This is a genomic window from Flavobacterium sp. XN-5, assembly GCF_008033395.2.
Lineage (GTDB): Bacteria > Bacteroidota > Bacteroidia > Flavobacteriales > Flavobacteriaceae > Flavobacterium > Flavobacterium hiemivividum.
This window is the reverse complement of sequence record NZ_VOGZ02000004.1, coordinates 57,672-173,014: the sequence shown is the minus strand read 5'-3', so window position 1 is coordinate 173,014 and position 115,343 is coordinate 57,672. Positions and strand designations below refer to the sequence as shown.

Here is a 115,343-nt window from a genome sequence, read left to right as displayed (position 1 = left end):
ATTCTCTCTATTGTCAGCGTGGATAGGCTGACTAATGAGCTTATTGCTCTGCGAACAGACAAAATCAAAATCCCTGATGAGATCAAAGGCGTGAAACTGGATGATGTACAAAAGCAAACCCTTATGGAGGGTAAGCCGCTTCATATAGAGGGTATGACTTCCAAAAAAGGAACTTCGTTTGATGCAGAGGTACAATTCAATGCCGACAAACGTTTTGTAGAGTTCTTGTTTGACAGGAATAATACCAATAAGCAGGTACAAGGTAATGAGAAAAAACAATCGCTGGAAACTCCGAAAACTTTTAGAGGTAAAGAACTGGATAATGAGCAGTATCAAAAGTTCAAAGACGGTCAGACTGTCTATGTTAGTGGATTGGTGGATAAGAAAGGTAAAGAATACAATGGTTACATCACTTTCAACAAGGGGACAAACAAAACAGATTTTTCTTTTCAAAACCCGAACAAAATCAAAGAAGAGGCAAAACCTACCGAAGCTCATAAAACACAGACGGCAGTCAATTCTGAAGGGAAAACTAATGAAGCGACCAAGAATATCAAAGAGCCTTTAAAATCAGGACAAAAAAATCCCGACAGCAAGGAACAGCTGGAGGAACAAGAAGCAGCCAAAGCACCGGCCAAATCTAAAGGCATAAAAAGGTAATTACTAAAAATGTATTGAATTATGAAAGTAGTGATTGCAGAAAAACCAAGCGTAGCCCGTGAAATAGCAGCCCTGTTAGGAGCCACCGAAAAGAAAGATGGCTACCTAATGGGCAATGGCTATTATGTTACGTGGGCTTTTGGACATTTGGTAGGATTGGGTATGCCGGAAGATTACGGAATTTCAGGATTTCAGAAATCATACCTGCCGATACTTCCAAATCCTTTTTTATTGACCGTCCGAAAAGTCAAAAAAGACAAAATCTATGTAGCAGATACAGGAGCGTTAAAGCAGTTAAAGGTAATTGAACATGTTATCAACCTTAGTGAAGAGATTATTGTCGCAACCGATTCTGGGCGTGAGGGTGAACTGATATTCCGCTATATCTATGAATACCTCAAAAGCTACAAACCCTTTGAACGTCTTTGGATTAGTTCGCTGACCGAAAAGGCAATCAAGCAGGGCTTTGACAACCTAAAACCTGGTAGCGATTTTGACGGATTATATCAGGCAGCGCAGGGCAGGAGCCGAGCTGATTGGCTTTTGGGCATAAATGCTTCTCAGGCATTAAGCATTGCCGCAGGCAACGGGATTTATTCGCTTGGAAGAGTTCAGACGCCTACACTTGCTTTGATATGCAGGCGTTATCTGGAAAATAGAAATTTTTCGGTACAGCAATACTGGCAAATACAGGTGTCCCATACAAAAGAGTTCATAGACTTTAAAAGCCTTTCCAAAAACAAATGGCAAGATAAAAAGCTGGTGGAAAATATATTAAAGTCCATGGAAAGAAATGGCAATACAGTTACGGTCACCACTGTAGAAACCAAAAATGTGACGGAACAACCGCCTTTGCTGTTTGATCTGACTGGCTTACAAAAAGAAGCTAATAAAAAGTTGAATCTGACGGCTGAAGAAACCTTGAACATTGTCCAAAGCCTGTATGAAAAGAAATTTATTACTTACCCACGCACTGGGAGTAAGTATATTCCTGAAGATATGTGGGCAGAGATTCCAAATCTTATCAGGGCTTTGCAGGAAATGGTAGCCTTCAAGCGAGCAATAACCAAAGTGAAATGGGGGCATTTCAATAAACGTATCGTAAACGACCTTCGTGTTACAGATCATCATGGTCTGCTGATTACGGACAAAATCCCTTCGGCATTAAAGGCAAAGGAAAATGCCGTTTACAATATGATTGCCTTTCGACTACTTGAAGCAATTTCACAAGCCTGTACAAAAGAGATAACCGATATTACTTTACAGGCTTTGCATTATGATTTTGCCCTGAAAGGCTGCAAGATATTGGAACCAGGTTGGCGGTCCATCAAAGGCAGTTTTTCAGATAATGATACTGGACCTATGCAGGAATTACCCGAACTAAAAAAAGGTGATGAACTCAAAATCAAAGATGCTTCGGTTTTGGAAAAGAAAACCAGACCACCTGTGCTTTATACTGAGGCCGGACTTTTATCAGCTATGGAAACGGCAGGAAAGGAGATTGAAAATGAAGAGGAGCGAAAAGCAATGCAAAACGTAGGTATTGGTACACCAGCCACAAGAGCCGCCATTATTGAAACCCTGTTTAGCCGTAACTATATCCAAAGGGAAAATAAATCCCTGATACCTACCGGTAAAGGATTGCAAGTCTATGAACTGGTCAAAGACAAGAAAATTGCCGATTTAGCAATGACCGCAGAGTGGGAGCTGGCTTTGCAGAAAATTGAAAACAACGAAAGTAATGCGGAAGCTTTTCAAAAAGAAATGGAAATCTATGCCACATCTATTACCAATGAATTGCTGCAAACGGCCATTGCACAAGAAAACACGCCTACCCTTGTTTGTCCTAAATGCAAAAAGGAGCAACTGATTATTAGGGATAAAATTGTTAAATGTCCTGATGAGGTCTGCAACTGGGTACAGTTCCGAAATGTATGTGGTGTGCATGTAAGCATAACTGATATAGAAAGTCTTGTCAATACTGGCAAAACTTCTCTTATAAGAGGAATGAAAAGTAAAGCTGGAAAGAAATTCGAGGCCTATATTGTATTGAATGAAAAAGGGGAAAGCTCCTTTGAATTTGAAAAATCTAATTTATCAGGTAGAAACTAAAGTCTTTAATCAGGCTGTAAAGCGGAATATAGACCGCTTTCCTGAAAACTTCCGTTTCCAGTTGACCCAAGATGAATTTGATACTATAACCTTGAGGTCACAATTTGTGAACTCAAGTTTGAATTATGCGGGAAGGCGTTATCTGCCTTATGCTTTTACCGAACAAGGTATCGCTATGCTCTTATCTGTGCTCCGCAGCTATACTGCCGTAAAAGGATGACCACGACCGTTTTCTCATAATTATAATACCGAACTCTATCATATTGGAGTATCATTTAAAGATCTGGGTAAAAAATGGTTTGCCTTTTCAAGAATGGATATTGAGATTGGCAGAATGCTTCAAATTTTATCCGTTTAGCAAAATTATAAACAAAATATAGTATGGATACACAACAAAAAGAACTGTCGTATTTTAGATTACGACTACAAGAATTATTAAACACCAGCTTTCCAGAAAAGGCTCATGACGAAAAATTTATAAACCAGCGTTCCTCTTGGGCTACCAATGCCTATGAAGGTGCTTTTCAATCGGGAAATGATATTGAAAAATGTAACGAAATCGCCAATTATATTCTATTTGACGGTTTACATTTTTCTAAGTTCGATACCGTGTTTCAGGTGGTTTGTAATGAGTTCGACACCATAATGGCAGATGAAGAATTGCGACCATTTACTTTAAAAATGTTCCGTGTTTGTGAACCTATTTTCTCCAACTATGAACTAACTGATGACTTCGCTTATGGTTATGAGTATGACCAGCTCTACACCGAAATAACCGGAACCATCGCAATATGGATAGCGGAAAATGGGCTTCAGTAAAAAGCAACATCTCCAACAGAACATTGATGCCTTACGAATTGCTTTCAAAATTGAAAAGGAGAACCGACAAGCTACCATAGGCGAAAGACTGCTAATGATGCAATACAGCGGATTTGGCGGTCTTAAATTCGTTTTGAACCCCATAGAAAATGAAATAGACATCAATAATTGGCGAAAAACTGAACACGATTTATTTCCACTTACACAGGAGCTCCACCAACTATTAAAAGAAAATTCCGAAGACGAAAAGCAATACCGCAGGTATGTGGACAGTATGAAAAGTTCGGTGCTGACGGCTTTTTATACACCGCCACAGGTTATAGATGCAATTTCTTCAACATTGAGTGATAGCGGTTTGAACATTCAAAAATTCCTTGAACCTTCCGCAGGTATCGGCTCTTTCATACAATCCTTTTCCGAAAACCAGCAACCCAATGTAACTGCTTATGAAAAGGATTTGCTTACTGGAAAGATTTTAAAACAGCTTTATCCCGAAAGCAATATCCGTATAAGTGGTTTTGAGGAAATACCCGAAAAGGAACAAAACACTTATGATGTAATTGCAAGTAATATCCCTTTTGGCGATACTTCCATATTTGACCTTTCGTATTCCCGAAGTAAGGACGAAGCAAAAATACAGGCATCCCGAAGCATCCACAATTATTTTTTTTTAAAAGGAACGGATATGCTCCGTGACGGTGGCTTGTTGGCATTTGTTACCTCGCAGGGTATTCTAAATAGCCCAAAAAACGAACCGATACGCAGGGCGTTGATGCAGAATAGTAATCTGGTTTCGGTTGTTAGATTGCCAAATAATCTGTTCACTGAATATGCAGGTACAGAAGTTGGAAGCGACCTGATTATCCTACAAAAAAATACGGCAAAACAAAGTCTGATCGAAGTGGAAGAACTGTTTTGCCAAAGTAATACAACAGAATATAATACACCAAACAATGCTTTTTTTCAGGATAGCACAAGAATTGTTCATACAGATAGAAAATTAGACACCGACCCTTATGGAAAATCAGCCTTAATTTATACGCATAAAGATGGCGTTACTGGAATTGCCAAAGACCTTAAAAAAATGCTTTCAGAAGATTTTGAAAATCATCTGAATTTGAGTTTATACAAAGGCGAGCCGAACATACAAATTCCAATTACAACAACTGTTACAGCTCCCATTGTAGAGCCTATAACGATTAAACCAACACCTGTAACCATTCAGGAAAATCCAAATGAATTAAAACAATTAAGCATTTTCGACTTGTTTGAAAATGTGGACGAACCAGTAGCGGTTATTGCTCCACCAAAAAAAGGTACTCAAACTCAAAGGCAAACTTCCACGAAGCGAAGAGCCAATATTGTTCGCCAAGCAGACTTGTTCAGTTCGGCGATACAACCACCTTATATCCCTCCAATTTCAAATGGAAATACCAATGGAAATACTTCAACTGTCAGCAAAAAAGAGGAAGTTATCGGCGACCTGTTTTCGGGCTTAAACGGAAATGGTCAGGCTCAAAAGCAAACCGTTGTCAGTACCATTCCCGAACCTGCTCTATACAGCAAAGGATTACAATCATTTCATCGAAGTGATTGTCTTGTTATAGATAATGGTTGGGTTGGTCATTTGCAAGATGTTGATAAAAATGGAGCAACGGCAATGTTCCATCCCTTGCAATTACCATCATTCCAGAAAGTAAGAGCCGAAGCCTACATTTCAGTAAGAGATAGCTATCTCGATTTGTATCAAAAGGAAGCCGAAAAGCAAAACGAACATACAGTAGAAAGGGAAACGCTGAATAATTTGTATGATGTTTTTGTAAAAAGATATGGCAATTTGAACAGTGCCGAAAATATCAAATTGATTAAAACAGACAGTGCAGGGAAAGAAATTCCTTATCTGGAACGTGTAGTTGGTGGTGTGGTGCATAAGGCGGATATATTCAGTCGTCCCGTTACTTTTTCTACTACCATTTTAGCAACAGACAATCCCGATGAGGCTTTAGCATCATCACTGAACAAATACGGCAAGGTGGATTTGTATTATATGTCCGAAATCAGCAGTATGCCTGCCGATGCTTTGAAAGAAGCCCTACACGGTCGTATTTTCTATAATCCTTTACAAAAGGAATATGAAATAGCCGAACGATGGATTGCTGGAAATATAGTAGAGAAATCTGAAGAGGTCAAAGCCTATCTTGAAAGTAGTCCCGATGATGCAGAAGCCAAAGTAAGTCTTACGGTTTTGGAAGAAGCCAAACCAAGACGCATTGAGTTTGAAGAACTGGATTTCAATCTCGGCGAACGCTGGATACCCACAGGGATTTATGCCCGTTTTGCTTCGCATTTGTTCGATACGGAAGTCAATATCCATTATTCCGAAAGTTCGGATGATTTTTCGGTAAAGTGCAATCAAAAGAATGTGCATATATGGGATAAATATGCCGTAAAATCAGAGAGTAGAACCTTTGATGGGATTGCTTTGCTTAAACACGCACTCGTAAACACCACACCAGACATTACTAAAAAAATCAAGGTTGGTGACCAAGAAGTCAAGGTCAGGGATATGGAAGCCGTACAGATGGCGAACACCAAGATTGACGAAATCCGCACCGCCTTTACCGATTGGCTTCACGCTCAAAACGATGAATTTAAAAATAGGTTGACTGACCAGTATAACAACACATTCAACTGTTTTGTACGACCGAATTATGATGGAAGCCATCAGGAATTTCCGGGTTTGGATAGAAAATCATTAGGTATTGAAGACTTGTATTCGAGCCAGAAAGATACTGTTTGGATGATAAAGCTGAACAACGGTGCTATTTGCGACCACGAAGTTGGCGCTGGGAAAACATTGGTAATGTGTACGGCTTCACAAGAAATGAAGCGTTTAGGTCTGGCACACAAACCGATGATTATCGGGTTAAAAAGTAACGTTCACGAAATTGCAGAAGCTTACAGATCCGCCTATCCACACGCAAAAATTCTCTATCCTGGCAAAGAAGATTTTACGCCCAAAAAACGCTTGCGGATTTTCGGGGATATTAAAAACAACGATTGGGATTGTGTGATATTAACCCACGACCAGTTTGGCATGATACCGCAATCGCCCAAAATGCAAAAGGAAATTCTCGAAATTGAATTAGACAGTGTAGAGCGAAATCTCGATGCTCTAAAATCAGAAGGCAGTGAAGTTACACGAGGGATGCTTGCGGGTGCTATCAAACGGAAAGAAAATCTTGAGGTAAAACTGAAAACCCTGCAACACGATATTGATAACAGAAAGGATGATGTAGTAGACTTCAAAATGATGGGCATCGACCATTTGTTTGTGGACGAAAGCCATCAATTCAAAAATTTGATGTTCAACACACGCCACACAAGGGTTGCAGGATTGGGAAATGTAGATGGAAGCCAAAAAGCAATGAACCTGCTTTTTGCAATTCGAACCATTCAAGACAAAATACAAGCGGATATGGGTGCGACTTTCCTTTCCGGAACAACAATCAGTAATTCACTTACGGAATTGTACCTTTTGTTCAAATACCTGAGACCAAGAGCGTTGGAAAAGCAAGGAATTAACTGTTTCGATGCTTGGTCTGCTATTTATTCAAGAAAAACTACGGATTATGAATTCTCGGTTGCCAACAATATTGTAGCAAAAGAACGTTTCCGATACTTTATTAAAGTGCCAGAATTGGCACAATTCTACTCTGAAATTACAGATTACAGAACGGCAAAAGATATTGGCATTGACCGCCCTGAAAAGAACGAAATACTGTATAACATTCCACCAACACCCGACCAGACAGCATTTATCCAAAATCTGATGGATTTTGCAAAATCGGGTAATGCGACTTTGCTGGGAAGAGCACCTTTATCGCAACGAGAAGAAAAAGCAAAAATGCTTATCGCTACCGACTATGCCCGAAAAATGTCTTTAGATATGCGAATGGTTGGCGGTAGATATGATGACCATCCCGACAATAAAGCATCCCATTGTGCGACAAACATTGCGAAATATTACAACAAATTCAATGCACAGAAAGGTACACAGTTTATCTTTTCCGACCTCGGCACCTACAAGCCTGGCGAATGGAATGTATATTCTGAAATAAAACGCAAACTTGTGGAAAATCACGGTATTCCGGCACACGAAGTCCGTTTTATACAGGAAGCCAAAAACGATAACCAGCGTAAAGGACTTATCAAGGATATGAACGAGGGTAAAATTCGTGTGATTTTCGGTTCTACAAGTATGCTTGGAACTGGCGTGAATGCACAGAAAAAAGCCGTTGCAGTTCATCATTTAGATACGCCTTGGCGACCAAGCGACCTTACCCAAAGGGATGGAAGAGCAATACGAAAGGGTAATGAAATTGCTAAGCATTTCGCAAACAATAAAGTGGATGTAATTATTTATGCTACAGAAAAATCGTTGGATAGCTATAAGTTCAATCTCTTGTACAACAAGCAACTTTTTATAGACCAGCTTAAAACTAATAACCTCGGCAAACGTACCATTGATGAAGGAAGTATGGACGAAAAATCGGGAATGAATTTCTCGGAATATGTGGCTATCCTTTCAGGAAATACAGACTTGTTGGATAAAGCCAAATTAGAAAAACAGATTGCCGGATTGGAAAGCGAAAAACAGGCTTTCAACCGTTCAAAGTATAGTGCGAAGTACAAATTGGAAGACTATACGGCTGAATTGGACAAAGCCCAATCCCGATATGACCGTATGAGCCTAGATTGGAATAATCTGCAAGAACGTATCCAAAAACGTTCTGACGGTATTATTACCAATCCTGTTCAGTTGGACGGTTTACCGCCCAATGCGGATATAAAACAAATCGGTGCAAAACTCAACCAGCTTGCGGATAAAGCCCGTACAGGTGGTGATTACGAGGAAATCGGAAGTCTTTATGGTTTTCAGCTTTTGGTAAAAACGGAAATGTCACAAAAAGACGGTGTGGATATTCGTGTAAATCGTTTTTTGATGCAAGGCGAGGGAAATATCAAATATACCTACAACAATGGTCTAATCGCTAAAGATGAAAAGCTAGCTGCTATGAACTTCCTTAACGCACTGGAAAAATTGCCTGGATATATTGAGCAGGAGCAAAAGAAAATTACGGAAATACAAAAAGACCTACCTATTCTTCAGGAGGTCATAAATGGTACGTGGTCTAAGGAAAGCCGATTGAGCGAACTCAAAACCGAACTGGCCGCCGTTGAACGAAAGATACAGTTATCAATTACGCAGGAAACTAAAGAGGAACCTGCGGAACAAACCGAAAAACAAAAGCAAACGCCAAGCATTTCGGAGAATATTGTACGGATAAAAGGTGTTCATTTACCACGTGGAGTATTGTAATATGCAAAAGAATTTGCTACATTTCGTCCTGTTCGTCCATTTTTCTAATCAAAGCATCCCGTAAGCTGTCAAGGAATTTGGTGCTGTTTATTTTTCGGGATTTAAGTTCCATAAATGTATGATAAAAGTCGCCTAAATCAAGATTAAAAGTACGTTCAAATGTTTTGGCAATAACCTTAATATCTGCATTTCCATTGTCAAACACACCTTGCGAATACAGTGCATAAATCAATTCTATCATTGCTGTTTTGCTCCCTGTCCAATTTAATTTCGGCAGGTCTGTTGATTTATCTCTATACGCCGTGTTGTGAAGCTGGTCTTCAAGATAGACTTGTATCAGGTCGTTGGCAATAATTTTTGCAACTTTGTAATCGTGTGAAGTAGAAAAACTATGGTCTGCTTCAAAATAAAATGTGTCTAAACTTAGCTTAATATCGTACTTGCCCCGAACAAACAGCTTATCATCAATAAATGAGTTATTCGTCCGGTAGTATTTATAAAATTCAAGGTTGTTGTCAAAATACCTTTTAAGTTTTCTCAATTCATCATTAAGGTATTTTTTAATAGGTTTTGAACCGTAAGGCTTTTTTGTTTCGATTTTATAAATGGCATTATAATAAATTAGTTTTGAAACGATAGTAGGTTTTTGATATTTAAAAAAATGGATTTCTTCCCCAATATTCTTAAATCCTCTGTTTAGAACATATTTCTTTACTTCCGACAAGTATTTTAGAATGATATCTATAACGGCTTCTATCCGTTGTATAGAGTGATCGGTTTCAATCTCCAAATCGTTGATTTCTGTTTCCAGCTTGTGTAGTGTTTCTGTATAAAATTTGTTCATCTGGCTATTTTGAAGTCTATATTTGAGTTAGTGAAAAAAAATAAACTGTGTAATTTGTAGGCTATATCACATCTAATGATTTTTTTTGAAATTATTATAGAGCCTATTTGCAATAGCTTAGCTTCTTCCATAATCGGTTAAAAGATTTCAGGAATGTTTATTAGAACAATTCCTGAACACTCTTTTTTTATTTCTATTATCTCCTATTCTTCTAAGATAAAGGCAACTATAGATATAGGGATTTACTTCGCTAACTTCAATATTCTGTAAGCTCCCCTTGCTACAATTACAAATACAATAGCCCCAATAATCAAATCAGGATAACTTGAATTGAGCCAATTAACTAAAAGACCAGCAACAATAACTCCCGAATTGATAATGACATCATTTGATGTGAATATCATCGAAGCCTGCATATGCGCTTCTTTACTTTTGTTCTTTTGTAAGAGATAAAGGCAAAATACGTTTGCAATCAATGCTAAAACTGAAACGACAATCATTGTTTTGAAATCGGGCATAGCTTCAATTCCCATAAAACGCCTGATCACTTCAACGAAACCTATAATAGCCAGTAAGACTTGGAAGTATCCTGCAAATCTGGCGATGTTCTTTTTTAGGGCGATTGTTCCACCAACAGCGATTAATGCCAATGCGTAAACGACACTGTCTGCAAGCATATCCAAGCTATCGGCTATCAATCCCATTGAACCTGAAAAAATACCGAATAACATTTCCAATCCAAAGAACAGGAAGTTGATAATCAACACGATCCAAAGTAATTTCCGTTGCTTGTTGCTTGTATCTGTTTCAACAACAAAATTGCTTTTTTCAGTTGAAACCAATGTCGTATTTAGGTTCAGTGTTCCCAAAGCCAAAAAAATTGGCTCTGGGTTTCCATTGTGATAAACGTCCAATTTTCTATTGGCTATATCAAATTCCAATCCTTTTACCGTATCAAAGTCTTGCAGTTTCATACGGATTAATTGCTCCTCGCTTGGGCAATCCATTTTAGTTATATTGAATATGGTTTTTTCCATTTGTTTTAAAGCTTGAATTTTATTCCTCCGTTAATCACAAATCCGTCCAAAGGTGCATAAATGTCTTTAAAAACCGGATTGGTTATTGTTCCTGTATAAATGCTACCAAAGCGTGTTTGTCGGGTGTCAAGGAAGTTTTCAAAGTTGATGTACAGAGAAAATCTTTCCCAAATCTTTTCAGCCATAAATCCGGTAATAAAGTAACCTTCGCCCGTAGTTCCATTATTCAGTTTTTGAGGACTGAAGTAATAGGCTTCCAGACCAACTTTCCATTTGTCTTCTATTTCATACATCAGGATGGAATTAATGCGGTGTTTTGGCGTTAAAGGACTTTCTACAGTCGTTCCATTTTGGTTTAATCGAGCATCTGTATAAGTGTATCCCAAAAATAATTTCAAATCATCGTAACCAATTTTAATATTGGTTTCTGTTCCTTTGGTATGGATGTAGCCCGGAGAATTAACGAACTGATACAGATTTGCCGAGGAATTTTCAAGTAACAAAGGATTATCCAAATAGGTGTAAAAGAATAATTGGTTTATGCTAAATGACCAATCTTCTCCAATATAGGTGCGGTAATTGATGTCTGCATTTGCTCCATAACTTTTTTCCAATTTATTGGTCTTGTCGTCAATAGGCATTACATTTTGATATTGTAGGCGTTCACTTTCTTCTGTAAAAATGGTTGGTGTTTTATACCCAAATCCACCTCCAATACGTGAAGTCAATCCGTTTGCAATCTTAAACAATGCCGATACTCTTGGTAAAAATACAGCTCCGTAATCTATCACGTAATCCGTTCTTAAACCTGCTTCTAATTGAAGCCAATCAGTAGCCTTAAAAGAATTTTGAACGAAAGCTCCGAATGTGTTTTGGCTGTAATCCCTCAACGGAAATGCAGTAATCTGCTTTTCTTTAAAATTGTCCGTCCAAATATTAACCCCTGCTACCCATTCCGATTTTTCTGTACTGTTGGTGTAGTTGGCTTCGGTAAAACTTGCGGTTTGTGTTCCCTCAAACTGATAGCTTGGAATGGTTGTATTTCGATTAAAATAACTCACGCTATTTTTAATTTGAAAAGAACTTTTTTCATTAATTAAGTGGTCGAAAACAAATTGAGTGGAATAGCGTTGTGTTTTATTTTCCTCAAAATATTGGTTTGTATTATCTCCTTTTCCTTTGATGTAAAGCATATCACCTCCCAAACGGTTTTCGATAGTTGTATTGACACCGAAATTCATTTTTGTTTTATCATTGAAATAAACAAACAATTTAGGGTTCAGTACAAAACGTTCAAATTTTGGAATGGCAGAAAAACCAATTTTTGCAGGGTCGTAAGCTCCGTTTCTATTATGCGAAGCAAATATGGTTGTTCCGATTTTCTTAAACTTCTGTCCGTAAAAACCGTTGATGTCTAAACCTCCGCCTGATGTTCCGTTTAAATGAAAACGCAAATCCCTTTCTTCCGTTGGTGTCTTGGAAATCAGGTTTACCAAACCTGCTATTGCTCCACCACCATACAGCGTAGATGTAGAACCTTTGATAACTTCAACCTGCTTTAAGTCAAGCGGTGGAATTTGCAACAAACCTAACCCACTTGAAGCACCCGAATAAATAGGAAAACCGTCTTTTAGAATTTGCGTATATCGTCCGTCAAGCCCTTGAATACGAATACTTGCATTGGCACTTGTGGGCGATGTGGTTTGTACGTGAATACCTGTACTTTCCGCCAAAAGCATACGAATATCCCCAGGTTTCATATTTCCTTTTTCTCCCAATTCCTCACTTCCTATAAATTCAATACGGGTAGGAATATTTTGTATGCTCCTTGTACTTCTTGTAGAAGATATAACCACTTCATCCAATTCTTCTGAATTTTCTTTGAGTAAGATTTCAATAACGCTGGTGTCCTTTAATGGAAATCCCAGTGTATCAATACGTTCATAAAAGCCTACGTAACTAAAATGTATTTCCTGTACACCGTCAGGAACATTTACTATTATGATTTGACCGTTTTCGTTTGATGTAGCAGCAAGCGAGGTCCCTTTTATAGATGCTGTCACACCAATCAAAGGATTTTTGTTTTCACTGTTTCTAACAACAGCATTAAATGTGTTTTGTGCAAAGACACAGAGATTTAGTGTCATAAAAAATGACATAAAGAGTATTTTTTTCATTATATGAAAAATTATTAATGTTTAAAAAATAAGAATTGACGGTTTGTAGCACCGCAATTTGTTATTGTGCCGAAGACACTAAAAACATTAATTAATCTTAGGCGGTTGCCAAATGGAAGAGAGGAAGTCTGAAACAGCTGAGGCAGTTATTACACTTAATTTATTTTCAGGTTGTTGGGCAGAATTTGTTGTTAAAGCATAAAAAGAGGTAATTACAAATCCGGTACAGGTATTGCATTTAGAAAAAGGCGAGCAACATTCCATACCGCAACCGTCGCTATCTTCTTCCTGACTATTTGTTGTTTGATGTACGAGGTCAAAACATTTATCTTCCATAAAGCCTGGCAAGGTCGATAAGACCAAGACCATTAATGCTAATATGGATGATAAATGTTTCATTTCCCAAAGATATTGAAAACTACGTTACAAACTACTACCCCTGTTATCATTACTACCCATTTTGTATAAAACCAACTATTCTTTAAAATTTCATTCGTTGTATTCGTACCGCATTCAGGATAGCCAATAACGCAACGCCTACATCGGCAAAGACTGCTTCCCACATCGTAGCCAAACCTCCGGCACCCAATATTAATACAATGCCTTTGACCACAAATGCCAACGTAATATTTTGCCAAACGATTTTTTTGGTTTGCTTACCGATATTGATTGCCATCGGTATTTTGCTCGGTTTGTCGTCCTGTATTACTACATCTGCGGTTTCAATAGTAGCATCACTACCTAAACCCCCCATTGCAATACCTACATCGCTCAATGCTACCACAGGAGCATCGTTCACACCATCGCCTACAAATGCTACGGTTTCGTTTTTGGATTTGATTTCTTTTACTTTATTTACTTTATCTTCAGGTAGTAAATCGCCAAAGGCATTATAAATTCCTAATTTATCTGCAACAAATTTTACTACGGTGCTTTTATCTCCGCTCAACATTGTGGTTTTTACTCCTAATGCTTTTAACTTGTCAATAGTTAGCTGTGCATCTTCCTTTATACTGTCGGCAATGGTAATGTAACCTGCAAATTTTCCATCGTAAGCAATGGCAATTAAGGTATAAACAATTGTGGTTGGGTCTAAATCATAATTGATGTTGAATTTATCCATCAATTTAAAATTTCCTACCAATAATTCTTTTCCATTTACATTGGCTTTCAAACCGTGGCCTGCAATTTCTTCTGTATTTTCTAACTTTATCGAGCTATCAATTTCACCTACATATTTATGGATAGCGGTAGCAACCGGATGTGTACTTTGACTTTCTAAAGCATTTACCATTTTCAGGATTTCCTCTTTATTAAATTCCGGTTTTAATACCACTTCTTGTACCTTGAAAACGCCCTCGGTCATTGTACCCGTTTTGTCCATCACTACGTTTTTAATATCGGCAATGGCATCTAAAAAGTTGCTTCCTTTAAACAAAATTCCATTTTTGGAAGCTGCTCCAATTCCACCAAAATAACCCAAAGGAATACTGATAACCAAAGCACAAGGACAAGAAATAACCAAAAATACCAATGCTCTGTACAACCACTGACTAAATACATAATCGCTCACAAAAAAATAAGGAATTATGGTAATTAGCACTGCCAACAATACAACAATCGGTGTGTATATTTTTGCGAATTTTCGAATGAATAATTCTGTTGGTGCTTTTTGTGCAGTGGCATTTTGTACCAATTCCAAAATTTTAGAAAGTTTGCTATCAGTATAAGCAGTCGTTACTTTTACCTGTGCAACGGTCGTTAAATTTATCATTCCCGCCAATACGGTTTCACCTTTGGTTTTGGTGTCGGGCTTACTTTCTCCTGTTAGTGCTGCTGTATTGAATGAAGCGGTTTCGGATAATAATTCTCCATCTAGTCCTAATTTTTCTCCGGGTTTTAATTGAATTATATTGCCAATACTTGCGGTTTCTGCTTTTATGGTTTTAGCTTGATTATTTTCTAAAATAGTTACTTCATCTGGTCTTTGATCGAGCAACGTTTTAATGTTAGCTTTCGCTCTTGTTACAGCTAAGGTTTGGAATACTTCGCCAACGGCATAAAACAACATTACAGCAACACCTTCCGGATATTCGCCAATGGCAAAAGCTCCGATGGTGGCAATACTCATCAATAAAAATTCTGAAAACACATCGCCTTTTCTGATGCTTTCAGATGCTTCTTTAATGACGGGTAATCCAACAGGTGCATACGCTACCACATACCACACAATTCTTACCCAACCTGTAAACCAAGATTGAGGAAGCCAATTATCGAAAGTTATGGCTATCATCAATAACACAAAACTGATGATAGCAGGTAAAAACATTTGAAAGGTAGATTTATCGGTGCTTCCGTGGTTATGACCGTCATCATCGGTGTGTTCGTGGTTGTGTCCATCATCGTCGTGATGTTTTTCTAATAGCATTTTAGCATCGGCATCGGTATATATTTTTTCTTCTTGAGGTGTGCAACAAAGCTGTTTGCCTTGTGCATCATATTTATGTTTGTGTTCCATTATAGTAATCTTTTAGTAGTTTGTTTATAGGATAAATATTCTTGTCCGTGTTGTTTTTCTAAAAATTTTTCTTCCAACCTTATCTGAATTTGGATAACGATGTAAGTGGATAGCATCAGGAAAAATGTAATTGCATTGGGCAGTATGAAAAATATTCCGGTAACGCTGACTATCATTCCTAAGAATATCGGGTTTCGGCTATAAGAATATAAGCCTTTTGTTATTAATTCGGTTTTATTGTTTTCATCTATACCAATACGCCAACTGTTGCTCATTTGATATTGAGCTACCGAAATCCAGAGTAGTGAAAGATGTATCAAGATTAATCCAACTGTCATAAACACTTCTTTCATTAAATAAGAAATGGGTACTAGATACTGATATGCTTTATCGCTGAATGAATAAATGAATACCGCTATAAAAAGCAAGGCTATCAATACTTTCATTACAAAACCGATGTAATCGTGTGCGTTATCCGTTTTGCCAAATGTTATCGGATTGATGCCTGTTTGCTTATAGGTGCGGTATGACGGTAGCACAAAAGCTACCATCATATACAACACCAAATACAAAGGCAAATAAAAATTTAGCCAAATCATAGTTTCTTTTTTTAGTGTTCGTGACCACCAGTATTGCTCAATTTTGCGTTTACAAAAAAGGCTCCTTTTACCACAATTTTTGCATTTGCAGGAATTTCGTTTACAAAGGTTACAGCGGTATAACCCATATCAGATACACCTTTCAGCACTTCTACTTTTTCAAAATTCTTACTGGACTTATCTTCCTTATGTTCTTCTTCACTCTCTTTATGGCTTCCTTCTTTTTCGCCTTCTTCGTGATGCTCTTCTGCTTTTTTATCGGTTTGCACAAAAACATAGTATTTGCCATCAGCATTTACAATAGCATCATTGGGTACAGCAGGAGTAGTTACGTTGTTAAGGCTTACAATGGCAGTAACATTCATTCCGTCTATAAGTCCTGTTTTATTGCCTTGTACCACGGCGTGAGTGGCAATTGTTTTGCTTTCGTTTTCAAAAGATGAGCCTATTGCAAATATTTTAGCATTATAGTCTTCTACTGCATTGTTGGTTATTCTAAAATGAATAGTTTGCCCTACTTTGAGCATCGGCATATCTTTTTCAAAAACATTCAAATCCAAATGCAAGGAACTGTTATCTACAATTTCAATAACAGGAGAAGATACATCTACATAGCTTCCTATTTTAGCGGAAACCTTACTAACCGTACCATTCAAAGGACTGATTACAACCAATGCTGATTTTAGATTACCATTTGAAACAGAGCCTGGATTGATGCCCATTAATTGTATCTGTTGTTGCAAAGATGCTCTTCTGGTACGTAAACTATTGAGTTCGGCTGTGGCACTTTGTAGATTTTTTTTCGCTCCTGCATTGCCTTCGAAAAGTTCTTTTTGCCTTGATAATTCTTGTTCTGCAAAAGTAATTCTGCTGGCAGTACTCAAATATTCTTCCTGCAATTGTATAAACTGCGGATTGGCAATAGTGGCTATTACTTGTCCTTTTTTTACATAATCTCCAATTTGTACGTTCAGTGTTTTTATTACACCACCATACAAAGAAGTTGCGTTGGCTTTGTTGTTATTGGGAACTTTCAGCAAACCATTTGCTCGGATGGTTGCCGTTAATTCTTTTTGCTCTATTACGCCTAATTGTATGCCTACCGTTTTTATTTGTTCTTCAGTTAGTGTGGCAATGGTTGGTGCTTCTTCCTCGTGAGGAGCTTCAGCTTTTTCGGTTGCTGCTGCTTCTGTAGATTGACCTTCGTTTTGCTTATCGTTTTTACAAGCCGAAAAGCTAAATATTAAAACAACTATCGTTGCTATAAACGTGATTTTATTTATATTGAATTTCATTTTTTCTTATTGATTGATGAATGAATAAATAGTGATTACAGATTGGTTTACCTGCTGAATACTTTTGAGGTAATTCAGCTGAATATCGGTGGCAGTTTGCAGCGCAAAAAGATATTCTACATAACTGATTTCGCCTGTTCTGTAACCCAATTGTGCTGCTGATACAATTTCCTTGGCATTTGGCAATGCTTCTTTCTCAAAATAATTGAACTGCTGTAGGTCTTGCTGGTATTGTTGCAAGGCATTTTGCATTTGCGTAGCCAATGTTTTTTGCTGTTGCTGTGCATTGGCTTCGGCTGCTTGTTTTCTGTAATCTAAAGATTTTATTCTGGCTTTGGTAGCACCATAAGTGATGGGAATAGCAATACCAATGTTTACAGAACTAAATCGGTTTCCGCCATTGAAAAATTGTTCGTCTCCGTTTACATTTTGAAAACCAATTAAAGACTGATTGACGTAACCAATGGTGAAATCGGGCAAACCTTGCGAACGTTCTACCTTTTTGGTTTGCTCGGCAATAATGGCATCCTGATACAAAGATTGAATGGCAGGATGATTTTCTACGACTTCATTATCCAACAAATTACTGATTTGTAGAGGCTGAAATATTCCGTTTTCTGCAATGGTAAAATCGTCTTTTGTGTTCATCAATGTTTTCAGATTGGCAACAGCATTGGATAAGAACACTCCATTTTGTTTTAGCAATAAATTGATTTCGCCTTTCTTAGCTTCCGCTGTGCTGATGTCCACTTTTTTGGTGTCGCCAGTTTTATAACGAAGCTGGGCTATTTTAATAAAATCGTTGTACAAACTATCCAATTGCTGTAACTGTTTTTCATTGTGTTGCAAGTACAAAATTTGATAATAATAAGTACGTACTTGATTTTTTAACTCCAATACAGTAAGGTTTTTTTGCAATTCTTTACCTTTTATTTCGGCATTAATCAGTTGCTTTTTAGCTCCGAATAATGATGGAAACGGAATGGTTTGTGACACCTGAAAAGACTGGTCGAATTTGGTACTGTTGTACTGTCCCAACTGTGCATTAAAATCAAGTTTTGGTAATTCTCCGGCAGTTTTTTTCAAAGCTTTGCTGGCATCAATTTCTAAATCTGAAGCTTTTAAGGTTTGATTATTTTGAAGTGCAATATTTATCGCATCGTCAACGTTAGTTAAACTTTTTGTCTGTGCATTTGCTGTAAAGCCTACCATTGATAAAAGCAATACAATTATGGTTACAATGGGTTTCACTTGTGGCTTTCTTTTTAATTTAATTTTTGAATTGAAAATGATATAGAGTAATGGCAGTACAAATAGGGTAAGGAATGTTGCTGTAACTAATCCGCCAATTACTACCGTGGCTAAAGGCTTTTGTACTTCTGCACCAGCACTACTGCTTAATGCCATTGGTAAAAAACCTAAACTGGCTACAGTTGCTGTCATCAATACTGGTCGCAGTCGGATTTTAGTTCCTTCTATTACTCGTTTGAAAACATCTTTTACACCTTCTTTTTCTAATTGGTTGAAAGTGCCTATCAATACAATTCCGTTGAGAACTGCCACACCAAACAAAGCAATAAATCCAATTCCTGCACTGATGCTGAACGGCATACCACGAAGTAATAAAGCCAATATACCACCGATCGCACTCATTGGGATAGCTGTAAATATTAAGCCTGCCTGTTTAAAGGAACGGAACGTGAAATAGAGCAATACAAAAATCAATAACAAAGAAACCGGAACGGCTATCATTAATCGGTTACTGGCTTCCTGCAAGTTTTCAAATTGACCGCCATACGTGAAATAGTAGCCCGGTGGTAATTTTACCTGTGTATTTAATTTTTGCTGAATTTCTTCTACCACACTTTGTACATCCCTGTCTGCAACGTTGAACCCGATTACAATTCTACGTTTTCCTGCTTCACGGCTTATCTGTGCCGGTCCTAATTTGTAATCAATAGTTGCTACTTGCGAAAGCGGAATTTGATTACCAGTTGAAGTTGGTATCATCAAATTGTTTACATCTTCGATACTGTTACGGTAAACACTATCCAACCGAACTACCAGTTCAAATCTTCTTTCGTTTTCATATACTACACCAGCACTTTTTCCTGCAAATGCAGTGCTTACTACATTGTTTACATCTTCTACCGTTATCCCATAATTGGCTAAACGTGTACGGTCGTATTCTATATTTATTTGCGGTAAACCACTCACACGTTCTACTTGTGGAGATGTAGCACCTTCTACTGTTTGTATAACCTTACTAACCTTATCAGCATTCAAGGCAAGCGTATCTAAATTTTCTCCAAATATTTTTACTGCTACATCTTGCCTAATACCTGTCATTAATTCATTGAAACGCATTTGTATCGGCTGGTTTTTTTCAAAGAACACACCAGGTATTGCCTCTAATTTTTCATTAATTGCATCCGCCAATTCATCATAATTTCTACCACTTTTCCATTCGCTTTGAGGCTTTAGCAATATCATCATATCAGTAGCTTCGGGTGGCATTGGATCCGTTGGCACTTCTGCCGCTCCAGTTTTACCTACTACCATTTTTACTTCATCAAATTCTTTAATAATTCTTGAAGCTTGCATAGAGGTTTCTATACTCTGGCTCAATGAACTGCCTTGTGGTAAAATACAATGGAAGGCAAAATCTCCTTCCTGTAATTGTGGTATAAATTCGCCACCCATTCTGCTAAATAAGAAAAGACTAAAAACAAATATACCAACGGTAATTCCTACTAGCCAATATTTTATTTTGATGGCTTTTTCTAATAATGGTTGATACATTTTTTGCAACCAATTCATCATTTTATCCGAAATGGTTTCTTTGAGCATCGGCTTTTTAGATAAGAACAAAGCGCACATCATCGGGATATATGTTAAAGATAATATCAATGCTCCGAATATTGCAAAACCTACTGTTTGTGCCATTGGACGGAACATTTTACCTTCTACACCTACCAATGTAAGAATAGGAATGTAAACTATAAGGATAATGATTTCACCAAAGGCTGCACTATTACGAATTTTGGAAGCTGAGGTAAATACTTCATTATCCATTTCTTGCTGTGTGAGCCTTTGTGTAGATTTCCTTAAACCTAAATGATGCAATGTGGCTTCTACAATAATTACCGCACCATCTACAATTAATCCAAAATCTATTGCTCCCAAACTCATTAAATTGGCACTTACGCCAAACACATTCATTAAAGCCAATGCAAACAACATCGCCAAAGGAATAGCGGATGCTACAATCAATCCTGCCCTAAAATTCCCTAAAAAAAGCACCAATACAAAAATGACAATCAGTGCGCCTTCTATCAGGTTCTTTTCAACGGTACTCATAGCTCTGTCAACCAAATCTGTACGGTCTAAATAGGGTTCAATAATTATATCTTCGGGTAAGGATTTTTGAATAATAGGCAATTTTTCTTTGATGCGATTTACAACCTCATTGCTGTTCTCGCCTTTCAACATCATTACCACACCGCCAACTGCATCTACTTCGCCGTTGTAGGTCATTGCTCCGTATCGTACAGCACTTCCAAAACGAACATCTGCCACATCTTTAATAAAAATAGGAATACTGCCGCCATCATTTTTTACACTGATATTTTTTACATCATCCAATGAAGTTACCAAACCTATACCTCGGATGAAATAAGCGTTTGGTTTTTTGTCGATATATGCACCACCAGTATTTTGATTGTTTTTTTCTAATGCGGTAAAAATGTCGGTAACACTTACCCCCATAGCTTTTAAGCGATTGGGATTTACTGCTACTTCATATTGTTTCAGTTCGCCACCAAAACTATTTACTTCGGCAATTCCGGGAGTTCCATATAATTGTCTTGCTACAATCCAATCCTGCATTGTGCGTAGGTCTTTTGCATTGTATTTTTTTTCACTGCCTTTTTTCGGATGGATGATGTATTGATAGACTTCTCCCAATCCGGTACTTACTGGTGCAAGTTCTGGCTTGCCAATACCTTTAGGTATATTTTCCTCTGCTTCTTTTAGTTTTTCATTGATAAGCTGACGGGCAAAATAAATGTCTACTTTATCTTTAAATACTACTGTAATTACCGATAAGCCAAATCTTGAAATACTCCTTGTTTCTTCTATATCTGGAATATTGGCAATGCTTTGCTCAATAGGGAAGGTTACTAATTGTTCTACTTCTTGCCCTGCCAATGTAGGGCAAACCGTAATTATTTGCACCTGATTATTAGTAATATCGGGTACGGCATCAATGGGTAGTTTTGTGGCACTCCACACTCCCCAAATGATGAGTAACAAGGTCATTATCCCAATGACGAGCTTGTTCTGAATACTAAATTTTATAATATTATCTAACACGTGTATCTGTTTAATTTTTTATAAATAAATTATTGCCTCTTGTCATAAGAAGCCAACAGATAATCAAATAACTATTGGATGAAGTGGATAATGCCTGTAATTATTTCTATAAATAAACAAACATTCATAGAAAATACATAACACGAACACGCTAACAGTACCATAACGCCAATAAAAGGCATACAATTACTGAGGCTTACAACAAACCATCAATAGCATTAAGAAAATCTGAAAAAATTAAACAGTAAATTTGGGAGGATGCCAAATACTTCCTGAGTAGAAGGAAATTAAAGTAAAATCACGAAGTGTAATTTTTTTAACAACAAGAGTGGGTTTAGGTTGCTTGATTTCAAAAGGTTTGAAATGGTAAGTAGCAATACTTATACTACAACAATTGCAATAACAAAAAGGACCGCAATTGTCATCGCTATCTTGGTTGTGGTCGTGAGATTGAACGGTTTCAATTTCAGGAATGGTATCATCACACTGATTGCTTCCATCGCTACAAGGCAATGAAAAAAGTACCATCAGGTAAAAAGTCCATATTGTGATTATCCATCTCATTTATAGTGCAAATATAGAAAAATAAACTTTGCAATCGGATTGCAAAGTTTCATAGTATTTTAGTTGCATCTGTCACACCGTCCTTTGAGTACCAAATTGATGCCTTCTAATTTAAAATTTAGTGGAATATTGATGTTTGGAATTTCGGTATCTGTAAGACAAAAAGTTCGCTGGCACTGGGAGCAATGAAAATGCGTATGCTGTTCTGAAGGTTTGCAATTGCAACCCGATTGACAAAGTGCATATTTTACAACTCCTGTTCCGTCGTCAATAGTATGGATAAGTTTGTGCTTTAAAAAAGTTTTCAGCGTTCTGAATAGCGTAACATTATCTGCATTTTCAAACTGTTCTGCTAATTCCTTATGACTGATGGCATATTGCTGTTTCAACAATTTTTCTATTACCAACAAACGCATTGCTGTGGGTTTAATATTTCTTTGTTGTAAAATATTTTCTTCATTTTTCATAATGATTAATTTCTATTATCATTTATTTTAAATTGAGAGCTATGTTAAAAGGGTGTTCAAACTAAGGGTTCTGCTATTTAGTCTACAATATAATTTCTTATTAAATACGAATTAAGGGTTGGATTTTAATAGTTATGGTTTTGCAATAAACCGCAAATTAATTGATGGTTTTAACCCTTAATTCGTATTATATATACACTGTTTACTAATAATTCAATGCGAGCCCCACTCCAAAACCCATATCGCTATCGTAATGTGTACGGATACCAATGTTTTTGTTGATAATGTACTTTAGGTCTGCCATATATTCCATATCAGTATTAACCATAAATCCTCCTCTTAATCTTTTAGAAATAGGAATATCTTCACGCATTAATGACAAACGAACAATGCCATCGTGATATACCTCTGCCTGAAAATTGACTAACATTGGCAATGTGTACATAAAACCTAAACTAAAGGCTCTACGTGTATCCTTCTCATTTTTTTGCCCAAACAAATTTGTTTCGTGTTCGTCCATTCCCATTTTACGATAACGCCAATCAAAACCAATAAACGGCATAAGCCATTGCGTTTTTCCTATATATCTTCCTAAATGGGTTTCCACCTCGTAACCGTGCATATCATTGTAACCTAAACGCCATTCTGTCCCTAAAGACCATCTTGCATTTTGAACCATTGCATCACCATCATTTCCATTGGTTGCAAAATCGTTTTGAGCCATAAAATGTGGCATATTGCTTTCTCTTTGCAATTTATTGTAGGCTTGTTTTTTGTTGGGTAAGTATGGGTTTTGGTAGTCATCCACTGCAAAAACTCTATTCATTCCGCCCATCATATGATAAAGGATATGACAGTGGAAAAACCAATCTCCTTCTTCGTTTGCTAAAAACTCAATGGTATCAGTTTCCATTGGCATTATATCCAACACATTTTTTAAGGGCGAATTTTCGCCTTTGCCATTGATTACCCTAAAATCAAAACCGTGCAAGTGCATCGGGTGGCGCATCATCGAGTTATTATGAATGGTAATTCGTAGAATTTCGCCTTTTTTAACAGGTATTTTATCAACTTCTGAAAGTATTTTATTATCCATACTCCACACATAGCGGTTCATATTTCCTGTAAGGGTAAATTTGAGTTCTCTTACTGGTGCATCTTTTGGTAGTGTAGTGTTGTATGGTGATTGCAACATTGTATAGTTTAAGGTTTTGATTTCTCCTAAAGCATTAGCATTATAACGGTTGGGGTCGTTGTCCATATTCATATTGTGTTGGCTATGGTCTTCTTTCTGGTTACTATCTCCTGTGATTTCGGGATACATTACCACATTCATATCCATTTGGTTCAGGCTCATTTTCATTCCCATATCGTCAAGGTTGCCGTCCATCTTCATCATATCGTTCATCATCTTCATCCCTTCAAAATATTTCAATTTGGGAAGTGGGGAAATCAGTTGTTTGATGCCATTGCCCACAAAATAGCTTGCCGACTGTGTCCTGTCTTCGGTGGTGGCTAAAAATTCATAGGCAACACCGTCATCAGGAATGATTACTACAATATCGTAAGTTTCAGAAACTGCAATGATTAATCTATCTACTTCCACAGGTTCTACATCGTTGCCGTCATTTGCAACTACTGTAATTTTACCGCCTGCATACCGCAACCAAAAATAGGACGAAGCACCACCGTTTGAAACTCGCAATCGTACCTTATCGCCTGCTTTTAGCGTTTTGCCGTCAACAGTTTTTAAATCGGTAGTATGATTTCCATTGATTAAAATTTTGTCATAATAAACATCGCTTACATCCATTGCCAACATTCGTTTCCATTCGTTGGTTAGTTTTGTTTTGAAATGACCTTCTCTGATGGCTTCTGCGTAAGACTGTGTTGCATTTTTTTTGATGGCAGACCAATCGTTGGCATTATGCAACATTCTGTTAATATTATCTGGGTTTAGATTTGTCCATTCACTTAAAATGATGGGTACAGTCGGTAAATCGTCAATTCCTTTTCTAAAGGTTTTATCATCATCCTTTTTCTTCATTATAAAACTGCCATACATCCCAATCTGCTCTTGCAATCCCGAATGTGAGTGATACCAATGTGTTCCGTGTTGAATAATAGGAAAACGATAGGTATATGTTGTGCCTGCCTTAATAGGTTTTTGTGTAAGCCAGGGCACACCATCTTCTTTGTTGGGCAGGAACACTCCGTGCCAATGCAATGATGTACTTTCTTTTAATTGGTTGTGTACTACAATTTCGGCAGTATCTCCCTCCGTAAATGTTAGGGTAGGCATTGGTATTTGACCATTTACAGCAATGGCTCTTTTTTCTTTGTCTGCATAGTTTACAAGTGTGTCTTTTACATAAAGGTCATAACGGACTACCTTTTGTGCAAAAAGAGATTGCGAACACAACAGTATGAAAACTGCCTGTAGCAATCTGATAGTAATATTTCTGGGTATATTCATTTTAATATTTTTATTAATGAAACTTATTCCTGCTTTTTTAACCAATTGGTTAATACTTTGATTTGCTCATCATTCAGTTTTGCCTTTTTATGCATTATTGTATATGATGATAAGGGCATTTGTTTAGTCTCGATTTGTTCTTTAATTGAGTTTAATAATCTTTCCTGCTTCCTATTTGAATATGTACCCCATTCGTTGAAATTCAAATCCTCTTTTGCGTTTTTGATGTGATTTTCAACTAATGCTCTCATAGGTTGCACATAGTCATACCAAACATAATTAGTATTGTTACTATGACAATCGTAGCAAGAGGTTTGAAACATCGCTTTTACTTGAACAGGCATTTTATAGGCTTGGGTAAAATCGGTTGTGTAAACCTGCCCTTTATCTACATTAAGGGCAGGCTGATAAAATTGTATTCCAATAAAAATAAACAGCACTATTGTCAATATTATCTTTAATACTTTCTTCATTTTAGAACTCTTTTTTTACAGAGCCACAGGTAAGCATTTTACCGCCATAGTAAGGGTTTTTGATAGCTTTAGCTTCGCTAATCCAAACCGCACCTTTACCATCGTTATACATTGGACAATGGTCTTGATATAATTTTTGTGTAGTTCCAAATAATACTATAAGATCGGAAACATCTTTGCTTAATGATGCTAAATGTTCTCTTTGATGGTCTATTTTGCCTGCATTATCACCAATGTGTTCTGCATTTTCCTTAGCATTTTCAGCTATCTCCATATATTCTTTATGTTTGTTGGCAGGAATGGATTTCATATTTACATTGTTTAAAGTTGTAAATAATTGCTTCCCTGCATTAGCAGCTGCTTGGTCGTTATCTGAGACAAGTGCATTTTTTAAAGTCAAATAATCCTTAATTATAGGTGCGATAGTAAACTTTTGAGCTTGCTTCACATCGGATTTTTCTGCCTCTTGAGAAGACGTATCCGTTGAAGTAACAGTTGCTACCGTATCATTGAGTGTAGGTGATTGTAACTCCGGAATTGCAGCAATTGTTGTGCTATCATTAGCTTGCTGGTCGCTATTTTTATTTGAAGATTGATTGCAGGAAATTGTTACCGCTGCAACTGTTACTAATGTAATGATTGAGAAAATTATATTTTTCATTTTATTCATTTTTGATATTATTGAAGAAATTTATCTTATTTATTTGTTTTCAAATTCATTTAGCTTATGCTTCATAAATTCGATTTCTTGTGCCTGTGTTTCCAGTATGTTTTTTTGTAACTGTATCAATTCGGGGTCGGTAAGCTTAGCCTTTTCAGACATCAATACTGCTGCTGCGTGATGTGGTATCATACCTTTTACAAACTCCTTATCGCCCACAAATAATTGCTCCCGAATACCAAACCAACAAAAGATGCCAATCGCAAAGGAAACCGTTATGATTGCCCAATTGATTTTTTTGTTTTGATACATTCCTTTCATTATCCATAATTCAATTACCAACATTGCCGAAACCATTAGTAGGGTCATATATAAATTATTGATGTTGGGGATAAGGTTCTGCAAACCGTCAATCATAGCATACATAATAAAATACATAGCTACAAACATTGCAACAGCCATTACAGCAAAACGTTTGTACATTGCTAAAGAATGATTGGGGTTATTTTCTTCACTCTTTTGGGTATGTTGCATTCCGTGTTGGTTTTTCATACTTTCCATAACAATAGCGTTTTATTTGTTATTTAATAGTTTCCTGCACACTACCGCAGGTAAGCATTTTAGAACCGTAATATGGGTTTTTAACCACTTCTTCCTTACTTAACCAGTTTGCACCTTTCCCATTATTGTACATAGGGCAATGCAGATAATAAACAGGTGCTTCTTGTTTTGATACCTTAGTTAATTCATACATATTCTTAGAAAGCAAAGCGAAAGTTTCTCTTTGTTTTGCCACATCTTTGGTTGTAGCAATTTTTTCAGCATTTGCTGTTAAATCCTTCATCACTTCCATCCAAACGTTATGTTCCTTGGTAGAAAGTTTTGTCATTTCTACCGCTTTAATGGCTTTTACCAATTCAGCGGCTTTTGCAGATGAGATACCTGCATCAGTTTTTACTAACGCATCTTTAACCGAAAAGTAGTTCTCGAAAACGGTTTTTAATTGCGGTACATTTTGCGTTTCAGTGGTGTTTTTTTGAGCCATATCGCTTTGGTTATGGTTGGCGTGTTCATTTTTCATATCCATACCTGCATCTTTGGTTTTTGCAACTGGTTTTAGTTCCCTTTTATACTGGCAACAGTCGGATAATTTTGCATATACATCATCTGGAGCCAAAAATTTCTCGCTGTCATAACCTGCCAAAGCAATACGTTTCAGTATTTCATCCTGATTTGTTTTTTTATCATCGTATTTAAGTGTAGCCATTTTGGTGTCTTTATTCCATTCTACTGTGGCTACATTTTTTAAATTTCCTGCTTTTTCGATGGTTGTTTTACACATTTCGCAGTTGCCATATATTTTTACGGTTTCTGTTTTTGCATTTTTGATTTGTGCAAAACTGTTTACAGCTGATAGTAATACGGTGATTACCATCAATATTTTTGATATTGATTTCATTTTTATTTTTTTTTATTTAATAAGATATACGAAGAGTTTGCGAAAACTGGATTCAGCTTTCGACAAGGCACACGTATGGCTAACAAGCCATCGTTTTAGCTTATTTTAGGTGGTTGCCAAATGGAAGAGTAGCCTGAAGAATAGTAGGCTTCTTTGAAACCGAATTTTTGCTTTTTAATTTCAGCAAAAGGGTCAGCTGTTTTTAAATCTACTGGTATTGGTAAGCTTACAGAAGATGAAGAAGTGCTGCATCCACAAGAACTGTGCTTACAATTGCCGTCGCAGTCGTGACCATCTTTGCATTTTTTACAGGACTTGTCCTTGCAACTGCTTTTATGTTCTGCTTTTGCAGATTGATCTTTTGAGCAGGACTTTTGCTCTGTCTTAGTTGTTTTTTTTGCACAAGCATAGCTTATGCTTGGCATTAGGAAAAAGCCCAAACATAGTAAGATGACAAAGCTGATATGTTTACTCAAATTTTTCAACACTACAAAATTATGAAATTATTTCTTTTAATTGCTATATTTTGCACTTTCGTGAACTGCAAACACAGAATTATAGATAAAATGTCTAAATCACTAGTCTGCATAGTCCTTTTTATGCTTATTAAAATAAATATACAGTGAATTACCTAAAGTGTTTGTTATAAGTTAAATAACTAAACAGGTATTAGGATAAGTAAATTATCTTTGTTTAATGGTTCTATTTTAAAACCTGCTTTCTGTACAGTTTCAATTTCCTGTTCTTGTGTAATTCCTTCTGATTTTACGGTAAGCACCTTGTCTTTAGTTGTATCTACTTCCCAATGTCATATACCATCGGCATTATCCAAATGAGGTTTTACAGATGCTACACATCCACCACAGTTAATATTTGTTTTGAATCGTAAGTCTTGATTATTCTTTTCCATTTTGTTTATTGAATAATTCATTTAAAGTTTAAAACTGCGTAATCGCAATGCATTTACGATTACCGATACAGAACTTAAAGACATTGCTAAAGCTGCAATCATTGGAGATAATAAAATTCCAAAAAACGGATATAAAATACCTGCTGCAATTGGAACACCAAGCACATTGTAGAAAAAGGCAAAGAATAAATTTTGCTTGATGTTTTTCATAACAGCATGGCTCAAATTTTTTGCTTTAACGATACCTAATAAATCGCCTTTTACTAAAGTTATTTTGGCACTTTCTATGGCTACATCGGTTCCAGTTCCCATAGCTATTCCGATATTGGCTTGTGCTAATGCCGGAGCATCATTTATACCATCACCAGCCATAGCTACAATTTTCCCTTCTGCTTGTAAACGTTTAATTTCGTTGAGTTTATCTTCGGGTAAGCATCCTGCTTTATAGGAAGATAAACCTAATTCATCCGCTACTGCTTTGGCTGTATTAACATTGTCACCAGTAAGCATAATTACTTCTACACCTTGAAGCATTAGTTCTTTTATCGCTGCTGCACTCGAAGTTTTTATCGCATCGGTAATTGAAACAAAACCAACTGTAACACCATCAACAGCAATGTAAGAAACCGTTTTACCAAGTTTTTGTTCTGCAATAATTTTGTTTTCTAAATCGTCAGAAATAGTTGCCTTAACCTGTTCCATTAGTTTTTTATTGCCTAATGCTACTTTTCTATTGGTAACCGTTCCTGTAACTCCTTTTCCTGTAACATTTTCAAAATCTTTGACTCCAATTAATGAAATAGATTTTGTTTTGGCATAATTGACTACTGCTTGTGCCAATGGATGTTCACTGTATTGGTTTAAGGAAGCTATATTTTGCAATAAATCATCCTCGTTATTAGTTGATGCGTAAATTTTTTCTACCGAAGGTTTTCCCTCTGTTAGCGTTCCTGTTTTATCTGTTATTAAAACATCCACCTTATTCATATTTTCTAAGGCTTCGGCATTTTTAATTAATACTCCAGATTGTGCTCCTTTGCCCACACCCACCATCACAGACATCGGCGTGGCTAAACCTAAAGCACAAGGACAAGCTATGATTAAAACTGCAATGGCATTTATAAATCCATAAACCTTCGCTGGTTCTGGACCAAATAGTGCCCAAACAAAAAAGGTAATTACTGAAATGATTACTACAATGGGTACAAAATATTTAGAAATACTATCGGCTAATTTTTGAATGGGTGCTCTTGAACGAGAAGCATCGTTAACCATTTGTACAATTTGAGAAAGTAATGTTTCAGAACCTACTTTTTCGGCCATCATTACAAATGATTTGTTCCCGTTGATTGTTCCCGAAATTACATTATCGTCTTTCTTTTTGTCAACGGGAATTGGTTCTCCTGTAATCATTGCTTCATCAATACTGCTTTCACCATCGGTTATTTTTCCGTCAACTGGAATTTTATCTCCTGGTTTTACGCGTAATAAATCACCTTTCTTAATATCATGAATGGAAATCACTTTATCGCCCCCTTCACCAATCAAAGTAGCTTCGGTTGGTGCTAATTGTAATAACGCTTTTATAGCTCCACTGGTTTGGCTATGTGCTCTTGCTTCTAACAATTGTCCCAACAAGACCAGTGTAATGATTACTGTTGCTGCTTCAAAATAAAGATGAATGGTTCCGTGTTCGGTTTTAAATTCTTCCGGAAAGATATTCGGAATCAGCATTCCTACAATACTAAACAAAAATGCAACTCCAGTTCCTATTCCGATAAGGGTAAACATATTTAGATTCCAAGTGATTATGGATTTCCAAGCTCGTACAAAAAACATCCAACCAGCATAGAAAACAACAGGAATTGAAAACAGAAATTGCACCCAGTTCCACATGTTGCTGTCCATTATTTGAAATAACGGATTGTTATGTACCATTTCCATCATGGCAATAATAAAAATTGGCACCGTAAAGAGGGTTGCAATTTTCATTTTTTTAAGCAAATCCAGATAGGTTTTTTTTTCTTCGGAATCGCTTGGTTCCATGGGTACTAAATCCATTCCGCATATAGGACATGAACCCGGACTATCTTGAATAACTTCGGGATGCATTGGACAGGTGTACATCGTTTTCTTTACATCCAATTCTGCTTCTTTTACCAAATGCATTCCACAAACAGGGCAATCGCCAGCTTTATCATAGGTTTTATCGCCTTCACAATGCATTGGGCAATAGTATTTGCCTTTTATATTGCTAGTCACTTCGATTGTTTTTTTATCATCGTGAGAATGAGCGGAACAGCAGGATTTTGCCACTGGTTCATTTGTCGTGGTATGTTGTGGGCTTTTGTTATTGCTCATTTCTATGGTATATTTTCCAACAGCAGTTAATGCTTTTTGCAATTGTGTAGTTGGGATGTGTTTATCCATTGTCAGGGTAGCTGAGTTTTCATCTTTTGAAACTTCAACATTTGTCACATTTTCAACCTTTAATAAAGCCGATTTCACCTTTGCTTCGCAACCTCCACAGGTCATACCTGTTACTTGATATTTGTGTACCATTTTGTATGAGTTTTATTATGATACAAAGTTCCATATTGTTTCCATTTTTTCGTTGTGGAATTTTGGGAATGATTTGTAAGATTTACTTAGACCTTATCCAAAGGTTTTCTTTTATCCTCTCGTATTTGCTTGAAATAACTTGTGGTAAGTCCTGTTACCTTTTTGAATTGGTTGCTTAAATAGGCTACACTTGAGTAATTTAAACGGAAAGCAATTTCACTCAAAGATAGTTCATCATATACCAATAATTCTTTTACCTTCTCTATTTTTTGGGCAATAAAATATTTTTCGATAGTAGTGCCTTCTACTTCTGAAAACAGGTTGGATAAGTAATTATAATCGTGGTGCAATTGACTGCTTAATACATCTGAAAGGTTAGTTTTGGTATTGTTGTCCTGATGATGAACCAAGTCAATAATGACGTTCTTTATCTTTTCGATAACCCTGCTTTTTTTATCATCAATGAGTTCAAATCCTAATAGAATTAAGGCTTTATCCAATTTATTTTTTTCATCGGTTGTTGGCTCTTTATCTAATGTTACTTCGCCGAGCTTTATATTTTTTACGTCTAAGCCAAGCTTGTCCAATTCATTCTGCACTACCATAATGCAACGGTTGCAAACCATATTTTTTATAAAGAGTGTTGTCATATATTTTGTGCTTTATTTGAAATTAGCTTAAAATAGGCTCTATAAAATTACAATTAATATTTTCTTGTAATTGTAGAACAGTTGTCAATTGATGTATTTATCCACTGCGTTGTCCAATTCTTCATTTTTAATATTGCTTAAATTTGTATCTACCAAATGAAAAACTGGCCAAGTAGTTTGCTGACTTTCTTTATCCCATTTCTTTATTCAAAGCATCAATGAGCATTTTGGTCATAATATTTTTTCTTTAGCCACAAACTTGCACGTACCAATAATATCAGTACAGGAACTTCCACCAATGGGCCGATAACGCCCACAAATGCCTGTGGCGAATGAATACCGAAAACCGATATTGCTACGGCTATTGCCAATTCAAAATTGTTTCCTGTGGCTGTAAATGCGATGGATGTGTTTTTATCGTAAGGAACTTTAAGAGATTTATTGATAAAGAAGCTCACGAAAAACATAAGTATAAAATAGATGATTAACGGTATTGCTACTTTTACTACATCCATTGGCAACTCTACTATTTTATCGCCTTTCAGACTGAACATCAATACTATGGTAAACAGTAAAGCATACAATGTAATGGGCGATATTTTGGGTACAAATTTCCGATTATACCATTCTATACCTTTTGATTTTACAAGGAAGTAGCGGCTTAAAAAACCTGCCAAGAATGGAATACCCAAGTATATCAGTACGCTTTCGGTAACATCTTTCATTGATACGCTTACATTGAAATTGGCTAATCCTAATTTTGCAGGTAATACGTTGATGAATAACCAAACTAAAAAACTGTAAGTAAATATCTGGAAGATACTGTTTAATGCAACTAACATAGCTGTATATTCTCTGTTTGCTTTAGCTAAGTCACTCCAAACGATTACCATTGCGATACATCTTGCCAAACCTATCAGTATCAAACCTGTCATATAATCGGGTTCATTCCTTAAAAATAAAACGGCTAACCCGAACATTAGCACTGTACCGATACCCCAATTCAGTAATAAGGATATACCAATTACTTTTTTATCCTTAAACGCCATAGGCAATAATGAATAATCAACCTTTGCTAATGGCGGATACATCATCAATATTAAACCTATTGCCAACGGAATATTTGTAGTGCCTACGGATAGCGCATTTGTAATTTTTGAAATACCGGGAAAAATATATCCCAATCCTATACCTACTGCCATTGCAAGGAATATCCATAAGGTAAGGTATCTGTCTAAGAATTTTAGTTTTGGTTGCATCGGCTACATTTTAATCATTGAAAAAACATAGAACATTTCCGTTGCTATCTGTAAACTTCTATCAGCATATACCTTTGATTGTTCCTGTGTATTGTCTGAAATTTTAGGGTCTTCAAATGTGATAGGTATTCTCTTTTCTGCTCCTGCAATAAAAGGGCATCCGCCGTCTGCCTGTGAACAGGTCATAATAGCTACAAACGCTGATACAGGATTGAAAGGGCTATCATATTTTTTGGAAAAACCAACAATCGGCAAAGAATTATCACTATACTTTATGGCATATACAGGATTGTCGGTATCTGCTATTTTGAAAATACTTAATCCCTGATGTGTCAATGTTTCTGCCACTTTCGGGAATAATGCCGTTTCCTCTGTTCCGCCTGAATAACAATGTACATTTGGGATAGTATAGTACGCTGCTGCTACCTGTGCCCAAACCTGCGACAAATGACTTCTTCGTGAATTATGGGTACAAATGAAGTTGATACTTATTTCCTGACTATTGTTTACTTTTTGCTGTACAAAATCTATCAGTGGTCGTAATATATTTTTGCGTTCTTCACTGATGTTTTGAAAAGTAGTAACATTGTTTATTGTTTCAACTAAATTCTTATACATTTTGATTGATTTAAAGGGTTTAACAACATCCTGAATTAGGTGTGCAGGAAGCATTATTCAACGCTGATAATTTTATTTTTTGCTTTTCGACAGGAATACCGCAAGCATCCTGAGCAAGACAAGCTGTTGTTTTACTTTTCAGTACGAATGTTTTTCCGTTGAAATCCAAATCATATTTCCCGATAGTATCACTTTGATATTCTACTTCAATTTCAGCATCTTCCATGCCTAATTTTTCTTCGGATAGTTTGATGATGTTTAATAGCTTGGTTGGCTTCAATCTATGTTCGAAATCGTCAGCATTCCACAACTGAAAGTTGACTACTTTTTCATTGCGGATTACACCGCCACAATCAATAAATTTTTTATTGATTTGCCCCACTTCGGTAACGTGGAAATGTTCAGGAACAAATGTTCCGTTCTCTAATTGAAATTCAACATTCTCTAATGTTGGTAAGATTTCTTTGATTTTTGATAGTTTCATAATTCCATTATTTAATTGTTATATTGCATTGTTACGATTAATTTAGTCAAAATAAATGCTTAGCAACATTTATCAATACCTATATCGTCAACGAAGAAAGTGTTGAGTTCCTTCTTAATCTGCTGCCAAACATTTTCATCAATGCAGTAGCATACACTGGTTCCCTCTATATTTCCTTTAATAATACCAATGTTTTTTAGTTCTTTCAAATGCTGCGAAATGGTAGCTTGTGCCAATCCCAATTCCTCTACCAAGTCATTACAAATACAGGTATTTTGTTTAATGATATATTGTAGGATAGCTATGCGTGCAGGATGAGCCAATGCCTTTAGCGAAGTTGCTAAACGGTTCTGCTGTTCCGTAAATATTTCAGTTTTTGTAACTCCCATTTTTATCTATAATTATACATCGCAATATTACGATTAATATTTTAACTGCCAAAATTGTTTAAAAAAAATATTTAGTGAAGTTTACCCCTGTTGCACCAAATGTTGCAAATTCGGATCATTCTTAATCCTTTCCAATTCAGTTGCAATAATTAGAACAATGTCTATTTTTATCTGACGGTAATTACTTTCAATTTGCTGTTTCATTTTATCTTCCCCGTGTTCATCAACAAAGGATAGGATTTCCGGTATCTTCTGATATACTTTAGTTTCTGCGGCAACTTTTTCATTGTCCACGACAATTTCAGCGTGGAAAATCTTTTGCTCGATGCGTTCGTCAAAGTTGTCCGAAACAGCACCTACAAACATACCTTGGGTTAATGTTGAGATTTTGGAAGCCGGAATTAAACTATCTAATTGTGTCGATATTGAAGTTGAGGTATCATTTCTATTGATTGATAAACTTTGACGTTTCTGCAAAACTTTTCCGAACCTTTCCGAAAGGCTCTTTGCCGTTTCGCCAACTACCTGACCCGAAAATATATTGCCCACAGTGTTTTGGATAACCTTTGCTTCTTTATCGCCATAATCCCTTATCAATTGCGAAAAATCCTGAAAGCCTAAACAAACTGCCACTTTATTACTTCGGGCAGTTGCAATAAGATTATCTAATCCCCGAAAATAAATAGTGGGCAACTCATCAATAATAACAGAACTCTTTAATTGCCCTTTTTTATTAATGAGTTTGACAATCCTTGAATTATACAATCCCAAAGCTGCCGAATAAATATTTTGACGGTCGGGATTATTACCAACACACAAAATCTTGGGTTCTTTGGGATTATTAATATCCAAAGAAAAATCATCGCCAGTCATTACCCAATACAATTGTGGCGAAATCATTCTTGATAAAGGAATTTTTGCTGATGCAATCTGTCCCTGTAATTGGTCTTGTGCGCCACTTTGCCACGCATCCATAAACGGCGAAAGATAATTTTCCAAATCAGGATATGAAGTTAAAATAGTAAATACGTCCGAATACTTTTTATTCAGCAATTCAATGGCGTGTGGGAATGTACAGTACTTACCGTCCTCATAGATTTTCAGATACCAAATAATAGCAGCCAATAATATAATCGGGCTTTCCACAAAGAAATCGCCTTGCTTCTGTATCCAGCTACGATTGAGGTTCAGCATTATGGTATATGCGGCTTCGTAAGCATCGGAAATGTCCGTCATAAAGTTGGGATTGAGAGGATTGCAACGGTGGCTCTTACGTGGATCGTCAAAATTGATGATGTAGAGTTTGGGTTGAACTTTGTACTTGTCCCGATGCTTCAGTAAATGATTGTAGGCAATGGTGGAAAGGTCATCAAACTTAAAATCGTAGATGTACATTGAGAACCCTTTCTCAATCTGTTGCTTGATATAGTTGTTTACGATAGCATACGATTTTCCGGAACCTGGCGTTCCTAAAACAATGGTTGCCCGAAAAGGATTGACGATGTTTATCCAGCCGTTATTCCATTTGTTTTTGTAATAAAATTTTGTGGGAAGATTGACAGAATATTCATTTTCCATCAATTTGGTTTCCTGCTGAAAACTCTCGTTCTCATTATTGAAAACATCGTCCATAAGGTTAGTACGAAGCAAACGGCTCATCCAAACACCTGCCATCAGCAAAGCGATATAACCTAACGAGATAGTAAGGATATACAGGAATGTGCTTATTACCGGAGATAGCTTTAACAACGGTGTATTCAGGAAGAACAGCACAAAACCAACGCCCAAAGCTACGTAAATTTTAGTCCAGGTTATCTTTTCATTCTTTACGCCTTTAGTTCCCAAGCAGCTCAAAGCCAGCAATACAATTGCAAAAACTTTGGTATATAAGGTATGCGAAAACAAACCAGCTGTTCGTTGGAAATTGCCTAATATTTTATTGATTACTTCTAAAGTCCAGCCACGTTCTATGAAGAAACCGTAGCAGAACCAATAAAGGTGCATCAGTACCAAAAGAATACTGACTGCCCGCATAAATGCCATAATCTTGGCAAGTCCTCTTAAATCATCTTCTCCCTGCATTATTTTAATTTTTAATGTTAGGGCGTGAATTTAAAAGGTCTAAAGAGTGGTTATAAGAATGTGGCACTCAATGGCGGTGCATGGTACTGTTTGGCGGAGAGATAAGAGGTGTAGCTCCTATGACCACTTTGTATAGTAACATTTATAGAGGATCAAAATAAAAGACACTTTTAGTTGCTAACCTTTTTTGTTTTCTGTCCGTTAGCAACATTTTTTGTCTTGCTGAATGGGTGGACAAGGAACATTTCCGTAACTGCAATAAACACAACAGTCTCCTTGTTTTGGTTTAAGAACTTGTTTGCACTTTTCACATTCGTAGAAATATTGGCAAGCATCTGTCGGCATTGTTTCTTCTTTCTTGTGTTCGCAGTTGGGGCAGATTATTGTTGATTGCAATTTGATTTCCATTTCATTTTATTTTTTGTCGGTTACAGAATATCCTGTCGAGTTTATTGCTTTTTCAATTTCAAAAATGTTAGTTTTTGAGTTGTCAAATTTTACGATTGCGTTTTCTTTTTCGTATGAGGCGTTTGAACTTATTATTCCTGTCAATTTATTTACTTCATGGTTTACGTGTTCGCCACAACTTGCACAAGTCATTCCGCTAATCGTAAATTCTACTTTTTGAATATTGGATTTGTCCACCACTATAATTTGCTTTTCTGTCTTTGGGTAGAAAATGCTTGAGTAGTATGGAAAGACAAGCATTACGATTGCAAATGCTGTTACAATTCCTAAAAACATTTTTGACTGAATGAATTTTGGTTTTTCTTCTGTCTCACAATTGCAATCTATTTGCTTTTTGGGTTTCAACTTTTGATACCAAGCAAAACCAAGAACCAAAATTGTCAACCCAATAAAATACGGTCGAAAAGGTTCAAGCCAAGAAAAAGTGGAAGTAAGACCGCTTGTTCCTGCAATAAGAGCTAATACGGGTGTGATGCAACAAAGAGAAGCTGCAATTGCAGTCAAAAGTCCTGCACCAATTAATTTTTTGTCTGTTTTCATATTGTTTCCAAAATTTTGTTTTCGCCAAGGATTTTGAAAAACGGGTTCAGCATTTTTTCATACTCTTTAGCCAATGAGTAAAAAATGGTTTGAGCTTCTCGTTCTGCTTCAATGAGTTTTCTGTCTTTGAGTTTTCGTAAGTGCTGTGAAACTGCTGAAATTGTCATACCAAGTATGTCGCTTATGTCACAAACACAAAGCCGTTTTTCTTCATAAAGCAGAAAGAGGATTTTCAGCCTTACATTGTTTCCCGCTAATTCAAGTCCGTTCGATAAATAGTCAAACGAACCATTGAGTTCTGAAACTCTGTCTTTACAACGGTTTATTTGTTTAATGTCCGCTTGTTGTCGTATGCAAGAATTATTGTCCATAGTGCAAAGATAGCTAATTCGTTTATTTAAGCAAGTACTTAAATATAACAAATAGAATTAAAAATCTAACCTATTACAGTCTTCTTTTTTTCTTCTTCATTTTGTTAGCAAAATCCTGTTCCTCGTAATCATCGCCCTGGGCTTCGGGAAGCAAACCGCCTAATGCCTCAATCAAACCGTCTTCGTGTTTTTCAGAAGTATTCAGGAAGTCGAACAAATGATGTGGTTCTTCCGCAGGAAGATCTGCATCATTCGGTCTTGATATTTTCGATTGTAGTTCAACTGGTTCTTTAATGTCGGGTTTGATATTATTGTTCCAATAATCATTAAAGGTATTGGCAGAAAGTTCTGTTCCTAAACGGGAACCGTTCCAAACCGCTTTGGAATTGTGGTCAATAAATGTGATACCATAAATACGCCCTGTATCATTCCGGCGCACTACTACGTTAATGCCCTGTTCCGTTAACTGCTTTTTAAATGCCTGTTCATCGCTCGTGGTTTTCAGGGCAATGGTAATGGCAGCTTTGATAGTTGGCTTTGTCGGGTGGTCTTTCAAAGCCTCTTTGCATTTCGCAAAATGCAATTCCAAAGTCGGAAGCCCTGCGCTCTTTCCGAAAAGCGAAGCCTTGAATGGATGTCCGGCCCTTTCTCCTTTTTCATTTAACGGAATATACAATAAACCCTGCTGAGATTTTCCCTGCAATTCGTCCTCAACTTTTTCAGTAGTAATATTGAATAACGAAAGCAATGCGTTGTATTCGCCCAATGTCTGGTATTGGTAATAGTTCGGTAAATGGCGAATTACCGAAGCTATCTGACTTTTTACATCACCTTTCTGGTAATTCACAGGGCTAAAAATCTTATCGTTCTGCTTGTGTTCCTTATCTGTTGCAGATACCAATCCGTGTTGCCTTTCGAGTTCTCGGCACACATTCATAGACCGCATTTTCTCAAATTTATCTGAAATCTTTTTGCCTTCTTCATTCACACAAACCGAAACAATATGTATGTGCGTTCTGTCGATATCAGTATGCTTGAACACGACAAAAGGCTGTTCGCCATAACCCATTTCACGCATATACTGCTCTGCCAACTCCCTAAATTTTTCATCACTAACATTATCTTTCGGGTCTGGATTGAGCGAAATATGCAACGTATGTTTTTCGGTATTTCGATTTGCAATAAGATAAGGTGTAAAAGATTGGCTTAATTGTGCTACAGAATAATGTCCGCTTGGTGTTTCAATTATCTTATTAGCAAACAGAATTTGTCCGTTTTCCTTTTCCACTTTAAGATTATTGTACGCCAAAGCACCATATAAATTACTGCTTCTTCCAATTTTTGCTATCATTTTTAGACCTGTTTTTTCAGATGTTTTGCTTCAAATTCTTCGATTAGATGAATTATTTTTTGGCATAACAATACCATTTCAATCGTCTGTTTTTCCAATTTATAGAGGTAGGCAGATCCTTTTTTCTCTGAAAAATTCTTGTACAATAGCTTTACAACTTGGTTATAATTTACACCTACCGAGCGAAATTGACTGTGAAACGAGGTCAATCGCATATAGAAATCAACTGTTCCTTTATCAATTTGAATGGTTTTTATCTTTTTTTCAAAGATGCAAGAGGTTATAAAATGTGCCTTTACCTGCATTCCCGATTGGTCAAAGAGCGAAAGAAATCGGCTGTGCTCTTCTGCATTAAAGGAAATTGTATATCTAATCTTCGCCGGGTCTTCTTTAGGTCGGCGTCCGGTCTTTTTTAATTGTTTTCTGTTGTTTTCGTTCATCACAAATCCATTTATAATTTACACAAAACCCTGACTTCGGAAGGTGTTTTTCAGCCCCCGGCAGGGCAAGTTGTTTTGAGCATCCGAAATCGTTTCGAGATGCTCAAAACACAACTTGCCGTGTTCTGATGAACACAAAAATCCGCCCTGCGGGACGGATTAAATGTAGCAGGGAAAATCGGCTCGATGCCGTTCTGCTTCGTGTCCATTTTATCAAGATGCTTTGCATAAATCCGTTAGTAAAATTCATTTTACAAAGTAACCAACTGTTGATAAGAGTATTGCAATGTGATACTAGGACAAACTCTGCCTTTAGAAGCCAAACACTACCACGATAATGTAAACACCTATTTATCTGCATTTATTTGTACTTACAAACACATATAGAGACATAGTTAGCTATGCAGGTAACAACGTAAGTACTTCATTACCGATGTAAATAAATACAAATGTGAAGATGTAAAAAAGCACCCATTGAAATACTTGAATATGCAATTGTGTACGCAAAAAAGCAGGTATATAAATAAGTAATTATGGTTGTACAAATCTATTTGCCTACAGCCATAAAAAAGTATTCAAGTACATAAATAGCCTAGTGCGTAATTACCTGTTTATCTCTATAATTCTGTATAGAGCTACAAACCTATATGCGCACCTAAGTAATTGAGGATATAAATTTAAAAAACAGTTGAAATATGAATGCAAAACACAAAACAGTATTTATCGCCTTTTCATCTCAAAAAGGCGGTGTGGGAAAAAGTACATTTACAACATTGGTTGCAAGTACGATGCACTATCGGTTGGGCTATAATGTAGCCGTATTTGATGCCGATTTTCCCCAGCACAGCCTGATGAAAATGAAGGCTCGTGATTTGGCGATGGTAATGGAAAACGAAGCTTTAAAAAAGCTGGCTTACAAACAATTTACCACCATCAACAAAAAAGCCTATCCGATTATGCAATCCAAAGCTGATAGCGTATTGGAAACCGCTCACGAATTTTTAAGTAGTTCTTCAGTACCTATTGATGTGGTCTTTTTTGACCTGCCCGGAACGGTTAACACGCCTGGTATTTTGAATGCATTGGCAGGAATGCACCACATTTTTACACCTATCACGGCAGACCGAGTGGTAATGGAAAGCACACTGATTTTTACACAGCTTTTGCAGGATGTGATTATGAAAAAAGGCGAAACTTCCATAGAAACCATCAACCTGTTTTGGAACCAGGTTGATGGCAGGGAAAGTACACCTTTATATGAGGTTTATAACGAGCTCATCAAACAATTAGGATTAAGCCTGATGCAGAGCCAAATCAAAAACAGCACCCGTTTTCGCAAAGAAAGTGAAGTAAACAGCAAAGCCGTTTTCCGTTCTACGGTAATGCCACCTGATGAACGCTTGATGAAAGCCTGTCAGTTAGATCAATTTGTAAATGAATTTTTAAGAATCATTCAATTATAGTCTAATGGAAAAAGAAAATAAGAAAAAAAGTACGCCCGATATTAACGAGGAACTGATGATGAGCCTGATGGTAGATGGCGTAAAAAGAGAGGGATTACAGTTACCCACAGAACAAACTGTTGAAGCCCTCGAAAAGGAATATGTTCAGCCCGAAAAACTACCATTGGAGAAATCTGCTGTGAAGGAAAAGACCAAAATTAAAAAAACAAACGAAACAGATTACGAAAGCCTCTTTTTCAAAAGAACAGACACGAATGCCCGAGATGGAAAAACGGTATATATCCGACCAGATTTTCACGAAAAATTGTCACGTATTGTACAAGTGATAGGCGAAGACAAAATAACCATTTACGGTTATTTAGACAATTTACTGGACTACCATTTTCAGGAATTTGGCGAGCAGATTACCAAGAGTTTTAATGATAAATACAAACCTATTTTATAAGTTATGGAAATAGTAATTGTGATATGCCTGCTGATTTTGATTGCCCTGCTTGTGCAGGACAAGATTGTAATCAAAAAAAGTTCAGAAAGAAAACCGATACAGGGAAAAAGCAACCCTAAACTGCCCGATATTATGGGGCAACCTAGACCTAAGAGAAGCCTTTCGGTGCCAAACAATGCCACTGAACGCCAAAATGAGGAGCAGGAAGTAAATCCTGATAATTTTGACATAGAATACGACGAAAATGAAAACGTCGACATTCAAATTCCGCAGGAAGAGCTGGACGAAGTTTTCAGTAATATGTCTGATTTTGATGATGAAGAAGATGAATGGAACAGGTACGGAATATCCAGTAGCGATAACGGTTTTGCCCAAGGGGTTACCTTTGAAGAACTAAGCTCCGTGGGGATGTTGCTACAAAAAGAAAAATTGGAGCCGTCTCAAAAGGAAACAGCGATAGCCATAGTTCAGAAAATACAAGGAACCGAATTATTCAGCCTTTTGGAAAATTCTATGGAAGGCACTTCTCGTAAAATAGCAGAGCTATTGGACAGTAACCTTTCTTCTGAAACGGAAGCCAGTTCTTCCACTTTGCGGAAAAATGATTTTGATGGTTTTGACATTGGGAAGTTTGTATAGACTTCCCAATGTTTTTATAGTGCTTTATCTAATCGTTTATGGATATATGATATGGTATTTAAAATGTCAAGAGCCTCTTCTTCAGTAATCTCAAATTTAATTTTAGGTTGATGTGCAGTAGGATTTCTAATTAAGCCAAAAACACCCTTAATTAGATTACATAATCCTATGTGTTCGCTTCTATCCGTATCGGTCAATAAATTATTGATTTTAATTAAAGGATTGGTTGTTGAAAATACGGTTTCTACCAAAGCATTGCCGTCAGCATACAATCCAGTCAACTTTCTTAAACGGTCGGCAACACTTTTAGTTGCTTCAAAAACAGAATGAAAATAATTTTCAAACAATAATTCAGCTTTACAATATTCAAAAACAGCGGTATGAACGTTTCTATTTTCTAATTTATGTTTCAAGCGACTAGCTCTTTGTTCGGCATCGGCTATTGTAGTTGCTTTTGCCACCAATCTAAATTTTCCTTCCTCCGTAAGTTCAGTACCTATAAACGACAACCGCTTATTTACTTCCAATCTACGGTTATGAAAAACTTCCTCTTTCCCAATATAACGTACTGGTTGTAAAGCATCTTGTACAAATCTTAATATGTGATTTGAACATTGATGCTGATTTTGCCACTCAGCAAATGCTGAATATAATCTTCTCCATTTTGTGTTTTGGGGGTCTATATCTGGAATATTAGAATTTAAAAGAATTTGTCCAATTTCTGTACCCGTTAAGCCATCTGCCGTATCACCAATTGTTCTGCATAACCCTTCCAATATGTGCGCTTCAAACACGGGATGTTTAATACTTGCCATTCTTATTTTTTCTTTATTAATGCTATTAAATATTTCTATAAAAGAATTAGCAAGATACGCTAATATATTGTTTTTTGAACCTTCAACCGCCACTCACCGCCAAGTAATTCCACTCACTGCCACATTGTTATCCCGCCCCGATTTCCGAAACACCTTTGTCACGAAAGCCCGCAAGGTGTGGGAAAGAATAACAATTTAATGTGTTTCAATTATGAAAAAACAGAGAAAAAAAGCTTTGCTGACAGCGATAGCAATGCTGTCAGGAATTGGTGCCTTCGCACAAGGAAATGGTACAGCCGGTATCAACGAAGCAACCCAAATGGTAACGTCTTATTTCGACCCTGCCACACAGCTCATCTACGCCATTGGCGCCGTAGTAGGTCTCATCGGAGGTGTTAAGGTGTACAACAAATTCAGTTCGGGTGATCCTGATACAAGCAAAACGGCGGCTTCGTGGTTCGGTGCGTGTATTTTCCTCATCGTAGCAGCAACCGTCCTTCGTTCATTCTTCCTTTAATCCCTTGCCTTATGAGTAATTATAACATCAATAAGGGTATTGGAAGAACGGTAGAATTTAAAGGGTTGAAAGCACAATACTTGTTCATTTTCGCAGGCGGATTGCTCGGGACACTAATCCTCGTGATGATACTATATATGATCGGGGTTAATTCTTACATCTGTCTTTTTCTTGGAGCAGGTGGTGCTTCGCTGATTGTGTGGCAAACCTTCTCACTGAACAGAAAATATGGCGAACACGGATTAATGAAAATAGCGGCTAATAAACGGCATCCTCGCTACATCATTTGTCGAAAGCCTGTACATCGCTATTTGAAGTTTACCACTAAACCCAATGTACGATGATAAATACAGCAAAATCAACAACACTGGAAAGCAAGTTTCCATTATTGGCGGTAGAGAACAATTGTATTCTGTCAAAGGATGCGGACATTACTGCCTGCTTTGAAGTACATCTGCCGGAGCTGTTTACCGTGGCTTCTGCTGAATATGAAGCTATCCATTCCGCTTGGCATAAGGCTATCAAAACCTTGCCAGATTTCACGATAGTCCATAAACAGGATTGGTACATCAAAGAAAATTATGCGCCCGATTTGGCAAAAGATGACCAAAGTTTTCTAGCAAAATCCTATCAACGCCATTTCAATGAACGTCCTTTTCTGAACCATTATTGTTATCTGTTCCTAACTAAAACGAGTAAAGAGCGAATGCGAATGCAGAGTAATTTCAGTTCGCTTTGCAAAGGAACACTGATACCGAAGGAAATCAGGGATAAGGAAGTGATACATCGCTTTATGGAAGCCATTGCACAATTTGAACGTATCGTAAACGATAGCGGGTTTATCAAACTGCAACGGTTAACCGAAGACGAAATCATCGGTACAGATGGAAAGCAGGGATTATTGGAGCAATACCTAACATTATCCAGAGAAGTTGGAACACCGATGCAAGACATTGCATTGGGTGGCGAAGAAATTCGTATTGGTAACAAAAGATTGTGCCTGCACACTTTATCCGATACCGACGATTTGCCCGGAACAGTATCTGCTGATACCCGTTTTGAAAAACTATCTACCGACCGAAGCGACTGCCGTTTGTCGTTCGCTGCACCTGTGGGATTGCTGTTAAGCTGTAATCATATTTACAACCAGTATTTGTTTTTGGATAACAGCGAAGCCAACCTGCAAAAGTTTGAAAAGTCTGCAAGAAATATGCATTCGTTGGCTCGCTACAGTCGGGCAAATCAAATCAACAAAGAGTGGATAGAAAAATACCTGAATGAGGCACATTCGTTCGGACTTTCTTCTATTCGGGCACACTTCAACATTATGGCTTGGTCAGATGATGCCAACGAACTCAAACAAATAAAAAATGATAGTGGTAGCGCTTTGGCATTGATGGAATGTAAACCACGCCACAACAGTACGGATGTAGCAACACTATATTGGGCAGGAATGCCGGGCAATGCAGGCGACTTCCCGAGTGAGGAAAGTTTTTACACGTTCATTGAACCTGCTTTGTGTTTTTTTACAGAAGAAACCAATTACGACAATTCGCCATCGCCATTTGGCATTAAGATGGCTGACCGATTGACCGGAAAGCCTATTCATTTGGATATATCGGATTTGCCGATGAAACGGGGTATCATCACAAACCGGAACAAGTTTATACTTGGTCCTTCGGGAAGTGGGAAATCGTTTTTCACTAACCATATGGTTCGCCAATATTATGAGCAAGGTGCTCACGTTTTGTTGGTTGATACCGGTAATTCTTATCAGGGTTTATGCGAACTCATCAAAGGCAAAACCAAAGGCGAAGACGGCGTTTACTTTACTTATACCGAAGATAATCCTATTGCCTTTAATCCTTTCTACACCGATGATGGTGTGTTTGACATTGAAAAAAGAGAAAGTGTCAAAACCTTGATACTTACCCTTTGGAAACGTGATGATGAACCACCGACCCGTTCGGAAGAAGTGGCATTATCAAATGCCGTAAGTGGTTACATCGAACGTATTAAACAAGATGATATTTTTCCATCCTTCAATGGTTTCTATGAATATGTGAAAGGCGATTATCGTAAGGTATTGGAAGAAAAACAAGTAAGGGAAAAAGACTTTGATATTGCAAATTTTCTCAATGTTTTGGAACCTTATTACAAAGGTGGCGAATATGATTACCTGTTGAATTCTGATAAACAATTAGACCTGCTTTCCAAACGCTTTATTGTGTTTGAGATTGATGCCATTAAAGACCATAAAATCCTCTTTCCAATTGTAACTATCATCATTATGGAAGTCTTCATCAACAAAATGAGAAGGCTAAAAGGTATCCGAAAACTCATCCTGATTGAAGAAGCCTGGAAAGCCATCGCCAAAGAAGGAATGGCAGAATACATAAAATATCTCTTCAAAACGGTAAGGAAGTTTTTTGGCGAAGCCATCGTAGTAACACAAGAAGTGGACGACATTATCCAGTCGCCCATCGTAAAGGAAAGTATCATTAACAACAGCGATTGTAAAATCCTGCTCGACCAGCGAAAGTATATGAACAAGTTTGATGATATACAGGCAATGCTCGGTTTGACTGATAAGGAAAAAGCGCAGGTACTTTCTATCAATATGAACAACGACCCATCACGTCTTTACAAGGAAGTATGGATTGGCTTGGGCGGAACACACTCTGCGGTATATGCCACAGAAGTTAGTTTGGAGGAATATCTCGCATACACCACCGAAGAAACCGAAAAACTGGAAGTGATGCAACTCGCATCTGAACTAGATGGCAATGTAGAACTTGCCATTAAGCACATCGCTATGCAACGGCGTGATAGTGCAAATCAATAATTCATTAACAATTTAAAATTTAAGAAAATGAAAAAAATCATTTTTATGGTGTGTATGGCATTAACGCTTGCCGTAGCACCGTCCGCAAAAGCACAATTCGTGGTTACAGATCCTGCAAATCTGGCTTCAGGCATCCTCAATAGTGCGAACGAAATTATACAGACTTCTTCCACTGTAAGCAATGTGGTTAAGAATTTCAAGGAAGTGGAAAAAGTGTATAAGCAAGGCAAAGAGTATTACGACAAACTACAGGCTATAAACAACCTTGTGAAAGATGCTCGTAAAGTGCAACAGACTGTTTTGTTGGTAGGTGATGTTTCGGAAATGTATGTGCAGAATTTTGGCAAGATGATGAACGATCCAAATTTTTCGCCACAGGAATTGGTAGCCATCGGCAACGGTTATTCTTCATTGCTAAATGAAAGTACGGAACTTCTAAAGGAATTGAAGCAAATCATAACCTCATCCAGCCTTTCGCTAAATGACAAAGAGCGTATGGATGTTATCGACCGTGTGTACAAGGAAGTGAAAGACTATCACAGCCTTGTTCGCTATTACACCAACAAGAACATATCTGTAAGCTATTTGAGAGCGAAAAAGAAAAACGATGCCAAGAGAGTGCTTGACTTGTATGGAACTTCTAACCAAAAATACTGGTAAAAATGGAATGGAATAATCTTCACGAAGTACTGCGTTCGCTCTACGATGATATGATGCCACTTGCCGGTGATATGGCAGGAGTAGCTAAAGGTGTGGCCGGATTAGGCGCTTTGTTCTATGTGGCATTAAAGGTTTGGCAGGCTTTAAGCCGAGCCGAACCAATTGATATGTTTCCATTGTTACGTCCGTTTGCTTTGGGACTTTGCATTATGTTTTTCCCAACAATAGTATTGGGAACCATCAATGCAGTTCTCAATCCGATAGTTACAGGAACCCACGCCATTCTCGAAGACCAAGTACTTGACCTGAATAAGTTGCAGCAGCAGAAAGACCAATTGGAATACGAAGCAATGGTAAGAAATCCCGAAACCGCATATATGGCATCGGATGAGGAATTCGATAAGAAATTGGAGGAATTGGGCTGGTCGCCTTCTGATGTTGGAACAATGGCAGGAATGTATATGGACAGGCAAGCCTACAAGATTGAGAAAGCAATAAAAGAATGGTTTCGCAATTTACTGGAAATACTATTTCAGGCGGCAGCATTGGTTATTGATACTATAAGAACATTTTTTCTGATAGTGCTGTCTATACTCGGACCAATTGCCTTTGCCATATCCGTGTGGGATGGTTTTCAATCTACGCTCTCGCAATGGTTTACAAGGTATATAAGCGTCTACCTCTGGCTTCCAGTTTCAGATTTGTTCAGCTCAATGTTGGCAAGGATACAATCGCTGATATTGGAACGGGACATCGAAATGCTTGCCGACCCAACCTATATACCCGATACAAGTAATACCGTGTATATCATTTTTATGATTATTGGTATCGTAGGATATTTTACAATTCCAACGGTAACGGGCTGGATTATTCAGGCTGGCGGTGCCGGAAACTTTACCCGTAATGTTAACCAAACTGCAATGAAATCGGGAAATCTTGCCGGAGCTGGAGCTGGGTCTGTTGCAGGAAATATTGGTGGCAGGCTAATCAATAAGTAAATAAAATTAATCATTTAAGAAATGGAATTTAAAACACTCAGAAATATCGAAAACAGCTTTAGACAGATAAGGCTGTACGCCATTGTGTTTGCCGTTCTATGCATTAGCATTGTAGGATATGCCGTATGGCAGTCCTACAGCTTTGCAACAGAACAACGCCAAAAAATTTATGTGCTGGACAATGGAAAATCATTGATGTTGGCTCTTTCGCAAGATGCGTCCATCAACCGTCCGGTTGAGGCAAGGGAACACGTAAGACGTTTTCACGAACTCTTTTTCACACTTGCACCCGACAAAAATGCCATTGAAAGCAATATGAAACGGGCGTTCAATCTTGCCGATAAAAGTGCCTTTGATTATTACAAAGACCTTTCGGAAAAAGGCTACTACAACCGTATCATATCGGGAAATGTGCAACAACGTATCGAGGTGGATAGTGTGGTCTGCCATTTCGATAATCATCCTTATGCAGTGCGTACTTACGCTAAGCAATTCATCATCCGTTCCAGCAATGTGACAAGGCGAAGCTTGATAACGACCTGCTTCCTTGTAAACTCTGTCCGTTCAGACAATAACCCACAAGGTTTCAATATTGAAAAATTTGCCGTGGTAGAGAATAAGGACATTGAAGTTATTCAACGCTAAAAACCAACCTTATGAGAAAATTAAGAGCAAATATGGATAGGTATTTTAACAAGTTGGATGAACGATGGCGAGAGTTGCCGGTTCGCAAGCAGCGTAAATACATCTTATACTTTTTTATAGGCTATCTACTGCTTACCGCAGGAGTTATTTTAAAAGTATGGCATGATGCAGGCAAAGCCGATAACAATTTGGTCATTGGGCATATCGAGAATCCTGTTCTCAAAAAGAAAGAAAGTTCTGAAAAGCTGAAGGACACATTGACAACAATTTTTAAAAATAAATTTTATGAAAGAAAATGAAAAAAGGGTCAGCATTCTGGTTGAGGAAGGTGACCAAAATAAGGCATCCAATGTTACGGATGATAAGAAAAGTACCATAGAAAGATTTAAAAAACCACTCATTTTTGGTTTAATGGGGATTGTTTTTTTGGGTTGTTTATACCTGATATTTAAACCCTCGGCAGATAAAAAAGAAATGGAAAACATCGGACTAAACGATGCTTTTCCACAGGCTACCGAAGCAGGAATGCAGGATGATAAACAAAAAGCTTATGAGCAAGATATGCTGGAACAGAAAGACCAGGAAAGCCGAAATGCCCTAACTACGCTATCGGATTATTGGAATACCGATAGCACACAGCAGACTAAAGAAGAATTGCCCGAAGAAGACCAAAACAATGGTATGATGACTGGAAAATCGGGCACTTCTACACTAAACAGTTACCGAAATGCACAAAGCACATTAGGTTCATTTTATCAGGATAATAACAGCGAAACACAAGAACTACGCAGGCAATTGGACGAACTAAAAGAAAAATTGGCTGAAAAAGATATACCTGTCGGTGTAACTGTAAATGACCAATTGACGTTGATGGAAAAATCGTACCAGATGGCTTCAAAGTATCTGCCTTCGGGAGGAAATACCGAAAAACCTGTAAGCACCGACAGTGCTAGCCGAGGTTCTTCTTCAAATTCTCAGAAAGAATATTTTGTAGCATTCACACCTACAAGAAAGAAAGCTGTATCGGCTTTGTACAGAGAACCTACAGATAGTGCTTTTTTAGCCGACTGGAGCGAAAACAAAAACCGAGGTTTCTATACTGCTGGAACAGTAGAGCAAGTCGCTCAACCAAAAAATAGCGTAAAAGCCAGCATACAGGAAACACAGACCATTATTGGCGAAAGCGGTGTACGACTGCGTTTGTTAGAACCTGCACAAACGCCAAACCGTACCATTCCGCAGGGAACAATTTTAACGGCAATCGGAAAGTTTCAAGGTGGCAGGTTACAGTTAAAAGTTACATCTATTGAGCTTGAGGGCAATATTATCCCAGTAGATATAACCATCTACGACCTCGATGGTCAGCAGGGTTTGTACGTTCCCTATTCGCCAGAACGTAATGCAGTTACCGACATCGTAGCCAATATGGGAAATGCCACAGGTTCAAGCTTCAGTATGAACTCGTCAACAGGACAACAGATTGGTTCCGACCTCAGTAAAAGTGCCGTACAAGGTATTTCGGGTTATTTCGCCAAAAAAATACGAACACCAAAAGTTACGCTAAAAGCAGGACATCAAGTTTTCCTTGTTTCTAAAAAATAATATTGAACTCAAATAATTAAGAAAATGAAAAATCATATAAAAACTTTTTGGGCTTTTGCCCTTATCATCGGCTTTGCCGTAAACACTTTTGCACAAGACAGTATAAAAGCACCGCTAAATTTAGGCAAGATAGAACCGTACCAAATGCAAGTAACTTATGACAAGACTACTCATTTGATTTTCCCAACCGCCATACGTTATGTGGATTTGGGAAGCGAATACCTGATTGCAGGAAAAGCAGAAGATGCGGAAAACGTACTTCGTGTAAAAGCATCGGTAAAAGATTTCGAAACGGAAACCAATTTTTCGGTGATTACCGATGACGGTCGCTTTTACAGTTTCAATGTGCATTACAGCTCATCCCCGGAGGTGTTGAGTTATGACCTGCTGACGATGCAAAAGGCAGTGGATAAAGCGGATGGAAACGATGTGCTTTTTGAAGAATTGGGTAATAACTCACCATCACTGGCAGGCTTATTACTGGAAACAATTTACAAAAACGATAAGCGCATTGTAAAGCATATTGGGGCGAAAAGTTTCGGCATACAGTTTATTCTGAAAGGAATTTATATCCATAATGGTAAATACTATTTCCATACGGAACTCGCAAACCGTACCAATGTTCCTTTCCAGATTGATTTTATGAATTTCAAGGTAGTGGACAAAAAAATCGCAAAGCGTACTGTGGTACAGGAAAGACCCATGATACCACTACGTACTTACAAGCTACTCAGTGAGATTGGCGGAAAAACAACCCAACAAAATGTATTCCTGTTGGATCAGTTTACCATTGCCGATGACAAGGTGTTATTGATTGAGATTTTCGAGAAGAACGGGGGCAGACATCAGACATTTCAGGTAGAAAATTCCGATTTGATTAAGGCTAGTTTGATTAACGATATGCACCTTAAATTTTAGTAATCCATTAAACGTAATAACAGAAAAATGAAAAAGTATATTTATATAATGATGTTCTTCCTTGTAGGCATCACTATCTCACAGGCACAACGAATGCTGCCTAAACAGAAAGGACTGGAGGTAAACGCAGGAATCTTATCCGATGTCTATCCCGACAGGAACTACTACCTCAATATTGGAATGACCTTAAACGGTAAAAATGGTAATTATCAGCTTTGGGCATTGGAATATACGTACCAGTATGATGAGTATAAAAACCTCCGCTTACCACAGGAAACCTACACATCAGAAGGTGGTTATAGTTTCTTCATGTTGGGTGATACCCGTAAGAACATTACCCTGAATGCAGCAATAACTGGTGTACTGGGTTATGAAAGCATTAACCGTGGCGAAGCTTTGTTGTATGACGGGGCAAAAATACTGACTGAGGACAATTTCATTTACGGCGCAGGCGGACGGCTGTCTTTTGAAACATACCTGTCCGACCGTTTTGTGTTGATTCTTCAGGGTCGCACAAAAGTTTTGTGGGGTACGGACCTGGAACAGTTCCGACCTTCAGCCGGTCTGGGATTGAGGATTAACTTTTAAAATATAAAACAATGATAACATTTTTTAATAAATTCAGAATAGGATTACTGTCAATGTATGTATTGCTGGGAATCCTGATAAGTTCCGTTTCATCCTGTAGCAAAGACGAACTGGAAATACAAAATGATTTCCCTTTTGAGGTAAAGGTGATGCCCATACCCAAAGAAATTGCTAATGGCAATACCGTGGAGATTAGGCTGACGATACAGCCAACCGGCAATTATAACAACACGCAATACTATCTTCGCTACTTTCAGTTTGACGGACAAGGAACTTTGCAGTATAACGATACGTCACCTTATCTGCCCAACGATTTGTACCCGTTGCAGGCTAAGCAATTCAGATTGTATTATACTTCGAACTCCACCGTCTCCCAATCCTTTGATGTATGGATTTCGGATAATTTCGGGAACGAAAGGCAGTTGAGTTTTGAGTTTAACAGCAGTAATTAGCCGTCAGATATAGGTTTTTATGCTCTCACTATAAAGTTCGTATTTAATCACAACCCGAAGATCATCTTCGGGTTGTTTTATTTGCTATTACCCTATGGATCTCTATTAAGCTCATTGTATAACTGAATAAACATTATTATCTTGGTTCTAATTTGTGGCATCCAAAGACTATTTTTAATAATGAGATTTTAACAACATTCCTATGAAAGATGTAATAGCACTTACCAATAGATTTTATATCGAAATGTCCCGAAAAGTACTCTCTGAAAAGGAATATGATGTATTGCAAAAGCTCCTGATAGAAAAAATGACGCTTCAGGAAGTGGCCGCCATTTATGGGGTCACCGGTGAACGTGTTCGCCAAATTTACGCGAAAACGTATAAAAAAGTAAAGAGCGTAACCCAGTTACTTGCTGAAATTGATGACTATAAGCACAAATTGGAACAGTTAAAATACGACTTTAAATGCGAGACTCAACAAATTAAAAAAGGTGAGACTCAACAAATTAAAAAAAGAAAAAATAAAATCGAAACTGACCTGCAAAAAAAGCTTTATAAAAGCCATTTTCCTTTTAGTAAGAGAATGAATAGTATGATGGAGGTTTTAGATATTCACACCATAGGTCAGCTTTGCGAGATACCTTTGACAGATTTTCATCGTTTCAAGGGATTCCAAAAACAGTGCAAAAAAGAACTAATCGCATTTATAGAGTTTGAAAGCATTGAAAATCTTTTTGAAGGATTTTCTGTGTGGAAAACACAGCCAATTCAGTAATTTGGAATGACAGAAAATCCAGTTATAGTAAGGCGACGTTCTTTTGCTTCTTTTCTTTGGTGGCTGATGTGGAAAGAAAAGAAGTCGGCTGAAACAACGAAAGGGATAATGAATATCCCTTAGAAATAAGATTCCAACCTGTTTGGTAAAATGCGGAGTTAGGAAGTGCGAAAGGTGCATTTTGGTAAAGTGGTTGCACCGATTTGGCGCAAAAAGACTGTCCCGACCATCGGAAGGGAGTGTCTTTTTGCCGCCCGATTTTGACTATCAGGCGACTTTTATGGGGTGGGTACGAAAGTCTTTCAGATTGTGGAAAAAGCCTCTGTACGGAGTCATACCATACCGAAATAAGCTCCATAAAAGCGAACAGCCCATTTGTGTTAAAGAGGAATTGATAAACAAATCCTGTTTCTCCAAAGCTTCCGCTAAACTGCAACTCGGTGTTTCATCGTGTTGTTCGGACTGCTTCAATAATTCTCCAAATTCTTCCGTAATCATTGGCAGGCTTGCCACCGTTTCGTATTTCTCCGAATTGGGTTGATGAATGTTTCCTATGGTAGACAGTAACACTTGCCCTGTATGCTGGCTGTTGCCAAAATCCAACCAATATTTCGGTTCATCCCTGTGGTGTCTGCGTTTACAAATTTCTTTCAGAATTTCGGCAACTCCAAACCTCGCCTTTATATTATCCACGCAGGTAATGTAAATAGTTGCCTGTGCTTCTTCGGGTATTCTGCCCAAACTGTCCTTTTCAAACTTTGTGGTTTCGGCTTTCCAATTTGTCCCTGAAAAGCGGTTTGCACGGTTAATTAGTGCAACGGATTTGTATAACCCTGTTTCAATTTCGGCAAAACGCTGTCTTCCTAAATTGGCATTGGTCACAATATCATCATCCCACAAACGCACCAGTAAGCCTGCGTGTCCCAATTCGATTAAGCTGTGGTTTATTTCCATTAAAGCGGTCAAAACCTTTGAGCCTGTACCACCTGCACCGATTAAGTTTACCGTAATGGGATTGGTGGGAGTTATCAAATAGTTATCTGTAAAATGTACTTTTAGTTTTTCGGTATTCATCACAAAAGATTTTTAAGGGTTTTGTTGTTCTTTTTCAATACATCTTTAGGAAAGGCTTCACCTGTTTCAATCAATTTTTTCCAAAGGCTTACGCAATTCCCTTTTATGGGATTTTGTTTTCCTAATAAATGGCTGAAATAGCTGTTAAAAAAGTAGTCTTCCCAAGCATCGGTAAATTCCTCTACAGAAGCAGAATTTTTAATGTCTATACTTACAGTTCCCATACATACTTTACCATCTTCATAAATGTTGAAGAAAGGAGCAAAATACAATGGTGTATTTTCTGTTGGTCTTCTGTCAGTAGTAAGAGCAAATACGGCAAGGCTGTTTTTACTAGCATACCAAAGCATTGACGGTACAGACGCTTTGCCGTTGGGCATGCCCAAGCCGTTTACAAAATACAATTGCTGTTCCTGTGCCTTGGTGTACCAAAGTACAGTGCCTTTTTCGCTCGGATTAATATGCAGTATATTGGTCGGCAAAATTCCTTTTGGTTTTAAAAAGGCTTTGTCCTTTTCTTTATCGGTGTGCAAAGCCTTTGCCAATATTTTGGCTTCATTTACGGTCAATGGATGGGCATTGATAGGATTTCCGTTTTTGTTCATATCAAAATGCTCCACATACATATAGGTATTTGTCCCTTTGGTTTGGTAAAAAACCAATGCAGATTTTGGATGGTAAAGCGTTCCAAAATTATCGGTTATGTCGTTTACGTTGCTCATTTTCTTGTTGTTTTATAATCATATAGTAGTGTGCATAGTTCGTCCAAAAGGGCAAACAGGCGGTTCTCAAAATCAAGATTGGTTTGTGTAATGGTACTTCCGTCAAAGCGTTTGCAAATGGTCGGTTCTTCCATTACTCCATACTCGTTAAACTCATTATTGATGCTATCGGCAAGCCTTTCATACAACCAACCTGTGGTATCCGCTATAAAGGAGATGTATTTTTCCATTCCAACAGTTTCGGAGTCGTTTTCATCAGTATAGGGGTCTTCTTCGGGTCTTGGTGCGTTTCGGAAAATGCTCTCAAATGGATATTGCGCATAGAGGGCAAAGGCATCGCAAGCTACTTTTTGGCACTCCTGGTCGAATGTGTCACGGCTTTTAAAGTGGTTTAAACGCTGTTCAAATACCTGTAAATTGATACGGTTGAATAGCTTCTGTTCAACCCGTTCGCCTATCCATTCAGCTTTTGCAATCTCAGCAATACAGCTGTCCGTTTCTTCGGTATAATCATCCTGTTCTACCCAATCGTTCATAATTTCATACATCCAATACAGATAGCTGTTTTCCTGTCTATAATACGGTATATCGACAATATGATATAGATAACTGCAAATCGAAACAAGCAATTGAGCCGTCTTTTTACGCTTTGGGTCATGGAGCATTTGAAAGAGTGGCACGATTGGAATATAGTATAGGGTTGTACCTGTGCTGTATCGTTCTTCGCTCGTAAAAAATGTTTTCTTACTATCCTGTACCAAACGTAAATTATCCCAATTGACATTGTTTTGTTTTAACTTGCTTTCAGCATCCCACATAGCCAAAGCCATATTGTAGGGATAGCCGTATTCCTGCGTTTGTAACGGTTCAATGCCGTAATGCTCTGTAAGTTGGGAAAGGGACTTGTAAAAATCCCTTTGCGTTTTTGCTGTTTTCTTACAATCCTGTGTGGATTGTGTTGTTTTCAGTTTAGGCAGAAACCCACACTTTAGAAAACCATTGGAAGCATTGCTATCGGTACAGATTTCTGTTTGTCTTTCCGTACTTCGTTTGTGTCTTTGGCTCTTTGCATCCATTGTGCGAACTCGCCCAATTGTTGGTTCAGTTGCCGTTGTGTTTTCTGTTCGGGTATGCTTATAGTTCCCGATAGGATATTGCGTTGCATAGTTCATTGTTTTTTATTTTTGGTTTAACCTTTTGTTCCCATGACGCTCTCTAATTTGTATTCTATCTTATCATCACGGATGATGGGGGCAGATACTTTTGCGGTGGTTAGTATGGGATACGTATTGGCGTAAAAATTCAGTACCGCTTCCACACTCCAACGTGGTTCGGGGTCGGTCAGTCTGATCTCCTGTCCTTTATCTTTAAGTATAAATACTCGTTCTAACTGTGTTGTTACTAACATAACTATTGAATTTTTTGTTAAACACTAGGTTGTTCTGTTGCAAACAGACCTGTTGAAGAAAATTGGTTTGATAGTTCCGATTTGCGTTTTCGTATTTCGTCCGCTTTTTCGGGATAATCTGTAATTTCGGGTACTTTCATCCACGCTTCACGGAATTTGCCCTCTTTTTCCAATTCGTCTGCCTTTACCATACCGTCTTTAAACTTCTTGTCTTTGGCTTCCTGTTCTTTCTTTTGTGTGTCGGATTTTTCCTTTTCCATTGCCGATTGCTTTTTGGCTACTTCCAATTGCTTCATAAAGGCTTCCATATTTACCATTAAACCCGAAGCGGTTTGCAAAGGCGTTGTTATCTGCTGAAATAATCCCTCGTCCAATTCTTCTGCCGTTCCCCGCAGATTAAGCGGTGGTATCAGTTGTTTCGCATTATCTCCACATTGGTCATTTTGAAGTATTATGGAAATAATAAGGGTGTTTTCTATACCCTTTGATATAGTGAGTTGTAAATCTCCTGTAATGCCTATTTGCGCTATCTGATTGAAAAAATTTGCATTCATCGTTTTAAAAATTTTAATTGTTGTTTAATCCTTCTTTTATTGTTGTCAGCTTCTCGTACATATCTGTCCAGTAGGCGTTCTGCTTTTTGTCATAATCGGAGTAGCTTTCATTCTCATGCCTGTATTTTTTATACCGTTTGGTTATACGGATTGCTTCGTTAAGGTTTGTTACTTCAATAGGGCAACCGTTTAAATCTATTACTTTCATTTTCTGCTATTTAAAGGTAACCACCCGTAGGCGGTCACCTGTGGTTAAACATTCGGATTAATTGAAATTGAATACATCTGAACCGATTTTCTCGAAAGAAGTACACAATTCAAATGCTTTCTGTGATTTGATTTGAGCTGTTCCACCCATTACAATACTTTGTAACTTGGCTTCATCATCTTTGTAATTGCGTACATTCTGATAGTAGCCTGTCACGGCATTGTACGCCCCGAACAATGTGCCTTTGGTGGTATCCATTTGTTGAGTGTCGCTTGTCATAGCGTATGCAAAGGCATCTTGCACCACATTTTTGAACACGGTGGAAACTTCATCTTCCGCACCCTTTTTAAGCAAATCCAATGTTTCCCTGTTCGGGCAAAGAGCTAATTGGATTAGTTTTTTTACTTCTTGGTCAGTCACCTTTACTTTAGCCCACTGATTGAATATTCCTTCTAACTGGTTGCTTAAGGTATCCGCCAAGCCCATAACTTTGTGGGCATTTTCCAAATGCTGTTTTGCTCCCGAAGTATGTTTGATGCGTACCACGTTGCTCATCGAACGAAGCGAGGCGTTAAGGGTATTTTGGCAAACAATACGGATAGGGGTGAAGGCTGCTGTTATGCTTCCACTGCCATCGTGTGAAGTGGTTAGGAAAATGTACTTTTCCGTTACATCATCGCCATTTCCTACACGGATATAATCGGGCAGTTTTGCGGTGATAAAGATGCGTTCCCCTTGTCCCAATGCTCCCGCGGTTTCGTACAATATTCCTTGTGAACCACCTACAATAGCATCAAAGAAATTGAAAGCTTCACAGTTTTGTACGATGTGATAGTCTTTGCCTACCACCCCCAATACTGCATTGTTATCCGTACGTATATTGGCAAAATAGTTAGGGACTTCCAATTCGTTACTTCCAATCTCGATACTGTCAGCCGTTTGGATAATACCCGAACCTTTGGTAAATAGAGGACTTTTAACGACTTCGTAATCTAACCCTGCAAATTTTATAGCATCCTCGCTTGTTGGGTATTGCTCTACAATTTGCCCTAGTCCGTGCCACGCTTTTTCCTTTACGCTAAAGAATGAATAACGTCCTGTTTCGCTGTTAAAATTGATATTATGTGCCATGATTTTAAATTTTAAATTGTTTAAATTATTTAGGTGCTCGTTGTTAAAATGGTAGATCGTCCTTTGTATCGTCATTGTTGTTTCCTGTAGGAGCCTGTACCGCTTCGGCTTTTTTACCGCCCCCGTGAAGTTTGATTTGCGAGGTGTTGAAGTTCAGTCCTGCGTGCGGTTGTCCGTCACTGCCTGTCCACGCTCTTGCGCTCACTTTGCCTGTCAGTTCTACCACCGTACCTTTTGTGAGTATCTGCGCTACTTTTGGACTAAGCCAATAGGCGCAGTCGAAATACGTTGTCTGCTCTATGCGCTCGCCTGCTTTGTTTTTATAGCTGTCGTTGATGGCTACCGAAAAGTTCACTACTGTTTTGCTGTTCGACACGTTGCGTACCTGCGCATCCGCTGTCACTCTTCCTGTGATGTTCATAATTTCTACGATTTTTAGTGATTAATTTTTTTTGAAATTTTATTCGGCAATGAGAGGAGGTGCTGTTTTGTTTCATCAAATCCATTTGTAATATTTTATTTCTCATTGCTGACATTTTTTTTATTCGTCTAAAGAGCCGGAGTATGCTATGTTTCGTTTCATGAGCATAAAAAGGTGAGTGTTTAGCAATAGCAAGGCTTTGATAAAAAATACAACCCGGATGGGTGGAGATTTTTTATCAAATCTGAAAGATTCGGCCTTGCTACTGCGTTAAGAACACGGAGTTACCTTTGCTCTTGAAATGGGACAAAAGCATACTGGTTATTGAATTTAAAAATGAAGGGGAAGCAATGATTTACCAGATAAGTATGAAAGATTAAACTATGCATCCTGCCCGATAGACAAATAGTTTTGGAAGACGCTTTTAAACATTCCAGGGATTTTGGATGCGAAAAAGATTATGTAATGGGAAGATTGTTTTCAAGAAGTCGCATCAATCCTGATGTGGGTATCTTGATCAAGATGTACAATATCTTTCCTTCAATTATGTTTTAATTTCGTAGTTTTGTATACCTTACTAACTGATTTATGGGTGAACACGACGAAAAGGCTGCCGAAAAACCATTGAAAATCATGGTTGCTTCAACCGTACTCAACTCTCAAGATATTGTGGAGCAGGTCTGCAGTACATTAAGTACCTACGGATATCAAGTTATGAACTCACATTTCAAAACCATACCGACTAATCCTAAGATATCTAACCTTCAAAACTGCCTTAATGCCGTTGAGGCAAGTGATTTGGTGTTTGGAATTATTACTCCCAGATATGGTGCAGTCATTGCCGGAGATTTGTCTATCACGCATCAGGAAATGAGAAGGGCTATCGAACTGGAAAAGCCTAGATGGTTTGTTTCACACCGTGATATTTATGTTGCAAGGGAGTTATTGAAACAATATATGTATTTACCAGGGCCTGCCCCGCAGGCAGCCAATCCTGATTTTGTATTCAAGAGGACAGGAGTTCTAGATGATATAAGGTTGGTACATCAGTATAATGATATAATTCGCAATGAAATAGATCCGGACAAGCGTACCGGACATTGGGTTGATGAATACTATCGCCTGGCAGACATTTTGAAGGTTGTTGAAACCCAGTTTAAAGATATAGATAGAGTTCGTGCTATCGTAGAAGCAATGAAACCATAGAAATGAGAGAAGAAGACCAATTACATAGTTTATTAAAGGAAGGCGAAAGTGATCAGATGGAATTCAAAAGTTCCATTGACAAGATGGCTATTGGTAAAGCTATCTGTAGTTTCTTGAATGCCAAAGGCGGGCGGATATTGGTAGGCGTAGATGATTTAGGACAAGTACGAGACATTCCTAATGCCATTGAACATGTGGAGAGGCTGAAGATTTTCCTGCTTTCTGAAATTGTTCCGGAGGCACCGATAACCATCAGCAATGAGCCGATAGATGACAAGCAGATTATTTTGCTTAAAGTCTATAAAGGATCCAAGCAGCCTTATATTTTTGACGGGAACATTTATTACAGGGAGGGAAAGGAAACTAAAAGGGCCACTTCCAACCAGATTTCGGAACTTATCCATGGCAGGCAAAAATCTGAAATTCATTGGGAGCGCAGTCCTGCTATAAATGTAGAATTGGAAGATTTAGACCAAAAACTTATTCGCTCAACTATTGAGGAATCAAGAAGAAACCACCGAGGTAATTTTGAATCAGACGATCTGCTGGATTTCCTGTCCTATTATGGTCTTTATGAGAATGGCTATTTTAGCAATGCCTGTGTAGTATTATTTGCAAAGAACCCATCAAAATTTATTCCCCAGGTACGTGTCCGCTTAACAGAGTATGGCGATTCTAAAACCAATAATTCGTTGTTAAGAGATGAAGTTATGGAAGGCAACCTGTTCGATACGCAGGACAGGCTTGAACGCTACATAAGCAATTTGGGAGTGAGAAGCGTATTTGCATCCAACCAATGGAAACGGGTGGATTTCAAATTTCCAATCAAGGCCTTGCAGGAAGGCGTTATAAATGCTTTAATGCACAGAGACTACAGCAATCAATCCAGCAGTGCTGCCATCAGTATTTATCCGGATAAAATTATTATATCAAATAGCGGGCATCTGCCAGGAGACCTTAAGGTCAGCGAACTTAAGAAAAGCCATACATCACATCCGGTCAATCCAGATATTGCCCATATTGTTTTTCTCAGGGGATTAATTGATAAGTTAGGAAGAGGTACTTTGAAAGTGATCGAAGAATGCCACAAAGAAGGTCTTAAAGATCCTGTATGGAAAGATGCAGGTGATGGTGTTACACTTACCTTTAATGGACCAAAAGCATTACCTTATAAAAGAATGGCAAGAGATGATGATTTTAGAGATGATTTAAATGATGGTATAGATGAGGGTTTAAGTGATGGTATAAATAAGCTTTTAGATGCTGCGGTAAATGATGGTTTAATTGATGGTATAAGTGATGGTATTAGAAGCGAGCTAATGAAGATCGTATCTTTATTAAGAGATAATGAAGGATTGAATGCAAATGGTATTATAGATGTGATGGATAAATCCAAGCCAACTGTTGAAAGATATTTAAGTATTGCTAAGAGTGCTGGAATAGTAGAGTTTAAGGGATCAAGAAGAACAGGAGGTTATTACCTGACAGATACGGTTAAGCATGTCATCAAATAGAATAGAAACTAAAGCAATAAGTTTTATTACCATTATTAAGTTCCATTATTGTAGTAATACAAGAGTACAAACTAATGGTATAATTATATTCATTTATCAGGATAGCTAGTTATTTCCTTTTAGCAATGATGGTTTAAATGATGGTTTAAAGTTTAGTCTGCTTAAGGCTAAAAGCATACTATAACAATTACATTTATTATAATTCCTAAACTAAGATCAATTTCACAACTATCGCATGGGTTACAATTTAATTTCAGGAACAAGTCAGCGCTTCTATCATACAATTGAAAGTGATTTAGATGCTATTACCACATCTCCGACACGTGAAGGAATTTTTAAAAATCTGTCTCAAATAGGTTATGATAAGTTTCCGGAATTTATCCTTGATATATTAGTAAAAGTTGAAGGCCATACTGCAGTTGATGTAACTGATGGCCAAGGTGATGAGAAACAAGATATTCTTACTACTAATACTAAGGGAGAAAGATGTATAACACAGTGCAAGCATACAGGGAATTATCAATCTCATTATAATGGCAATGACTTAGATACATTAGTCGTAGCGTCTATGAGAAAAGACTGCCAGCAAGGTATTTTTGTAACAAATGCGGATCTAACGCCTCAAGGAAAGAAATACATTAATGATGAAGAATATAACAGAGGAATCAAAAGTCCGGAAGATTTTCGAGACATAAGTTACTGGAATGGGTTTAAAATCTGGGAGAAAATAAAGAACAATAAGGATATATTGAATAAATGGTTTAGCGACCTCGGGCAAGTTCATTCTCTGCGCAGTTTTAAATTTGATCTTACCGTGCAGGAATTCCCATATGATGACCGTGATGAAGGCGAATCGTTTAATAATATTATCTCTAAGCTTAAAAGTAAAAAATGGGTTAAGGAAGTTGAAGAAGGATTGGTCTATAGAGGCAATTTTTCATCGAGATACGAAGTGCATTTTAAAAGATGGTTTCAATTCACAGGTGGCCTTGATATTAACTTTATTCCTCCAGGCAATAATTTAGATTTTATAAACAAAGCATTATATGCATTAACTATTGAGGTAAAAATAAAATCAGATAAAAATTATTCTCCATCAATTATACGCCAGGATATAGTAAATAAAATAGCAAAAGAAATTTTGCCAATATCACAGCCGGGTAAAACGTGGTGGCATATCACCACCAGCAAGATTAAAAGTTTTATATATATTCATGACATTCAGGAGCCACGTGAAATTGACCTGACTTCCTCTTTAACATTTATAAGTACTGAAAACGGAAAAGTTTTCCCTGAGCTAAAGTACTGCACCGATCTTAAAGGTAAATTTAAAACTATAAATGTTGATGAGGATATTGTAATGGTGCATCGCAACTCGGGAATTTCAGTTATTCCATACTTTGAACAAAAGATTGATCCGGTTCAACAGTACGACAACCAGATTATACAACAACGACAGCTTGCGGAAATTGCATCTTATAATTTCTTTGCAGTAAAAAATATTGATTCGTCTTATTTAATGAGGGTAAGAAGATTGCTAGATCATCATTGGGTGGCTTTGCAGATGGATGATGACACAATCATTTGGGCCGTAGACCCCGATACAGACCCTGAAAAAATTGACCTTATTCATGGCAGAGTTGAAACACTGGGTGTTAGTATTTTACGAATTCCGCCAGAAGAAATCCCAAAAATCCTGAAAAACATACAAAAAGATCTGTCTCCCAGCACGTGGATGTACACACCAGATATTGATTCTATAAGTTTTCCAATTTTGCTGGAGAAGAGAATATTTTGGCTTTCAAAGGAATTCTCTTTAGCAAAAGAAATTGATGTTGAAATGGCAATGGAGCTATTAAAATATAAATATACCTATGAATCCAGAAATGGATTTGATAATATGGTAACTGATCAAATGGCAACACATTCGACTGAACTAAAATCCTTATTGCTTGACATCCTGAATATTCGAGGAAACAAAATGTTAGATTTAGGATTTTCTAAAAGTACAATTACCCTGTATATGCGATTTCGTGAAATTGGATTGGAATCTGCGGACGTATTGGCTGCAAAATACATTAAGGAATTTCAAAAGGTCATGGATGAAATTCAACTATTGTAGTAACTAAATAAGAGATATTTATTAGCATTGGTTTTTATAAGGCACTAAAATGGAAATAGTAAAATCATATACAATACAGAGAAACAAGGAAATGACTTACCCTGAATCAGTTAAGGAATTAGATTTAATAACTAAGGACGCTAGCCAAAGATCCCAATGATATAAAACTCAGGTCCTGCATGACCATGTTTTCAGAAGTTGAAAATATCAATCCAGTATTTCAGGAAGTTCTTAACCGATACTATAAATGATATCCGAGATGAGCAAACAATATGTTTCGTTAATAAAATTTAGGAATGGCAATAAACTGGAACAATATACGTCCGTTAAATAACAGCCTCAATGATGGCTTTGAAGAATTGGTATGCCAGCTGGCTTCACGAGAAATCGTAGTCGGTAAGGATAAATTTTGGAGGATGGGCAAACCTGATGCTGGAAAAGAATGCTACTGGATTTTAGAAAATGGCGATTTACACATGTGGCAGGCAAAGTTTTTTACAACAAGTTTCTCGGCTACCCAATGGACAGAAATTGATAAGTCGGTCATTACGGCTATTGATAATCATCTGAATCTTAAAAAATACTGTATAGCTATACCTATCGACATGCCGGACGGCAAGGTCAAAGGAAAAAAGTCAATGCTGGATAAATGGAAGTCAAAGACCCAGGAATGGATTGATTATGCCAAAACAAAAGGTATCTACCTTACATTTGATTTTTGGGGCAGTTCCGAACTTATCACAAGGCTTTCCAAAAAGGAAAATGAAGGAATAAAATATTTCTGGTTCAATCAGGAGGAATTTCTTGATACATGGTTCAACTATAAAAATCAGGAAAGCACAACCGCTTTGGGAGCAAGATATACCAAAGATTTGAATGTCGAATTGCCGATAGCCAAACTTTTTGATGGTATTGCCAGAGATGAAAATTTTAAAAAGCAATCAGATGAACGCTATGCTGAGTTTATAGAAAAGTACCGCGACATCAGGATTACTACTGACAATGCAATTATCAAAGAAAACCTTGAAATATTAGATGTAATTATCAATAAAGCAAAAGAGGATTATAAAGAAATAGATTTTGACGGACAAGCAAATTTGGGTTTTGATAATATTATTGAAAGTTTGGAAGCAGCATACGATCCAACAGAGAAAGTACTGAGAGATTTTTATGCCATGAGGTCGGAAAAAGAAAAAAAACCTGAACCTCACGCTTACACCCGTCCCTTCGCAACAGAAGTTAATGCTGTCGGAAAGTTCATTTCTGCAATAGGTGATTACAAAGATTTTTTAACAGGCGACACAGTGTTTCTTGCTAACCATCCCTACCTGTTGTTGGTGGGAGAAGCTGGAATCGGAAAATCTCACTTATTTGCTGACGTCGTAAAAACGAGAAGTGAAAAACAGCAGAAAAGCCTTTTCCTTCTTGGGGAAAATTTTTCTAATAGAGATTTGCCGTGGACACAAATCCTGCGCAATCAGTTAAGAATTAACGGAATTGATGAGCTCGTATTTTTAAGTGCGCTTAATGCTCAGGCCGAAAGTGCTCAAACGAGAACTGTAATTTTTATAGATGCCATAAACGAAGGAGAGGGTGTATCAATATGGCCTAATCGTTTGAAGTCATTCATAGACTCGGTGAAATCATTTCCGTGGCTTGGCCTTGTGCTGAGTTTGCGTTCTTCGTATGAGCGATTAATGGCACCTGATGCACAATTTGACGAATCTGTCATTCTTAAAGTCAAGCACGAAGGATTTGCTAACTATGAATATGAAGCAACTAAACGGTTTTTCGATTTCTACGGTATCATCGAGCCAGGAACACCGATATTGAATCCTGAATTTCACAATCCACTATTCTTGAAATTGTTCTGCAAATCAATCCAGGCAAAAGGATTAACACAAATACCCGCCGGTGTGGACGGCATTACTTCCATAATAGAATTTTACCTGGACAGCATCAATACTAAGCTTTCTGCGGCTACCGAGCTGCATTATGATGAAAGTAAAAAATTGGTACACAAGGCAGTCAGTGCAGTATTGTCTCAGATGGTCGATGCAGATCAGGAGTTTCTTTCCTATGATAATGCCACTACGACAATTGATTCCATTTTTTCAGGCAATTGTTATAAGCCTGAGCCATTCTTAAAAAAACTGCTTTCCGAAGGTGTTTTTAATAAAGATCTCAGATGGTCGGATGATGGTAAACAGTTTGAAGTAATATATTTTGCCTACCAAAGGTTTCAGGACCATCTTACAGTTTCAATGCTTTTGGATAAACATTTGGATATGGAAAACCCGAAAGACTCCTTTGAAAAAGGCAAGCTTCATGAATTGCTCAAAGACGACGTGGCGTGCTGGAAAAATCAAAACTTGATTGAGGCTTTCGCAATACAGCTTCCTGAAAGGACAGGAAGAGAAATATTTGAGCTCGCCGAACATGCAAAATCATTTTATCAGATAGCGGATGCTTTTTTAAATTCCCTGATATGGCGAAAACCTGAAAGTATCGGCGATGCTGCTAAAGATTTTGTGAATGATGTCATCGCTCACGATGAGGAATTATTCCATAGGTTTTTAGGTACTGTGATATCAGCATCAATGAAACCGGAATTTTATTTTAATGCGGAAAGCTTGCACAACTTTTTAAGTGGCTTTACGATGGCAGATAGAGATGAAACCTGGACAATTTATCTTCAGGATAAATATGGCGACAACAGCAGTACAAATGCTGTAAACCGTTTAATAGATTGGGCTTGGAAAGATGACGTTAAATCACATGTATCCGATAACGTAATGTTGTTAGCCTGCACGACTCTCGCATGGTTTTTATGTAGCCCCAATCGTTACCTTCGGGACGCTACGACAAAAGCATTAATCTGTTTACTTGAAAATCGTGTGCATTTGATTCCTCGCCTTTTGGAGAAGTTTAAAGATGTCAACGATTCCTATATATTTGAAAGACTGTATGCCGTTGCCTACGGATGCGTATTAAGATCGGGAAAGAGTCAGTCGTTGATGGAATTGTGCAACTATATCTATGACAACATTTTCAACAAGGATATGGTGATACCCAACATCTTGCTGCGGGACTATGCCAGGGGTGTGATTGAATTTGCATTACACGAACATTTAGAATTAGATTTCGAAATCACTAAAGTCAGGCCTCCGTATAAAAGCCAGCGGCTTCCAGTGAAATTTCCTTCCAACAAAGAAATTGATGATAAGTTTGAGCCCGATGGTGAAGAAGGACACTACGGTAAAGGTCAATGGGGTTCTACGGCAATATTTAGATCTATGACTACCGAGTACGGCAGAAAGACTGGCGGTTACGGTGACTTCGGTCGATATGTATTCCAAAGTGCTCTGAGCAATTGGAAAATAGATTATGATGGATTAAGCAATTATGCTGTCGAGAGAATTTTCGAATTGGGCTATGATCCCAAAATATTTAGTGAATTTGACAGCAGACAGGGATCAGGAAGAGACGGTGGTCATAACGAGCGGATGGGGAAAAAATACCAATGGATCGTGTTTAATGAATTGTTAGCAAGGGTATCGGACCAGTGTGAGCTTTTAGATGAATCCGAATGGGATGAAAAAGGGAAAACACTTCCATACGATGGACCGTGGTACCCAAATGTAAGAGACATTGACCCAACTATGATAATCAAAGAAACCAAGGCCGAACGTTATAAGAAATACACGCCCAATTGGTGGTTCAATACTAATTTCAATTCATATGCTTCACCAATAAAGGATTGGCTTATAGGGACAGATAATTTGCCTGTACCATCAGATATACTGGAAGTTGCGGATTCTGATGGAAAGAAGTGGCTATGGCTTGATATAGATTTAAGTTGGACGGAACCGGAAACCCTTGGCGAAGATAAATATGGAAGTGCCCGAAAAAAACTTTCTTATTGGATATCAAGTTATCTTGTCCGCCGGAGCGATCTTGTAAACATCGAAAAGAACTTTAAAGGTGATTTTTTCCGCAGTGACTTACCGGAAATCAGAACAATGACACATGTTTTTTCCAGGGAATATTATTGGTCTGCAGCTTTTGCGTTTCATAATAAACCCTATTATAGTGGCGAGGATTGGATTGAAGTCTACAGCAGAAAAAACAGTAAGCTTATCGGAGAATTCCACCGCACCAGCGAATATTTTTTATGGGAGGAAGAATACGACTGTTCTAAAAGCGATTCGATTTATTATCACAAGCCTGTTCAAAAAATTAAGGAAGGGCTTGAAATGAAATTTTCCAAGAATGAAGGAGAGTTTGTAGATGGCAATGACGAGCTTGTTTGTTTTGATCCCTCTGTTAATAATAAAAGCCTTACTGGATTACTAGTAAGGAAAGACAAGTTGATCGAATGGCTGGAAAAGGAAGACCTTGCCTTGCTCTGGAATGTCAAGGGCGAAAAACAAGTACTTGGCAACTGGCATTGGAAAAAAGGTGAGTATTTGGGACAACTTCAAATATCAGGATTGTACAAATTAGAGAATCATGAAATAAATGGAAAGCTGGGATTTCTAAAAGCTAGGTAAAGTATTAAAAGAATAGCTGTTCTTAAATGAGATATTAATTACGAAATGATTAGGCCTCAATTATTATTGCTAAATACCGAGAAGATCTTTACCAATTGCAAAAGTGTCTGTTAACATAATCAAATGGTATTTTTTCCTGTTCAAGTCTCCAATTGTTTATTTTTAGGAGATTGTAAAGTTCATTTTCGTTTTCTGTCAGATTAAGTGTTGTTGTGTCAGTAGCAGGCTTACCGGAATCATTTTCAAAGAATTTTTCAAATGTTGTCTTGTCCATTAAAACACTTTTCGTATGCCTGAAGTGCTTTCTAAATCTGGACAGAATTTCAAATCCATGAGTATCAATGTCACCCCAGTAAAGAACAGTTATGTCGTTTAACCATTTGGCGTCTTGAATATTTGTAATTGCATTTCCTTGTCCAAAGATTGCAATGGTTTTATCCATTTTGGGCAATGTTAATGTTGTATATAATGTCGTCTTATTTTCAACTATAAGAACCTGTTTTAAAGGAAGTCTAAGGTTTACAAATTGGCTGACAGGGATAGCAATATCATCAAGGTTTGAAAAATAAGTCTGGCTTATTTTTTTGTCCAAAACCTTAAACCTGACCAGTGGTTCACGAAACTTTAAATTGAAGCGTTTTTCAAAATCTCTTTCGTTAAGGTTTATATGATTTTGAATAATTATATCAAGCATTTCCGTAATAATACTTTGATTGGATTCAACAAACTTAGTGTGAACATTCACTGGCAGTTCTCTTATAAAAAGATTTGGCTTAGGATAATTTTTGAAATAGTTGCAAACCTTTAATATGCTTTCCCATTTGCCTTGATTCTGAATTATTTTCGTTGGATTTTTAATTATCCAATCCTTTAATTCAGGAAAATGTGAGTGGATCAATTGCCAGTTATTAACGAAAATATCAACTTCCTTTTCCTTTCCTAAGAATTTTAAAAAGTCCTTTTCTGAATCAAAGTAAATAATTGTTGGAAGGCTTTGCATTCCTATTGTTTTTGTCTTTACTGTTTGATACTCTATTGTAAAGCCAAAGCCTTTTTTTTCTTTTGACTGGCTTGCTAATGCCAGTATTTCGTTATGAAATTCGCTAATTGATGTTTTGCTATAAGTTTTGTCACCCGGAATAACAATTCTTGAGAACGGAATTGCCTGAACCACTGATTGCAGAAAAGAAAAATATTTCCTTTCAGCCTTTGTTTTTATTTCGTTGGGACTTATCATTTATTGATGAAATTATTTCGTTCTTCTTTGAATTGCTCAATTGGCATATCATAAAGCCAAGAGTATTTTTCATCTTTTCTTTCTACAAAATGGACAAATGAAATTGCATCTTCAACAATGTGAATATTGTCACTTGGAGTTACAACTAAAAGTTGTAGATGGAGCTGTTTACAAAGAGTAATAAGATAACGGGCCTTGTCTTCATCCTGTGCCTTGAATGCTTCATCAATCGCAATAAATCGGAAGGAATTTGTTTGTAATCCTTCTTTTGTAAGTCCAAATTGATAAGCAATAGCAGAACCCAAAATAGTATAAGTCAATTGTGCCTTTTCACCACCAGAAAGCTGCCCCATATTTTCATAGGTTTTGAATTTCTGATTAGTTTCCTTGTAAAATTCTTCTGCTTTGTAGCTATACCATGAACGAACTTCCATTACCTCCTGTCGCCATTTCTCATTTTCCAGTTTGGTAATTAATGGTTCAATGTTGGTATAAAAGTGATTTTTTTTCCCATCAATTGTCGCTTCTATTTCTTTGAAATTTGGAATTGCCTTGTAGAGCAAATCACGAAAATCATCAACTAACTGATTTTTTCTTCTTTGTGAAATAAGTTGGATATATGTAATTGGGGAATTTTTGAAATCAATTCCTTTCAGCGATTCATTTAATAGGCGAATATTTTCCTTGATGGAATCTGACCAGTTTTCAAAAAACATTCTGAAATCACCTATTTTCCTTAAAATGGTATCCTGTAAATATTCATTAAATTTCTTTTCAAACCTGGGCAGATCGTCAGCTATCAATTTTTGATAAAATGTTTGATATTCTCCAAGCAAATCAATATTATTAGAATCAGGCAATCTGTTGACATCTGAACGCCAATCCTTGTATTTATCAGTAATCTCAATTGGTGGATTTTTAAATTCACTAATCAACTTAATTGCCTTTCGTTCATTACTTTCATTTGAATTTTCTAATTCTTTAAGTTTAGATGCATTGTTTTTTTGAAATTCCGTCTGCTTGACTTTTATATCTGCAAAATCAATGTTTGATAACTCTAAATTCAATATTTCAAATTCCGAAGTATCTTTAGTACCGATTGAATCAAGTAGTTTTTTATTGAACTCTAAGTCTCTTATTATTTCTTTAATTACAATTTCTTCTAACTGAAATATTTCTTTGTTTTTATTTTTAATGTCTGCATCGGTCAATAATGCTAATGCATCTCTAACTTTTGTCAGTTGCTCTTGCAGTGATTTAACCCTGTCATTTGTAACTTCCAATTTTTTCTTTGCATCTTCCTTTTCCTGAATTTGGTTAGCATAAGTTTGCCAATCAATGTCATCATATTTGGTGTAGGTAGAGAATATGCTAAAACAATCATCCTTTAAATTTCCAAGTTCTTTAATTAGGCCATATATACTTGCTATGTCTTTTTTATTCGTTACTTGCGAGGATTGAATTTCGATTAGGTTCTTTTTCAGATTGGAGATTTTTTCCTTATTATCCCAGCCTAAAACATAATTTTCTCTTTTTGAAATGTGCGGTCTGTCGTCTTTTTCGTGTTTTCCTTTTCCGAATTTGACTAATCCTTCTTTTGTGATTGCCCTCTCATCATAACGATTGAATTCTGATAAATCATTTACACAAGAATAATTATATTGATTCGCTATAATATCCTCAAGCCAAGGTGTGTACAGGTTTTTCTCTTTGAATTCGATTTTATTTACTAAGCTATTTTGCGAAATACTCTTTACTGTGAAGCTATCCAATGATGTAAAGCCTCGATACCGTTGGTAAACTATTCTACCATTAAGGTTTGTTTTTTTCACATACTCATTCACTTTTGAATAGTATTTGTCGGGAACAATTAAACGTAAAGCAAAATTGTGCAAAATCTTTTCAATAGATAGTTCCCATTCTTTTTCATCTTCTCGCACCTTAATAAGCTCTCCTATGAAAGGTACTTCTTCTTTAGTTGCTCCAACATAAGCAATAATATTTTCTCGAATCTCTGCTTCCTTACCTGAAATGTTGTTTTTGTTTTTTTGAAGTGCTTGAATCGTAGCAACAATTTCATCGCTTTGCAGTACCAAACTCTCTTCTTCGTTTTTGAGCTTTCTTTGATTCTCTGTTTCGGAATCAATTTTTAATTGATATTCATTCTTTTTGTTCTTCGATATTTCTCTATTTTCTTTGAAAACATCAATGCTTGGATTTGAAGAAAGTTCAATTCTCTTGGCTATAATATTGTATTCGTCAAGTTTCGTTTTTCTTAAATCCCTGCTTTTTTCTAACTGCTTGATATCTTTTTCTAATTCTTTAATTTTACCGCCAACTTCATCATTCTCTATAGAAATCGACAAGCTTCTCTCTTCTCCTTTCAATAAATCTTCTCTCTCTTTTAAAACTTGCAATTCATCATTGAGTTCATCTAATTGAGTATTGCTTTTCAATAATTCCAATTCAAACAATTCAACTGATTTTTTAGCAAACCAATAAACTGACATATCTTTTGAAACATTAAGCGTTTGAATTTCATTTCGAATTTTAGCTAATTCTATTGCTATTTCATTGATTGGTTTTAATTGCTCAATTTGTTCTTTGGCCTTTTCAATGTTTGTTTTAGCGTCAATTAAAGTTGTAAAACTGGATTTTAGTTTGATGAATTTTTCCTCTGCATTTTCGTTGTCCTCTTTATACTCTTCGAGCATATTAGTTCTAATGAATTCATCCAAATCTTCCAAAACCTTCACTCCAACGACCTGATTAAATAAACTTAATCCTTTTATTGACCGCATACCAAATACATCCGATATTCTTTCGCCATAAAAAGTAGGCCCATCAAAAAATTCAATCTTCTTTTTGTTTGAATTTGAGTTATAGGTTCTATCTAGTCGCTTTTTCCAATTGCCTTTGCCATCAAAGTGGCTAAAATCCTTTTCTATATCCAAAGGAACATAAGCAATTCCAAACGCCCTATTTAATTTGCCATCGGAAGCAAACCATCTAACTTGAAATAGTGTAACGCTTTTTTGGTCTGTATTTGAAAATGATCCCAGCAGAACAGAGTAAGTGTCTTTTCCTCTCAATGTTTGCGTGGTTGTACTTAATTCTCCTTCACGTTGGATATTTCCATAATGCCCGCAAACGTAAGTTTCTTCAGTCCTGTCACCTTTCTTTTCTACTCCCGATGATTGATTGTAAAACCGGTCTTTCTTAACAGGAACAAGTAAGGTAAGCAAAGCATCAATAAAAGTACTTTTACCTGAAGCGTTTGCACCAGTTAAAAGTGAATTATTTCCCTTTGGATTTATCCTGAATATTTTATCGTGAAAAGTGCCCCAATTATAGACTTCCATATATTGAAGTCTAAATCCAGCCTTGTCTGAATTTGTGCTAAATAGACTCAACATTTTCTTGTAATTTTAATTTAAACTCTTGAAGAATGTCTAAAGTGACTTTCTCTTTAATTATTCGCTTAATTTGATATTTCGTCTCGCTTTCCTTTTTGCTCACTTCGGATAAATAACCCAACTTGACTATGTTATTTATGTAACTATCTAACTCTTTCAAAAATTTAACCCTATTAAATTTTTCAGGAAGAAATAATTCTACTTCTTCTTTTATTTCAGAATTCGTAATGAATTTTTCAAAAACCTGAAATTGGGTCGGATTACTGTCGAACTCTTCAAGGCTTTGTCTTAATACTACTAATACAATAGATGTTTCAAATCCGATTTGCCTTCGTACTACTAATCCCAATGTATTGCCTTCGCTGTCTTCAAATTGTTTTACAAACGCAAACCCTTCTTCTTTCTTAACTATTAGTTCTAAACCAATTTGACTTATATAATCCTGAATTTCAGTTTGATAATGCACAATGTCATCCCAAACATTGGAAGTTCGTTCAATTGAACCTTTGAGCAACTTTACAATTGCTTTGGAATACGGTCGTATGTTTCTTTCTAAACTACTCATTTACTCAAAATTATTTCAGGTATTTTTATAGATTTTTGATTTTCAATATCAAATTCAATTCGTTGTTTCTTATCAGGGTGTATCGAATGCTTAAATTCTTTCACTATTCCAATATATCCAAATAGCTCTGGTAGTCCTTTTTCAATTCCTCCAAAATTCTCAATTATTTCTGCTAAGGTTGTCTGTGACTTATTTTTGAGGACTTCCCTAATTCTTACTCTGAGTATTTCCTTGTCAATCACGGAAATACTAAATAACTTATTTAGATGATTCGAGTGAGAAATACTTTCGTCTGCTAATTTAGGTTTTGTTTTATAGACAAGCTCTTGACTTTGCTCAAAAGTTATTTTCCGCTCAAATGGAATATTGATATCAGCATCTATTTCAAGTTCAAAAGAAATATCAGGTCTTTTTTTGGCTTTACTCAATTCGATTAAAGACTTCTTAATGTCTTGAATAATTTTTTTTGTATTTTCTGACTTCGAAGCTTCGTTCTCCCTAATTATTCTACTCAATTTCTCTGCCATCTTATCGTTAGCTTTTGACACCTTTTGTCCAGAAGAATATAGATGTTTTTTCATTCCTTTCAAAAAATAGTCTGTAATCACAATATCTTTCTCTTTGAGTGTGCTATACAGTTCTTTTGTCAGTTTTCCCCATTCTTCTTGTAATGCAGGTGTTAGCATGAAAGTATAGAATGCATAGAAACTTTTGCCTTGGTGGCTATTTTTCAACTCATCAATGGCATCAAAAGTAAATTCAAGAATGTGGCTTTTTGTCAAACTTCCCTCAGCATGCTTCAGATATATGTCTTTAGTTATTTCTTTGAAGTTGTCTTCGACTTCTTTAAAGTCAGAAAGTAATTCCTTAGCGGATTTAGTTAATTGATTAAAGCGAGGAACTATTTCAAAGTCCTGGAATACTTTTACATCTTCACCGATCTTAATTCTTTGTATTTGTTGCTCTATTTCCAGCTTTTTATCTTCGAGTAATTGTACTCGTTTGTCAATATCTTCATTGGTAAACTCAACAAGTTCTTTCAATTGATTGAAAATATTCTTAAACTTTGATTCAGCTCCTACATATTCCTCTTTTTTCAGACTGGAAAGCCAGTCAAGCGTTTTGCTTGAATGTGATGAGAGTTCATAATATATTTCGCCTGTTTCGTCCTGGTAGTTTGTCAAAAAGCCTTTATTTGTCCAATTTTGGACATACTTTTTAGCTTTAATTTCATATGTATCAGCAAAGGTGATTTCAATATCTTCATCAATCTCCACTTGAACGGCTTCCAAATAGTCCGCAAGTTGGTGATGCATTTTTTCTGATGAAATTGCCCCTTGTTGATTTGAAAAAGTATTAACTAAAAAAGTTATAATCACCTCCCTATTTCTGATTCTCAGAAGATCAATACTTGGAGAGTTGTTTAGTATGTTTGCTATTTTTGAACTTTCAATCATTATTTGCGGGGGAATAAAAATTAGTAGTGTTGGTGCATTGACTTATTTAGGACAAAAGATGTGCTAATCTGTAAATTTAAGATTCACACAATATATTAAGAGAACTCCACTTGAATATACCAGAGAAACTTCATTTTAGTTACTACTGCTGACCCCTTTTTTATTTGATTCATACGTTTTTTTTTGTAGTTCGTTTTCTCTTTGAAACGATCTACCGTTTGCTAAAGTCGTAACAATTAGGCTAAAATCTCTTTTCTACTCGAAACGAAGTTATGGAATTTCTTGCAATTTACGCATGGTATACAGCATCGATTAGGTGTCATCAATTTGCATTGGCATAATTGATTCGTGTCTTATAAGTTTCTGATAGAAACCTAGCACTTAGAAACTTTTTTTTATTTAAAAATGTAAAGCTAAATAAATTCAATAGTTCCCGCCACATCTTAATATTTTTAATGCTTTCTATTGGTAGACCACATTTTTTATTCATTTAAAATTCTTACTTTGGTAGCTGACAAAATTCTACTAATTGCTTTATTCAACAATCTGTACTCAAAAAACAGTGACCTGAAAAATGCATAAAGGTTGGATAAAGTAATTAAAAAAATATGCCACTTATCAACCCTAACGATATCCATTCTGCTGCCGATACCTGGAGTGGATTTATTTACCAAGGCAAGGTTGCGCTTTATCATGTGCTAACTTTAATACTTCATGAAGCCAACGTCAATGAGCTGGAACTGCAACTTGATTCTCTAGAAGACTTCGCAATTGTGAGAAATGATGGGACAAATATAGAACCTGTGAGTTTACATCAAGTAAAAGCAATGAAGAGCCATTTGTACTCTTCTTATCAGGAAGCTTTTGTAAAACTAGAAAAAAGGAAGCTCGAATTTCCTTGCGAAAGAGATGCGTTTTTTCATTTAGCCATTAATAATGAAAGAACAAAGGTGGCAATTGAAGCTGCACACCCCACTCTTGTAATTTATGAATATGATGGTGACCCTTTTTGTAGGATTGAAGAGTTACGAAACAAGCTAGATAGTAAAGTTGAGGCATGTCTATTAAAATTCGGTCTAATAGCAGAAAGTGCGAATGCAGATTACGTTAGTAGGATAAGCGAAGTTTTGGAAGAAATTATTACAAGTCAAATAATAGCAGTTCATGCTGCCAATCACATAAAAAATGGCCTAACAATCAGTGAAGGTGCTTACTATTTTACAATTCCCCTAAATAATTTTATAGCTGAACTAACCGTAGATGTTAATACCCGCCTTTTTGATAAGAACTATTACCGCCGAATACTACGAAATGACCTGAACCTTTATTTCCAAGAATACTGTATGGATATAGAAAGTGAAGTGGATGACGTTGTCAAAACAAAATTAGCGAACTACTTAATATACTTTAATTCTCTGGATGATTCCGAATTTGAAATGTTTTTACAAAATATTATGCCTCATAAAATTGTCAAATTTTCAAAACTACAAGAGTATAAAGACAATACCTTACAAATAGATGAATTTAAGAACGCGCTAATTTTTACCTTGAGAGAAATTCGGGATTCTGATAAAGATTTAATCAATAAGCTAGGGTGGATTTGTCCTAATAATAAAAGATATTTTCCATCAACAATAAATATTTCAAATACTGCCGCAAGCAAAAAAAGAATAAGTGAACAAATAATTGGAGTTGCTTTGGATAAACTAATCGACACCCCATATAATAGTGATTACATAATAACCGAAGGTTGTCAGGTTGATTCACTTGAAGATGAAGCTGTAAACATATTTAACGTTGGCGACGAAAATTATAATAATATAACAAAGTGGAGAAAGATATCACTGATAAATCTTGAACAAGCAAAAATAAATTTAAATGGAATCAATAATTAATAGTTTATTTGAAGAAGTTGGACTGGAAGCGCTATTAACTGAATTTGGTAAGGTTTATTACTTTGGAGACGCAAATCAATTTAGTTTTTGGTTAGTAATAGAAACTACCGACTTAAGCAGTATTATTGAAAATCAATCTAAGTTTTTTACTGTATCAAAAGAACTTCTTAAAAATGAATGGTTTGACAAAAATGCCAACTTATTGATATTATGTAAATCAAGTTTAGAATTGCCATTGGATAAAAATCAACTGATTGATATTGAGGAGAACCCTTTTTTGTTTAAAAAGCAAATTTTATTTTATACTGAAAATGAAAAGCAAAAACTTCTGGAAGCTATAACTGCTAGTAACTTAACAACTAAAAAATTTTTCGAACAGAAACTATTATCAAATTCCATTTTTGAACAGCATAAAACTAATTTAAATAATAATGCATTTGAGTCACTATTGTACAGGGTTGCTCATAAAGTCCCTTTTTTAAATATAAAAGTGATTCAAAAAGATGGATTATCTGCACTGACCGAAAACAATAATAATGAGGTTGCTAAAAATTCACAGCTAAAAGAATTAGATGATTTAATTTCTGAAATGATACTAGACAAAACATTTGATGATGTCTCATCTATTTCTCCGGAAGCTGTTTATGAAAAAATTTTAATTGTAATAAGTAAAGATGAAGATTCAAAAAATTAAGATTCAAAATTTCAAAGTACTACGGGAAAAAGAGCTTGATTTTGAAGCTTCTGACTTAGTAGTATTTGATGGGCCAAATGGATTTGGCAAAACTTCACTCTATGATGCGATAGAACTGCTGTATACAGGAAAAATTAGAAGATATAACGTACTACAACTTTTACTGATTGATGGCAGGGAATCATATCATGAGCATCCTTTTTATAGTGAAGGGGCAACAGGAGATATAAGCATTATTATTGAATTTACTAAAAATGATTCAACTTACATTTTAGAAAGATTTGCAAAAAAAGAAGAGCTAACAAACAGCATAAATTTTTCGACTTATAAACTGTATCAAAAGAAAAGTTTTGAAGCAAATGAAAAGGTTTTAATAGAAAATGAGGGAGATTTTTTAAGTAATATTTTAGGTCCAAATTATAAGGAAAACTTTCAATTTTTAAATTATATAGAACAAGAGGATAGTCTCTATTTACTTAAAAGTCAGGATAAAAACAGAAAACAGTATATATCACATCTTTTCAATGTTCTAGAATTTGAAAACAAAATTGCAAATATTAATCTCATTAAACAAAAGATTGAAAGACTGTGTAATGCGGAAGAAAAGAAAGCAGTAGAAGATTTAAAATCCGAAATTAAACAAACACAAGATTTTCTTTCTGAAGGTTTTAGTGACATTGAGTATATAAAATTATTTCCCGATAAGGAGGTTACTTGGGATACCAAAGAGTTTGATTTCAAGTCAATCGATTATTTAGATCTACTTGGAGAGGATGGTATTATCACGAAATTGAATGTTTTTCTAAATCATAAGGAATCTTTTAATAAATATATTTACAATGAGAGTATTGACACGGTGTTGCGTAACGAATCTATAGTAAAGGATTTTTGCCAATTTTATAATTTTATTCCTCAAAAAGAAAACTTAATTATAATTAAAGACGCGTTTATTAAGAAGCAACAGTACATTGAGAAACTGCAGAATTTTTCAACGGATGACTTTCAGGATGAATTTTTCGAATTTGATTTTGATAATTTTGATTTTTTAAACGATGATCTAAAAGAAAGATTTTTTGAAGAATTTGAAATTTTAAAAACAGATTTACTGGCATTAAATAAACTGGAGGGTATCTATTCGAAAATCAACGAATCTCGACAGAAGTTGATTGAAAAAATTGAAGACTTGAAAGAGGAGGAAGATCTAACTTCAGGCTCCTGCTTCTTATGCGGATATGATTGGGGCGACATAAATGGGTTACTGGACAATATCTCTATTCAATCTGATAATTTAGAAAACGTAGCGAGTGAAAGCAGTAAAGTTTTCAAAGAAAAATTTGATCTTTTTAAAGTCGATATAATTGGTCAAATTATAGCTGTAATCTCAAAGGATATAACTGACAACAATATCGATAAAGAATTTATTAATAAATTAATTTCCTTTGAGCCGACTCATTTTAGCAATATTGAAAAAAAATTTGAAAAGATAAACTTTGATTATAGAGGATATTTAAACGATGTTCTCAAGGTTGATATTGATCTTAAATTTGAAAGGCTTAATTTAGATTTAAAAGAAAAAAAACATGAAATAGTCATAGAGGAAATTCAATCATATTTTAAAGAATTGTTCAATGATTTTTTTGACAATAATTTTGATAATTTCAATGCTTTTGATCTAGAAAAGATTAAGACTAAAATAGACTATCTAAAATATACCTATTCTTTGCTCCAAAATGAATTCTTGACAGCAAAAACACAAGAACTTAATGTCAAGCAGGTCAAATTCGACAATGCAAAATCGCTAAGTGAACAAATTAAACAATTAAAAAATGTTTACGACAGTTCACTACTAAAATACCAGAAAAAGGTCATAAAAGACATAGAAATTATATTTCATATTTACTCTGGAAGAATTATGCAGGATTTTCAGGGAGGTCTTGGTTTATTTATATATTCAGATAAAAACGGAATCAGATTTCAGACTAATCCAAACAGAACTTTTGACGCAATATTTTCAATGAGCTCTGGACAATTGTCGGCACTAATAATCTCTTTCACTCTAGCCTTACATAAGAAGTATTCGCAAAATAAAATCATTTTAATTGATGATCCGGTGCAAACTATGGACGAATTAAATGTTGTAGGATTTATTGAATTATTGCGAAATGAATTTAGCAAGAACCAAATTGTAATTTCAACCCATGAAGATATGATGTCTGCATTTATGAGGTATAAGTTCAAAAATTATAATCTGACACAAAAAAGGATAAATTTAAAATCATTAGAACAATCAGAAATCTAAGTCAATGGCAAATTATGATTTTTCAACATTAAATGATAGAGATTTAGAGGAACTGGCAAGAGATATCTTGTCAACAAAACTAGGTTTAGATTTCCAATCCTTTAAGCCTGGTCCTGACAAAGGAATAGATTTACGATTTGCGACAATTAATGATGAAAATGAAATTATAGTTCAGGTAAAACACCTTCTTGGATCTGGGGTCATTGCATTAAAATCAATATTAAAAACTGAGGAACTACCGAAAGTAGTGACATTAAATCCTAAAAGATATATAGTTGTAACTTCTCTGTCATTGTCGCCTCAAGACAAAGAAAGTATTAAAAATACTTTTAGTCCATATATTTTGTCTACTCAGGATATATTAGGAAAAAATGACTTAAATAATTTTTTGAGAAATAATCCTAATATTGAAGAACAGCATTTCAAACTTTGGCTTTCAAGCTCAAATATTTTTAAACGAATCCTAAAGAATGGCGTAAAAGCAAGGTCAGAATTTCATGCAGATAAAATTAAAAAGCAGATCAAACTTTTTGTTCCTAACAAGGCACATAATAATGCAGTAAAAATTCTAAATACAAATAATTTCATTCTTATTACTGGTGCACCAGGTATTGGAAAATCAACATTGGCCAATATGCTAACATACCAACTATTGGCGAAAGATTTTGAACTTATATATGTCCGCGAAATAACGGAAGCCGAGGATTTAATAATTACTGGGCGGAAGCAGGTTTTTTATTTTGATGATTTTTTGGGATCTATTACTTTGGATCTAAAAAGTTCTCGAAATGCAGATTCAGCAATTGTAAATTTTATAGACATGATCAAGAATGACAGCCAAAAGAAACTTATACTTACCTGTCGGACCACATTACTTAATCAAGCCAAACAGACTTCAGAAAAAATCAATGACTCAAAAATAGATATTGCGAAGCATGAAGTACATATTAAAGATTATCGAAATATTGATAAAGCAAAAATTTTATATAACCATATTTATATTTCTCAATTATCAATCGAACAGAAACATATCTTTTTTAAAGATATATTTTACTGGCAGGTAATTAAGCATAAAAATTACAATCCACGCGTTATAGAATACTTTACTGATAATGATAGGATAGAATCTGACAAGCCCTATGCTACTACTGTCATTGATTTTTTAAATAAGCCATCGTTGATCTGGGAAAAGCCATTTACAAAACAAATATCATTAAGCGCCAGACTGCTTCTTACATCACTATATTCTTTAGGATCACGGTTTATTTTGTTCGAAAATAGATTAAAGGAAGTTTTTAGTGCTCGATTAGATTATGAGGTCAAGAATAATAACTTTGTCAAACAAGGAGATGATTACGAGGCTGTAATCAAAGAAACAGTGGGTATGTTTATTAACAGGATAATCAAGGAAAAAAATACTGTAGAATACAGTTTTTTCAATCCTTCAATAGAGGATTTTCTGTACGATTACTTCACAAGGAATAAAGATGAATATCTTACTCATTTAAGATCTGCTAATTCCTTTGAACAATTTAAAGGAAGGATAACTACAACCTATATAAAAGACTCAAAGCAAATTTTATTTTCTGAGAAAAAATTAGTGACCCAGCTTTTAGAAATATTTATTTCAAAAGCTCCTCATTTAAGCGGTTACGGCGATAATGACCTTAATTATATAATCATTCTAATAAGATTGTTTGCTTGGGATTCTATAGGTTCAATGGTGCATGATCGCATAAACTCTTTAAATCTAAAAATACTGGGTTGGACTGATCGTGAAAACTTAATTGAAATTTTAAGCTATATGGCTGAACATGATCTAACAAACTGCATTGATCAACTTGATGATTTAATTTTGATTCTTTCTAAATATATGGAATCTCATCATCAGATTGAAAGTTTTTCAAAACTGATTTCAAAATATAATATTTATGGTAATGCTATAGAAAATTCTAAAAGTTCAAACAATGAATACTACGATCAAATCAAGGTAAATATTGAAGAATCATGGAACAAAAATATAGATCAATATATAAAACAATCTTATAATTTATCATCAATAACCACAAAAGAAGAGTTGATCAAGGTTGTCACGAAACGAAAGGAGGAAGCTAATAATATTATTAGGGCAATTAATATTTCTAGTTCTTCTGCTGTTGATAATTATGAGTTTAATTATGAGCAACAGCTTGAGACTAATAGGTCAGCTATGTCAAGTAAAAAAATTACAATTGATAATTTCCAAGAAAGTCATGATCCGATTAATGAGATTATAGAAGTAAATAGACTTTTTAATTCTAATGATGTTGATGAATGGGATGACTTACCATTTTAAAAGAATTTTATAGATACTCCATAGTAATATCAGCTTACTCATAAACCCTATGATAAATTCAATTCAACCATCTGATTTAGCTTTTGCCAAGTATGACGATCAGGATGTTATAAGTGCCTTTAATTATTTTATGACATTCATGACGCCTGCACAATGGCAGTCTAAAAAACAGGCGATAGAAGAATATTTAAGTAAATTTTACTTGAATTCGCCCCCATTATCACAGCCAGTATCTGAGGGTTTGTTAATGGTAACTGATAAAGACAGGATTGGTTGGTACCTATACTTAATGCATTGTCTAATATACGAACCGCATAAATACGAGTATTTTCAGGGGGCTCGAATTATACCCCTATTTAAACGCATTGGGATGGATATTGATTTATTACCAACCCTTGAAGGGCTTCGGAAAAAAATCAGTGACCTTATAAAAAAAAGACCAATCGAAGCAGATCAAGTTATCTTTGAATTATTAGTTGCCCTTGCTTGGAAGAGAAATGGTTACGATGTAGAGTTTCTTGCTGAAGGTGTCACTAAAACTCCGGATCTTCTGGTAAAAAAGAACGGTAAAAGTTATCAGGTTGAGTGCAAGAGGCAACAAAAATCCGGTGCTTATTTTTATGAGGAAAATAAGATTCGTCAAAAAATGGTACACCATGTTGCACCGTTTCTTTTAACGAATTGTTTATTGATGGAAGTTACTTTTCATGTCGAATTAAAGTCATTGTCGGAAACGTACTTATTAGATCTTTTCAGATCAGAACAATCGAAGATTCGTGGAGAAAACTGGACCATATCAAATGAAAAACTTGATATTAAAGCTTCAAAGATAGACCTTGCTATGATCAATCATCATCTTTCGCAGTATCATATAAAAGACAAGTCGCCTCATCTACTAGAATTACTTGCTAAGAAGCCAATCGATTACGACGGCTTTACAGTGTGTCTTCACGCCGCGGGCTACCATATCGGAGAAGCTTTGGCAAATAATTATTATATTGGTCATATAAATAATGCATTTGGCGTTATTGTCACCTGCGATGCCCCGCAAGTTTACGTTGAAAAAGCACGCGACCTAAAAGGGTTATTGTATAAGGCTTTGGAACAACTTACCCTTGACTGCGAAGGTGTAGTTCACATCGGAATGGAAACCTTTGACGGCCCAAATGTGGAGTCTGAAAGGCTAAAAAAAATTTATCGGACAATAGAGAGTATTGATCCGGAAAAAACCGACTTAAGTTGGATTTTTACACACTATTTTCAGTCGTATTCGCGCTCTGACGAAAACTGGATATTTGATGAGACCGTCGACGTCGCCTCGGCTTATGTAGTACCGATAACTCCTTTACCTAAAAACTTCTTAATCATACCGGACGACGCGGACATTATTGAGAGTAGTTGGCATTGGGAGCGACCCTTGCCATAAACTAGATTGGTACCATTATATGAAAAATTAGAAACCTTGGTTTTAATTTCATATATTTACATCTATAAAAGTACATTGACTGACTGAGATTAATTGATCAAGGATCACAAAGGGCTACAAGGTAATTTATTTTAGATGAGACCTATTCGGTTACCCCTTTTGGAAAGAGTACTTGGAAACACCAGTAAAATCAACGAATTAAGGAATAGGCGGTTAATCCTGCCACACCGACAAAAAGCCGAACTGCAATGTCCTGCTTTTTTGTCTTATCCTGAAATCACCTTTTTTCAGTTTACCTGAAGTACTATATTCATCAAGTGTTTCTGCACCAATGTGTTTCAATTAATCCTTTTTGTCCTCTTGTTGGCTGGTGACCATTTCGTTGTGGCTGGACAGATGGTAAAACTTTTCATATGATACAATTGCCAAAGCTTGCTTTTGAAAAAAACAGCTTCACTTGTATTCACTTCGATCAATTCTATATTGGGATCTACATTTTGTCCGTTTTTGAGAAAATCTTCAATAAAATGACGTGCCTTCGACTTTAAAGCACCAAAAAAGCCACCTCAAAGCAAAAATCTAGAATTCATTTTTCCTTTTTGAACCAGTATTAAAAAATCTTATTTAAATGAAATTTTATTAGTTGTTGCTCTTTTTTTCTCGTCGATGATTTTTGTATATATCTGAGTGGTCTTTATATTTTTGTGCCCCAGCATTTTCGAAACCGTAAAAATGTCGGTACCTGCTGCCATCTGCAATGTTGCATACGTATGACGAAAGCAGTGAAATGTAATATGTTTCTCAATTGATGCGTCGTTAACCCATATAGGCAGCAACCGATCAACATCCCATTTTTTTAAATCATAAAAGACTCTCTTATATTGATCCACTTTTTCGCCTAAAAACTCGAATGCTTCGGGGGATATAGGAAGGTTACTGGTCTATCAGTTTTTTGCTGCTTAAATCTTATGTAATATCCTTCACTTTTACTGTATTGTACTTCTTCCCATGTAAGTTTTGATATATCGGAATAGCGCATGCCTGTAAGCAGAGAAAAAAGACTGACACGTTTGACAATTTCCTTTTTGCAAGGTGTTTTAAATAGCCTTACAGCTTCTTCCATGGTTAGAAAATTCCTTTGAGACTCTTGTTCCTTTATGCTTTCAACCGCAGCATTAACATCCGTTTGAAGTAATCCTTTTTTGTAAGCTTTTCGAAGAGTAGCTTTGATCTTATTGAAATAAGTTAAAGCTGTATTCTGAGCTAAAAACTTACCCTTTTTCCTGATACATTTTGCCTTTAAGAGATACTCCCTAAAATCTTCTATAACAGTCACATCGATATCCTGTATCAGTAAATCCTCATTTTTAAGAAAATTTTCAAAGTGGATAATGGCATAAGTCCAGATATCACCGTTATTACCCGTTTTATGCTCTGCAACAAGCTTGAGATACTGCAGAAATGATTTTTCGCCAATCTCTTTAAGACGAAGTTGCTCTAACTCAAAAGGATTGTAGATCTGTGACTTATTTACTTCATTAAACCTATTTGCACAGATAATTTCAGCTTTATAGAGATTCTCAGAATTCATAGTCTTGTCAACATTATTTTTTGGTTTAGGAACGAGGTATAAACTTAAATACTCCCTACGGTAAAGTTTATGAGTCTTAGGATTGTAAACCGGAGGGAAAAAATCAAGATATAGTGTAATCTTACCACTTGGCAGCATCCTTTTTCTTAGCGTAACATTTATATTTTTCATCTTCCCGCAGCATTAAAAATTATATCAATATCCTGTTTGGATACACAGGTGAATTTTCCAACGGAATATTTTACTATACCCTGCCGTTGAATCAATAGATAGAGCGCTCCTGAAGAAATATTATACTTCTGTTGAATTTCCGTTATAGTATAGCAATTGTCAAAACCAGGAAATTGCTGTCCAGTTTTCAAGGTCACATCCTGTATAGGAATTGCAAAAAAAGCTTCAAGATCGCATCTGCGGATAACAGTTCGTTTGCCAAACTTTGCAATGTCCAGCTGTCCATTGTTAACTAACCTGTAAAGCGTACTTCTGCTGATTCCAAAAAGAAGGGTTGCCTGAGTAATTTTTAAAAACTCAAGAGGCTTTATTTTTTCCAAATCTGTGTTTAAAAGCTGAACGATCTCGTTATTGCTTTTTTCTACTTTTCCTTTGCGTACCAGTGATTTATAACCACGGCTGTTGCAAATGTGCGAACAATACCGTGTGCGCGTTGTTCTGGCTGTGAACTGTTTTTTGCAGTGCTCACAAATTCTGATAACCTCAATGTTAGAACTCATAATGTGACTAATTTTGTGTCCCATTGTGTCTATGTGTCTCTCTGTGTGTCATAATTTCGCCAAAAAAAAATCCAACAAGGAAAATTATTTTCGTGGTACAATAATGGTACAAAAAGGAACAAACTATCTGCAAATAAAGCTAAATAAACAGAAAGAAGAATCCCAGTTAAAATGCCGTTTTATGACATTTTAACTGGGATTCTTTGTTTTATTTTGTGATGTTTTGTGAAACCTATTTTCCAATACAGAAAATTGCAAAAAAACTCTCGGCAAAAATTACAAAATACTATCGCTGAAGGTTTTCTTCAACCCGAGGATGATTCGTTTGCTTAAGGCTCGTTTTTGAAAGTATTTTTGAAGTAGCCTTTACTATAGATTAATTGCCAAGAGTTGATGAACAGACAATCATAGCCAAGAATCTCCTTTTAAAGCCGAAGATTGATTATTTCTGTATCATTCTAATAATTTAGTAGTTGTACCGATTAAAAAAAAGAAATCAAAAAAGCAGAATTTATTTTTTGGTAAATGAAAATATGCAACAGTCAAATTTTTAAAAAAATGTTATGGAAGAAATTATAACAAAAGAAGATTTAAGGCAGTTTGGTCTGCAATTATTAGATAAAATGCGCATTATAGTTCAAGAGACCACTCCTACGCAAACGGAATTAGTACAGCCAGAATGGCTCAAAAGTAAGGCTGTCAAAAAGCTGCTGGATATCTCTGCAGGTTCAGTGCAGAATCTCAGAGTGACACAGAAAGTCCGATTTAAAAAAGTTCTGGGCTCGTATTATTACAATAAAGAAGATCTTCAGAAACTTTTTAATGATGAATCAGACAAATAAACCAAGTGAAGACCAAATCATGAACTATTTATCCATTTGTATGGACGATCCAAGGCTTAATGTTTGGCATCTGGCCATTTTAGCGGCAATTCTAAATTTAGGTTACAGGCAGAGACAATGGCAGAGAATCAAAGTTAGTCGTAGTAAAATAATGGCATTGTCGCACATAAATACACTGCCAACATACCATAAATACTTTAAACAGCTTCAAGATTTTGGATATTTCAAGTACAGCCCCTCATACCATCCAGACTATAGGAGTGAAGTTGAATTACATGAAAAAAGGTTATCTCATAACTAGTGAGATAACCTCTTTGTTTTACTATTTATTTTTTTTCCAAATATGAATTAAGATGAGGGTATATTGTATTTTTCCTTAATTGTTTTTATATCTTTTTCTAATCTTGAAAGTACAGCCAGATCTACTTTGGACATCTTAAAGGACGTTTTAGACAGTCTTTTATTGAGCAGTGACATTTCGCGTCCAATGGTTGCCTGTTCTGTAATGGCATAGGCTTCCGTCTGTTTAACAGACGCATGGCCTAGCATTTCTTTAACTACATTAATGGGGACATTATTGTTTAATGTAACTGTACTTCCAAAGGTTCGACGTGCCATATGTGTATTTAATGTGAAGGGAAAACCGCATAGAGTCGCAATCTCTTTAAGATACTCGTTCATTTTCTGGTTGGAAGAAACTGGTAAAACTGTGCCACGCTGTAAGCACAGAGGGTGTTCTTTATATTTTTTAATTATTTTGAGTGCTTGAGGCAATAGTGGGACATTGGTAGGAGAACCCGTTTTTTGTCTTTCAGACATTATCCAAGAATTCCCGTCAATACCATCTTTGATATCGGTTTTTTTTAATTGATATGCGTCGATATAAGCCAATCCCGTGTAACATTGGAATACAAATACATCTCTGACAACATTAAGTCTTTCTGTGGTAAAATAATGCCGTTCCAATTCATACAGTTCTTGTGTGGAAAGAGGTTTCTTAACTATTTTGGTTTTTCGGCTTTTAAAGTTTTTAAAAGGGTCTTTTAGGATGACTTCCTTATCGATTGCACGAATGACAATTTTTTTGAAATTAGCAATGTATTTAAGCGTGGTATTGTTGCTGCAATTTCGAACTGTTCTCAGGTAAAACTCAAAGTCCTTAATAAATTCAAGATTTAGATCTGTAAATTCAATATCATCAGCATTAAATTTAAATCTAATAAATGACCTTAAATGATTTATCGTAATAGTAAAACGATCAAGAGTTCCTTTAGCATATCCTTTTCCCAGTAAGGCAGTCATTTCATCATTATGTTTTTGAAATTCTTCCAGTACTTTAACCCTTGGAGTAACGTTTCCTAATATGTAATCCATGATCTTTTGGGAAGTTATTGGTTTTCCGCTGTACATGATGTCGGTCTTGTATTCATTGATTTTTAAAATCAGTGAATCCAGAAAAAAGTTAAGGGATCTCGCATCTTCTTTGGTGCCGATAGCCCTTTCGGTTTTCTGGTCCCAGCGGGCGCTGTCCCATTTTCGTTTGGTGGATGTTTCCTTAGGGATTCCATCTACAGTTATTCTAAGATAAACTGTTCTAATTTTACTTTCATTGCGGGGGATTTTCAAAAAGAAAACCAACCCAAAGCTGCTCTCTAACATAATTCAACTTTTTAGATTAATAAATGTAGAATTATAGCATCAAAAAAACAAGTCGTTAACCTCGTTAACCTCTGTATTTACTAGTGTTTAAGTGGTATTCTGTGGCACATTTTGTGAACACGGTAATGTGCCACGATTTTGCCATAGAAACTTTGAGCGTTTTTATAAATATTGAAAAGTGCTTTAAAATAAAAAAACCTGCGAATCCTTGGATTTGCAGGTTTTACCACGTTTTTTGCGGGTTTTTGAAAAGATTGAAAAAGTTGCCTTTTTGCTTCTTTTACCCTTTTGGTGGGGAGAGCAGGATTCGAACCTGCGAAGTTTACACAGCAGATTTACAGTCTGCCCTCGTTGGCCGCTTGAGTATCTCCCCGAAGCCTTTGAGTACAACAGTTGGCTGTTGTTAGCGGTGCAAATATAGAAACAGTTTTCGTTTCTACAAACTAATTTTACACTTAATTTTAGTATTATTTTTAACGTGTTGGTATTGAATAAAATAAAAAAATCTCCACTAGGGAGATTTTTTTATTTTGGACTTCTAAACCGATTATTTGGCCAAAAGTTCGATGATTTTTGCTCTAAGTTCAGCACCTCTTAAATCTCTTGCAACGACTTTACCCGAAGCGTCAAGTATAAAAGTTGCAGGAATTGCTTGCACTCCGTATTGAGCTGCAATTGGCTCGTCCCAGAATTTTAGATTAGAAACCTGTGGCCAGGTTAATTTATCTTTAGCGATAGCTTCTTTCCATTTAGCAGCGTCTTTGTCTAATGAAACACCAATTATGTTAAGACCTTTTGAGTGTAACTCTTTATAGATCGCAACAACATTTGGGTTTTCTTTTCGACATGGACCACACCATGATGCCCAGAAATCTACAATTGTTACTTTTCCTAAACTTTCTTTTAGAGAAATAATTTTCCCCTCAGGGTTAGGAGCAGAAAAATTGGAAGTTCATTTAGCGTCTCCAACTGGAGCAGCAGATGCACCAACAGCAGGAGAATTTATCTCAGTAAGTCTTGTTTTAACTGATTTTCCAGCTTTAGTGTTTTTTAAAGATTCATCAAGGCTGTTGAAAATTGTTTCAGTTTTTTTAATGTCAGCACTTGGATCGTTAGCCATTCCTTGTACAATTAATACACTAATATATGATTTTGGGTGTGATTCAGCATAAGTGGTGTATTTTGCTTTAGTAGCAGCACCTACTTCTTCTTGGATTGCTGAGTAACCTTGCATCAATTTATTGATTACAGCAGTATCTTGTGCTTGTTGTGCTGTATTCATTGCTTGCATGTTTTGAGTTTGGAAATCCATTAGTTTCTTTTGAACTACTTTAATCTCCTCGTTAAATTTAACGTACTCCTCATTACTATATGTACCTGAAACTTTAGATTTCTGGATACTGTCTTTATCAATAGCGATTTTGATTTCTCCGTTCTCTAAGATAAAAGGAACTTTACCGTATGGAGCTTGTCCTGCTACTGATTCTAATTGAATAGTATGGAAAGCTGGTTCAGTTACTTTTCCTTTGATTTCAAATTTACCGTTTTCTACTTTTACAGTGTCTAAAGCAATAATTGCTCCAGTGGTAGGGTCTTGAGATTCTAAGATTATAGTTTTACCATTTTCAATACCAGTTGCAGTACCAGTGATAAGGAATTCGTCTTTTCCAACTTTGTTGCAAGAAAATAAAACAACAGCAACAGAAAGTAATAAAATTATTTTTTTCATTATTTATTTTAATTAGTTAATTAAGTTAAGTGTGCAAAAGTATTTAAAATTATCAAAGTACAATTCATTTTTATGCCTAAATTTTTGTTATTTTTTTAGTACTCATTTTGACAAATAACAGTATATAATTGTTAAAATAAGGAATAAAACCGTGAAGTTTGGGAACGAGGTTTTTAGGTATTTAATTATAAGGTAGGGTGATGTTTTTTGCTTTAGTCGTGTATACTTAATGAGTTGCGCATAAATATTTGGTTGTGAATATATTAAATGACTAAGACGTTCTTATTTGATGAAATTCTGGATATGTTGAAACACTTCTTCTTTGATTCTTAGTGAGAAGGTGTTTTTAAGTTCTAGATTTAGAATGTCGATTGTTTTTAAGTTAATTTAAATTGTAATTCACATTGCTGTATATCGTCTTCAGCTTGTTCTAATTCATTCAAAGTAATTTTTATCTCGAGATTGACTGTTCTGAGTTTTTTATGTAAGTCAGCACTAATGGAGTCGGTTTTTAGTTTTAAGTCAATTTCTGCTTGATTTACTTTTAAAATAGCCAGAGTTTCTTTAGCTTTTTTATATTGCAATTCGTATTTACTACAGGGATTGGTCATTGTGATATGGTTTAGTTTGGTTTGGGGGGCTAAAGTAGGAAAAACAAGTCAATTATACTAAATCCACAGGTTTGTTTTAAAAGTATTTTAAAAGAGTAGTGTCGTTACTCTCTAGTTATAAAAATGAGATATAAAAAAAGCACCCGTGAAGGGTGCTTTAGTATTGCTTATTTTTGTTTAATCTAGTCTTGGTTCAATGTTTTTCTCCAAGTAAAAGAATTAAGAATATGTCTTTTTGCAAATCTTCCAGGAGAAGATGCGTTTACCATTTTAACATAAGTGGCTTTAGGTACACTAATGTACTCATAAACGCTACCGTTTGAAAAATTGATAATTAATCTACCTTCAACGAATTTGTAATCTGTAATTGTTGCAGTTGAAATTGTTTCTGTGTATTCAGGTAAGTTCAACTTTGTAGTTTCTGGATTGATACTTACCAAGAAGTGGTACGCTTCAATTACTTGTTTGCTTTTTTCTTCAGCTGCTTTTAATCCAGCCTCATCACCTTGAAATTTATCAGGATGACATTCTTTCATAGAATTACGGTAGATCGTTTTTAAATCTTTAAGCTCTGCAGTTTTTTCTACATTTAGCAGTTTGCGGTATTCAACTATTTTTTTCATAAATATGGTAACTACTTGTCTTTTAATATAAAATCAATATAATTTGGTTTCAAAACCGACAAATTTTTTGCAAAGGTACACTTTTTTTTAATTTTTTAGTTTGTGACTAAAAAATATTCCCGAAAAAGAGTGTTCTCTGATTTTTATTTCGTCAAAAAGAAACGCTTATACAATATTATTGTTGCGGTTTGTTGTTTGCTTTATCGAAGTTCTTTGACTTCTTTGGGTACTTGTTGTAGCTTATGTCACTTGGGTTTTCTATGATAGATTTAATGGTGATATAATCGCCTAACTTATGATTAGAAATTGCCATTTTATAATCTAAAAGATATTCACCACAAAAAAAATTGTTGTTTTCATCTTTTTCCATTATTCCGGTATAAACTCCTTTTTGTAACATTTTTTCTTGTGAAGACTTTGTCATGATCAATTTACTTTTATAAAATTCTAATTTGCAAAGTTAATCAAATATTAGTTCCCTCTGTTGCATTTTAGAGTTTCTGAGTACCTTTGTTCGATGGAAAAAATATTTCGCCCCAGTCCTAAATCTTTCAAAAATACTTTTTGTGTTTTTCAAGAGGTAACATTAAGTAGTCTAGAAGAACTAAAAGTACAATATGAAAGCAAGTCAGGAAGTAGTTATTACTATACGAAAGAAGGTATGTATCGGTTGTCAAATCATTGGGGAAGATTAGCTAACAGTAAATGGAGATTAGAAGCTATGGAACCTGAGTCTGAATCGAAAACCAAATTAGGTTTTGCTCCTTGGACTCACTTTTATCCTGATAATGCGGAGGAGGAATTGTACTATTTAGAAATGAATTATTCGAAAAACACTGTTAATTATCAGCATAAAAATAATCCAGATTATAATGGAAACGCAATTCTTCGTACCAGCTTTGAGACCACAAAAAAAATTAAGCAGATAAGAAACCTTCTCAATTTGACTTCTTGGGCTAAGTATTTTGAATATGAGGATTTGGATCTTTTGAGAAAGGAAATTATAGAGGAATTAATTTTTACAAATAAAACTTTAGAAGAAATCAAGAGAGCGCTTATTTGATTGCTGTCACTTAATTTCTTGCTGGTATTTTAATCATTAGATGCTAACAATTCGATATCATTTATAGAAATAGGTTTAGATAAATAGCCTAAAATCGTAGGATATGATTTGGACTTCAACTTGTCTTCATAGGCAATAGAAGAGCTTGCAATATAGACCGTAATTGTTTTGTTTTTTAATGCTTCTAGTTTTGCCATTTCTTCCATGAACCCCCAGCCATCCATAACGGGCATGTTGATGTCTAATAGTATAATATCTGGAAGAGATTCCTTATTTGCAATGGTGTCTGCCAGAGCCTCAATTCCGTTTTTTCCATCATAAAAAGATGAAATAGTCGAGAATAGATTCGTCTTTTGGATAATTTTAGTTACGATTATTTGGTAAATTACATCATCATCGATGACCCATATTTTTTTCTTTTTCATCGAATGTAGATTTTAAATGTAGTTCCTTCGTTTGGTATACTATTTACTGTAATAGCCCCGTTCATTGCGTCAATTTGATTTTTTGTAATGAATAAACCTATTCCTTTTGATTCAGGATTATTGCTGAATGTCTTATACATTCCAAAAATTTTATCGGCATTTTTTACAAGATCTATTCCAATTCCGTTATCTGAGATTTGTAAAACGTTCATTTCGTCTTCAATTAGCCATTTAATATTAATAATAGGTAAACGGTCTGGGTGGCTGTACCTAATTGAGTTTGATAAGATGTTATATAATACGCTCTCTAAATACGCAGGATTATAATTGACCACTACATCGCTTGGAATTTGGGTTAGAATGGTTGCTTTCTTTGCTGTTATTTGTTCTGAAAGTACATTTTGTGCGGCTTCTATGTATTGATTTAAGTTTACAGATTCAGATACTAAGCCAATGTTGTTTCTAATATTTATAACCTCATTGAGATGTAGCATGGTTTCGTTTAATGAATTAGATACTGATTTTATTAGCAATAGTAAATCATTTTTTTCTTCCTCAGAGTCAGACATCTCAATTAATGATATAATTGATGTGATATTACTGGTGTGAGACCTTAAATTATGCGACACAATATAGGAGAAATTTAGAAGTCTTTTATTTTGCTCCGTAACTAGGTTGAAGGAATTATTCAAATCTTCTTCTGACTCTTTATTTTTGGTAATGTCAATCATAACACCACGTAAACCTATAGCTTTATCATCTTCATAAACGATAGATACAATGTCCCTTAGCCAAACAATTCTTTCATCTTTGGAAACCATTCTATATTCAAAATCGTGGTCTAAGTTTTGACTTGTTTGCGAAGCACAGTATTTAACTGTCGATTCCCTATCTTCTGGATAAATATGATCTACCCAAAATGTTTCACTTGCGAGCCATTCTTGTGGTGTATAACCCAATATCCCCTCTACTTTTTTACTTATAAAAGAAAAAGAAAAGTTTATTATATCACTTTCCCAAACAATTCCATCGATCGTATTGATTAGAGACTCGATTTGTTTTTGTGAATCAATAATCTTCTTTTCGGTATTTTTTCGTTCTGTAATATCCTCTGTAGAAACGATAACTCTTTCTAAAGTGTCTTCATAACCAGAAATGATATTCCACCTTAAATTGATATTACGAGAAAGGCCTTCGCTATTTCTAATTATAGCTTCCAGATTTAAATTCTTTTTTCCCTGAGTAATAGCTACAAGTTGATGAATAAATGTTTCTATCGACTCCTCATTTATAAAAGTATTTAAGTTTGTAAATAAAGCTGTTTTAGTGTCTACATTGTTAAATCGTAGACATTCCTGATTGACATTAATTACTTTAACTAGAGTAATACATTTTTCAACTTCATTAGGATTTTGTCGAAAATAAGCAGTAACTTTTTCTTCACTTTCGGCCATTAGTCCTAAAAAGTGGAGTTGTTTTTTTACTTCAGAAAAGTCTTCTTCCCATAAAGGTAACGGAGAGTCTTCAAAAAGGCTTTTAAAACGTATTTCAGTTTTTTTAGTTAATTCTTCGGCTTCTTTTCGAAGGGTTATATCCTGTGTAACAGCAATATTACTGGTGGGATTTTCATTATTGTTCCAAAGTGGAGAAACTGATAAATTCACCCAAATAATATTTCCTTCTTTTGTGAGGTATCTTTTTTCTATCGAAGGATCCCGAACTAAACCTTGTTTAACTTGGAAATTAATATTGGCATCATTAAGTAAATCATCAGGATGTGTAATAGAGTGATACGTTTTCTCCTTTAATTCCTTTTTAGTATAACCCACAAGTTTGCAAAACTGACTGTTAACTTCAATAAATTTTCCTGTTATTGCGTCTACATTTGTAATACCAACTGCCGCGTGATCAAAAATTGTTTTAAATTTAATTTCACTTTTTAATAGCTTTTCAGCCTGTTGATTGATTAAAAGTTGAAGCTCGGCCGGTTTTTTTAGAATTAGTGTTATCAAAAACCCAAATAATCCCGCCAAAAATAAACCAAGAAGGGTAGGGATTAAAATTGCTGCACTTAGGTAGTGTTGCTTTTTAGCGGTGAGTTCTAATTTCCAATTGCCATCTGGTATAACCAAAGAAACACTGTAATTATTTGAGAAATTATTTTCTATTGGAAGAAAATAGACTTCCTTATTGGTAATAGGATCTACTTTTGAAAATTGAAAGTAATATTTAGAAAGGTCCACATAAGCTACTGAAGACTTCAATAGATCTTCTAGTTTGATAATTACTGCTGAAAAACCCCAAAAATTACCACGCAGAAAAACAGGTAGTCGTCCCACAATTCCCGTACCTCCTTGCTTTAAATCGATAGGGCCAGCAAAGTACATTTTTTGGTTTTCGATTGATTGTAAGGCTTCTTCTTTAAGGTATGGCGTCTCTAAAATATTTAGTCCTATTGCAGCCTCATTGCCTTTCATTGGATAGACATATTTGATTACTCCTTGCGGGACTAATTCTATGGCAGATAGAGGGAGATTTGAGTGCAATAACTTCTTACTTATAGTGTCAAAATCTTCAGGAATTCCTTGATCATTTATAGTAAGCGCTAGGGTAAGGGTAGAGGTATAAGAGCTTTTAAGTGATTGCTCAATGTTTTGGTGAATTACATGAAGCGTATTTCTCATTGCAAGTTGATGGTCATCTTTAGCTATTTTATATTGTTGAAAGCCAATGAAACCTACAATAGTACTTAGTAACAGGAAAGTGAAAAGACCGGCAGTCTTTGGTTTTGCTATAAGCCACCTGAAGAATTTTAATCTATAATTTTTAGATGTCATTTAATCTATATGATCGATTGTGGGTTTTTTTTAATGTTCCCAAATATAGTTATTATAATAAAATATCCCGATAATTTTAAAAAATATATTAAAGTGTCAAATTAATTAAATTCTTGTTCAATAGCAGATTAAAAAAGGAGAAGTGGCGAAAAATAGACAAATGCATGGCGTTTTTTCTTTTTTATGACGGAGAGTTTGTCGTTTTTAAGCCCTATTTAACGCATGGGTTGTACTATTTGTTTAAATTAAAATGTCGAACTTTGCATCAGAATTTTGTACTACAAGAATCCACGATTTTATATTATATCTTTTTTTTTTTTAGGATCAACCAATTAAAGATAAGAAGAAGGAAGGAATGTGGGATTTTAAGAACGGATTAAAAACAGGAATTATGAGCAGGAATAATGAAAAAAATATTAAAAAGCACAACGATAAGTTGCACAAAGCGCAGGACAGGATTAAAAATGCAGAAATTCTTCGAAAGGAAAAATTAAAACAAATTGTAAAAAAATTCCACGACACTAAAAATTCTGATACTATATAATTAAAGAAATAATGGAAAACGAAAAATTCATCGAATTAAAAGCAAATGTGCAAGAAATAATCGATTTGATTGCAGCCAAAAATGCAAAAGAAGCGAATAATAAATTAATCGAAGTAAGCGATCAATTAGACGATTTTCTTGACTTTTCAGATGAGGATGAAGATTTGATTGAAATTAGTAAATACCAAGTTTTATTAAATCAATTGCAACAACGAATTATTGCGTTAAACGGACAATTGTAATTTAATTAAAATGATAAAATGTTACTGTGGTTCGCAACAAGATTTTGCTAATTGTTGTAAACCTTACCTCGATGGAGTTAAGAAAGCGCCCACCGCAGAAGCTTTAATGCGCTCTCGCTATTCAGCATTTGCTACCCACAAAGCAGATTATTTGGTGACGACAACTCACTTTTCGACCAGAAAACACCATAAAAAAGAGGATATTCTAGAATGGGCTAAAAGTAACCAGTGGATTAAATTGTCTGTTTTAGACTGTACTAAAAATACGGTTACCTTTAAAGCATTTTATCTTGATGATGAACTAATGGCACAAATACATTATGAACATTCTGTCTTTAAATTAGAAGACGGATCTTGGTTTTATGTGGACGGTGAGTTTTATTAGTTCTATTATAGGATCGTCGATTTCGCATCTACATATTGCGTAAGTGATTGCAGCGGAAATCCTCTATTTCTCTCGTTGTTAAAACGAGACAATAGAGATTGAGAGCGTAAAGCACGCTCGTCACGCCCAAAAAAATAGTTGTAATTTAGATTCTAATTTTACCTCGAGAACCGTTTTCATTAGGTGTTAATTCGTAAATGGCATTAGGAATAATGTTGGGTTCAATTCTATGAGAAACGTATAAAATAGCCATATTTGGTTGTTGTGATAAAAGGGTGATGAGCTGTGCTACCATAGCAACATTTTCATCATCTAAGCCCTCTACAGCCTCGTCTAAAATCAATAAAGGCGGATGTTTTATGACGGCACGCACAATAAGAGCAAGTCTTTGCTGGCCAAGTGAAAGCGTTTTAAAAGGTTTGTTTTTAAGGGAGCTTAAATGGATTAGATCAAGCCATTGCGTAACTATATTTTTTTGTAAATCCGTAGGTTGGGTGTACAGTCCAATCGAGTCAAAAAAACCCGATAGAATCATATTTTCGAGGCTGTCATTTTTGTGAAATAACTCTGTCATAGCCGTCGAAAAATAGCCAATATTTTTTTTTATATCCCAGATATTTTCTCCACTACCTTTTTTTATCCCAAAAAGACATAAATCCTGTCCGTAACCCTTTGTATTGTCGCCAGTTATTAAGGACAATAAAGTACTTTTTCCAGAACCATTAGGCCCTAGTAAATGCCAGAAATCTCCTTTTTTAATGGTCCAATTTATATCTTTTAAAATAGGTTTTTCATTGTAGCTTACACAAAGATTCTTCATTTTTATGAGAACTTCTTCAGCTAAAAGTACGGGGTTAAGAGGGGCTGGGATTTGATTTGCTTTAAATAAATTCTGCTCACTAAGCGCTGGGTTTATTTCGTCTAGAACAAATGAATTGTCTTTGATGTGCGCTTTTTTTAGAAGGAAAGAAGGAAAATCACTTTGACGGTTTACTAATAGAATCAATTGTGTTTTTTGAGCTAATTCCTCTAGTGTGATCCTAATCGTATTTCTTGAGTTCTGATCTAAATGGTCTAAGGGATTGTCAACAATAATAAAATCAGGTTTTTGATTGATACAATAATTCAAGAACACTTTCTTACGCTCGCCCGAGGAATAAGTACTTAATTTTCTTGTGGTTTCAAGTGCGGTTTCTACAGCGTCATATTGGTATTCCTTTTTAATAAAATTGTCTATAGCAATGTCCGAAAAAAGGATTCCTTTTTTAGTGTTAAACGTACTTAAATCTGAACTAGATGTTCCAGAAAGTAGGGTTTCGATAAACGCATTTTTATCGACCTGATTGGATAAAAAGATTCCCCAATGTTCTAATTGTTCCATTTTTAATTTTTAAAACGGTAAAATTAAACTTATTTATTTTAGGGCAAACTGATTGTGACGGAATGTGTCAACAAACTCTATTTTAACTAAAAATTAATAATCGTTTGCCAAGTCACTGTTTTAAAATGATGTAATTTTAAACTCTATGGAAAATGTTACTAAAAAAGGTTTCTACTTCAAGCAATATGAGGCGCCAAATCAGTCTCCGTTTGATAAACTCTTTGGAATTTTCAAGGAATTGATCACACATACTTCAGGCGATTTTGACGAAGCAATTGACTGGTTGCGGGAACTAGACAAAGAATATAAACTTACCGATGAACATTATACCATCGATGATTTTATTGAAGATTTAAAGAAAAAAGGGTACATCAAAGACGAGCTTAAGGACGATGGAACCTCAGGCATTGGAATTACTGCCAAAACTGAACGCGCGATAAGGCAGCAGGCTTTAGACCAGATTTTTGGGAACTTGAAACGCTCTGGAAACGGAAATCACAAAACAAAACATTCCGGAAGTGGAGATGAGCATACAGGGGAATTCCGGGAGTTTCACTTTGGAGACGGCCTGGAACGAATTTCGCTCACCGAGAGTTTACGCAATGCGCAAATCAATAACGGAGTGGAAGATTTTATGCTCACCGAGAATGACTTGGTTGTCGAAGATACCCAATACAAATCCCAGATGAGCACCGTACTGATGATCGACATCAGCCACAGTATGATTTTGTATGGGGAAGACCGAATCACACCTGCCAAAAAAGTAGCTATGGCCCTAGCAGAGTTGATTACTACAAGATACCCAAAAGACACTTTAGATATATTGGTTTTTGGAAATGATGCGTGGACAATTTCCATTAAAGATTTGCCTTATTTAAAAGTGGGACCTTTTCATACCAATACTGTTGCGGGATTGCAGCTAGCTATGGACTTACTTCGAAGAAAGCGTAACACCAACAAACAAATTTTCATGATCACAGACGGTAAACCGAGTTGTGTTCGCGAAAAAGACGGCAGCTATTATATGAACAGTAATGGTCTAGACGAATATATTGTCGATAAATGCTACAGTCAGGCACAACAAGCCCGAAAACTTCATATTCCTATAACCACGTTCATGATTGCAAACGATCCGTATTTGCAAAAATTTGTCAATAAGTTTACGGAAGCTAATCAAGGGAAAGCCTTTTATACTGGATTGAAAGGACTTGGCGAAATGATTTTTGAAGACTATGAAGCTAATCGCAAGAAGAGAATTAAGTAGTGTTCAGTGTACAGTTTTTAGTGTTCAGTCGAATATTGGAAAATAAAGCATAAAAGTAAAAAAAGAGATAAAAACACTTAGTGAACTTTGCGAAAAGCTTAGCGTCCTTTGCGGTTAAAACAAAATAAAAAAAAATGAAAATAGAAAACATAAATACTTTAGGCGAATTAAAAGCTTCAGGATATCAAAGTAAAAGCATTAAAGAAGAGTTGCGAACGAACTTAAGAGAGAAAATAAAATCAGGAAAACCTGTTTTTGAAGGGGTTTACGGTTTTGAGAATACAGTTATTCCTGAGTTGGAGCGAGCTATATTATCTCGTCACAACATCAATTTATTAGGGCTTCGTGGTCAAGCCAAAACTCGTTTAGCGAGAAAAATGATCGAATTATTAGATGAATATATTCCTTATGTGAACGGTTCAGAGATTAATGACGATCCATTAAACCCTATTTCGCGCTATGCCAAAGATTTAATAGCGATAAACGGAGATGCTACTGCTATCTCATGGTTGCACAGAAGTGATCGTTTCTTTGAAAAACTGGCTACTCCAGATGTAACCGTTGCTGATTTAATAGGAGATGTTGACCCTATAAAAGCAGCTAATTTGAAATTGTCTTATGCTGATGATCGTGTGATTCATTTTGGGATGATTCCACGTGCCAATCGTTGTATTTTTGTAATTAACGAATTACCTGATTTACAGGCGAGAATCCAAGTGGCATTGTTTAATATTTTACAAGAGGGTGATATTCAAATTAGAGGATTTAAATTGAGAATGCCGCTAGACATGCAGTTTGTATTCACTGCAAATCCTGAAGATTATACTAATAGAGGGAATATTGTAACTCCATTAAAAGATAGAATAGGCTCTCAAATATTAACCCACTATCCTGAAACTATAGAAATTGCTCGCGCGATTACGGCCCAGGAAGCAAATCTGGATGCTGATCAGAGTGATATGGTTTATGTTCCTTCCTTGGCAAAGGATTTATTAGAACAAATTAGTTTTGAAGCACGAGAAAGTGAATATATCGATAATAAAAGTGGAGTAAGTGCGCGAATGAGTATCACTGCTTATGAAAATTTGTTAAGTACGGCAGAACGCCGCGCTCTAAAAGCAGGAGATGATAAAACCAGCTTGCGTTTGTCTGACTTTATGGGAATTATTCCATCGATTACAGGAAAAGTAGAATTAGTTTATGAAGGAGAGCAGGAGGGAGCCGCATATGTTGCCCAAAACTTAATTGGTTCAGCGATTCATACCTTTTTTCCAGGCTATTTCCCTAAAATTGAAAAACTAGAAAAGCCAGATGAAAAAACACCTTATACGGATTTAGTCGAATGGTTCTTTGCCGAAAGCGGTTTTGAATTACTAGATGACGCTACAGATGAGGAATACCAAAGCATTCTAGGAGCAATTGTGCCACTTGAAATATTAGTAAAGAAATACCAACCACAATTAGAAAAGGAAGACAAATTTTTCATGAAAGAATTCATTCTTTGGGCAATGGTAGAATATAAAAAACTAAGCAAGGATAGGATATCTGAAGGCTATCAGTTTAAAGATATTTATGGAAGTTATATTAGTAGATTGTAACAACTAAAAATAGGATTTATATAATTGTACAAGGATTCAGATTAATGTCTGAATCCTTTTTTTGTAATCGTGTATTATATTGATTGTTAAGTTTAATTTTTATTTGTCTATTGCTATCTTTTTTTATTCTACCTTGCTCCGTTGGCATCACTTTCCGTCAACGGAAAATAAATGGAAAATAGCTTTGAAGCTTTAATTACCTCCTACATTGAGACCAAAGTAGGCATCTCTGAAAATTTTTTAAGTAACGAATTGGCCAACAGCTTAAAGCAAAATTTACTCGCCTTAAACCAGCAAAACTTATTAATTGTCGCAGGAACTGGAAACTCAGAAGTGATTGCGTATGACAACGCGGTGCGAAGTGATTCTATTTACTGGCTAGATAAAAAGCACAATAATGAATTTGAAAATGCTTTTTTTGTTCAAATAGAGGCTTTTATTGCCTACTTAAACGAAAGTTGTTTTACCGGAATTACCGGCTATGAATTTCATTATTCCCTATACGAAAAGGGCGATTTTTACCTACAGCATTTCGATCAATTTCAGAATAATCCCAGTCGGAAATATTCGATGATTAGTTACCTAAATGATAATTGGAAACCCGAAGATGGTGGAGAGTTACTCATTCACCAAGAAAATAGCAATCAAAAAATTTCACCTACTCAAGGAAAGACCATCTTCTTTAAAAGCGATGAGTTGCTTCATGAGGTTTTGGTTACTCAAAATACTCGAATGAGTATTACCGGATGGTTGAAATGTGATTGATATTTAACTAATACTTTAGTCAACTAACCTAATTTTATGTAAAGTTTAGGTTAGTTGACTTTAATTTTAATCGACTTTAAAATTGGCTAGCGAATCGTTTCCAGTATCAAATACAATCTGTCCGCTTCATTTGTAAGCTGATTTATTTCAGCTTTTATAGTTTGGATGTCGTTTTGTATCAAACTGATTTCTTCCGATTTTTCATTTTCAGACCTAAGGAATGTAAATCTTTCGGCATCACTTAGATCTTTTTTAGCATTTTCTAATTGAGTTTGATTATTAGTAAGTAAAATCTTAATTTCAGTAATGCGACTGTTAATCGAATCTCTTCTTCTTAGGTTATTATTTTCCAATTCAATTCTTTTTCTAATTTCCTCTTGAATACGTTCCTCGTTTCGCACGTTTTGTTCAAGTACAATTTTCTCGTTGCTAAACTCCGTTTCCTTATTTTTGATGTCTATTTCGCTTCTTTTATTATTTTGAATAACGTTTAGAACAAAGACAGCTGTAAATATCGCTAGAAATAAAAGGGCTAAAAAAAAGTGACTTTTCTTTAATCCTAAGATTGTTGATTCTGATTCCTTTTCGTCCTCAATTTCGGGAGTAGAAATAGCTTCGGGAATAGGAGTGGTGAATTTTATAGGTGGTGGAACTACTGTGAAGAAAGAGCTAAGTTCTTCGATATCAATAGCATGTTTCCATTCGTCCATGCCTTGGTACCATACTAAAGTAGCTTTGCCTATTTGTTGGGTTTTTAATTCATCTAGTGTAAAAGGGCCACCATTTTCCTTGCCATTATTGATGTAGTAGGTTCTCATTATTTGCAAATATTAACTGTGCTTTTTTAGAACGTAATATTACAAAAAAATGTATTTTGATTGGGTAGAAAACGTCAGATTGTTTTGTGTCGTTGTGTATTATAATTTTCCATACACTTTTGAAACATAATGTCCGTCGAGAAATGCAGCTGAATCAATTTGGCTTTGAAGAATAGTACCTTTATGTTTTCCTTCTAGCAGTAATTGTGCGGCTTGCGCCAAAGGTGCTGCGGTAGTGGTTTGAATTGCTCTTAGTTGATGATTCCCTATTTTTTGCGGGAGAATAGTTTTAGCTATTTCGCGACGGCGTAAAACACCTTCGATATCTTTACCTTCTATGGCGGCGTACAATACAATTTGGTCATCCTCTACACGAGGAATTATCTCTTGCATTTTTTGCTGTAAGGTTTTAATGGCAGCTTCGGTGGTTGCAGCTTTTTTAATTTGCTTTTCTACCCAAGCATAATGACCAGGATATCGCAATGTTTTATAATCAAGACGACATACTTTTCCTGATAAAGCATCGGGTAAATCAGCGGCACCTCCGGAGGTAAGATCTTCTTCATAAGAAATGCCATCAATGATAATTGTAGCTCGCTCTGATAAGGATGGAAGTGTTGTTTTAACGTAGTCTCTTAATACAATTGTGTCTTTTAGATATTCGGTGGCAACACCAACAGGACTCCAGGTAAAACCATAAAAATGTGGTGCTACAGCATGTTTTGTTAGCGCACCTACTTTAAATTCCAGTGTGTGAACAGAGTTTACTTTGTAGTCGTTGCGAAATTGTAGGAACAATTCATGGGCTAATAAATCAATATATCCTGGTGCTAAACCAGTTTGTAATATAAAACCAGTTGTAGCATTTTTAGACAAGGCTTTAATCTCTTCGGTTTCGGCAACGTATTCTGTAAGGTTTGCGTAATGAAGGTTAAAGTCTTTTGCAAATTGAGCAATTCTAGGCGCTGCACTACCTGGCAAGCAATCCAGAACAATATCTCCTTGCAGAAAGATGTCCTCCATTTCGTCAGTAATTCCAGTTTCGACAAGATCAAAAGCTTTTATAGTGCAGGGTTTTGTAGTGCCTTCTTCAACCCATTTGGCTACTTTTTTAGCTTTTAAAAAACTCCTATCCCCTATAAAAAGAGTAGGAGTGATATCACTCCATTCCGCCAAAATTAAACTAACGGCCTCAGCGATGCCACCGGCTCCCGCTATAATAATATTGTAATGTTTTTTCATAATCTAAAGTTAGTCTTTTTATCGAAAATAAATTGCGATATTTTTAAAATTCTCCAGTGATTGTGTTTTGTAATTCTTTGATAGTTAATTTTTTTGTACATTTTTTATAATATAGAAGTACACTTTTTTTAATGATTTAAATAGATGGAATACTGATATTTCGAAACATTAAATAATTACAAACTAGAATCAGAGAAAGTATTATATTCGAAATTAAAGGTAATCTGAAACTGTTTTGGTTTCGGGATAAAGTAATGTCTTACATCAATTATTGGCCGTAAAAGACTCGCTATAATTTTCATTATTAGTATTTTTGGAAAATAAATAGCTAATAAGTTTTAGACCTCGTATTTAATGCAAATAGAAGTCACTGTATAGTTATTTCATTAAGGAGTTCTTTTTTAGTAACAAAAAGTTGTTTGTTTAAAGCAATAAAAAAAATAAAATTTCATGGATAACGATAAATTTATTTTCTGTCTCGAAGTTGTTCCTGATGTAGAAACGGTTATCAATACTGAGGTTTTTAGAAATCTAGGGCAAATTGCTTTGGAACAAGGAATAACAAGTATTTATAGAACCTGCGATACGATTGAAGGAGTCGAAGAGGGTTTAAGTGCGTTGCGCTACGACGATCATAATTTTAAGGATTATGAAATAATCTATCTCGTAATGCCGGGTGAAGGAAATTCTATATGTGTCAATGAATATTACTACAGTTTAACAGAAATGGCTGAGCTTTTTGAAGGAAAGCTAACAGGTAAAATTTTGCATTTTGCCAATATCAAAGTACTTGATTTAGATCCAGAAGAAGCACAGTATTTTTTAGATGTTACTGGCGCTCGTGCAGTTTCAGGATATGGAGAAGCCATGCACAATATTAATAGCATTAACTTAGATAAAGCTTTTTTTAGCTTATGCCAAGATCAGGATGATCTAATTGAAATCGTAGAAGAGTTGCATGAAAAGCATTATGGTCTCTGTAAATTACTTGATTTCAGACTATATTACTAACTGTGGAATATCGAGTTTGAAGGGTACAAAATTGTATCTGGTATAATGTCTGTTTCTTCTAGGGAACGTAATTTAAACGATAATTGGTTTTTAGTTTTTAATAAAATGAGATATATTTGGCAATTGTGGATTTTAGATTTTTTTCGAAATTTAGTATCAAACATATCACACCACAGATTATTCATTTTTTAAATAGCAAAGGATAATTTCTATCCTTAAATTAGATTTCACTTTATGAAAAAAGTAATAATAATTAGCCTTTTCTTAGGTATTGCAGTAGTAGCTTGTAAAAGTCAAAAAACAGTAGTTGCAACTAATACGGAATTAGCGATAATTCCGCAGCCCAAATTTGTAGAAACATATCAAAAGAAGCTGAATGTAAAATTACTGAATGAGTTAGAATTACCTTCTGATTGGCAACAACTAGGCGATCAATATATTGCTTTTAATCAAAAAAATAATCTGGGTGCTATACAAATTGTCGATAAGGCAAAAAATACTGCTATTCGAATTAAAAAAAATCAAAATTTAAGTCTTGAATCTTATACATTACAAATAAATGAGACTGGAATTCATATAGAAGCTTCAGACTTTGGAGGTGCTTTTAATGCGTTTCAAACTTGGAAACAAATCGTGCTTAGTGCTGAAAACAATAGTGTAATGCAATTGAAAATTGAAGATCAACCGCGCTTTAATTACCGCGGACTGATGCTTGATTGCAGCAGACATTTTTGGACAGTCGATGAATTAAAGGAAACGATCACGCAAATGTCCTTTTTTAAATTGAACAAACTGCATTTACATCTTACTGATAATAATGCTTGGCGAGTGGAGATTAAAGCCTATCCTAAACTTACAACGGCTGGGACTTATTACAAAGATTACCCAGAATTGTCCAATAAATTTTATACCCAAGAAGATTTAAAGCAAGTAGTCGCTTTTGCGGGACTTCACAATATTGAGGTAATTCCAGAAATTGATTTACCAGGTCATGCGATTGGCATTCTTGCTGCTTACCCTAATTTGTCCTGTACAGGCGGTGAATTTGAAGTGTTTCCAGAGGAAATGCCAATGAAAGATCGCAAGAGAATGAACGTAAACATGCTTTGTCTTGGGAATCCGGATACATATACTTTTGCAGAAAAAGTGATTCAAGAAATGGCTGCTATTTTTCCTTCTAAGAAAATACATTTAGGAGGTGATGAGGTGCCAACAAATATCTGGGAAAAATGTTCGAAATGTCAAAAACTTCATCAACAAGAAAATTTAAATACATGGGGCGAATTACAAGATGTTTTCACAAAAAAAATGTCGGCTGTAGTTAAGAAATACGATAAAACCATGGTGGGCTGGGATGAAATTAATGAGAGACATGCCGCTTCTACAGAGGATATTGTTATGGCGTGGCGTGATTATGGATTCAATCAAGCCGTAGAAGCCTTAGAAAGGAATGTTCCTGTAATAATGGCACCGCAGCACGGCTGTTATTTTGATTGGGGCTACGCTGGAAATGCAACTAGGAAGGTTTATGAATGGGATCCTATCTCTGCGGAGATGGAAGCCTTAAAGAAAAACAATTTAGTTTTAGGAGGGCAGGCTTGTTTATGGACGGAGCGTATTGCAACTCAAGAAAGAGTGGAGGAGATGTTATATCCTAGAATTACGGCTTTGGCCGAAGTTCTTTGGTCTCCAAAGGAAAGTAGAAATTGGGATTCCTATTTAAAGCGATTAGAGCAAAGTTATGATCATATGAAAACTTTGGGAATTAGCTATTATGTTGATGACGCAATAAATGAAAGCGAGTTTATTCCTAAAAAAGAAAAACCAGCCTTGGTGAGACATGCTTGGCTAACAACTAATCTTCCAAATCATGGAAATTATCACCTCGAGTACATTTTTGATGGAAAATCAAATACTTTTTATTGGGGAAGTAGAAGCATTGGAATTGGTGATTTTTACCAAATTCAATTGGGCGAAGCTGTTCTGGCCAATAAAATTACAGTAATCACTGGAGATTCAAAAGACTATATTCAGCATGCTGATTTATTAGTTTCTGAAGATGGAGAAACATTTAAAAAAGTGGGATCTTTTTCTGATGACGGAATGGCGGCAGCTTATTTAGGTGGAAAAACCATTCGTGCAATTCGTATTGAAGCTACAAAACAACATACGAGCTGGCCAGTTATTAAAGAAGTTAAAATCGAGTAGAATGATAATTGCAGAAGGCTGTTAGGAAACGTTCTTAATAGAGTAAGGTATTATTTAAGAATCCTAAATTTGAAAATAGTCAATAATTCTCAGTATTTTTCTTGTACTCTTTTGGGGTTGTTCCTGTTAGTTTTTTAAATATTCTGTTGAAATTAGAGGCGGTTTTAAAGCCGCAATCATAAGCGACCTCAGACATGCCCATGTCTGTTTCGATAAGAAACTTACAGGCTTTTTCAACCCTTATTTCGTTGAGGTATTCTACAAAGCTTTTTTTAGCTTTTAGTTTAAATGTACGACAAAAAGAAGTCGGGGTGAGATTGGCAATTTTGGCAATTTCGACAAGTGAAATATCTTCCTTGTAGTTTTCTTGTACATATATAAAAACATCCGAAAGACGATCATTTTTAGTTTGATCGTTTAGCGGGGAGTAGGCTTCGTTGTTTACAAAAGTAAGGTCAGTACTTTCAGAAAGGATAGATAGTATTTCAAATAGTCCAATGATAATTTCGAAATTCTTTTTATGAACGAGTTTCTCTAGTTTTTTAGCAATCTGTTTATTTGTTTTGCCGCTTATAGATAATCCTCTAATGCCACGGTTAAACAACGCATTGATTTTTTGGGCTTCCTTCATCTCGTAAAAAGCAGGTCCAAAGAGTTCTTTATTAAAGTAAACGACAATTGCCTTCGCTTTTAGATTATTAATATCTTGATAGTACATTTCGTCGTTCAGCCATACATGTGGAATATCTGAACCCAAAAAAACCATATCGCCAGATTCAAAAGGAGCCACTGAATTCCCAACAATTCTCTTGCCATAACTTTCCTTAATATATACTAACTCAAGCTCAGGATGGGAATGGAAAGGCGATTGAAAAAACGGCTCTTCTCTAGAAATTACAGAAATTGAGCTGTTTAGATAGGATGTTATTTTAGTTTTTTCAATTTTCATTTCTAGAGCAAAGATAATTAATAATTAAATAAAGATAATATCGGATTAATATACAGATCGTAAATATTATAACTTTCGACTTCTAAAATACTATCAATTTAATAAAAATAGGTATGGCATTAAATGCTCAGTCGGTTGCACAAAATAAAGCTATTTCTAATGAAATGCCAACAATAAACAATTATTCGAGTGACAATGGAAAAGGAAATCCTAAGGATTCTAATCATAAAGAGCAAGAAACAAACGAATCAAAAAAGTGGTTGTTTCCGTTTATCTTAGTTACGAGTTTGTTTTTTTTCTGGGGATTTGTTCATAATCTGGATCCTATTTTAATTCCTCATTTAAGGAAGGCTTTTAATTTGACAGATCTAGAGTCTTCTCTTGTTGACTCTGCCGTTTTCATCGCTTATTTTGTCATGGCACTACCTGCAGGGTATGTGATGCGAAAATATGGATACAAATCTGGAATTCTAATCGGACTGGTTTTGTTCGGTATTGGTTCTCTTCTTTTTGTACCGGCCGCAAATTCTTTACAATATGTTTATTTTCTAGGCGCTTTGTTTGTAATCGCTTGTGGATTAACATTCTTAGAAACGGCAGCAAATCCGTATGTGACTATATTAGGACCTGCTGAAACCGCAACCAAGAGATTAAATTTTTCACAATCTTTTAATGGATTGGCTGCTTTTATCTCGCCTACAGTTATAGGACCAATTATTTTATCGGGTAAAAACTTGACTGAAACCGAGATGGCGAGCATGTCGTCAACGGAATTGAATACTTATCTAGCTTCAGAAGCTGCAAGCGTAAAAATGCCTTACTTAATTTTAGGTTTGATAATTCTGGCTGTTGCAGTTGTATTTTATTTTACCAATATGCCAGATGTTAAGGAGGACGATAATGAGGGTGGTGAAGGATCTAGTTTTGGATCTGCCTTAAAGTCAATGAAATTAAGATGGGGTATTGTTGCTCAGTTTTTTTATGTAGGAGCTCAGGTTTGTGTAGCTAGCTTTTTTATAAAAATGGCTACCACAACAGCTGGTATAGAAGAGGTAACGGCTGCCAAATTCTTAGGATTTTTTGGTTTGGCATTTATGCTAGGCCGCTTTGCAGGGACTTTTTTAATGCAGTATATCCACGCTCGAAAATTACTTATAATATATGCTACAATTAATATTTTGTTGACCATTATCGCAATTACAGGGTCGGGAATGATTGTAGTCTATACATTGATAGCAATTGCTTTCTTTATGAGTATCATGTTTCCTACTATTTTCTCTATGGGAATCGACGGACTTGGTCACAACACTAAAATTGGTTCTTCATTAATCGTGATGGCAATTGTGGGAGGAGCTTTATTGCCTCCTGTTTTGGGACTGATTTCTGACGCAACTGGAAGTATTCAAATGGGTTACCTTGTTCCACTAACCTGTTTTGCAGTGATATTATTATTCGCATTCAACGGACACAAAGCTAATAAAGCATAACTTTTATTTATAGACAATGTTAAACAACGAAACGAAAAGACTGGTAATTAAAATGCACCCCAATGATAATGTTTTGGTGGCTTTGACAGATTTATCACAAAATGAAAGAGTGATTTTCGAAGAAGAAACTTATGTTCTTCAAGACGCTATTAAAGCAAAACATAAATTTTATACAATTGATTTAAATGCTGGTGATGAGGTAATCATGTATGGTGTTTTGGTTGGAAAAGTGCAATGTGATATTGCTAAAGGAAGTTTAATGACTATCGAAAACCTAAAGCATGCTGCAGAACCTTATGCTTACAGAGAAGTAGACTATTCTTGGCAGGTTCCAGATGTGACCAAATATAAAGACCGAACATTTAATGGTTTCAAAAGAAAAGATGGTCGTGTGGGAACAGCTAATTATTGGCTATTTGTGCCAACGGTATTCTGTGAAAACAGAAACTTAGATGTAATAAAAGAAGCATTGCACAATGAGTTAGGCTATTCTGTTAGTGATAAATATACTCAATATACTCACCAATTGCTGAAAGCATATCAAAATGGTGATAATATTGATTCGATTGATTTAGAACTTACAGCTACCAGCGCGACTAATCGTGTTTTTAAAAATGTTGATGGTATAAAATTCCTTAATCATCAGGGTGGATGTGGGGGGACTCGTCAAGATTCGGCTACTTTGAGCGCTTTATTAGCTTCATATGCAAATCATCCTAATGTTGCGGGAATTACCCTTTTGAGTTTGGGTTGCCAGCATTTGCAGGTGCAGGACTTTAAAAATGATGTTGTAATGCAGAATCCTTTATTTGACAAACCTTTGCTTGTTTTCGAACAACAACAGACAGTAAGTGAGGAGCAATTAATAGCGGATGCAATTAAACAAACCTTTGCTGGCTTAATAGAAATTAATAAACTACAAAGAACTCCAGCACCTTTAAGCGAATTAGTATTAGGAGTGAAATGTGGCGGAAGTGATGGTTTTAGCGGAGTTTCTGCTAATCCTGCTGTTGGTTATACCTCTGATTTATTGGTCGCTTTAGGTGGTAAAGTGTTGCTAGCGGAATTTCCTGAATTGTGCGGTGTAGAACAGAATTTAATCGATCGCTGTATTTCAAAGGAATCAGCAGAGAAGTTTATTAATTTGATGCAATCTTATGATGCATTGGCTCATAAAGTAGGTTCTGGTTTTCACATGAACCCTTCTCCAGGAAACATCAAAGACGGATTGATAACAGATGCCATTAAAAGTGCTGGCGCTGCTAAAAAAGGCGGAACTGCTCCAGTGGTAGATGTTTTAGATTATACTGAACCTGCAACAAAATCGGGACTTAGCTTAGTTTGTACACCTGGAAATGATGTCGAAGCAACTACAGGAAAAGCAGCTTCTGGAGCGACATTAATTTTGTTTACAACCGGTTTAGGAACACCAACAGGAAATCCAGTTTGTCCAGTGATTAAGGTAGCAACCAATTCGGTTTTAGCCAAAAAAATGAGCGATATTATTGATATTGATTGTGGTCCGGTTATTAGTGGCGAAAAATCCATTGAGGAAATGGGAGAGGATATTTTAGATTATTGCATCAAGGTTGCGAATGGTGAAATCATTCCTAAAGCAGTACAATTGAATCAGGATGATTTTATTCCTTGGAAACGAGGCGTATCTTTATAAATAATATGAATCAAGAATTTACACCCGACAGGTTTTCAAAACCTTTCGGGTGTGTATAAGTTCATTCACATAAATAATTATTTTCATAAAATTTAAAATAACAAACAACATATATTATGTTTTCATTACAAAATAAAATAGCAGTAGTTACAGGCGGTGGAAGCGGAATAGGAAAAGCGATTTCAGCTTTATTTGCTAAACAAGGAGCAACAGTTCATATTTTAGAATTAAATGAAGAAAGCTCTAAAATAGCGGTGGACGAAATCACAGCTGAAGGCGGAAAAGTTTTTGCTCATGCTTGTAATGTAGCGAGTCATGAAGCAGTAGTTGCAACATTCGAAAAAATTGGAGCTATCAATATTCTGGTTAACAATGCTGGTATTGCTCATATTGGTAAAGTTGATACAACGCCCGAAGCTGATTTTGATCGCATTATGAATGTAAACGTTAAAGGAGTTTACAACTGTTTGTTTGCTGCGATTCCGCAATTACGAAAAAGCAATGGTGGTGTGGTAGTAAATATGGCATCAATTGCTGCTTGGGTTGGGATTCCAGATCGATTTGCGTATTCCACTGCAAAAGGAGCGGTAATGGCAATGACATTATCAGTTGCTAAGGATTACCTTAACGAGAATATCCGTTGTAATTCAATCTCTCCTGCAAGAGTGCATACACCTTTTGTGGACGGATTTATTTCTAAAACATATCCAGGAAAAGAGGCGGAAGTATTTGAAAAATTATCAAAGTCACAACCTATTGGGCGCATGGGTAAACCAGACGAAGTAGCAGCATTAGCTTTATTCTTATGTAGTGATGAAGCAGGATTTATCACAGGTTCTGACTATCCTATCGATGGCGGATTTATAAAATTGAACAATTAGTGAAATTAGCATAACCGTTAAGTGGTCGCAAACACCAATAGTGATATGCGACCCGAGCGATAGCGAATCGGAGAAGCAATTAAATATGACCTATAAAAAAACAATAAACATCAACATATGAAAGTCGCCTTATTCATACCGTGTTATATCGATCAGTTTTATCCGCAAGTGGGCATTGCTACTTTGCAATTGTTAGAAAAACTAGGTTGTGACGTTAGTTTTCCTTTGGAGCAAACTTGTTGTGGACAACCGATGGCTAATAGTGGTTTTGCAAGCTTAAGCAAAGGTTGTGATGCTAATTTTGTCGAAAACTTCTCTGGATTCGATTATATCGTAGCGCCTTCAGGAAGTTGTGTTTTACATGTGAAAGAACATTTACAAGACGCAGCACATCCAGAAAAAGCAGCGAATATTAGAAAGAATGTTTATGAGTTAACAGAATTTTTGACTGATGTTTTGAAGATAGAGAAGCTACAAGCTCGATTTCCTTTTAAAGTAGGAATTCATAACAGCTGCCACGGACAACGAGGTTTAGGTCTTTCGTCAATGACAGAAACAATGACGCCTACTTTTTCTAAACCAGAACAGTTGCTGAATATGGTTACAGACATTCGGTTAAGTAAACCCAAACGAAATGACGAATGTTGTGGTTTTGGCGGGACTTTTTGTGTATTCGAAGAAGCCGTGAGTGTCAAAATGGGGAAGGACAGAGTTGCTGAACATGATGACAATGAAGTTGATTATATCACCGGTGGAGACACGAGTTGCTTGATGCACCTAGAAGGAATATTAAAAAGACAAGGAAGTAAAATTAAAACTATTCATATTGCCGAAATATTGAATAGCTCATTATAAAAGTATGAAAATATCACATGCAGCATTAGCAGAGAAATTTATTGCGGACGAGCCTAGAACTGATTGGCACGACGATACCTTGTGGTTTGTTCGTGAAAAAAGGGACAAGGCAGCTCATGGTTTGCCAGAATGGGAACAATTGAGAGAGTGGGGTTCGCAAATAAAAGATCATACGCTTTCTAATCTTTCAAACTATTTAAAAGAATTTGAAGAAAAGGCTAAAGCCAATGGAATCATTGTTCATTGGGCTGCAGATGGAGACGAACACAATAAAATAATCCATACCATTATTCAGAAGCACAAGATTCAAAAAATTGTGAAGAGCAAAAGCATGCTTACTGAAGAATGCCATTTGAATGATTATTTACAAGAAAAGGGAATAGAAGTGGTAGATACGGATCTAGGTGAGCGTATTGTTCAGTTTAGAAAGGAGGCGCCGAGTCACATTGTATTGCCAGCAATTCACTTAAAAAGAGAAGATGTTAGCGAAACTTTTCATGAGTATTTGCAAACAGAAAAAGGAAATAATGATCCTCAGTATTTAACTGAAGCTGCTAGACAACATTTACGTGATAAGTTTGTTCAATCAGAACTTGCGATTACGGGAGTGAATTTTGCCGTAGCAGAAACTGGTGGTTTTGTGGTTTGCACCAATGAAGGAAATGCTGATATGGGTGCACATACCGCTGCAGTACATATCGCCTGCATGGGTTTTGAAAAAATCATTCCAAAGGCAGAACATCTAGCGGTATTTTTGAGATTATTGGCAAGAAGTGCTACTGGACAACCGGTTACTACCTATTCAAGTCATTTTCATAAACCAAGACCAGGTCAAGAAATGCACCTTGTAATTGTAGATAATGGTCGTAGTAAACAATTGGGGCGTGAGGATTTTAGAAATTCATTAAAGTGCATTCGTTGCGCTGCTTGTTTTAATACTTGTCCGGTGTATCGTCGAAGTGGCGGTCATAGTTATCAAACTGCTGTGGCGGGGCCGATTGGTTCTATTTTGAGTCCAAATTTAGACATGAAAGCCAATGCCGATTTGCCATTTGCATCTACTTTATGCGGTAGTTGTACCAATGTTTGTCCGGTGAAAATTAATATTCACGAGCAATTGTGGAAATGGAGGCAAGTAATTGTGGCCGAAGGTTTTGCTGATACAAGAAAAAAAACAGTCATGAAAACGATGGCTTATTTATTTTCGAAACCAAGTGTGTATCGCTTTGTTGGAAAAATAGGAAGGAGAATGATGAAAGCATTTCCATTTATGACCAACAATAAATTAAACGTGTGGTACAAGCAAAGAGAAATGCCGGAGCCACCAAAGGAATCTTTTAGAGAGTGGTATTTGAAAAACGGTAAAAATAATAAAATGCAATAGTATGAGTTCAAGAGAAAATATATTGAACGCCATAGCCACGAACCAACCGACATTGGTTCCGCTTCCTGTTCTTAATCGTACTTCTGTTATAAGCTATGAAGATAGATATGCCCAGTTCAAGTCGGTATTAGAAAGCATTGGTGGTAAAACAGAATTGATTTCGAATATAGAGATTGTAATAGAAAAAATTAGGTTAGATAAAGCTAACGATACTTTCATAATTGATACAATTTCTGCCGAATCAATAGATACTGCCGATACCATTGCCCTGTCAGCTTTCGAATTAGAAAAAGTAGAACGAGCTTATATAAAAGGAACGGTTGCGGTTGCTGAAAATGGGGCAGTTTGGGTTTATGAAAGTCAAATGAAAAATCGTTTATTGCCCTTTATTTGTCAGCATTTGGTTTTAGTAATCGATAAAAATGACATTGTTGCAACCATGCACGATGCTTATGATAAAATCGAGGTAGGAAGTGAAGGTTTTGGAGCGTTTATCGCTGGACCTTCAAAAACAGCCGATATTGAGCAGTCATTAGTTATTGGCGCGCATGGCGCGAGAAGTACTACGGTTTATGTAGTGGAATAAAAATTCAATTTCAATAAAAAATAAATAATCAGTAATATGGGATACAATAATATTAGGAAAAATAGTTTAAAGCGTGCAACAATAGGATTGGCACTTTCTTCAATTGTGTTATCTTCCTGTGCACAACAAAAAAACTTTGTAGTAATTAATCCATCGATGTCTGAGACGGAATTGGTTGAGATTGCGGCAAATATTGTTCCTACGCCGGAGCAGTTGCGCTGGCAACGTTTAGAGTTAACAGGTTTTATCCATTTTGGAATAAATACTTTTACTGGGAGAGAATGGGGAGAAGGAAAAGACGACCCTAAGTTATTTAACC

The 115,343-nt window shown here is 35.9% G+C and carries 101 protein-coding genes, 1 tRNA gene and 3 pseudogenes (2 of these 105 cut by a window edge); 47 read left to right on the top strand and 58 right to left on the bottom strand.

From position 1 onward, the window contains the following. From FQU23_RS09325 to FQU23_RS09300, 5 genes are all read left to right on the top strand, one after another. Positions 1–660: the 3' end of a DUF3945 domain-containing protein gene (locus tag FQU23_RS09325; RefSeq protein WP_113667152.1), read on the top strand. Its footprint begins 795 nt before the window's first position; only the last 660 of its 1,455 coding nucleotides appear in the window; its start codon lies beyond the left edge, outside the window; the stop codon is at positions 658–660. Between the two features lie 21 nt (positions 661–681). Then, positions 682–2,772 (top strand): type IA DNA topoisomerase, encoded by a 2,091-nt coding sequence (locus tag FQU23_RS09320; protein WP_113667151.1) that lies wholly within the window; start codon positions 682–684, stop codon positions 2,770–2,772. Continuing rightward, entirely contained in the window at positions 2,714–2,992 is a 279-nt protein-coding gene (locus tag FQU23_RS09315; protein WP_086452588.1) for an ORF6N domain-containing protein, read from the top strand. The genes FQU23_RS09320 and FQU23_RS09315 overlap by 59 nt, the downstream gene beginning before the upstream one ends. Before the next feature lie 161 nt (positions 2,993–3,153). Then, positions 3,154–3,591, top strand: coding sequence for a DUF1896 domain-containing protein (locus FQU23_RS09305; RefSeq protein ID WP_074590612.1), 438 nt, complete (start codon positions 3,154–3,156; stop codon positions 3,589–3,591). After that, positions 3,578–8,974, top strand: coding sequence for an N-6 DNA methylase (locus FQU23_RS09300; RefSeq protein WP_147673598.1), 5,397 nt, complete (start codon positions 3,578–3,580; stop codon positions 8,972–8,974). The genes FQU23_RS09305 and FQU23_RS09300 overlap by 14 nt, the downstream gene beginning before the upstream one ends. A gap of 16 nt (positions 8,975–8,990) precedes the next feature. Here the strand turns inward: FQU23_RS09300 and FQU23_RS09295 are convergent, their stop codons facing one another. The 29 genes and pseudogenes from FQU23_RS09295 to mobA all read right to left on the bottom strand — a co-directional run bounded on the left by FQU23_RS09295 (position 8,991) and on the right by mobA (position 40,042). Next, on the bottom strand, positions 8,991–9,818 hold the full coding sequence (locus tag FQU23_RS09295; RefSeq protein ID WP_074590618.1) for an RteC domain-containing protein: 828 nt from the start codon (positions 9,816–9,818) through the stop codon (positions 8,991–8,993). Between the two features lie 242 nt (positions 9,819–10,060). Further along, positions 10,061–10,855 (bottom strand): cation transporter, encoded by a 795-nt coding sequence (locus FQU23_RS09290; protein ID WP_077225379.1) that lies wholly within the window; start codon positions 10,853–10,855, stop codon positions 10,061–10,063. Positions 10,856–10,860: 5 nt separating this feature from the next. Continuing rightward, complete coding sequence (locus FQU23_RS09285) at positions 10,861–13,032, bottom strand: TonB-dependent receptor (RefSeq protein ID WP_074590625.1); 2,172 nt, start codon at positions 13,030–13,032, stop codon at positions 10,861–10,863. A gap of 87 nt (positions 13,033–13,119) precedes the next feature. After that, the gene (locus tag FQU23_RS09280) at positions 13,120–13,431 is read right to left on the bottom strand and encodes a hypothetical protein (protein ID WP_132109833.1); all 312 of its coding nucleotides are present in this window, start codon (positions 13,429–13,431) and stop codon (positions 13,120–13,122) included. Between the two features lie 82 nt (positions 13,432–13,513). Next, positions 13,514–15,550: a heavy metal translocating P-type ATPase gene (locus FQU23_RS09275; RefSeq protein WP_113667147.1), complete on the bottom strand. Its 2,037-nt coding sequence runs from the start codon at positions 15,548–15,550 to the stop codon at positions 13,514–13,516. After that, on the bottom strand, positions 15,550–16,149 hold the full coding sequence (locus tag FQU23_RS09270) for a methyltransferase family protein (RefSeq protein WP_113667146.1): 600 nt from the start codon (positions 16,147–16,149) through the stop codon (positions 15,550–15,552). The genes FQU23_RS09275 and FQU23_RS09270 overlap by 1 nt, the downstream gene beginning before the upstream one ends. Positions 16,150–16,160: 11 nt before the next feature. Next, entirely contained in the window at positions 16,161–17,444 is a 1,284-nt protein-coding gene (locus FQU23_RS09265) for an efflux RND transporter periplasmic adaptor subunit (RefSeq protein WP_113667145.1), read from the bottom strand. A gap of 6 nt (positions 17,445–17,450) precedes the next feature. Continuing rightward, complete coding sequence (locus FQU23_RS09260; protein ID WP_113667144.1) at positions 17,451–21,818, bottom strand: CusA/CzcA family heavy metal efflux RND transporter; 4,368 nt, start codon at positions 21,816–21,818, stop codon at positions 17,451–17,453. A gap of 237 nt (positions 21,819–22,055) precedes the next feature. Then, entirely contained in the window at positions 22,056–22,382 is a 327-nt protein-coding gene (locus FQU23_RS09255) for a DUF6660 family protein (RefSeq protein ID WP_147673597.1), read from the bottom strand. A 59-nt stretch (positions 22,383–22,441) separates the two neighbouring features. Next, positions 22,442–22,849 (bottom strand): Fur family transcriptional regulator, encoded by a 408-nt coding sequence (locus tag FQU23_RS09250; RefSeq protein ID WP_147673596.1) that lies wholly within the window; start codon positions 22,847–22,849, stop codon positions 22,442–22,444. A 205-nt stretch (positions 22,850–23,054) separates the two neighbouring features. Next, on the bottom strand, positions 23,055–25,325 hold the full coding sequence (locus FQU23_RS09245; protein ID WP_113667160.1) for a multicopper oxidase family protein: 2,271 nt from the start codon (positions 25,323–25,325) through the stop codon (positions 23,055–23,057). Positions 25,326–25,348: 23 nt separating this feature from the next. Beyond that, positions 25,349–25,798: a heme-binding domain-containing protein gene (locus FQU23_RS09240; RefSeq protein WP_113667141.1), complete on the bottom strand. Its 450-nt coding sequence runs from the start codon at positions 25,796–25,798 to the stop codon at positions 25,349–25,351. A gap of 1 nt (position 25,799) precedes the next feature. After that, positions 25,800–26,459 (bottom strand): DUF3347 domain-containing protein, encoded by a 660-nt coding sequence (locus FQU23_RS09235; RefSeq protein WP_113667159.1) that lies wholly within the window; start codon positions 26,457–26,459, stop codon positions 25,800–25,802. 39 nt (positions 26,460–26,498) lie between these two features. Next, positions 26,499–27,020, bottom strand: coding sequence for a DUF305 domain-containing protein (locus FQU23_RS09230; RefSeq protein ID WP_113667140.1), 522 nt, complete (start codon positions 27,018–27,020; stop codon positions 26,499–26,501). A 19-nt stretch (positions 27,021–27,039) separates the two neighbouring features. Further along, complete coding sequence (locus tag FQU23_RS09225) at positions 27,040–27,918, bottom strand: DUF3347 domain-containing protein (protein ID WP_092908326.1); 879 nt, start codon at positions 27,916–27,918, stop codon at positions 27,040–27,042. A 95-nt stretch (positions 27,919–28,013) separates the two neighbouring features. Then, the gene (locus tag FQU23_RS16110) at positions 28,014–28,343 is read right to left on the bottom strand and encodes a hypothetical protein (RefSeq protein ID WP_207917086.1); all 330 of its coding nucleotides are present in this window, start codon (positions 28,341–28,343) and stop codon (positions 28,014–28,016) included. 233 nt (positions 28,344–28,576) lie between these two features. Further along, positions 28,577–28,828, bottom strand: a pseudogene (locus tag FQU23_RS16210) (heavy-metal-associated domain-containing protein). 21 nt (positions 28,829–28,849) lie between these two features. Beyond that, on the bottom strand, positions 28,850–31,390 hold the full coding sequence (locus FQU23_RS09210) for a heavy metal translocating P-type ATPase (RefSeq protein WP_113667139.1): 2,541 nt from the start codon (positions 31,388–31,390) through the stop codon (positions 28,850–28,852). Between the two features lie 86 nt (positions 31,391–31,476). Next, positions 31,477–32,040, bottom strand: a complete 564-nt coding sequence (locus FQU23_RS09205) for a helix-turn-helix domain-containing protein (protein ID WP_074590661.1) — start codon at positions 32,038–32,040, stop codon at positions 31,477–31,479. A 215-nt stretch (positions 32,041–32,255) separates the two neighbouring features. Continuing rightward, positions 32,256–33,299, bottom strand: a complete 1,044-nt coding sequence (gene arsB / locus FQU23_RS09200; protein WP_074590663.1) for an ACR3 family arsenite efflux transporter — start codon at positions 33,297–33,299, stop codon at positions 32,256–32,258. Positions 33,300–33,302: 3 nt separating this feature from the next. Next, the gene (locus FQU23_RS09195) at positions 33,303–33,917 is read right to left on the bottom strand and encodes a low molecular weight phosphatase family protein (protein WP_074590666.1); all 615 of its coding nucleotides are present in this window, start codon (positions 33,915–33,917) and stop codon (positions 33,303–33,305) included. A 19-nt stretch (positions 33,918–33,936) separates the two neighbouring features. Next, positions 33,937–34,401: a DUF6428 family protein gene (locus FQU23_RS09190; RefSeq protein WP_074590668.1), complete on the bottom strand. Its 465-nt coding sequence runs from the start codon at positions 34,399–34,401 to the stop codon at positions 33,937–33,939. Between the two features lie 59 nt (positions 34,402–34,460). Then, on the bottom strand, positions 34,461–34,790 hold the full coding sequence (locus tag FQU23_RS09185) for an ArsR/SmtB family transcription factor (protein ID WP_074590670.1): 330 nt from the start codon (positions 34,788–34,790) through the stop codon (positions 34,461–34,463). An 81-nt stretch (positions 34,791–34,871) separates the two neighbouring features. Continuing rightward, complete coding sequence (mobC, locus tag FQU23_RS09180; RefSeq protein WP_074590671.1) at positions 34,872–36,872, bottom strand: conjugal transfer protein MobC; 2,001 nt, start codon at positions 36,870–36,872, stop codon at positions 34,872–34,874. Positions 36,873–37,073: 201 nt separating this feature from the next. Then, complete coding sequence (locus tag FQU23_RS16205; protein WP_074590674.1) at positions 37,074–37,280, bottom strand: GDCCVxC domain-containing (seleno)protein; 207 nt, start codon at positions 37,278–37,280, stop codon at positions 37,074–37,076. A gap of 6 nt (positions 37,281–37,286) precedes the next feature. Continuing rightward, positions 37,287–37,880 (bottom strand): mercuric transport protein MerTP, encoded by a 594-nt coding sequence (gene merTP / locus FQU23_RS09170; RefSeq protein WP_074590676.1) that lies wholly within the window; start codon positions 37,878–37,880, stop codon positions 37,287–37,289. Continuing rightward, on the bottom strand, positions 37,877–38,251 hold the full coding sequence (locus FQU23_RS09165; RefSeq protein ID WP_074590678.1) for an ArsR/SmtB family transcription factor: 375 nt from the start codon (positions 38,249–38,251) through the stop codon (positions 37,877–37,879). Before FQU23_RS09165 ends, merTP begins: the two co-directional genes overlap by 4 nt. Before the next feature lie 73 nt (positions 38,252–38,324). Continuing rightward, positions 38,325–39,602, bottom strand: a complete 1,278-nt coding sequence (mobB, locus tag FQU23_RS09160) for a conjugal transfer protein MobB (protein ID WP_113667137.1) — start codon at positions 39,600–39,602, stop codon at positions 38,325–38,327. 2 nt (positions 39,603–39,604) lie between these two features. Continuing rightward, a complete protein-coding gene (mobA, locus tag FQU23_RS09155) occupies positions 39,605–40,042 on the bottom strand; it encodes a conjugal transfer protein MobA (RefSeq protein ID WP_113667136.1) in 438 nt (145 codons plus the stop codon). 695 nt (positions 40,043–40,737) lie between these two features. Between mobA and FQU23_RS09150 the strand changes: the two genes are divergently transcribed. From FQU23_RS09150 to FQU23_RS09140, 3 genes are read left to right on the top strand one after another with little or no spacing between them, the layout of a single operon-like run. Then, on the top strand, positions 40,738–41,505 hold the full coding sequence (locus tag FQU23_RS09150) for a ParA family protein (RefSeq protein WP_113667135.1): 768 nt from the start codon (positions 40,738–40,740) through the stop codon (positions 41,503–41,505). Positions 41,506–41,509: 4 nt separating this feature from the next. Further along, positions 41,510–41,950, top strand: a complete 441-nt coding sequence (locus FQU23_RS09145) for a DUF3408 domain-containing protein (protein ID WP_113667134.1) — start codon at positions 41,510–41,512, stop codon at positions 41,948–41,950. Between the two features lie 3 nt (positions 41,951–41,953). Continuing rightward, entirely contained in the window at positions 41,954–42,589 is a 636-nt protein-coding gene (locus FQU23_RS09140) for a conjugal transfer protein TraD (protein ID WP_147673595.1), read from the top strand. A gap of 14 nt (positions 42,590–42,603) precedes the next feature. On the opposite strand, the gene FQU23_RS09135 is transcribed toward FQU23_RS09140, so the two are convergent. Next, a complete protein-coding gene (locus FQU23_RS09135; protein ID WP_147673594.1) occupies positions 42,604–43,404 on the bottom strand; it encodes a TIGR02391 family protein in 801 nt (266 codons plus the stop codon). 211 nt (positions 43,405–43,615) lie between these two features. Between FQU23_RS09135 and FQU23_RS09130 the strand changes: the two genes are divergently transcribed. From FQU23_RS09130 to FQU23_RS09075, 12 genes are all read left to right on the top strand, one after another. Continuing rightward, positions 43,616–43,921: a DUF4134 domain-containing protein gene (locus FQU23_RS09130; protein ID WP_147673593.1), complete on the top strand. Its 306-nt coding sequence runs from the start codon at positions 43,616–43,618 to the stop codon at positions 43,919–43,921. An 11-nt stretch (positions 43,922–43,932) separates the two neighbouring features. Continuing rightward, complete coding sequence (locus tag FQU23_RS09125) at positions 43,933–44,265, top strand: DUF4133 domain-containing protein (protein WP_132109821.1); 333 nt, start codon at positions 43,933–43,935, stop codon at positions 44,263–44,265. Next, a complete protein-coding gene (locus FQU23_RS09120) occupies positions 44,262–46,766 on the top strand; it encodes a TraG family conjugative transposon ATPase (protein WP_147673592.1) in 2,505 nt (834 codons plus the stop codon). The genes FQU23_RS09125 and FQU23_RS09120 overlap by 4 nt, the downstream gene beginning before the upstream one ends. A 27-nt stretch (positions 46,767–46,793) precedes the next feature. Further along, complete coding sequence (locus FQU23_RS09115; protein ID WP_147673591.1) at positions 46,794–47,426, top strand: DUF4141 domain-containing protein; 633 nt, start codon at positions 46,794–46,796, stop codon at positions 47,424–47,426. A gap of 2 nt (positions 47,427–47,428) precedes the next feature. After that, a complete protein-coding gene (gene traJ / locus FQU23_RS09110; RefSeq protein ID WP_147673590.1) occupies positions 47,429–48,424 on the top strand; it encodes a conjugative transposon protein TraJ in 996 nt (331 codons plus the stop codon). A 21-nt stretch (positions 48,425–48,445) separates the two neighbouring features. Further along, the gene (gene traK, locus FQU23_RS09105) at positions 48,446–49,069 is read left to right on the top strand and encodes a conjugative transposon protein TraK (RefSeq protein ID WP_147673589.1); all 624 of its coding nucleotides are present in this window, start codon (positions 48,446–48,448) and stop codon (positions 49,067–49,069) included. 11 nt (positions 49,070–49,080) lie between these two features. Next, positions 49,081–49,368 (top strand): nitrogen regulatory IIA protein, encoded by a 288-nt coding sequence (locus FQU23_RS09100; protein ID WP_147673588.1) that lies wholly within the window; start codon positions 49,081–49,083, stop codon positions 49,366–49,368. Beyond that, positions 49,355–50,671 carry a conjugative transposon protein TraM gene (gene traM / locus FQU23_RS09095; RefSeq protein WP_147673587.1) on the top strand — a complete coding sequence of 439 codons (1,317 nt, stop codon included), beginning with the start codon at positions 49,355–49,357 and terminating at the stop codon, positions 50,669–50,671. Before FQU23_RS09100 ends, traM begins: the two co-directional genes overlap by 14 nt. Before the next feature lie 24 nt (positions 50,672–50,695). Beyond that, positions 50,696–51,589 carry a conjugative transposon protein TraN gene (gene traN / locus FQU23_RS09090; RefSeq protein WP_147673586.1) on the top strand — a complete coding sequence of 298 codons (894 nt, stop codon included), beginning with the start codon at positions 50,696–50,698 and terminating at the stop codon, positions 51,587–51,589. Between the two features lie 27 nt (positions 51,590–51,616). Beyond that, entirely contained in the window at positions 51,617–52,177 is a 561-nt protein-coding gene (locus FQU23_RS09085) for a conjugal transfer protein TraO (protein ID WP_132067544.1), read from the top strand. Between the two features lie 11 nt (positions 52,178–52,188). Continuing rightward, positions 52,189–52,629, top strand: coding sequence for a DUF3872 domain-containing protein (locus FQU23_RS09080; protein WP_086452609.1), 441 nt, complete (start codon positions 52,189–52,191; stop codon positions 52,627–52,629). Positions 52,630–52,831: 202 nt separating this feature from the next. Beyond that, positions 52,832–53,404: a sigma factor-like helix-turn-helix DNA-binding protein gene (locus tag FQU23_RS09075; RefSeq protein WP_086452610.1), complete on the top strand. Its 573-nt coding sequence runs from the start codon at positions 52,832–52,834 to the stop codon at positions 53,402–53,404. Between the two features lie 267 nt (positions 53,405–53,671). Here the strand turns inward: FQU23_RS09075 and FQU23_RS09070 are convergent, their stop codons facing one another. The 8 genes from FQU23_RS09070 to FQU23_RS09035 are packed head-to-tail and all read right to left on the bottom strand — an operon-like array spanning position 53,672 to position 58,922. Continuing rightward, a complete protein-coding gene (locus tag FQU23_RS09070; RefSeq protein WP_086452612.1) occupies positions 53,672–54,478 on the bottom strand; it encodes a PRTRC system ThiF family protein in 807 nt (268 codons plus the stop codon). Continuing rightward, positions 54,478–55,200, bottom strand: a complete 723-nt coding sequence (locus tag FQU23_RS09065; RefSeq protein ID WP_086452613.1) for a PRTRC system protein B — start codon at positions 55,198–55,200, stop codon at positions 54,478–54,480. Before FQU23_RS09065 ends, FQU23_RS09070 begins: the two co-directional genes overlap by 1 nt. Further along, the gene (locus FQU23_RS09060) at positions 55,197–56,372 is read right to left on the bottom strand and encodes a hypothetical protein (protein WP_147673585.1); all 1,176 of its coding nucleotides are present in this window, start codon (positions 56,370–56,372) and stop codon (positions 55,197–55,199) included. Before FQU23_RS09060 ends, FQU23_RS09065 begins: the two co-directional genes overlap by 4 nt. A gap of 17 nt (positions 56,373–56,389) precedes the next feature. Then, complete coding sequence (locus FQU23_RS09055) at positions 56,390–56,608, bottom strand: PRTRC system protein C (protein ID WP_086452615.1); 219 nt, start codon at positions 56,606–56,608, stop codon at positions 56,390–56,392. A gap of 17 nt (positions 56,609–56,625) precedes the next feature. Then, positions 56,626–57,162 carry a PRTRC system protein E gene (locus FQU23_RS09050; RefSeq protein ID WP_147673584.1) on the bottom strand — a complete coding sequence of 179 codons (537 nt, stop codon included), beginning with the start codon at positions 57,160–57,162 and terminating at the stop codon, positions 56,626–56,628. Between the two features lie 13 nt (positions 57,163–57,175). Further along, complete coding sequence (locus tag FQU23_RS09045; RefSeq protein WP_113667246.1) at positions 57,176–57,370, bottom strand: hypothetical protein; 195 nt, start codon at positions 57,368–57,370, stop codon at positions 57,176–57,178. Positions 57,371–57,427: 57 nt separating this feature from the next. Continuing rightward, positions 57,428–58,501 (bottom strand): DUF932 domain-containing protein, encoded by a 1,074-nt coding sequence (locus FQU23_RS09040; RefSeq protein ID WP_147673664.1) that lies wholly within the window; start codon positions 58,499–58,501, stop codon positions 57,428–57,430. Positions 58,502–58,544: 43 nt separating this feature from the next. Beyond that, positions 58,545–58,922 carry a single-stranded DNA-binding protein gene (locus FQU23_RS09035; protein ID WP_113667244.1) on the bottom strand — a complete coding sequence of 126 codons (378 nt, stop codon included), beginning with the start codon at positions 58,920–58,922 and terminating at the stop codon, positions 58,545–58,547. 588 nt (positions 58,923–59,510) lie between these two features. Between FQU23_RS09035 and FQU23_RS09030 the strand changes: the two genes are divergently transcribed. The 5 genes and pseudogenes from FQU23_RS09030 (at position 59,511) to FQU23_RS09010 (ending at position 68,317) form a co-directional block, all read left to right on the top strand. After that, entirely contained in the window at positions 59,511–60,128 is a 618-nt protein-coding gene (locus FQU23_RS09030; protein ID WP_113667243.1) for a DUF4062 domain-containing protein, read from the top strand. Positions 60,129–60,130: 2 nt separating this feature from the next. Beyond that, a complete protein-coding gene (locus tag FQU23_RS09025) occupies positions 60,131–61,642 on the top strand; it encodes an RNA-binding domain-containing protein (protein WP_113667242.1) in 1,512 nt (503 codons plus the stop codon). Between the two features lie 235 nt (positions 61,643–61,877). Then, a complete protein-coding gene (locus tag FQU23_RS09020; RefSeq protein ID WP_113667241.1) occupies positions 61,878–63,764 on the top strand; it encodes a restriction endonuclease in 1,887 nt (628 codons plus the stop codon). A 158-nt stretch (positions 63,765–63,922) separates the two neighbouring features. Next, a pseudogene (locus FQU23_RS16395) lies at positions 63,923–64,015 on the top strand (DUF1810 family protein); the annotation flags it as partial. A gap of 45 nt (positions 64,016–64,060) precedes the next feature. Beyond that, positions 64,061–68,317: an ATP-binding protein gene (locus FQU23_RS09010; protein ID WP_129752559.1), complete on the top strand. Its 4,257-nt coding sequence runs from the start codon at positions 64,061–64,063 to the stop codon at positions 68,315–68,317. A gap of 88 nt (positions 68,318–68,405) precedes the next feature. Here the strand turns inward: FQU23_RS09010 and FQU23_RS09005 are convergent, their stop codons facing one another. The 4 genes from FQU23_RS09005 to FQU23_RS08990 are packed head-to-tail and all read right to left on the bottom strand — an operon-like array spanning position 68,406 to position 74,992. Next, a complete protein-coding gene (locus FQU23_RS09005) occupies positions 68,406–69,554 on the bottom strand; it encodes a Wadjet anti-phage system protein JetD domain-containing protein (protein ID WP_113667239.1) in 1,149 nt (382 codons plus the stop codon). Next, positions 69,551–72,970 carry an ATP-binding protein gene (locus tag FQU23_RS09000; RefSeq protein WP_147673583.1) on the bottom strand — a complete coding sequence of 1,140 codons (3,420 nt, stop codon included), beginning with the start codon at positions 72,968–72,970 and terminating at the stop codon, positions 69,551–69,553. Before FQU23_RS09000 ends, FQU23_RS09005 begins: the two co-directional genes overlap by 4 nt. Next, positions 72,954–73,535, bottom strand: coding sequence for a DUF4194 domain-containing protein (locus tag FQU23_RS08995; RefSeq protein ID WP_147673582.1), 582 nt, complete (start codon positions 73,533–73,535; stop codon positions 72,954–72,956). Before FQU23_RS08995 ends, FQU23_RS09000 begins: the two co-directional genes overlap by 17 nt. After that, positions 73,532–74,992 carry a DUF3375 domain-containing protein gene (locus FQU23_RS08990; RefSeq protein WP_209282334.1) on the bottom strand — a complete coding sequence of 487 codons (1,461 nt, stop codon included), beginning with the start codon at positions 74,990–74,992 and terminating at the stop codon, positions 73,532–73,534. The genes FQU23_RS08995 and FQU23_RS08990 overlap by 4 nt, the downstream gene beginning before the upstream one ends. Positions 74,993–75,600: 608 nt before the next feature. Between FQU23_RS08990 and FQU23_RS08985 the strand changes: the two genes are divergently transcribed. From FQU23_RS08985 to FQU23_RS08965, 5 genes are read left to right on the top strand one after another with little or no spacing between them, the layout of a single operon-like run. Next, the gene (locus FQU23_RS08985; RefSeq protein WP_147673581.1) at positions 75,601–76,887 is read left to right on the top strand and encodes an ABC-three component system protein; all 1,287 of its coding nucleotides are present in this window, start codon (positions 75,601–75,603) and stop codon (positions 76,885–76,887) included. Next, positions 76,871–77,581 (top strand): ABC-three component system middle component 1, encoded by a 711-nt coding sequence (locus FQU23_RS08980; protein ID WP_147673580.1) that lies wholly within the window; start codon positions 76,871–76,873, stop codon positions 77,579–77,581. The genes FQU23_RS08985 and FQU23_RS08980 overlap by 17 nt, the downstream gene beginning before the upstream one ends. Then, positions 77,562–79,880 (top strand): AAA family ATPase, encoded by a 2,319-nt coding sequence (locus FQU23_RS08975; protein WP_147673579.1) that lies wholly within the window; start codon positions 77,562–77,564, stop codon positions 79,878–79,880. The genes FQU23_RS08980 and FQU23_RS08975 overlap by 20 nt, the downstream gene beginning before the upstream one ends. Positions 79,881–79,884: 4 nt before the next feature. Then, positions 79,885–82,215, top strand: coding sequence for an ATP-binding protein (locus FQU23_RS08970; protein WP_147673578.1), 2,331 nt, complete (start codon positions 79,885–79,887; stop codon positions 82,213–82,215). Between the two features lie 49 nt (positions 82,216–82,264). Next, positions 82,265–83,641, top strand: a complete 1,377-nt coding sequence (locus FQU23_RS08965) for a hypothetical protein (RefSeq protein ID WP_147673577.1) — start codon at positions 82,265–82,267, stop codon at positions 83,639–83,641. 620 nt (positions 83,642–84,261) lie between these two features. Here FQU23_RS08965 and FQU23_RS16200 read toward each other — a convergent pair. From FQU23_RS16200 to FQU23_RS08955, 3 genes are read right to left on the bottom strand one after another with little or no spacing between them, the layout of a single operon-like run. Further along, positions 84,262–84,531, bottom strand: coding sequence for a tyrosine-type recombinase/integrase (locus tag FQU23_RS16200; protein WP_317165194.1), 270 nt, complete (start codon positions 84,529–84,531; stop codon positions 84,262–84,264). A gap of 8 nt (positions 84,532–84,539) precedes the next feature. Beyond that, entirely contained in the window at positions 84,540–85,403 is an 864-nt protein-coding gene (locus FQU23_RS08960) for a tyrosine-type recombinase/integrase (RefSeq protein WP_245181094.1), read from the bottom strand. After that, positions 85,400–85,963, bottom strand: a complete 564-nt coding sequence (locus FQU23_RS08955) for a helix-turn-helix domain-containing protein (protein ID WP_225872934.1) — start codon at positions 85,961–85,963, stop codon at positions 85,400–85,402. The genes FQU23_RS08960 and FQU23_RS08955 overlap by 4 nt, the downstream gene beginning before the upstream one ends. Positions 85,964–86,526: 563 nt before the next feature. Between FQU23_RS08955 and FQU23_RS08950 the strand changes: the two genes are divergently transcribed. Further along, positions 86,527–86,805, top strand: a complete 279-nt coding sequence (locus FQU23_RS08950) for a DNA-binding protein (RefSeq protein WP_113637347.1) — start codon at positions 86,527–86,529, stop codon at positions 86,803–86,805. A gap of 348 nt (positions 86,806–87,153) precedes the next feature. Here the strand turns inward: FQU23_RS08950 and FQU23_RS08945 are convergent, their stop codons facing one another. From FQU23_RS08945 to FQU23_RS08915, 7 genes and pseudogenes are all read right to left on the bottom strand, one after another. Then, positions 87,154–88,464 carry a site-specific integrase gene (locus tag FQU23_RS08945; protein ID WP_113637343.1) on the bottom strand — a complete coding sequence of 437 codons (1,311 nt, stop codon included), beginning with the start codon at positions 88,462–88,464 and terminating at the stop codon, positions 87,154–87,156. Between the two features lie 289 nt (positions 88,465–88,753). Next, a tRNA-Tyr gene (locus FQU23_RS08940) sits at positions 88,754–88,837 on the bottom strand. A gap of 174 nt (positions 88,838–89,011) precedes the next feature. Continuing rightward, positions 89,012–89,398: pseudogene (locus FQU23_RS08935) on the bottom strand (peroxiredoxin family protein); the annotation flags it as partial. A gap of 18 nt (positions 89,399–89,416) precedes the next feature. Beyond that, the gene (locus tag FQU23_RS08930; RefSeq protein ID WP_132112571.1) at positions 89,417–90,193 is read right to left on the bottom strand and encodes a DUF4369 domain-containing protein; all 777 of its coding nucleotides are present in this window, start codon (positions 90,191–90,193) and stop codon (positions 89,417–89,419) included. A 377-nt stretch (positions 90,194–90,570) separates the two neighbouring features. Next, entirely contained in the window at positions 90,571–90,804 is a 234-nt protein-coding gene (locus FQU23_RS08925) for a hypothetical protein (protein WP_147673576.1), read from the bottom strand. A 182-nt stretch (positions 90,805–90,986) separates the two neighbouring features. Beyond that, positions 90,987–91,427, bottom strand: a complete 441-nt coding sequence (locus FQU23_RS08920) for a KTSC domain-containing protein (RefSeq protein WP_147673575.1) — start codon at positions 91,425–91,427, stop codon at positions 90,987–90,989. 175 nt (positions 91,428–91,602) lie between these two features. Further along, positions 91,603–91,851, bottom strand: a complete 249-nt coding sequence (locus tag FQU23_RS08915) for a hypothetical protein (RefSeq protein WP_132112565.1) — start codon at positions 91,849–91,851, stop codon at positions 91,603–91,605. Between the two features lie 93 nt (positions 91,852–91,944). Here FQU23_RS08915 and FQU23_RS08910 point away from each other — a divergent pair, with 93 nt between their 5' ends. Further along, positions 91,945–92,490 (top strand): hypothetical protein, encoded by a 546-nt coding sequence (locus tag FQU23_RS08910; protein WP_147673574.1) that lies wholly within the window; start codon positions 91,945–91,947, stop codon positions 92,488–92,490. Between the two features lie 29 nt (positions 92,491–92,519). Here the strand turns inward: FQU23_RS08910 and FQU23_RS08905 are convergent, their stop codons facing one another. Further along, positions 92,520–92,915 carry a response regulator gene (locus FQU23_RS08905; RefSeq protein WP_147673573.1) on the bottom strand — a complete coding sequence of 132 codons (396 nt, stop codon included), beginning with the start codon at positions 92,913–92,915 and terminating at the stop codon, positions 92,520–92,522. Then, positions 92,912–95,752, bottom strand: coding sequence for a PAS domain S-box protein (locus tag FQU23_RS08900; protein ID WP_147673572.1), 2,841 nt, complete (start codon positions 95,750–95,752; stop codon positions 92,912–92,914). The genes FQU23_RS08905 and FQU23_RS08900 overlap by 4 nt, the downstream gene beginning before the upstream one ends. Before the next feature lie 391 nt (positions 95,753–96,143). On the opposite strand from FQU23_RS08900, the gene FQU23_RS08895 reads away from it, so the two are divergent. The 3 genes from FQU23_RS08895 to FQU23_RS08885 are packed head-to-tail and all read left to right on the top strand — an operon-like array spanning position 96,144 to position 96,923. Beyond that, positions 96,144–96,296 carry a hypothetical protein gene (locus tag FQU23_RS08895; protein ID WP_165425749.1) on the top strand — a complete coding sequence of 51 codons (153 nt, stop codon included), beginning with the start codon at positions 96,144–96,146 and terminating at the stop codon, positions 96,294–96,296. An 11-nt stretch (positions 96,297–96,307) separates the two neighbouring features. Beyond that, positions 96,308–96,538, top strand: a complete 231-nt coding sequence (locus FQU23_RS08890) for a hypothetical protein (RefSeq protein WP_147673571.1) — start codon at positions 96,308–96,310, stop codon at positions 96,536–96,538. A gap of 10 nt (positions 96,539–96,548) precedes the next feature. Continuing rightward, positions 96,549–96,923 carry a YchJ family protein gene (locus FQU23_RS08885; protein ID WP_147673570.1) on the top strand — a complete coding sequence of 125 codons (375 nt, stop codon included), beginning with the start codon at positions 96,549–96,551 and terminating at the stop codon, positions 96,921–96,923. Positions 96,924–97,068: 145 nt separating this feature from the next. Here the strand turns inward: FQU23_RS08885 and FQU23_RS08880 are convergent, their stop codons facing one another. Next, positions 97,069–98,304, bottom strand: coding sequence for an ATP-binding cassette domain-containing protein (locus FQU23_RS08880; protein ID WP_147673569.1), 1,236 nt, complete (start codon positions 98,302–98,304; stop codon positions 97,069–97,071). Between the two features lie 145 nt (positions 98,305–98,449). Between FQU23_RS08880 and FQU23_RS08875 the strand changes: the two genes are divergently transcribed. The 3 genes from FQU23_RS08875 to FQU23_RS08865 all read left to right on the top strand — a co-directional run bounded on the left by FQU23_RS08875 (position 98,450) and on the right by FQU23_RS08865 (position 101,931). Continuing rightward, positions 98,450–99,568 (top strand): vWA domain-containing protein, encoded by a 1,119-nt coding sequence (locus FQU23_RS08875; RefSeq protein ID WP_147673568.1) that lies wholly within the window; start codon positions 98,450–98,452, stop codon positions 99,566–99,568. A 134-nt stretch (positions 99,569–99,702) separates the two neighbouring features. Further along, positions 99,703–101,166, top strand: a complete 1,464-nt coding sequence (locus FQU23_RS08870) for an AAA family ATPase (protein ID WP_147673567.1) — start codon at positions 99,703–99,705, stop codon at positions 101,164–101,166. A gap of 171 nt (positions 101,167–101,337) precedes the next feature. Then, positions 101,338–101,931: a 2OG-Fe(II) oxygenase gene (locus FQU23_RS08865; protein ID WP_147673566.1), complete on the top strand. Its 594-nt coding sequence runs from the start codon at positions 101,338–101,340 to the stop codon at positions 101,929–101,931. A gap of 86 nt (positions 101,932–102,017) precedes the next feature. On the opposite strand, the gene FQU23_RS08860 is transcribed toward FQU23_RS08865, so the two are convergent. Together FQU23_RS08860 and FQU23_RS08855 are read right to left on the bottom strand one after the other, a co-directional pair. After that, positions 102,018–102,749 (bottom strand): DUF4339 domain-containing protein, encoded by a 732-nt coding sequence (locus tag FQU23_RS08860; RefSeq protein WP_147673565.1) that lies wholly within the window; start codon positions 102,747–102,749, stop codon positions 102,018–102,020. Between the two features lie 99 nt (positions 102,750–102,848). Beyond that, positions 102,849–103,991: a saccharopine dehydrogenase family protein gene (locus FQU23_RS08855; RefSeq protein ID WP_147673564.1), complete on the bottom strand. Its 1,143-nt coding sequence runs from the start codon at positions 103,989–103,991 to the stop codon at positions 102,849–102,851. Positions 103,992–104,441: 450 nt separating this feature from the next. Here FQU23_RS08855 and FQU23_RS08850 point away from each other — a divergent pair, with 450 nt between their 5' ends. Both FQU23_RS08850 and FQU23_RS08845 read left to right on the top strand, forming a co-directional pair. Further along, complete coding sequence (locus FQU23_RS08850) at positions 104,442–105,002, top strand: DUF6642 family protein (protein ID WP_147673563.1); 561 nt, start codon at positions 104,442–104,444, stop codon at positions 105,000–105,002. A gap of 234 nt (positions 105,003–105,236) precedes the next feature. Then, positions 105,237–107,210: a family 20 glycosylhydrolase gene (locus tag FQU23_RS08845; RefSeq protein WP_147673562.1), complete on the top strand. Its 1,974-nt coding sequence runs from the start codon at positions 105,237–105,239 to the stop codon at positions 107,208–107,210. Between the two features lie 79 nt (positions 107,211–107,289). On the opposite strand, the gene FQU23_RS08840 is transcribed toward FQU23_RS08845, so the two are convergent. Next, positions 107,290–108,159, bottom strand: coding sequence for an AraC family transcriptional regulator (locus FQU23_RS08840; RefSeq protein WP_147673561.1), 870 nt, complete (start codon positions 108,157–108,159; stop codon positions 107,290–107,292). A 113-nt stretch (positions 108,160–108,272) separates the two neighbouring features. Between FQU23_RS08840 and fucP the strand changes: the two genes are divergently transcribed. The 7 genes from fucP to FQU23_RS08805 all read left to right on the top strand — a co-directional run. Further along, on the top strand, positions 108,273–109,646 hold the full coding sequence (gene fucP, locus FQU23_RS08835; RefSeq protein ID WP_245181093.1) for an L-fucose:H+ symporter permease: 1,374 nt from the start codon (positions 108,273–108,275) through the stop codon (positions 109,644–109,646). Between the two features lie 16 nt (positions 109,647–109,662). Continuing rightward, positions 109,663–111,318, top strand: coding sequence for a UxaA family hydrolase (locus FQU23_RS08830; protein WP_147673560.1), 1,656 nt, complete (start codon positions 109,663–109,665; stop codon positions 111,316–111,318). A 116-nt stretch (positions 111,319–111,434) separates the two neighbouring features. Continuing rightward, entirely contained in the window at positions 111,435–112,199 is a 765-nt protein-coding gene (locus tag FQU23_RS08825) for an SDR family NAD(P)-dependent oxidoreductase (RefSeq protein ID WP_147673559.1), read from the top strand. Between the two features lie 117 nt (positions 112,200–112,316). After that, positions 112,317–113,054 (top strand): (Fe-S)-binding protein, encoded by a 738-nt coding sequence (locus tag FQU23_RS08820; protein ID WP_147673558.1) that lies wholly within the window; start codon positions 112,317–112,319, stop codon positions 113,052–113,054. A gap of 4 nt (positions 113,055–113,058) precedes the next feature. Beyond that, positions 113,059–114,438, top strand: a complete 1,380-nt coding sequence (locus tag FQU23_RS08815) for a lactate utilization protein B (protein ID WP_147673557.1) — start codon at positions 113,059–113,061, stop codon at positions 114,436–114,438. Position 114,439: 1 nt separating this feature from the next. Then, positions 114,440–115,024, top strand: a complete 585-nt coding sequence (locus tag FQU23_RS08810) for a lactate utilization protein C (RefSeq protein ID WP_147673556.1) — start codon at positions 114,440–114,442, stop codon at positions 115,022–115,024. 36 nt (positions 115,025–115,060) lie between these two features. After that, a protein-coding gene (locus FQU23_RS08805) for an alpha-L-fucosidase (RefSeq protein WP_147673555.1) crosses the window boundary here: on the top strand, positions 115,061–115,343 show its 5' portion. Its footprint extends 1,250 nt past the window's final position; only the first 283 of its 1,533 coding nucleotides appear in the window; its start codon is at positions 115,061–115,063; its stop codon lies off the right edge, out of view.

Bases quoted from the DNA above. Each gene is read 5' to 3' on its own strand.
- FQU23_RS09320 (WP_113667151.1), top strand. From the start codon at position 682: ATGAAAGTAGTGATTGCAGAAAAACCAAGCGTAGCCCGTGAAATAGCA.
- FQU23_RS09315 (WP_086452588.1), top strand. From the start codon at position 2,714: ATGAAAAAGGGGAAAGCTCCTTTGAATTTGAAAAATCTAATTTATCAG.
- FQU23_RS09305 (WP_074590612.1), top strand. From the start codon at position 3,154: ATGGATACACAACAAAAAGAACTGTCGTATTTTAGATTACGACTACAA.
- FQU23_RS09300 (WP_147673598.1), top strand. From the start codon at position 3,578: ATGGGCTTCAGTAAAAAGCAACATCTCCAACAGAACATTGATGCCTTA.
- FQU23_RS09295 (WP_074590618.1), bottom strand. From the start codon at position 9,818: ATGAACAAATTTTATACAGAAACACTACACAAGCTGGAAACAGAAATC.
- FQU23_RS09290 (WP_077225379.1), bottom strand. From the start codon at position 10,855: ATGGAAAAAACCATATTCAATATAACTAAAATGGATTGCCCAAGCGAG.
- FQU23_RS09285 (WP_074590625.1), bottom strand. From the start codon at position 13,032: ATGAAAAAAATACTCTTTATGTCATTTTTTATGACACTAAATCTCTGT.
- FQU23_RS09280 (WP_132109833.1), bottom strand. From the start codon at position 13,431: ATGAAACATTTATCATCCATATTAGCATTAATGGTCTTGGTCTTATCG.
- FQU23_RS09275 (WP_113667147.1), bottom strand. From the start codon at position 15,550: ATGGAACACAAACATAAATATGATGCACAAGGCAAACAGCTTTGTTGC.
- FQU23_RS09270 (WP_113667146.1), bottom strand. From the start codon at position 16,149: ATGATTTGGCTAAATTTTTATTTGCCTTTGTATTTGGTGTTGTATATG.
- FQU23_RS09265 (WP_113667145.1), bottom strand. From the start codon at position 17,444: ATGAAATTCAATATAAATAAAATCACGTTTATAGCAACGATAGTTGTT.
- FQU23_RS09255 (WP_147673597.1), bottom strand. From the start codon at position 22,382: ATGAGATGGATAATCACAATATGGACTTTTTACCTGATGGTACTTTTT.
- FQU23_RS09250 (WP_147673596.1), bottom strand. From the start codon at position 22,849: ATGAAAAATGAAGAAAATATTTTACAACAAAGAAATATTAAACCCACA.
- FQU23_RS09245 (WP_113667160.1), bottom strand. From the start codon at position 25,325: ATGAATATACCCAGAAATATTACTATCAGATTGCTACAGGCAGTTTTC.
- FQU23_RS09240 (WP_113667141.1), bottom strand. From the start codon at position 25,798: ATGAAGAAAGTATTAAAGATAATATTGACAATAGTGCTGTTTATTTTT.
- FQU23_RS09235 (WP_113667159.1), bottom strand. From the start codon at position 26,459: ATGAAAAATATAATTTTCTCAATCATTACATTAGTAACAGTTGCAGCG.
- FQU23_RS09230 (WP_113667140.1), bottom strand. From the start codon at position 27,020: ATGGAAAGTATGAAAAACCAACACGGAATGCAACATACCCAAAAGAGT.
- FQU23_RS09225 (WP_092908326.1), bottom strand. From the start codon at position 27,918: ATGAAATCAATATCAAAAATATTGATGGTAATCACCGTATTACTATCA.
- FQU23_RS16110 (WP_207917086.1), bottom strand. From the start codon at position 28,343: ATGCCAAGCATAAGCTATGCTTGTGCAAAAAAAACAACTAAGACAGAG.
- FQU23_RS09210 (WP_113667139.1), bottom strand. From the start codon at position 31,390: ATGGTACACAAATATCAAGTAACAGGTATGACCTGTGGAGGTTGCGAA.
- FQU23_RS09205 (WP_074590661.1), bottom strand. From the start codon at position 32,040: ATGACAACACTCTTTATAAAAAATATGGTTTGCAACCGTTGCATTATG.
- arsB (WP_074590663.1), bottom strand. From the start codon at position 33,299: ATGCAACCAAAACTAAAATTCTTAGACAGATACCTTACCTTATGGATA.
- FQU23_RS09195 (WP_074590666.1), bottom strand. From the start codon at position 33,917: ATGTATAAGAATTTAGTTGAAACAATAAACAATGTTACTACTTTTCAA.
- FQU23_RS09190 (WP_074590668.1), bottom strand. From the start codon at position 34,401: ATGAAACTATCAAAAATCAAAGAAATCTTACCAACATTAGAGAATGTT.
- FQU23_RS09185 (WP_074590670.1), bottom strand. From the start codon at position 34,790: ATGGGAGTTACAAAAACTGAAATATTTACGGAACAGCAGAACCGTTTA.
- mobC (WP_074590671.1), bottom strand. From the start codon at position 36,872: ATGCAGGGAGAAGATGATTTAAGAGGACTTGCCAAGATTATGGCATTT.
- FQU23_RS16205 (WP_074590674.1), bottom strand. From the start codon at position 37,280: ATGGAAATCAAATTGCAATCAACAATAATCTGCCCCAACTGCGAACAC.
- merTP (WP_074590676.1), bottom strand. From the start codon at position 37,880: ATGAAAACAGACAAAAAATTAATTGGTGCAGGACTTTTGACTGCAATT.
- FQU23_RS09165 (WP_074590678.1), bottom strand. From the start codon at position 38,251: ATGGACAATAATTCTTGCATACGACAACAAGCGGACATTAAACAAATA.
- mobB (WP_113667137.1), bottom strand. From the start codon at position 39,602: ATGATAGCAAAAATTGGAAGAAGCAGTAATTTATATGGTGCTTTGGCG.
- mobA (WP_113667136.1), bottom strand. From the start codon at position 40,042: ATGAACGAAAACAACAGAAAACAATTAAAAAAGACCGGACGCCGACCT.
- FQU23_RS09150 (WP_113667135.1), top strand. From the start codon at position 40,738: ATGAATGCAAAACACAAAACAGTATTTATCGCCTTTTCATCTCAAAAA.
- FQU23_RS09145 (WP_113667134.1), top strand. From the start codon at position 41,510: ATGGAAAAAGAAAATAAGAAAAAAAGTACGCCCGATATTAACGAGGAA.
- FQU23_RS09140 (WP_147673595.1), top strand. From the start codon at position 41,954: ATGGAAATAGTAATTGTGATATGCCTGCTGATTTTGATTGCCCTGCTT.
- FQU23_RS09135 (WP_147673594.1), bottom strand. From the start codon at position 43,404: ATGGCAAGTATTAAACATCCCGTGTTTGAAGCGCACATATTGGAAGGG.
- FQU23_RS09130 (WP_147673593.1), top strand. From the start codon at position 43,616: ATGAAAAAACAGAGAAAAAAAGCTTTGCTGACAGCGATAGCAATGCTG.
- FQU23_RS09125 (WP_132109821.1), top strand. From the start codon at position 43,933: ATGAGTAATTATAACATCAATAAGGGTATTGGAAGAACGGTAGAATTT.
- FQU23_RS09120 (WP_147673592.1), top strand. From the start codon at position 44,262: ATGATAAATACAGCAAAATCAACAACACTGGAAAGCAAGTTTCCATTA.
- FQU23_RS09115 (WP_147673591.1), top strand. From the start codon at position 46,794: ATGAAAAAAATCATTTTTATGGTGTGTATGGCATTAACGCTTGCCGTA.
- traJ (WP_147673590.1), top strand. From the start codon at position 47,429: ATGGAATGGAATAATCTTCACGAAGTACTGCGTTCGCTCTACGATGAT.
- traK (WP_147673589.1), top strand. From the start codon at position 48,446: ATGGAATTTAAAACACTCAGAAATATCGAAAACAGCTTTAGACAGATA.
- FQU23_RS09100 (WP_147673588.1), top strand. From the start codon at position 49,081: ATGAGAAAATTAAGAGCAAATATGGATAGGTATTTTAACAAGTTGGAT.
- traM (WP_147673587.1), top strand. From the start codon at position 49,355: ATGAAAGAAAATGAAAAAAGGGTCAGCATTCTGGTTGAGGAAGGTGAC.
- traN (WP_147673586.1), top strand. From the start codon at position 50,696: ATGAAAAATCATATAAAAACTTTTTGGGCTTTTGCCCTTATCATCGGC.
- FQU23_RS09085 (WP_132067544.1), top strand. From the start codon at position 51,617: ATGAAAAAGTATATTTATATAATGATGTTCTTCCTTGTAGGCATCACT.
- FQU23_RS09080 (WP_086452609.1), top strand. From the start codon at position 52,189: ATGATAACATTTTTTAATAAATTCAGAATAGGATTACTGTCAATGTAT.
- FQU23_RS09075 (WP_086452610.1), top strand. From the start codon at position 52,832: ATGAAAGATGTAATAGCACTTACCAATAGATTTTATATCGAAATGTCC.
- FQU23_RS09070 (WP_086452612.1), bottom strand. From the start codon at position 54,478: ATGAATACCGAAAAACTAAAAGTACATTTTACAGATAACTATTTGATA.
- FQU23_RS09065 (WP_086452613.1), bottom strand. From the start codon at position 55,200: ATGAGCAACGTAAACGACATAACCGATAATTTTGGAACGCTTTACCAT.
- FQU23_RS09060 (WP_147673585.1), bottom strand. From the start codon at position 56,372: ATGAACTATGCAACGCAATATCCTATCGGGAACTATAAGCATACCCGA.
- FQU23_RS09055 (WP_086452615.1), bottom strand. From the start codon at position 56,608: ATGTTAGTAACAACACAGTTAGAACGAGTATTTATACTTAAAGATAAA.
- FQU23_RS09050 (WP_147673584.1), bottom strand. From the start codon at position 57,162: ATGAATGCAAATTTTTTCAATCAGATAGCGCAAATAGGCATTACAGGA.
- FQU23_RS09045 (WP_113667246.1), bottom strand. From the start codon at position 57,370: ATGAAAGTAATAGATTTAAACGGTTGCCCTATTGAAGTAACAAACCTT.
- FQU23_RS09040 (WP_147673664.1), bottom strand. From the start codon at position 58,501: ATGGCACATAATATCAATTTTAACAGCGAAACAGGACGTTATTCATTC.
- FQU23_RS09035 (WP_113667244.1), bottom strand. From the start codon at position 58,922: ATGAACATCACAGGAAGAGTGACAGCGGATGCGCAGGTACGCAACGTG.
- FQU23_RS09030 (WP_113667243.1), top strand. From the start codon at position 59,511: ATGGGTGAACACGACGAAAAGGCTGCCGAAAAACCATTGAAAATCATG.
- FQU23_RS09025 (WP_113667242.1), top strand. From the start codon at position 60,131: ATGAGAGAAGAAGACCAATTACATAGTTTATTAAAGGAAGGCGAAAGT.
- FQU23_RS09020 (WP_113667241.1), top strand. From the start codon at position 61,878: ATGGGTTACAATTTAATTTCAGGAACAAGTCAGCGCTTCTATCATACA.
- FQU23_RS09010 (WP_129752559.1), top strand. From the start codon at position 64,061: ATGGCAATAAACTGGAACAATATACGTCCGTTAAATAACAGCCTCAAT.
- FQU23_RS09005 (WP_113667239.1), bottom strand. From the start codon at position 69,554: ATGATAAGTCCCAACGAAATAAAAACAAAGGCTGAAAGGAAATATTTT.
- FQU23_RS09000 (WP_147673583.1), bottom strand. From the start codon at position 72,970: ATGTTGAGTCTATTTAGCACAAATTCAGACAAGGCTGGATTTAGACTT.
- FQU23_RS08995 (WP_147673582.1), bottom strand. From the start codon at position 73,535: ATGAGTAGTTTAGAAAGAAACATACGACCGTATTCCAAAGCAATTGTA.
- FQU23_RS08990 (WP_209282334.1), bottom strand. From the start codon at position 74,992: ATGATTGAAAGTTCAAAAATAGCAAACATACTAAACAACTCTCCAAGT.
- FQU23_RS08985 (WP_147673581.1), top strand. From the start codon at position 75,601: ATGCCACTTATCAACCCTAACGATATCCATTCTGCTGCCGATACCTGG.
- FQU23_RS08980 (WP_147673580.1), top strand. From the start codon at position 76,871: ATGGAATCAATAATTAATAGTTTATTTGAAGAAGTTGGACTGGAAGCG.
- FQU23_RS08975 (WP_147673579.1), top strand. From the start codon at position 77,562: ATGAAGATTCAAAAAATTAAGATTCAAAATTTCAAAGTACTACGGGAA.
- FQU23_RS08970 (WP_147673578.1), top strand. From the start codon at position 79,885: ATGGCAAATTATGATTTTTCAACATTAAATGATAGAGATTTAGAGGAA.
- FQU23_RS08965 (WP_147673577.1), top strand. From the start codon at position 82,265: ATGATAAATTCAATTCAACCATCTGATTTAGCTTTTGCCAAGTATGAC.
- FQU23_RS08960 (WP_245181094.1), bottom strand. From the start codon at position 85,403: ATGAAAAATATAAATGTTACGCTAAGAAAAAGGATGCTGCCAAGTGGT.
- FQU23_RS08955 (WP_225872934.1), bottom strand. From the start codon at position 85,963: ATGAGTTCTAACATTGAGGTTATCAGAATTTGTGAGCACTGCAAAAAA.
- FQU23_RS08950 (WP_113637347.1), top strand. From the start codon at position 86,527: ATGGAAGAAATTATAACAAAAGAAGATTTAAGGCAGTTTGGTCTGCAA.
- FQU23_RS08945 (WP_113637343.1), bottom strand. From the start codon at position 88,464: ATGTTAGAGAGCAGCTTTGGGTTGGTTTTCTTTTTGAAAATCCCCCGC.
- FQU23_RS08930 (WP_132112571.1), bottom strand. From the start codon at position 90,193: ATGAAAAAAATAATTTTATTACTTTCTGTTGCTGTTGTTTTATTTTCT.
- FQU23_RS08925 (WP_147673576.1), bottom strand. From the start codon at position 90,804: ATGACCAATCCCTGTAGTAAATACGAATTGCAATATAAAAAAGCTAAA.
- FQU23_RS08920 (WP_147673575.1), bottom strand. From the start codon at position 91,427: ATGAAAAAAATAGTTGAATACCGCAAACTGCTAAATGTAGAAAAAACT.
- FQU23_RS08915 (WP_132112565.1), bottom strand. From the start codon at position 91,851: ATGACAAAGTCTTCACAAGAAAAAATGTTACAAAAAGGAGTTTATACC.
- FQU23_RS08910 (WP_147673574.1), top strand. From the start codon at position 91,945: ATGGAAAAAATATTTCGCCCCAGTCCTAAATCTTTCAAAAATACTTTT.
- FQU23_RS08905 (WP_147673573.1), bottom strand. From the start codon at position 92,915: ATGAAAAAGAAAAAAATATGGGTCATCGATGATGATGTAATTTACCAA.
- FQU23_RS08900 (WP_147673572.1), bottom strand. From the start codon at position 95,752: ATGACATCTAAAAATTATAGATTAAAATTCTTCAGGTGGCTTATAGCA.
- FQU23_RS08895 (WP_165425749.1), top strand. From the start codon at position 96,144: ATGAGCAGGAATAATGAAAAAAATATTAAAAAGCACAACGATAAGTTG.
- FQU23_RS08890 (WP_147673571.1), top strand. From the start codon at position 96,308: ATGGAAAACGAAAAATTCATCGAATTAAAAGCAAATGTGCAAGAAATA.
- FQU23_RS08885 (WP_147673570.1), top strand. From the start codon at position 96,549: ATGATAAAATGTTACTGTGGTTCGCAACAAGATTTTGCTAATTGTTGT.
- FQU23_RS08880 (WP_147673569.1), bottom strand. From the start codon at position 98,304: ATGGAACAATTAGAACATTGGGGAATCTTTTTATCCAATCAGGTCGAT.
- FQU23_RS08875 (WP_147673568.1), top strand. From the start codon at position 98,450: ATGGAAAATGTTACTAAAAAAGGTTTCTACTTCAAGCAATATGAGGCG.
- FQU23_RS08870 (WP_147673567.1), top strand. From the start codon at position 99,703: ATGAAAATAGAAAACATAAATACTTTAGGCGAATTAAAAGCTTCAGGA.
- FQU23_RS08865 (WP_147673566.1), top strand. From the start codon at position 101,338: ATGGAAAATAGCTTTGAAGCTTTAATTACCTCCTACATTGAGACCAAA.
- FQU23_RS08860 (WP_147673565.1), bottom strand. From the start codon at position 102,749: ATGAGAACCTACTACATCAATAATGGCAAGGAAAATGGTGGCCCTTTT.
- FQU23_RS08855 (WP_147673564.1), bottom strand. From the start codon at position 103,991: ATGAAAAAACATTACAATATTATTATAGCGGGAGCCGGTGGCATCGCT.
- FQU23_RS08850 (WP_147673563.1), top strand. From the start codon at position 104,442: ATGGATAACGATAAATTTATTTTCTGTCTCGAAGTTGTTCCTGATGTA.
- FQU23_RS08845 (WP_147673562.1), top strand. From the start codon at position 105,237: ATGAAAAAAGTAATAATAATTAGCCTTTTCTTAGGTATTGCAGTAGTA.
- FQU23_RS08840 (WP_147673561.1), bottom strand. From the start codon at position 108,159: ATGAAAATTGAAAAAACTAAAATAACATCCTATCTAAACAGCTCAATT.
- fucP (WP_245181093.1), top strand. From the start codon at position 108,273: ATGGCATTAAATGCTCAGTCGGTTGCACAAAATAAAGCTATTTCTAAT.
- FQU23_RS08830 (WP_147673560.1), top strand. From the start codon at position 109,663: ATGTTAAACAACGAAACGAAAAGACTGGTAATTAAAATGCACCCCAAT.
- FQU23_RS08825 (WP_147673559.1), top strand. From the start codon at position 111,435: ATGTTTTCATTACAAAATAAAATAGCAGTAGTTACAGGCGGTGGAAGC.
- FQU23_RS08820 (WP_147673558.1), top strand. From the start codon at position 112,317: ATGAAAGTCGCCTTATTCATACCGTGTTATATCGATCAGTTTTATCCG.
- FQU23_RS08815 (WP_147673557.1), top strand. From the start codon at position 113,059: ATGAAAATATCACATGCAGCATTAGCAGAGAAATTTATTGCGGACGAG.
- FQU23_RS08810 (WP_147673556.1), top strand. From the start codon at position 114,440: ATGAGTTCAAGAGAAAATATATTGAACGCCATAGCCACGAACCAACCG.